The organism is Mycobacterium sp. DL99, assembly GCF_004762045.1.
Classification (GTDB): Bacteria; Actinomycetota; Actinomycetes; order Mycobacteriales; family Mycobacteriaceae; genus Mycobacterium.
Genome location: NZ_SJOM01000007.1, coordinates 3,933,038 through 4,031,350, shown reverse-complemented (window position 1 = coordinate 4,031,350; position 98,313 = coordinate 3,933,038). Strand labels below are relative to the sequence as shown.

The 98,313-nt window shown below is 67.1% G+C and carries 95 protein-coding genes, 1 tRNA gene, 1 other RNA gene and 1 pseudogene (1 of these 98 running past the window's edge); 47 read left to right on the top strand and 51 right to left on the bottom strand.

Annotated elements, in window-relative coordinates; all coding sequences use genetic code 11:
* Nucleotides 1-985 (bottom strand): S-(hydroxymethyl)mycothiol dehydrogenase (locus EYZ64_RS32075; protein ID WP_167857885.1); only part of this gene is annotated, 985 nt, incomplete at its 3' end.
* 101 nt (nucleotides 986-1,086) lie between these two features.
* On the opposite strand from EYZ64_RS32075, the gene EYZ64_RS19790 reads away from it, so the two are divergent.
* From EYZ64_RS19790 to EYZ64_RS19780, 3 genes are all read left to right on the top strand, one after another.
* A complete protein-coding gene (locus tag EYZ64_RS19790) occupies nucleotides 1,087-1,971 on the top strand; it encodes a chemotaxis protein CheY (RefSeq protein ID WP_135455947.1) in 885 nt (294 codons plus the stop codon).
* A gap of 44 nt (nucleotides 1,972-2,015) precedes the next feature.
* Entirely contained in the window at nucleotides 2,016-2,846 is an 831-nt protein-coding gene (locus EYZ64_RS19785) for a serine hydrolase domain-containing protein (protein WP_135455945.1), read from the top strand.
* Nucleotides 2,847-2,959: 113 nt separating this feature from the next.
* Nucleotides 2,960-3,472 carry a DUF3145 domain-containing protein gene (locus EYZ64_RS19780; RefSeq protein ID WP_135455943.1) on the top strand — a complete coding sequence of 171 codons (513 nt, stop codon included), beginning with the start codon at nucleotides 2,960-2,962 and terminating at the stop codon, nucleotides 3,470-3,472.
* A gap of 6 nt (nucleotides 3,473-3,478) precedes the next feature.
* Here the strand turns inward: EYZ64_RS19780 and EYZ64_RS19775 are convergent, their stop codons facing one another.
* From EYZ64_RS19775 to EYZ64_RS19755, 5 genes are all read right to left on the bottom strand, one after another.
* A complete protein-coding gene (locus EYZ64_RS19775; protein WP_286175066.1) occupies nucleotides 3,479-3,991 on the bottom strand; it encodes a hypothetical protein in 513 nt (170 codons plus the stop codon).
* Between the two features lie 14 nt (nucleotides 3,992-4,005).
* Nucleotides 4,006-6,270: a glycoside hydrolase family 183 protein gene (locus EYZ64_RS19770; RefSeq protein WP_135455939.1), complete on the bottom strand. Its 2,265-nt coding sequence runs from the start codon at nucleotides 6,268-6,270 to the stop codon at nucleotides 4,006-4,008.
* Between the two features lie 121 nt (nucleotides 6,271-6,391).
* Complete coding sequence (locus EYZ64_RS19765; protein WP_135455936.1) at nucleotides 6,392-7,846, bottom strand: flavin-containing monooxygenase; 1,455 nt, start codon at nucleotides 7,844-7,846, stop codon at nucleotides 6,392-6,394.
* The gene (locus EYZ64_RS19760; protein ID WP_135455934.1) at nucleotides 7,843-8,772 is read right to left on the bottom strand and encodes a patatin-like phospholipase family protein; all 930 of its coding nucleotides are present in this window, start codon (nucleotides 8,770-8,772) and stop codon (nucleotides 7,843-7,845) included. The genes EYZ64_RS19765 and EYZ64_RS19760 overlap by 4 nt, the downstream gene beginning before the upstream one ends.
* Entirely contained in the window at nucleotides 8,769-9,653 is an 885-nt protein-coding gene (locus EYZ64_RS19755; RefSeq protein ID WP_135455932.1) for an SDR family oxidoreductase, read from the bottom strand. Before EYZ64_RS19755 ends, EYZ64_RS19760 begins: the two co-directional genes overlap by 4 nt.
* Nucleotides 9,654-9,758: 105 nt before the next feature.
* On the opposite strand from EYZ64_RS19755, the gene EYZ64_RS19750 reads away from it, so the two are divergent.
* Together EYZ64_RS19750 and EYZ64_RS19745 are read left to right on the top strand one after the other, a co-directional pair.
* Nucleotides 9,759-10,394, top strand: coding sequence for a TetR/AcrR family transcriptional regulator (locus EYZ64_RS19750; protein ID WP_135455930.1), 636 nt, complete (start codon nucleotides 9,759-9,761; stop codon nucleotides 10,392-10,394).
* Between the two features lie 15 nt (nucleotides 10,395-10,409).
* Nucleotides 10,410-11,459 (top strand): alpha/beta hydrolase, encoded by a 1,050-nt coding sequence (locus EYZ64_RS19745; RefSeq protein WP_135455928.1) that lies wholly within the window; start codon nucleotides 10,410-10,412, stop codon nucleotides 11,457-11,459.
* Here EYZ64_RS19745 and EYZ64_RS19740 read toward each other — a convergent pair.
* Entirely contained in the window at nucleotides 11,369-12,268 is a 900-nt protein-coding gene (locus EYZ64_RS19740; RefSeq protein ID WP_135455926.1) for a diacylglycerol kinase, read from the bottom strand. The two genes, EYZ64_RS19745 and EYZ64_RS19740, sit on opposite strands and share 91 nt — an antisense overlap.
* Complete coding sequence (locus tag EYZ64_RS19735) at nucleotides 12,265-13,845, bottom strand: FAD-binding oxidoreductase (RefSeq protein WP_135460129.1); 1,581 nt, start codon at nucleotides 13,843-13,845, stop codon at nucleotides 12,265-12,267. Before EYZ64_RS19735 ends, EYZ64_RS19740 begins: the two co-directional genes overlap by 4 nt.
* A gap of 50 nt (nucleotides 13,846-13,895) precedes the next feature.
* On the opposite strand from EYZ64_RS19735, the gene EYZ64_RS19730 reads away from it, so the two are divergent.
* From EYZ64_RS19730 to EYZ64_RS19720, 3 genes are all read left to right on the top strand, one after another.
* Nucleotides 13,896-14,483, top strand: coding sequence for a TetR/AcrR family transcriptional regulator (locus tag EYZ64_RS19730; protein WP_135455924.1), 588 nt, complete (start codon nucleotides 13,896-13,898; stop codon nucleotides 14,481-14,483).
* The gene (locus tag EYZ64_RS19725; protein ID WP_135455922.1) at nucleotides 14,480-16,027 is read left to right on the top strand and encodes a glycerol-3-phosphate dehydrogenase/oxidase; all 1,548 of its coding nucleotides are present in this window, start codon (nucleotides 14,480-14,482) and stop codon (nucleotides 16,025-16,027) included. The genes EYZ64_RS19730 and EYZ64_RS19725 overlap by 4 nt, the downstream gene beginning before the upstream one ends.
* 131 nt (nucleotides 16,028-16,158) lie before the next feature.
* A complete protein-coding gene (locus EYZ64_RS19720) occupies nucleotides 16,159-17,724 on the top strand; it encodes an FAD-dependent monooxygenase (RefSeq protein WP_135460128.1) in 1,566 nt (521 codons plus the stop codon).
* Nucleotides 17,725-17,736: 12 nt separating this feature from the next.
* Here the strand turns inward: EYZ64_RS19720 and EYZ64_RS19715 are convergent, their stop codons facing one another.
* Nucleotides 17,737-18,612, bottom strand: coding sequence for a LysR family transcriptional regulator (locus EYZ64_RS19715; protein ID WP_135455920.1), 876 nt, complete (start codon nucleotides 18,610-18,612; stop codon nucleotides 17,737-17,739).
* 87 nt (nucleotides 18,613-18,699) lie between these two features.
* Between EYZ64_RS19715 and EYZ64_RS19710 the strand changes: the two genes are divergently transcribed.
* Complete coding sequence (locus EYZ64_RS19710) at nucleotides 18,700-19,449, top strand: SDR family oxidoreductase (protein ID WP_135455918.1); 750 nt, start codon at nucleotides 18,700-18,702, stop codon at nucleotides 19,447-19,449.
* An 86-nt stretch (nucleotides 19,450-19,535) separates the two neighbouring features.
* On the opposite strand, the gene EYZ64_RS19705 is transcribed toward EYZ64_RS19710, so the two are convergent.
* The 7 genes from EYZ64_RS19705 to aceE all read right to left on the bottom strand — a co-directional run bounded on the left by EYZ64_RS19705 (nucleotide 19,536) and on the right by aceE (nucleotide 29,223).
* Entirely contained in the window at nucleotides 19,536-20,957 is a 1,422-nt protein-coding gene (locus tag EYZ64_RS19705) for an acyl-CoA carboxylase subunit beta (RefSeq protein WP_135455916.1), read from the bottom strand.
* Nucleotides 20,958-20,988: 31 nt separating this feature from the next.
* Nucleotides 20,989-22,242, bottom strand: a complete 1,254-nt coding sequence (gene kasB / locus EYZ64_RS19700; protein ID WP_135455914.1) for a 3-oxoacyl-ACP synthase KasB — start codon at nucleotides 22,240-22,242, stop codon at nucleotides 20,989-20,991.
* A 78-nt stretch (nucleotides 22,243-22,320) separates the two neighbouring features.
* Nucleotides 22,321-23,571 (bottom strand): 3-oxoacyl-ACP synthase KasA, encoded by a 1,251-nt coding sequence (kasA, locus tag EYZ64_RS19695; protein WP_135455912.1) that lies wholly within the window; start codon nucleotides 23,569-23,571, stop codon nucleotides 22,321-22,323.
* On the bottom strand, nucleotides 23,568-23,864 hold the full coding sequence (gene acpM, locus EYZ64_RS19690) for a meromycolate extension acyl carrier protein AcpM (protein ID WP_003884427.1): 297 nt from the start codon (nucleotides 23,862-23,864) through the stop codon (nucleotides 23,568-23,570). Before acpM ends, kasA begins: the two co-directional genes overlap by 4 nt.
* Nucleotides 23,865-23,957: 93 nt before the next feature.
* Nucleotides 23,958-24,878: an ACP S-malonyltransferase gene (locus EYZ64_RS19685; RefSeq protein ID WP_135460127.1), complete on the bottom strand. Its 921-nt coding sequence runs from the start codon at nucleotides 24,876-24,878 to the stop codon at nucleotides 23,958-23,960.
* Between the two features lie 181 nt (nucleotides 24,879-25,059).
* Nucleotides 25,060-26,334, bottom strand: coding sequence for a PucR family transcriptional regulator (locus EYZ64_RS19680; protein WP_135455910.1), 1,275 nt, complete (start codon nucleotides 26,332-26,334; stop codon nucleotides 25,060-25,062).
* Nucleotides 26,335-26,433: 99 nt separating this feature from the next.
* Nucleotides 26,434-29,223, bottom strand: a complete 2,790-nt coding sequence (aceE, locus tag EYZ64_RS19675) for a pyruvate dehydrogenase (acetyl-transferring), homodimeric type (protein WP_135455908.1) — start codon at nucleotides 29,221-29,223, stop codon at nucleotides 26,434-26,436.
* A gap of 145 nt (nucleotides 29,224-29,368) precedes the next feature.
* On the opposite strand from aceE, the gene EYZ64_RS19670 reads away from it, so the two are divergent.
* The 4 genes from EYZ64_RS19670 to EYZ64_RS19655 all read left to right on the top strand — a co-directional run bounded on the left by EYZ64_RS19670 (nucleotide 29,369) and on the right by EYZ64_RS19655 (nucleotide 31,135).
* The gene (locus tag EYZ64_RS19670; RefSeq protein ID WP_286175065.1) at nucleotides 29,369-29,941 is read left to right on the top strand and encodes an Rv2240c family protein; all 573 of its coding nucleotides are present in this window, start codon (nucleotides 29,369-29,371) and stop codon (nucleotides 29,939-29,941) included.
* A 146-nt stretch (nucleotides 29,942-30,087) separates the two neighbouring features.
* Nucleotides 30,088-30,528 (top strand): DUF3052 domain-containing protein, encoded by a 441-nt coding sequence (locus EYZ64_RS19665; RefSeq protein WP_135455907.1) that lies wholly within the window; start codon nucleotides 30,088-30,090, stop codon nucleotides 30,526-30,528.
* Nucleotides 30,528-30,989 carry a peroxiredoxin gene (locus tag EYZ64_RS19660; RefSeq protein ID WP_135455905.1) on the top strand — a complete coding sequence of 154 codons (462 nt, stop codon included), beginning with the start codon at nucleotides 30,528-30,530 and terminating at the stop codon, nucleotides 30,987-30,989. The genes EYZ64_RS19665 and EYZ64_RS19660 overlap by 1 nt, the downstream gene beginning before the upstream one ends.
* A 71-nt stretch (nucleotides 30,990-31,060) precedes the next feature.
* Nucleotides 31,061-31,135, top strand: a tRNA-Val gene (locus EYZ64_RS19655).
* A gap of 15 nt (nucleotides 31,136-31,150) precedes the next feature.
* Here EYZ64_RS19655 and EYZ64_RS19650 read toward each other — a convergent pair.
* From EYZ64_RS19650 to EYZ64_RS19640, 3 genes are all read right to left on the bottom strand, one after another.
* Nucleotides 31,151-31,654 carry a hypothetical protein gene (locus EYZ64_RS19650; protein ID WP_135455903.1) on the bottom strand — a complete coding sequence of 168 codons (504 nt, stop codon included), beginning with the start codon at nucleotides 31,652-31,654 and terminating at the stop codon, nucleotides 31,151-31,153.
* 63 nt (nucleotides 31,655-31,717) lie between these two features.
* Entirely contained in the window at nucleotides 31,718-32,110 is a 393-nt protein-coding gene (locus EYZ64_RS19645; RefSeq protein WP_135455901.1) for a VOC family protein, read from the bottom strand.
* 14 nt (nucleotides 32,111-32,124) lie between these two features.
* Nucleotides 32,125-32,952 carry an oxygenase MpaB family protein gene (locus tag EYZ64_RS19640; RefSeq protein ID WP_135455899.1) on the bottom strand — a complete coding sequence of 276 codons (828 nt, stop codon included), beginning with the start codon at nucleotides 32,950-32,952 and terminating at the stop codon, nucleotides 32,125-32,127.
* A 36-nt stretch (nucleotides 32,953-32,988) separates the two neighbouring features.
* Between EYZ64_RS19640 and EYZ64_RS19635 the strand changes: the two genes are divergently transcribed.
* On the top strand, nucleotides 32,989-33,960 hold the full coding sequence (locus tag EYZ64_RS19635; protein WP_135455897.1) for a cobalamin biosynthesis protein: 972 nt from the start codon (nucleotides 32,989-32,991) through the stop codon (nucleotides 33,958-33,960).
* Here EYZ64_RS19635 and EYZ64_RS19630 read toward each other — a convergent pair.
* Genes EYZ64_RS19630 through EYZ64_RS19620 form a run of 3 tightly spaced genes read right to left on the bottom strand, consistent with a single transcriptional unit; the run spans nucleotide 33,914 to nucleotide 35,923 of the window.
* Entirely contained in the window at nucleotides 33,914-34,744 is an 831-nt protein-coding gene (locus EYZ64_RS19630; protein WP_135455896.1) for an SURF1 family cytochrome oxidase biogenesis protein, read from the bottom strand. The two genes, EYZ64_RS19635 and EYZ64_RS19630, sit on opposite strands and share 47 nt — an antisense overlap.
* The gene (locus tag EYZ64_RS19625) at nucleotides 34,744-35,253 is read right to left on the bottom strand and encodes a low molecular weight protein-tyrosine-phosphatase (RefSeq protein WP_135455893.1); all 510 of its coding nucleotides are present in this window, start codon (nucleotides 35,251-35,253) and stop codon (nucleotides 34,744-34,746) included. Before EYZ64_RS19625 ends, EYZ64_RS19630 begins: the two co-directional genes overlap by 1 nt.
* On the bottom strand, nucleotides 35,246-35,923 hold the full coding sequence (locus EYZ64_RS19620; protein WP_135455891.1) for an HAD-IA family hydrolase: 678 nt from the start codon (nucleotides 35,921-35,923) through the stop codon (nucleotides 35,246-35,248). Before EYZ64_RS19620 ends, EYZ64_RS19625 begins: the two co-directional genes overlap by 8 nt.
* A 74-nt stretch (nucleotides 35,924-35,997) precedes the next feature.
* Between EYZ64_RS19620 and cobC the strand changes: the two genes are divergently transcribed.
* Genes cobC through EYZ64_RS19600 form a run of 4 tightly spaced genes read left to right on the top strand, consistent with a single transcriptional unit; the run spans nucleotide 35,998 to nucleotide 40,046 of the window.
* Entirely contained in the window at nucleotides 35,998-37,032 is a 1,035-nt protein-coding gene (gene cobC, locus EYZ64_RS19615; protein ID WP_135455890.1) for an Rv2231c family histidinol phosphate aminotransferase CobC, read from the top strand.
* The gene (locus EYZ64_RS19610; protein WP_135455888.1) at nucleotides 37,029-38,162 is read left to right on the top strand and encodes a Nif3-like dinuclear metal center hexameric protein; all 1,134 of its coding nucleotides are present in this window, start codon (nucleotides 37,029-37,031) and stop codon (nucleotides 38,160-38,162) included. The genes cobC and EYZ64_RS19610 overlap by 4 nt, the downstream gene beginning before the upstream one ends.
* 52 nt (nucleotides 38,163-38,214) lie before the next feature.
* Nucleotides 38,215-38,943, top strand: a complete 729-nt coding sequence (locus EYZ64_RS19605) for a zinc ribbon domain-containing protein (protein ID WP_135455886.1) — start codon at nucleotides 38,215-38,217, stop codon at nucleotides 38,941-38,943.
* Nucleotides 38,940-40,046 carry a bifunctional RNase H/acid phosphatase gene (locus EYZ64_RS19600; protein WP_135455884.1) on the top strand — a complete coding sequence of 369 codons (1,107 nt, stop codon included), beginning with the start codon at nucleotides 38,940-38,942 and terminating at the stop codon, nucleotides 40,044-40,046. Before EYZ64_RS19605 ends, EYZ64_RS19600 begins: the two co-directional genes overlap by 4 nt.
* Nucleotide 40,047: 1 nt before the next feature.
* Here the strand turns inward: EYZ64_RS19600 and EYZ64_RS19595 are convergent, their stop codons facing one another.
* Nucleotides 40,048-40,629, bottom strand: coding sequence for a helix-turn-helix domain-containing protein (locus EYZ64_RS19595; RefSeq protein ID WP_135455882.1), 582 nt, complete (start codon nucleotides 40,627-40,629; stop codon nucleotides 40,048-40,050).
* 48 nt (nucleotides 40,630-40,677) lie between these two features.
* Between EYZ64_RS19595 and EYZ64_RS32680 the strand changes: the two genes are divergently transcribed.
* On the top strand, nucleotides 40,678-42,228 hold the full coding sequence (locus tag EYZ64_RS32680; RefSeq protein ID WP_135455881.1) for an FAD-dependent oxidoreductase: 1,551 nt from the start codon (nucleotides 40,678-40,680) through the stop codon (nucleotides 42,226-42,228).
* 31 nt (nucleotides 42,229-42,259) lie between these two features.
* On the opposite strand, the gene EYZ64_RS19585 is transcribed toward EYZ64_RS32680, so the two are convergent.
* Together EYZ64_RS19585 and EYZ64_RS19580 are read right to left on the bottom strand one after the other, a co-directional pair.
* Complete coding sequence (locus EYZ64_RS19585; protein WP_135455879.1) at nucleotides 42,260-42,694, bottom strand: VOC family protein; 435 nt, start codon at nucleotides 42,692-42,694, stop codon at nucleotides 42,260-42,262.
* 9 nt (nucleotides 42,695-42,703) lie between these two features.
* A complete protein-coding gene (locus EYZ64_RS19580) occupies nucleotides 42,704-43,156 on the bottom strand; it encodes a helix-turn-helix transcriptional regulator (RefSeq protein ID WP_135455877.1) in 453 nt (150 codons plus the stop codon).
* Between the two features lie 29 nt (nucleotides 43,157-43,185).
* Between EYZ64_RS19580 and rnpB the strand changes: the two genes are divergently transcribed.
* An RNA gene (gene rnpB, locus EYZ64_RS19575) (RNase P RNA component class A) lies at nucleotides 43,186-43,571 on the top strand.
* Between the two features lie 852 nt (nucleotides 43,572-44,423).
* The gene (locus tag EYZ64_RS32675; RefSeq protein WP_135455875.1) at nucleotides 44,424-45,515 is read left to right on the top strand and encodes an NAD(P)/FAD-dependent oxidoreductase; all 1,092 of its coding nucleotides are present in this window, start codon (nucleotides 44,424-44,426) and stop codon (nucleotides 45,513-45,515) included.
* A gap of 237 nt (nucleotides 45,516-45,752) precedes the next feature.
* Here the strand turns inward: EYZ64_RS32675 and EYZ64_RS19565 are convergent, their stop codons facing one another.
* Both EYZ64_RS19565 and EYZ64_RS19560 read right to left on the bottom strand, forming a co-directional pair.
* Entirely contained in the window at nucleotides 45,753-46,244 is a 492-nt protein-coding gene (locus EYZ64_RS19565; protein ID WP_135455874.1) for a hypothetical protein, read from the bottom strand.
* Nucleotides 46,245-46,843: 599 nt separating this feature from the next.
* A complete protein-coding gene (locus EYZ64_RS19560; RefSeq protein ID WP_135455872.1) occupies nucleotides 46,844-48,343 on the bottom strand; it encodes a CYTH and CHAD domain-containing protein in 1,500 nt (499 codons plus the stop codon).
* A gap of 160 nt (nucleotides 48,344-48,503) precedes the next feature.
* On the opposite strand from EYZ64_RS19560, the gene EYZ64_RS19555 reads away from it, so the two are divergent.
* Nucleotides 48,504-49,202 carry a TetR/AcrR family transcriptional regulator gene (locus tag EYZ64_RS19555; protein ID WP_135455870.1) on the top strand — a complete coding sequence of 233 codons (699 nt, stop codon included), beginning with the start codon at nucleotides 48,504-48,506 and terminating at the stop codon, nucleotides 49,200-49,202.
* 10 nt (nucleotides 49,203-49,212) lie between these two features.
* Entirely contained in the window at nucleotides 49,213-49,998 is a 786-nt protein-coding gene (locus tag EYZ64_RS19550) for an enoyl-CoA hydratase/isomerase family protein (protein ID WP_135455868.1), read from the top strand.
* Here EYZ64_RS19550 and EYZ64_RS19545 read toward each other — a convergent pair.
* Nucleotides 49,995-50,888 carry an oxidoreductase gene (locus tag EYZ64_RS19545; protein WP_135455866.1) on the bottom strand — a complete coding sequence of 298 codons (894 nt, stop codon included), beginning with the start codon at nucleotides 50,886-50,888 and terminating at the stop codon, nucleotides 49,995-49,997. The genes EYZ64_RS19550 and EYZ64_RS19545 overlap by 4 nt on opposite strands.
* A gap of 88 nt (nucleotides 50,889-50,976) precedes the next feature.
* Between EYZ64_RS19545 and EYZ64_RS19540 the strand changes: the two genes are divergently transcribed.
* The gene (locus tag EYZ64_RS19540; RefSeq protein WP_135455864.1) at nucleotides 50,977-51,408 is read left to right on the top strand and encodes a MarR family winged helix-turn-helix transcriptional regulator; all 432 of its coding nucleotides are present in this window, start codon (nucleotides 50,977-50,979) and stop codon (nucleotides 51,406-51,408) included.
* 9 nt (nucleotides 51,409-51,417) lie between these two features.
* Here EYZ64_RS19540 and panB read toward each other — a convergent pair whose 3' ends face one another.
* Nucleotides 51,418-52,263, bottom strand: coding sequence for a 3-methyl-2-oxobutanoate hydroxymethyltransferase (gene panB / locus EYZ64_RS19535; protein ID WP_135455862.1), 846 nt, complete (start codon nucleotides 52,261-52,263; stop codon nucleotides 51,418-51,420).
* 155 nt (nucleotides 52,264-52,418) lie between these two features.
* Between panB and EYZ64_RS19530 the strand changes: the two genes are divergently transcribed.
* From EYZ64_RS19530 to EYZ64_RS19500, 7 genes are all read left to right on the top strand, one after another.
* Nucleotides 52,419-53,810, top strand: coding sequence for a WS/DGAT/MGAT family O-acyltransferase (locus EYZ64_RS19530; protein ID WP_135455860.1), 1,392 nt, complete (start codon nucleotides 52,419-52,421; stop codon nucleotides 53,808-53,810).
* Nucleotides 53,811-53,875: 65 nt separating this feature from the next.
* Nucleotides 53,876-55,393 carry an alpha/beta hydrolase gene (locus tag EYZ64_RS19525; protein ID WP_286175064.1) on the top strand — a complete coding sequence of 506 codons (1,518 nt, stop codon included), beginning with the start codon at nucleotides 53,876-53,878 and terminating at the stop codon, nucleotides 55,391-55,393.
* Between the two features lie 89 nt (nucleotides 55,394-55,482).
* Complete coding sequence (locus tag EYZ64_RS19520) at nucleotides 55,483-57,006, top strand: alpha/beta hydrolase (protein ID WP_135455856.1); 1,524 nt, start codon at nucleotides 55,483-55,485, stop codon at nucleotides 57,004-57,006.
* A gap of 52 nt (nucleotides 57,007-57,058) precedes the next feature.
* Entirely contained in the window at nucleotides 57,059-58,399 is a 1,341-nt protein-coding gene (glnA, locus tag EYZ64_RS19515; RefSeq protein WP_036449413.1) for a type I glutamate--ammonia ligase, read from the top strand.
* A gap of 51 nt (nucleotides 58,400-58,450) precedes the next feature.
* A complete protein-coding gene (locus tag EYZ64_RS19510; protein WP_135455854.1) occupies nucleotides 58,451-61,456 on the top strand; it encodes a bifunctional [glutamine synthetase] adenylyltransferase/[glutamine synthetase]-adenylyl-L-tyrosine phosphorylase in 3,006 nt (1,001 codons plus the stop codon).
* A 79-nt stretch (nucleotides 61,457-61,535) separates the two neighbouring features.
* Complete coding sequence (locus EYZ64_RS19505) at nucleotides 61,536-62,165, top strand: PaaI family thioesterase (RefSeq protein ID WP_135455852.1); 630 nt, start codon at nucleotides 61,536-61,538, stop codon at nucleotides 62,163-62,165.
* Complete coding sequence (locus tag EYZ64_RS19500; protein ID WP_135455850.1) at nucleotides 62,162-63,019, top strand: TIGR03619 family F420-dependent LLM class oxidoreductase; 858 nt, start codon at nucleotides 62,162-62,164, stop codon at nucleotides 63,017-63,019. The genes EYZ64_RS19505 and EYZ64_RS19500 overlap by 4 nt, the downstream gene beginning before the upstream one ends.
* On the opposite strand, the gene EYZ64_RS19495 is transcribed toward EYZ64_RS19500, so the two are convergent.
* From EYZ64_RS19495 to glnA (EYZ64_RS19485), 3 genes are all read right to left on the bottom strand, one after another.
* Nucleotides 63,016-63,450 (bottom strand): DoxX family protein, encoded by a 435-nt coding sequence (locus tag EYZ64_RS19495; RefSeq protein ID WP_135455848.1) that lies wholly within the window; start codon nucleotides 63,448-63,450, stop codon nucleotides 63,016-63,018. The two genes, EYZ64_RS19500 and EYZ64_RS19495, sit on opposite strands and share 4 nt — an antisense overlap.
* Nucleotides 63,451-63,481: 31 nt before the next feature.
* Nucleotides 63,482-63,913 carry a D-aminoacyl-tRNA deacylase gene (gene dtd / locus EYZ64_RS19490; protein ID WP_135455846.1) on the bottom strand — a complete coding sequence of 144 codons (432 nt, stop codon included), beginning with the start codon at nucleotides 63,911-63,913 and terminating at the stop codon, nucleotides 63,482-63,484.
* A 100-nt stretch (nucleotides 63,914-64,013) separates the two neighbouring features.
* Nucleotides 64,014-65,450 (bottom strand): type I glutamate--ammonia ligase, encoded by a 1,437-nt coding sequence (glnA, locus tag EYZ64_RS19485; RefSeq protein ID WP_135455844.1) that lies wholly within the window; start codon nucleotides 65,448-65,450, stop codon nucleotides 64,014-64,016.
* Between the two features lie 147 nt (nucleotides 65,451-65,597).
* Here glnA (EYZ64_RS19485) and EYZ64_RS19480 point away from each other — a divergent pair, with 147 nt between their 5' ends.
* The gene (locus EYZ64_RS19480) at nucleotides 65,598-66,074 is read left to right on the top strand and encodes an RDD family protein (protein WP_135455842.1); all 477 of its coding nucleotides are present in this window, start codon (nucleotides 65,598-65,600) and stop codon (nucleotides 66,072-66,074) included.
* Nucleotides 66,075-66,143: 69 nt separating this feature from the next.
* Here EYZ64_RS19480 and EYZ64_RS19475 read toward each other — a convergent pair whose 3' ends face one another.
* From EYZ64_RS19475 to lipB, 3 genes are read right to left on the bottom strand one after another with little or no spacing between them, the layout of a single operon-like run.
* Nucleotides 66,144-66,896: a DUF4191 domain-containing protein gene (locus EYZ64_RS19475; RefSeq protein ID WP_135455840.1), complete on the bottom strand. Its 753-nt coding sequence runs from the start codon at nucleotides 66,894-66,896 to the stop codon at nucleotides 66,144-66,146.
* A gap of 4 nt (nucleotides 66,897-66,900) precedes the next feature.
* Entirely contained in the window at nucleotides 66,901-67,845 is a 945-nt protein-coding gene (gene lipA / locus EYZ64_RS19470; RefSeq protein ID WP_135455838.1) for a lipoyl synthase, read from the bottom strand.
* 4 nt (nucleotides 67,846-67,849) lie between these two features.
* Complete coding sequence (lipB, locus tag EYZ64_RS19465) at nucleotides 67,850-68,578, bottom strand: lipoyl(octanoyl) transferase LipB (RefSeq protein WP_502702978.1); 729 nt, start codon at nucleotides 68,576-68,578, stop codon at nucleotides 67,850-67,852.
* An 11-nt stretch (nucleotides 68,579-68,589) separates the two neighbouring features.
* Between lipB and EYZ64_RS19460 the strand changes: the two genes are divergently transcribed.
* Nucleotides 68,590-69,081 (top strand): STM3941 family protein, encoded by a 492-nt coding sequence (locus EYZ64_RS19460; RefSeq protein ID WP_135455834.1) that lies wholly within the window; start codon nucleotides 68,590-68,592, stop codon nucleotides 69,079-69,081.
* Here EYZ64_RS19460 and EYZ64_RS19455 read toward each other — a convergent pair.
* Nucleotides 69,078-69,986, bottom strand: a complete 909-nt coding sequence (locus EYZ64_RS19455) for a TIGR01777 family oxidoreductase (protein WP_135455833.1) — start codon at nucleotides 69,984-69,986, stop codon at nucleotides 69,078-69,080. The two genes, EYZ64_RS19460 and EYZ64_RS19455, sit on opposite strands and share 4 nt — an antisense overlap.
* A 25-nt stretch (nucleotides 69,987-70,011) precedes the next feature.
* Nucleotides 70,012-71,214, bottom strand: a pseudogene (gene sucB, locus EYZ64_RS19450) (2-oxoglutarate dehydrogenase, E2 component, dihydrolipoamide succinyltransferase); the annotation flags it as partial.
* A 228-nt stretch (nucleotides 71,215-71,442) separates the two neighbouring features.
* Here sucB and EYZ64_RS19445 point away from each other — a divergent pair.
* Together EYZ64_RS19445 and EYZ64_RS19440 are read left to right on the top strand one after the other, a co-directional pair.
* A complete protein-coding gene (locus tag EYZ64_RS19445) occupies nucleotides 71,443-71,796 on the top strand; it encodes an oxidoreductase (protein ID WP_135455829.1) in 354 nt (117 codons plus the stop codon).
* Between the two features lie 68 nt (nucleotides 71,797-71,864).
* Complete coding sequence (locus tag EYZ64_RS19440; protein ID WP_135455826.1) at nucleotides 71,865-73,601, top strand: SDR family oxidoreductase; 1,737 nt, start codon at nucleotides 71,865-71,867, stop codon at nucleotides 73,599-73,601.
* Nucleotides 73,602-73,606: 5 nt separating this feature from the next.
* On the opposite strand, the gene EYZ64_RS19435 is transcribed toward EYZ64_RS19440, so the two are convergent.
* The 4 genes from EYZ64_RS19435 to EYZ64_RS19420 are packed head-to-tail and all read right to left on the bottom strand — an operon-like array spanning nucleotide 73,607 to nucleotide 78,302.
* Nucleotides 73,607-74,530 carry a lytic transglycosylase domain-containing protein gene (locus tag EYZ64_RS19435; protein ID WP_135455824.1) on the bottom strand — a complete coding sequence of 308 codons (924 nt, stop codon included), beginning with the start codon at nucleotides 74,528-74,530 and terminating at the stop codon, nucleotides 73,607-73,609.
* Nucleotides 74,531-74,584: 54 nt separating this feature from the next.
* The gene (locus tag EYZ64_RS19430; protein ID WP_210115537.1) at nucleotides 74,585-76,105 is read right to left on the bottom strand and encodes a leucyl aminopeptidase; all 1,521 of its coding nucleotides are present in this window, start codon (nucleotides 76,103-76,105) and stop codon (nucleotides 74,585-74,587) included.
* 10 nt (nucleotides 76,106-76,115) lie between these two features.
* Nucleotides 76,116-77,198: an adenylate/guanylate cyclase domain-containing protein gene (locus EYZ64_RS19425; RefSeq protein WP_135455821.1), complete on the bottom strand. Its 1,083-nt coding sequence runs from the start codon at nucleotides 77,196-77,198 to the stop codon at nucleotides 76,116-76,118.
* 18 nt (nucleotides 77,199-77,216) lie between these two features.
* Nucleotides 77,217-78,302 carry an adenylate/guanylate cyclase domain-containing protein gene (locus EYZ64_RS19420; protein ID WP_286175063.1) on the bottom strand — a complete coding sequence of 362 codons (1,086 nt, stop codon included), beginning with the start codon at nucleotides 78,300-78,302 and terminating at the stop codon, nucleotides 77,217-77,219.
* A gap of 54 nt (nucleotides 78,303-78,356) precedes the next feature.
* On the opposite strand from EYZ64_RS19420, the gene gcvT reads away from it, so the two are divergent.
* Together gcvT and EYZ64_RS19410 are read left to right on the top strand one after the other, a co-directional pair.
* The gene (gene gcvT, locus EYZ64_RS19415) at nucleotides 78,357-79,463 is read left to right on the top strand and encodes a glycine cleavage system aminomethyltransferase GcvT (RefSeq protein ID WP_135455817.1); all 1,107 of its coding nucleotides are present in this window, start codon (nucleotides 78,357-78,359) and stop codon (nucleotides 79,461-79,463) included.
* A gap of 23 nt (nucleotides 79,464-79,486) precedes the next feature.
* Nucleotides 79,487-80,593, top strand: coding sequence for a branched-chain amino acid aminotransferase (locus tag EYZ64_RS19410; RefSeq protein ID WP_135455815.1), 1,107 nt, complete (start codon nucleotides 79,487-79,489; stop codon nucleotides 80,591-80,593).
* Between the two features lie 255 nt (nucleotides 80,594-80,848).
* On the opposite strand, the gene EYZ64_RS19405 is transcribed toward EYZ64_RS19410, so the two are convergent.
* On the bottom strand, nucleotides 80,849-81,130 hold the full coding sequence (locus EYZ64_RS19405; protein WP_135455813.1) for a hypothetical protein: 282 nt from the start codon (nucleotides 81,128-81,130) through the stop codon (nucleotides 80,849-80,851).
* Nucleotides 81,131-81,226: 96 nt separating this feature from the next.
* Here EYZ64_RS19405 and EYZ64_RS19400 point away from each other — a divergent pair, with 96 nt between their 5' ends.
* Nucleotides 81,227-82,426, top strand: a complete 1,200-nt coding sequence (locus EYZ64_RS19400) for a hypothetical protein (RefSeq protein ID WP_135455811.1) — start codon at nucleotides 81,227-81,229, stop codon at nucleotides 82,424-82,426.
* Here the strand turns inward: EYZ64_RS19400 and EYZ64_RS19395 are convergent.
* From EYZ64_RS19395 to EYZ64_RS19380, 4 genes are read right to left on the bottom strand one after another with little or no spacing between them, the layout of a single operon-like run.
* A complete protein-coding gene (locus EYZ64_RS19395; RefSeq protein WP_135455809.1) occupies nucleotides 82,353-83,078 on the bottom strand; it encodes an adenosylcobinamide-GDP ribazoletransferase in 726 nt (241 codons plus the stop codon). The two genes, EYZ64_RS19400 and EYZ64_RS19395, sit on opposite strands and share 74 nt — an antisense overlap.
* Complete coding sequence (gene cobT / locus EYZ64_RS19390; protein ID WP_135455807.1) at nucleotides 83,075-84,145, bottom strand: nicotinate-nucleotide--dimethylbenzimidazole phosphoribosyltransferase; 1,071 nt, start codon at nucleotides 84,143-84,145, stop codon at nucleotides 83,075-83,077. Before cobT ends, EYZ64_RS19395 begins: the two co-directional genes overlap by 4 nt.
* Nucleotides 84,142-84,684 (bottom strand): bifunctional adenosylcobinamide kinase/adenosylcobinamide-phosphate guanylyltransferase, encoded by a 543-nt coding sequence (locus EYZ64_RS19385; RefSeq protein ID WP_135455804.1) that lies wholly within the window; start codon nucleotides 84,682-84,684, stop codon nucleotides 84,142-84,144. Before EYZ64_RS19385 ends, cobT begins: the two co-directional genes overlap by 4 nt.
* Nucleotides 84,685-84,707: 23 nt before the next feature.
* Nucleotides 84,708-85,394, bottom strand: coding sequence for a DUF3043 domain-containing protein (locus tag EYZ64_RS19380; protein WP_135455802.1), 687 nt, complete (start codon nucleotides 85,392-85,394; stop codon nucleotides 84,708-84,710).
* Between the two features lie 154 nt (nucleotides 85,395-85,548).
* Here EYZ64_RS19380 and EYZ64_RS19375 point away from each other — a divergent pair, with 154 nt between their 5' ends.
* A complete protein-coding gene (locus EYZ64_RS19375; RefSeq protein WP_044523587.1) occupies nucleotides 85,549-85,905 on the top strand; it encodes a HesB/IscA family protein in 357 nt (118 codons plus the stop codon).
* Between the two features lie 20 nt (nucleotides 85,906-85,925).
* On the opposite strand, the gene EYZ64_RS19370 is transcribed toward EYZ64_RS19375, so the two are convergent.
* Nucleotides 85,926-86,552, bottom strand: coding sequence for an Rv0361 family membrane protein (locus EYZ64_RS19370; protein WP_135455800.1), 627 nt, complete (start codon nucleotides 86,550-86,552; stop codon nucleotides 85,926-85,928).
* A gap of 172 nt (nucleotides 86,553-86,724) precedes the next feature.
* Between EYZ64_RS19370 and EYZ64_RS19365 the strand changes: the two genes are divergently transcribed.
* Nucleotides 86,725-87,699: a carbohydrate kinase family protein gene (locus EYZ64_RS19365; protein ID WP_135455798.1), complete on the top strand. Its 975-nt coding sequence runs from the start codon at nucleotides 86,725-86,727 to the stop codon at nucleotides 87,697-87,699.
* 91 nt (nucleotides 87,700-87,790) lie between these two features.
* Here EYZ64_RS19365 and asnB read toward each other — a convergent pair whose 3' ends face one another.
* Nucleotides 87,791-89,764: an asparagine synthase (glutamine-hydrolyzing) gene (asnB, locus tag EYZ64_RS19360; protein ID WP_135455796.1), complete on the bottom strand. Its 1,974-nt coding sequence runs from the start codon at nucleotides 89,762-89,764 to the stop codon at nucleotides 87,791-87,793.
* Nucleotides 89,765-89,954: 190 nt separating this feature from the next.
* On the opposite strand from asnB, the gene ctaC reads away from it, so the two are divergent.
* The 5 genes from ctaC to lpqN all read left to right on the top strand — a co-directional run bounded on the left by ctaC (nucleotide 89,955) and on the right by lpqN (nucleotide 93,845).
* Nucleotides 89,955-90,992: an aa3-type cytochrome oxidase subunit II gene (gene ctaC / locus EYZ64_RS19355; RefSeq protein WP_135455794.1), complete on the top strand. Its 1,038-nt coding sequence runs from the start codon at nucleotides 89,955-89,957 to the stop codon at nucleotides 90,990-90,992.
* A 12-nt stretch (nucleotides 90,993-91,004) separates the two neighbouring features.
* Nucleotides 91,005-91,424 carry a cytochrome c oxidase subunit 4 gene (locus tag EYZ64_RS19350; RefSeq protein ID WP_135455791.1) on the top strand — a complete coding sequence of 140 codons (420 nt, stop codon included), beginning with the start codon at nucleotides 91,005-91,007 and terminating at the stop codon, nucleotides 91,422-91,424.
* A 185-nt stretch (nucleotides 91,425-91,609) separates the two neighbouring features.
* Complete coding sequence (locus tag EYZ64_RS19345) at nucleotides 91,610-92,488, top strand: MmpS family transport accessory protein (RefSeq protein WP_135455790.1); 879 nt, start codon at nucleotides 91,610-91,612, stop codon at nucleotides 92,486-92,488.
* Nucleotides 92,488-93,069: a DUF2561 family protein gene (locus tag EYZ64_RS19340; RefSeq protein ID WP_135455788.1), complete on the top strand. Its 582-nt coding sequence runs from the start codon at nucleotides 92,488-92,490 to the stop codon at nucleotides 93,067-93,069. The genes EYZ64_RS19345 and EYZ64_RS19340 overlap by 1 nt, the downstream gene beginning before the upstream one ends.
* 113 nt (nucleotides 93,070-93,182) lie before the next feature.
* Nucleotides 93,183-93,845, top strand: a complete 663-nt coding sequence (gene lpqN, locus EYZ64_RS19335; RefSeq protein ID WP_135455786.1) for an envelope biogenesis lipoprotein LpqN — start codon at nucleotides 93,183-93,185, stop codon at nucleotides 93,843-93,845.
* Here lpqN and EYZ64_RS19330 read toward each other — a convergent pair.
* From EYZ64_RS19330 to EYZ64_RS19320, 3 genes are all read right to left on the bottom strand, one after another.
* Nucleotides 93,835-94,053, bottom strand: a complete 219-nt coding sequence (locus EYZ64_RS19330; RefSeq protein WP_135455784.1) for a hypothetical protein — start codon at nucleotides 94,051-94,053, stop codon at nucleotides 93,835-93,837. The genes lpqN and EYZ64_RS19330 overlap by 11 nt on opposite strands.
* Nucleotides 94,054-94,359: 306 nt before the next feature.
* Complete coding sequence (locus EYZ64_RS19325) at nucleotides 94,360-95,340, bottom strand: phosphotransferase (RefSeq protein WP_135455782.1); 981 nt, start codon at nucleotides 95,338-95,340, stop codon at nucleotides 94,360-94,362.
* A gap of 28 nt (nucleotides 95,341-95,368) precedes the next feature.
* Nucleotides 95,369-96,601, bottom strand: coding sequence for an NAD(P)/FAD-dependent oxidoreductase (locus tag EYZ64_RS19320; protein WP_135455780.1), 1,233 nt, complete (start codon nucleotides 96,599-96,601; stop codon nucleotides 95,369-95,371).
* A 252-nt stretch (nucleotides 96,602-96,853) separates the two neighbouring features.
* Here EYZ64_RS19320 and EYZ64_RS32070 point away from each other — a divergent pair, with 252 nt between their 5' ends.
* Both EYZ64_RS32070 and EYZ64_RS19315 read left to right on the top strand, forming a co-directional pair.
* Nucleotides 96,854-97,003 (top strand): hypothetical protein, encoded by a 150-nt coding sequence (locus EYZ64_RS32070; RefSeq protein ID WP_167857883.1) that lies wholly within the window; start codon nucleotides 96,854-96,856, stop codon nucleotides 97,001-97,003.
* Nucleotides 97,000-98,313: the 5' portion of a cytosine permease gene (locus EYZ64_RS19315; protein WP_135455778.1), read on the top strand. It continues 126 nt past the right edge of the window; 1,314 of the gene's 1,440 nt are visible here — the first part of the coding sequence; it begins with the start codon at nucleotides 97,000-97,002; its stop codon lies off the right edge, out of view. The genes EYZ64_RS32070 and EYZ64_RS19315 overlap by 4 nt, the downstream gene beginning before the upstream one ends.

Here is a 98,313-nt window from a genome sequence, read left to right as displayed (position 1 = left end):
GCGGCAACCGGCCCTGACGGTACAGCGAGATCAAGGTGGGGAAGTCACGCTCGGGCAGGCAGTCGCCGTACCAGGAGGACTTCAATGAGCCGCCGCGGGAAAAGAAGTCCACCAACGGCATTTCCAGGGTCATGTCCGGGGTCGGGACACCGACCAGCACCACCGTGCCGGCCAGATCGCGGGCGTAGAACGCCTGCTTCCAGGTCTCGGGACGGCCGACCGCGTCGATCACCACGTCGGCGCCGAACCCATCGGTCAGATCCTGGATGGTCTCGACCGCGTCGAGTTCGCGGGCGTTGATGGTGTGGGTGGCGCCGAACCCGCGGGCCCAGTCCAGCTTCTTGTTGTCGGTGTCGACAGCGATGATCTTCTTGGCCCCGACCAGGGCTGCACCGGCGATCGCGGCATCACCCACCCCACCGCAGCCGATCACCGCGACGGTGTCATCGCGGGTCACCGCGCCGGTGTTGATCGCCGCGCCGATGCCGGCCATCACGCCGCAGCCCAGCAGGCCGGCCACCGCCGGATCCGCCTCGGAATCGACCTTGGTGCACTGGCCTTCATGCACCAGGGTCTTGTCGGCGAACGCGCCGATGCCCAGCGCCGGGGTGAGCTCGGTGCCGTCGGTCAGCGTCATCTTCTGTGCCGCGTTGTGGGTGTCGAAGCACAGCTGCGGGCGGCCTCGCTTGCAGGCCCGGCACTCCCCACACACCGCGCGCCAGTTCAGGATCACGAAGTCGCCCGGCTCGACGTGGGTGACGCCCTCGCCGACCGATTCGACGGTGCCCGCGGCCTCATGGCCCAACAGGAACGGGTACTCGTCGTTGATGCCGCCCTCGCGGTAGGTCAGGTCGGTATGGCACACGCCGCAGGCGATGATGTCGACCACCACCTCGCCGGGACCCGGATCGGGAATGACAATGTCGACCAACTCGACGGGCTGCTTCTTGCTCCGCGAAATCACACCACGCACTGTCTGAGGCATGCCTATAACTTAATGCAAACCGGACAGGTGTCCAATTAGTGGTCGGATATCGTCGCCGCTGAATCCCGGTCTGGTCGCCTCTCGCCGAGCTACGGTGAGTTGTGGTCGACGATCGAACCCAATTGCTGGTGGTGGCCCGTACGGCGTATCGCCGAAATGACTGGCGCACCAGCTACGAATCCTTCAGCCTCGTCGACGGGGTGCAGACCCTCGACACCGACGATCTTGCCGTATATGCGTCGGCGGCTTGGCGTCAGGGGCACGGTCGCGAATCCGTCCGGATCAACGAACAGGTGCACACCCGCCTGCTGCGGACCGACCCGGTGCAGGCGGCGATGAAGGCTGCCGAACTCGGATTGGCCTGGCTGGCCCGTGGTCATCTCGCGCTGGCCCGCAGTTGGGCACAGCGCGCGCAGGTGCTGCTCGACGGCGTCCCCGAGACCACCGCGCACGGCTACCTGGCGTACCTGCTCGCGGTGACGGCGGCCGACGCCGGAGATCGCGAGCAATTCGGATCTGCGACACGACAACTGGCCGTCATCGCGGAGAACTTGGACGATGCCGCCCTGGTCGCGCTGGCGCGGGCACTCGCCGGCACAGCTGCCGTCGCTGCCGGCGACCCTGCCGGGTACCAAACTCTCGACCAGGTACTGCTGCCGGTGCTCGACGAACCCGTGCCGGTGGAGTGGGCGGCCGATGTGTACCGGCGGGCGTTGAGCCTGGCGCACCGGCAGAACGCGGACGACCGGGTGAGGTCCTGGGCGCAGTCCATGCAGCGGTGGTGTGATGCCACCGAACCGGACTCGACCCAGTCGGCGTACCGGGCCGTCTGCGACGTACACCGGCTCTCCGCGGTCAGCGACACCGATCCTCGAGATCTCGTTCGCCAGGTGGTCGGGCTGCGCCGCCTGGTCGCCGACGTGGATGCGGTGGCCGCGGGAATGGTCGAGGAATTGCTTTCCCGGACTGTGGGGCGAGCCCGCTAGATTTGCCGGGTGATGAGCGCTGGCGCGAAGAACAGACGGTCCCGATGAATGCCGATGTTCTCGCCGTTGTCGATACCTGGCCGGTCGACTCGGTCGCCGCTGCAGTGGTCGGCCCATCTGGGGTGTTGGCCAGCCGCGGCGACACGACCAAGGCCTTTACGTTGGCCTCGGTGACCAAACCGCTCGTGGCGCGGGCCGCGCAGATCGCGATCGAAGAAGGCGCGGTCGACCTCGACACCCCGGCCGGCCCGCCCGGTTCGACGATCCGTCACCTGTTGGCCCACGCATCGGGTGTGGCCATGCGTTCGGCCGAGGTGCTCGCGCAGCCGGGCCAGCGTCGCATCTACTCCAACTACGGATTCGAACTGCTGGCCCGCGCCGTCGAGGAGGCAGCCGATATTGAGTTCGGCGCCTATCTCGCCGAGGCGGTGTTCCAGCCGCTGGAGATGTCCGCGTCCGTGCTGTTGGGCGGGGCGGAGGCGGCCGGGTTCGGCGGTGTGTCGACCGTTGCCGACCTGGCGGTGTTCGCCCGGGAGTTGTTGCGGCCGGCGTTGGTTTCGCAGGACCTGCACGACGAGGCCGTGACAGTGCAGTTTCCCGGCCTTGACGGGGTGTTGCCGGGTTTCGGTGTGCAGCGGCCCAACGACTGGGGGATGGGGTTCGAGCTCCGGGACAGTAAATCCCCGCATTGGACGGGGTCGGCGAACTCGCCCCGCACGTTCGGTCATTTCGGCCAGTCGGGGACGTTTCTGTGGGTCGATCCGGTCGCTGACCTGGCGTTGGTGGTGTTGACCGACCGCGACTTCGGGGACTGGACCTACCCGCTGTGGCCCGCGATATCTGATGGAGTGCTGAGAGAAAACGGGACAGACTAGCGCAACACTGGCCACACAAGGCACAATAGACACGCGCGACACACACAACTGCATGCTCGATCGGAATACCAGGCCGTTGGGGAAGACGTCCCTCGTATCCGAAGGAGTAGCAGATGCGTGCGTCGAACCAGTTCGCCGACGCGGCGACAGGCGTGGTGTATGTCCATGCCTCACCCGCGGCGGTATGCCCGCACGTTGAGTGGGCGTTGTCGTCGACCCTGTCGGCGCGGGCGAACCTGAAGTGGACACCGCAACCGGCCATGCCTGGCCAGTTGCGCGCGGTGACCAATTGGGTCGGGCCCGTCGGCACCGGGGCGCAGTTGGCCAATGCCCTGCGCTCCTGGTCAGTGCTGCGCTTCGAGGTGACCGAGGACCCCAGTGCCGGAGTAGACGGACACCGCTGGTGCCACACCCCCCAGCTGGGCTTGTGGAGCGGCGCCATGAGTGCCAATGGCGATGTGATGGTCGGCGAGATGCGGCTGCGCTCCCTGATGGCCGGCGGTGCCGACATGCTGGCAGCCGAACTCGACACCGTGCTGGGCACCGCGTGGGACGAGTCCCTCGAGCCGTACCGCAACGGTGGTGACGGCGCCGAGGTGACCTGGCTGAACAGGGGCGTGGGGTAGCTCTCGTCAGCTACGGGCCCAGAGACAGTAGCCGCTGAGCTTCGACGTGAACATGTGGTCGCTGATCTCAAAGGTCAGCGACCGGCCCGGTTCGGCACTGAACGCCTCGGGCGCCGACGTCTTGCCGGCGCCCAGGACGTCGACAACCTCGGCGCTGCAATGGGCGTCGGCTGTCTGCGGTGTCGCCGTCCACGTGCCCGCCGAGGCTTCCGGATTCCGTCGGCCCTGCCCGTGCAGGATCAGCTCGGGCCCGGTGGTCAGCCAGCGGTCCGACGACGGATAGGGATTGGTGAACCGCTGCCAGGTGCCGTCCGTGCATTGCAGTAGGAGCCGGTTGTTGCCGACTTGTCCGGGATCGGCGGCGGTCAGCGCACCGGCGAGACCTTCGGCGCATGACGCTTCAGGCTGCGGTGCCGTGGTTTCGGGCGGCCCTTGCGGTACCGGTTCGGGATCGGCGTGCGCGCAGGCGCTCGTGGTGAGTGCGGCAGCCAACGAGAGGGCCGCCGCGCTCAATGCCAACGTTCGACACATCGTTATACCGAGACCGTCTTCATCGTGGCCAGGTCGGTCTGCATCAACCGCACGTTGTATTCACCCCAGTAGGACAGGTTGTAGTACAGGTAGTGCGAGTTGTCCTCGACCACATTGCCGTTGGCGTCGACCTTGTTGAAGTAGTCGGTGCCCGACATCGGATGGACCATCGGCGCATACATGCCGGTGTTGGTCGTCAGGTTGTTGTTCACCAGCGTCGTCGTATCCGACCATTCACCCTGCGGTGAATCCGACACCCGCATCACCACGTTGTTGCCGCCATCGGTGTAGAGCACGACGTACTTGCCCAGATACTCGTTGTACTGGACTGACATTTCGCTGACATTGCCGTTGGTGGGCAGACCGCCGACCCAGATGCCGTTCGCGATCTTGGTGAAGAGCCCGAACGTGAAGAAGTCCGCGACCCGGTACAGCGTCGGCAGGAAATCGGTGCTGCTGGAGCCGAACACCGGAACCGCGGCCGACGGATCACCGGTCACCCATTGCCCCGCGCCACCGGAATTCTCACCGGCCCAGTACTCGTAGGCATCCAGGTTGGTGATCTGATCCTTCTCCACGCGGGCCACATACGCCGAACCCTGTCTGCCCGAAGGTGTCCCGTACACGTAGACGTAGGGGTCAGTCGGGTCGTCCGACATCACCAGGGCGTTCTGCTGGAAGTGCTCGTCGCCGGGGACGTATGCCGGGCCCGCGCGGAACCAGCCCGATGAACGGATGGTGGCGGGGTCGACGGTCCAGGTCTTACCGCCGTCGTCGGAGTAGGCGATCCCGGAGTAGTTCGTGGTCCAGCTGCCCGGGTTGTCCCAGGTACGGATCGACATCACCGTCGCGTACTGCCGGTAACCGCCTTCGGCGTCGGGGTTTTCGATCGCGATCGCCGAGGTCGGGATCATCGTGTAGGTCCGGCCGAACAATCCGTCTTGGCCGGGGTCGTAGATGATCTGGGTGGCGCCGGCCGGCGCGCCTCCGGTGCCGTACCACTGGTGAACCCCGTTGGGGTCGCCGGGATACTGCGCGCCGGCGTTGATCACCGCACCGTTGAACTGCAGGCCGTCGGACAGATCGGTGTCGATGGTCCGGAACAGCACGTTGTTACGCCAGTCGCCCGCCATGCCCGGCTCGCTGTAGGAATCGCCGAACAACGTATAGATGACGGGTTTTCCGGTCACAGGGTCGGTGTAGCCGCTGTTCCACATGATGCCCAGGTCAGTGCCGGCGATGTACCAGTGGTCGGTGACGCCGACTCCGGTCACCCACCCGAGCGGTGTGGTGGCGCCCGCCAGGGAGGACGGAACCTGAGGCTTGGGCGTCAGGTTATCGGTCTGCACAGCGATATTGGGGGCGGCGGCCGCCATCGGCTGGATCTCACCCTCGGCCACCACCGACGCGGCGTCCTTGGCCGATACCACCCGAGACGCGATCGGATTGATCGACCGCTCGAATTCCCTACGCGTCCAAGCCATCATGGCCCACAGCGCGGGGGACTGGGCCGGTGCCACCGGGCTGGTACCGGCACCGAACGGGGTCAGGCCGGCGACGCTCAGTAGTGCTGACACGACCGGCGGTGCGGCGATCTTGGGCGCGGCGGGCTCGGGATTGGAGACCGGCGCTGCCGGCACGATCGAGATCTCCGGCAACGCGGCCGGGACGTCGAATGTCGTGACCTCGGTGCGCGATGCCGAGATGACGTCGCGGCCGCGCTGGGGGACGTCTTCTGCCACCTCCTTGAGGCGCACCACCACGGTGTTGGGGCGTTGCGCGCGCTGCGAATCGGGCGCAGACGTCGCGGCTTCCGAGACCGAGCGGGCGGTATCGGTCTTCTCGCCGACGTCGGCTTTGTTGCCCGCCTCGGGGGCATTGGTGAGAGTGCCCTGAATCTTGCTCCGGGCCTTGGTCGTCCGGGTTCGCGGCGGGGTGCGCGCGGCGTCGAGGCGGTTCTGCGTCGGCTTGATCGCGTCACCGGCGTCATTCAGACCGGACTCGACATCCTTGCGGATCCGCTCGCCGATCTTCGACAGAGTGCCGGACGGAGTGGTGGCCGGCTTCTTGACGTTCGAGGGTTTGCTCGGAGTCTTTTTCTCCCCAGAGCTCGAGGCGGCGCCGTCGGAGCTTCCCGCGGTGGATTTGCCAGGATCGCCGGACCCGCCTTCGGCCCAGGCGATTCCGGTCCCGGAGGTCAGGGCCGTGCCGATGCCGAGAGCAACGGCCAGGGCTCCGACGCGGCCGATGTATTTGGTCGATTCCATGACGCTCCGTACCAGTCCACTCACTCACAACCCCGGCCCAGACGAAACGTACCGTGTGCCGTTCACGGTGTCGGGCAAACACGCCGAATCGCAGAGAGCGGGCCTTATCCGTGGCTTGCCGTCACCTGATCCGGTAGTGCGCGGGATCCGGTTCGGACAGCATGCGGGTGAGGGTGGCCCGGTCGAACGGCCACAGATCGATGGTCCCCGCGTCGGTGAAGTACCACGAATTGCACCCGGTGTTCCACACCGTCGGGCCGAGTCCGTCGGCGACCGCGGCGTTGAATTCGCCGGTGGCCTGCTCGGTGACCTCGACCTCGGAGACTTCCGCGTTTTCAAACCGCCTGAGCCAGCTCACGATGTAGCCGGCGGTGAGCTCGGCCGAGTACTGCAGCGGGATCGACCCGGTCGGCGAGTTCGGCCCCAGCACGGTGAACAGGTTCGGAAAGCCGGGGATCGCCGTCATGCGGTATGCCCGTGGGCCCTTGACCCACGCATCGCCCAGCGTGATGCCGTCGCGGCCGACGATGTTCATGGGCCGCATGTAGTTGTGCGCCTGAAAGCCGGTGGCCAACACCACGACATCCACATCGTGGTGCGTACCGTCCGCGGTGCGGATGCCGGTGGCGGTGAACTCCTGGATGGGATCGTCGATCAGGGTGGCGTTGGGTCGCTTGATCGCACGGTAGTACGAGCCCGAGACCACCTGCCGCTTGCACAGCGGCTCATAGTCCGGCGTGAGCTTCGCGCGGAGCGCGCGATCGCGGACCTGGGCGGCCAGGCTCCATCGCGCATAGGACTGCACCAACTTGCGTCGCCACGACGGCGTGGTGACGACGTCGGCGAGGATTCCGGACCCCCACTGCAGTCGTCGGTAGAGGAAGTCATGCCACCCTGGCCGCCGGCGCAACACCTTGGCGAGGATCGATGACTGCCGCAGCGACATCGGTGCCCACAGGATCCACTGCGGTGATCTCGCAAAGTGCAACAGAGTGCGGGCTTTCGGCTGGAGGGCCGAAACCACTTGGACACCGGTCGATCCCGTTCCGATCACGGCGATGCGCCTGCCGTCGGTCATCAGCTCCGGATCCCACCGTGCGGTGTGCACGATCTGTCCTGCGAAAGTGTCCATGCCCGGGATCTCGGGGATCGACGGGTGATGCAACACGCCGGTGGCGCAGATGACGAAATCGGCTGTCAGGGTGTCACCGTCGCCTGTTGTGAGCGTCCACGACGTGGTGGTGCTGTCGTACCGGGCCTCGGTGACTTCGGTGTCGCACCGCAGATGGGCGTCGAGTCCGAATCGTTCCATGACGTCGCGGTGGTAGCGCTGGATGTCCTCACCGCTGGCCCAGATGTGGCTCCAGTCCGGTTTGGGCGCGAACGAGAACTGGTAGATCTGCGACGGCACATCGCAGGTGAGTCCCGGGTAGCGGTTCCAGTGCCAGACCCCGCCGACGTCCGAACCCTTCTCCAGGATCGTGAAATTCGTGAATCCTGCCTGTTTGAGCGTGTACGCGGTAGCGATGCCTGCCATCCCCGCGCCGATGATGACGATGCGGACCTCGCGGCTCATCGGGCCTCCTCACTGACTGCGAGCGCACGCCGGACCGTGGCAGGTGCGGTGCGCATCGATGCCTCGAATGCCGACTCCCGTCGGCCCCGCCGCATGAAGTGTGAACCGAGGCCCTCGAGATCGGCTGCGTCGGGCCGGATGACGACGACCTGCGTGCCACGCGCCCGCACTGCCGCCACCTCGCGGTCCAGCCCGATCGACATCGGCCGGCGCAGCAGCCGGTGCTCCAGCATTCCGCCGAATCCTGGTGCGCGCGTGCCTGGTTCGGAGGCCATGGGAGTGATCAGGTAGATGGTGTCGGCATCGTCGGAGGTGATGAGATCGACCGACGCGGTCGACGCGGCGCCACCGTCGACGAACTGCCTGCCGCTGATCGTCACCGGTGGCATCCAGCCCGGCACCGCCCAGGATGCGCGTAGCGCTTCGCCTGCCGTGGCCGCCGGCGCGCCGGGCGTCCCGAACACGACACGCTCGCCGCGCTGGTAGTCGAAGGCGACCATTCGGACACCGGGATGTGCCACCCACCCCGAGGAGACGGAGAATCCGTCGGCGAGACGCTGTAACCAGCCGGCATTGCCCCGGCCGACGGGCGCGATGCCGGTGGCGGCAGCGAGACCTCTTTGGCTGCCGAGCAATTTCGGGTTGAGCGGCCGGGGGATCGGAATCGGCGGGATGCCGGCCGGGGTGTCGGCGATGTGGCGGCGCAGGCGCTCGTCGGTTGAGGCGCCGCGCTGCATCGCGACGAGATCGCTCACCGTGGCGCCGCCGCCGAGCATCGTGACGAGCTCGGCGCCCGCCGAAGTGCCCTGCAGCACCGCGGCGTCGCGCGGATCCCACCCGGTTTCTTCGGCCAGGGCGTGCAGTGCGGCGACGATCCAGGCGCCGCCGATCGTGCCGCCGCAGCCGATCGCCAGTGCCGTTGTCATGACGTGGCCTCGGAATCGGGCTGCCCGGCATGAGCTTTCGATTGGCGGTCGATACGTTGCAGGTACGTGGACCGGCCCTGTTCGTCAAGGGCGGTCAGGGCACGGCGGTCATCGATCCTGTTTCGCACCGCGCGCTGGATCGCCTCCGGCACCAGGGCGTCGACAAGGGCCCACCCGGGGGCGACCCAACCCGGGACCGAGGTGCGGGCGGCCCGGGTGCGCAGGGTTTTGAGGATCGCCTCTGCGACGTCGTCGGGATCCACGGTGGGAAGGCCGTTTCCGAGCTGTACACCGGAGGCGAGCTCGGTGCGGACCGCCGACGGCAGCACTGCCGACACGGAGACCCCGGTGCCGGCGTACTCGCGCCGTGCCGCCAGCGAGGCGCCCAGCGCGGCGAACTTGCTGGCGTTGTAGGTCACCATGCCCGGGATCGGGATCATGCCCGCCATCGACGCCACGTTGACGACGTGACCGTGACCGCGGGCCACCATCGACGGGACGACCGCGCGCATGCCGTTCAGGACACCGCGCAGGTTGACGTCGAGGATCAGGTCGGTGGTCGCCTCGGATTCGGCGTCGAACGCGCCGAGCGGCATGACCCCGGCGTTGTTGACCAGGATGTCGATGCTGCCCGATTCTCGGACCGCATCGGAGACGAATCGATCCCACGACGACCGCTGCGTGACATCGAGGTAGGCCGCCCGGCAGCGGGGGATACCGGCTGCGGTCGTCGCGGCCACATCGGCATCGACATCGCCGATCCAAACGGTGGCGCCACGGGCGGAGAACAGGTCCGCCGTCTTGGCTCCGATGCCCCGCGCCCCGCCGGTGACGATGACCACCGCCCCGTCCACCGACGCCTTCTTCTGTGAAAACCGCACGTCATGCCTCCCCTGAGTCGTCTCACGACAGTTCGCATACTCACGGTATCTGAATACTTTGAGTTAATTCAATACCCAAAGTCCGCTTCGATCTATCATCAGCGAATGCCGCGGCTGACCAGGGCTCAACGCCAGGAACAGACGCGAGCCGAACTCTTGGAGGCCGCCAAACAGCGCTTCCTGGCCCACGGCTACGCCGCCACCAGCCTCGAAGACATCGCCGACGACGCGGGCTTCTCGAAGGGGGCCGTGTACTCCAACTTCGGCAGCAAGCCCAACCTGTGCCGCGATGTTCTCGAGCTGATCCATCGTGAGAAGTTCGCCGAGATGGCCGAACTCGCGATGTCCGACGCCGAGCTGGACAGTCGCGTGAGCGCTTTGAGCGCCTGGCTGGAGCGGACCGCGGGCGATGTCGGCTGGACCATGCTCGAACTCGAATTCGCGGTGCTGTCGCGGAACAACCCCGAGCTGGGCGAGATGATCACGGCATTGCGCAATGAGGCTGCGCAGATGGTGATCGACGTTCTGCAGTCGATGTCGGCCGAACTCGGGCTCAGCGAAGCGGAATTGGCGAACAATGACGTCGCGGCGAGCCTGGAGGATCTCGGCAATCTCCTGCTCAGTGCCGGGATCGGCCTCGGCATCCAGCGGGCCATCGACCCGTCGGTTCCGGCACGGCCATTCACCGACGCGTTCGGCCACCTGGTGAAACTGCTTGGCGCCCTGGGATCGCCGAAGTAACCCGAAGGAGTTTGGATGGTATTACCGGCCACCGCACTGTCGACCCGACGCCCGAGTCGCAGATCCCGCGCGTGTTATGGCATCGCACGCCGAACCCTTCTCACCCAGGTACGTAGATCGGTTGCCTACCAAGGAGATCGATCCGTCGAGGATCGCCTCGCCGCGATCGGTCGTCGCATCAACGCGCTCGCGCGGCTCCAGCGCCTTCGGCCGCGGCGGGGGTTGCGGGTCAGCCGGATCACGCTCGGTCATGTCACGATCGAGACCATCCGGACAGCCGAGTCGGCTCACCGCCCGCTTTCTGACGGCGCCATCCTCTACCTGCACGGCGGGGGGTTCTTTCTCGGCGGTTTCGACACCCACTCGCACGTCGTGGTCGCGCTTGCCCGCCGGACACAGCTTCCCGTGGTGCACGTCGAGTACCGACAGCACCCCGAGGTGACCGTCGACGAGTCCGTCGCAGACTGCCTGCGTGCCTACCGTTGGCTGTTGGACCAGGGGGCCGACCCCGCCAACACCGTCGTGGCAGGTGACTCCGCAGGCGGATTCCTGGCATTCGCAACCGTTCTCGCCGCCCAGGCGCAGGGGGTCGGTGCGCCGGCCGGCGTCGTCGGTGTCAGCCCGCTGCTCGAACTCGACGGTGAACGCCGCTCGGGCCATCCCAACTTCGCCGCGGACCGGATGGGGATCGGGCTCGCCCTGCCGATGATCGTCGAATGCGTCGGCCCCAAGAGTTCGAACGGTCACGCCTTGTCACCGGTCAACGGGGAACTCGCCGATTTTCCGCCGAGCCTGATCATCGCGGCGGAATCGGAAGCGCTGCGATGCGATGCCGAACGCATGCACGAGGTGCTGACTGATGCCGGCCGGGAGTGCACTCTCAAGGTCTGGCCCGGTCAGTTACACGCGTTCCCGGCGTTTCTTCCGTTTCTGCCGGAGAGCCGTGAGGCCCGCGACTGCATCGTGGAGTTCGTTCAGGACTGTTTGGGCACGAGTAGCCGAAGTGCGCCCGGCACCGCGGACACCGTGACCGGCAACGGGAGTGCGAAGTCCCCATCGGCGTAGGCGTTGATGCCCGGGCATTCGACGTGGACCGACTTGGCGCGCCTGGTGGTCACCTCGGCGAGGTCGACATGGGTGCCCTTGAAAACCGTGGGGAACAGGCGGATCAACCTGGTGCGGGATGCCGACGTGATCATCGTGACGTCGAGCAGCCCGTCCGAATGGTCGGCGCCGGGACAGATCAACATGCCGCCGCCATAGCTGCGGGTGTTGCCGAATGCCGCCAGGGTGAGGTCGGTGCGGATCTCCGGGCCATCGTCGAACGTCAGCCGGAACGGCAGCAGCCGTAGCTTCGAGATCTCCGCGAGCATCGCGACGTTGTAGCGCATGCGGCCGTGCGGCCAGCGCATCCGGTTGGTCCGGTCGCTGACCAGAGAATCGAACCCGGCGGCCATCACGGTGCCGAACCACTTGACCGCGCCGGAGGTGTCTTCGATGCGGCCAAGGTCGACGGTCTCGGTATGGCCGTCGGCGACGATGTCGGCGGCGGCCTCGGGATCGCCTGTCGGCAAATGGTATTCGCGGGCATGGTCATTGCCGGTCCCGGCGGGGACGATGCCCAGCGGAACATCACCGGTGGCCAGCGCCTGCAGGGCCAGTGAGATCACCCCGTCGCCGCCGACCACGATGAGGGCGTCGGTGCCGCGGTCGAGCGCGTCGTCGACCAGACGGCGGGCGTGCGCGGCATCGGTTCCGACGATCGCGCACACGTCGATACCGCGCCGCTGGAGCTGTGCGACCGCCCGCTCGGCCGCATGCGGCGCGTTGCCATGCCCCGACATGGGATTGGTCAGGACCGTGACCTGATTCACGGAATCAGCTTGCCCGGGTTGAGGATTCCGGCCGGATCCAGGGTGGCCTTGACGGCCCGCAACACCTCGACACCGAGGTCGCCGATCTCGTCCCGCATCCAGGGACGGTGATCCGCGCCGACCGCGTGATGGTGGGTGATGGTGCCGCCGCCCTGCACCATCGCGTCGGAGGCCGCGGTCTTGGCGGCTTGCCACTGCTCGATCGGATTACCGCGCTGGGCGGCGACGACCGTGAAGTACAACGAGGCGCCGGTGGGGTACACATGCGAAATGTGACACATCACCAGGGCGGGCGTGCCGGATTCGGCGAGCGAGGTGGTCAGCGCCCCGGTGACCGCGGCCTTCAGCTCGGCCAGGTTGGACCACGTGGTGGCGGTTTCCAGCGTTTCGCACAGCGCGCCGGCGGCCAGCAGGGAATCGCGTAGATACGGTGCGTTGAATCGCCCGTGTTCCCACGCCCGGGCCGGCGCGTCACCCAGCGAGGTGCCGCCGTGGGCCTGCATGACGGCGCGGGTCTCCTCGTGGCGGCTCTCGGTGTGGGCCGCGCTGCCCTCGAACAGCGTGATGGCCAGGCAGCCGCCGGTGATGCTCTGCTCGCCAATGCTTTCGGTGGTCGCGAGGTTCACGCCGGTCTCGGCCTCGTCGGACAGCCGGATCACCGTCGGGCCCGTGCCGGTCTGGGTGACGGCCCGCAGTGCCTCGGCGCCGGTGGCGAAATCCGGGAAGGACCAGGCCTCGTAGCGCGTGGTCTCAGGCACCGGATGAACCCGAACCCGGACCCGGGTGATGACGCCGAACACGCCTTCCGAGCCCAGGAGTAGCTGGCGCAGATCGGGTCCGGCGGCCGAGGCCGGAGCGCGACCGAGGTCCAGCGTGCCCGCCGGGGTGACGGCGCGCAGGCCGCGCACCATGTCGTCGAAGCGGCCGTATCCGGCCGAATCCTGCCCGGAGGACCGGGTGGCGGCGAACCCGCCGATCGTGGCGAACTGGAAGCTCTGCGGAAAGTGGCCCAGCGAGAAGCCGTGCGCCCCGAGCAACGCCTCGGCCTGCGGTCCGGTGACGCCCGCGCCGAGCTCGGCCTCGCCGGTCACGGGGTCGATGCTGTGCAGGGCATCGAACCGGCGCAGGTCCAGCGTGACGATCGCGGAGAAATCGCCGCGAAGCGGATCCAGGCCGCCCACGACGCTGGTTCCGCCGCCGAACGGGACGACGGCGATGCGATGCTCGGCACAGTGGGCCAGGATCGCGGCGACCTCGTCGTCAGAGCCCGGGATCAAGACCGCGTCGGGCGCATCTTGGATTCCGGAATCGTTGCGGCGCAACAGGTCCAGCGTCGACTTCCCGCCGGCGTGCAGCAGTCGCGACATCGTGTCGGTACTGCAGTTTTGTGCACCGACGATCGCGGCGAGGGCGTCGCGGTCGGCGTCGGACAGGGCGGACGGCCGCAACTGCACCCGGTCGGGTGTCGGTTCCGCCGCGGGTGCGGCCTCGACGCCCAGGGCCTGCTGGAGCAGGGACCGGATTCCGTCGGAAAGTGGCTTGGCTGCCTGCGGGTCGCCCCAGGCATTCCACTTCATCGGAGGCAGAAACTGTTCAGCCGGCTGAGTCATGCGTTACAGTATTACACATGATGTCAATCAGTAACGAGAGATCGCTGAGCGACCAGATCTTGGAGGCCGCCGCCAGTTGCGTGCTGGCCTTCGGTGTCGACCGGGTGACACTGGCCGAGATCGCCCGGCGGGCCGGGGTCAGCCGCCCGACCGTGTACCGCCGCTTCCCGGACACGCAGTCGATCCTGGCCGCGCTGCTCACGGCGCGGATCGTGGGTGTGCTGGACGAAACCGGCAGCCAGGGGCCCGGGCGTGCGGCGCTGGTGACCCGCATGGTGACGGTGGCCGCACGGCTGCGCCACGACGAGGTGATCATGGCGGTCCTGCACTCCGCGCCGGAGGTGGCGATGGTCTACATCGCCGAGCGGCTGGGCACCAGCCAGCAGATCCTGATCGACGCACTGGCCGGCGAGCTCAAGCTCGCGCAGGAGGTAAGTCAGAAGAACGACCGTGTCCGGTCCGGGGACCCCCGCCAGCTGGCCACCATGTGCCTGCTGATCACCCAGTCCGCGATCCAATCCGCCCAGATGGTCGAGCCGATTCTCGACGCCGACGCTCTGGCCGCCGAACTGTCCCACGCATTGAACGGATACCTAGCCTCGTGACCGGACCGACCGCGCTCAATCGCGCCAGGCGCACAACCGAATTGGCCGCCCTGGCCGATGGGGAACAGATCGATGTGATCGTCATCGGCGCCGGTATCACCGGTGTGGGCATCGCGCTGGATGCCGCCACCCGGGGCCTGCAGGTGGCACTGGTGGAGAAACACGATCTCGCCTTCGGCACCAGCCGGTGGAGTTCGAAACTGGTGCACGGCGGTCTGCGCTATCTGGCCACCGGCAACGTCGGGATCGCCCGCCGCAGCGCGATCGAACGCGGAATCCTGATGACCCGCAACGCACCTCACCTCGTCAAGGCCATGCCGCAGCTGGTACCGCTGCTCCCGTCGATGGGGCGCACGTCGCGAGCGTTGGTGCGCACCGGATTCGTGGCCGGCGACGGCCTGCGCAGGCTGGCGGGAACCAGTGCGTCGATCCTGCCGCGCTCCAGTCGGGTGGACGCACATCGTGCGGTCGAGTTGGCCCCGACGGTGCGCACCGAGGGCCTCGACGGGGCCTACCTGGCCTACGACGGCCAGCTCATCGACGACGCCCGACTGGTCGCCGCCGTTGCCCGCACCGCCGCACAGCACGGGGCCCGCATCCTGACCCGTGTCTCCGCGAGCGCGGCCGACGCCACCTCGGTGCGCCTGACCGACGAACTCACCGGGCAATCCTTCGACGCGAACGCCCGGGTGGTCATCAACGCGGCGGGGGTGTGGGCCGGCGATCTCGATCCCGCGATCAAGCTGCGTCCCAGCCGCGGCACGCATCTGGTGTTCGACGCCGCGGCGTTCGGCAATCCCACCGCGGCACTGACCATTCCGATACCGGGGGAGCTGAACCGGTTCGTCTTCGCGATGCCCGAACAGCTCGGCAGGGTCTACCTCGGGTTGACCGACGAGGACGCTCCGGGGCCGATTCCCGATGTACCCCAGCCGACTCCGGGTGAGATCGCCTTCCTGCTCGACACTGTCAACACGGCGCTGGCCACCGACCTGACCACCTCGGACGTGCGCGGTGCCTATGCCGGTCTGCGGCCGCTGATCGACACCGGCGAAGGCAACACGGCCGACGTGTCCCGCGAGCACGCGGTCGTTGAGTCGGCGAACGGGGTGTTCAGCATCATCGGCGGCAAGCTCACCGAATACCGGTACATGGCCCAGGACGCGCTGGACCGGGCGCTCGCCTTGCGCGGGCTGTCCGTCGCCGACTGCCGCACGGCCAACCTGCCGCTCGTCGGCGCTCCGGCCAATCCGGTGTCCACGTTGCGATCTGAGCATCCGCTGCCGTCCTCGTTGGTGGCCCGGTACGGGGCCGAGGCGCCGAATGTGATCGCTCGGTCGCGGTGCGCTCGCCCCACCGACCCGGTGGCCGACGGAATCGACGTCATCCGCGCCGAGTTCGAGTACGCGGTCACCCACGAAGGCGCTCTGTGCGTCGACGACATTCTCGATCGCCGTACGCGCATCGGGCTCGTGGGCGGCGACCGCGAGCTCGCGGCTGGGGCTGCCGCCGAGATGATCGCCGAATTCGGGGAAGTCGAGTAGCCCACGCGGTTGGCGGGAAGGGCCCCTGCACGATGGCGATGCGGCTCACCGGGTGACGCCGATCCACCTGACCAACGATCTGGCAGGGGTCGGCTGAACCCGGGCGGGACTACAGTCGGGTCGTGGCGGCGATGACCCAGGCGCCCGTGCTGATCGTCGGAGCCGGGGTGGCGGGGCTCGCGAGTGCGGCCCTGCTGGCCCAGCACGGGGTCGAATCGGTGCTGGTGGAAAAGCGGCGCGAGGTGTTCATCTACCCGAAGGCGCGCAACCTGACCTTCCGCACATGCGAGATCCTTCGCGGGCTGGGACTGGGCGACCAAGTGCACGCGGTGGCCGACGGCGCGTCGAGTGTGGTGCTCAAACCGACCCTGAACAGCGCCTCGGCGGAGCCCGCGATGGATGTCGAGGCGATCTTCGCCGGGTTCGCCGGTCTCAGCCCGGAACCGGTGGTCCAGTACTGCCCACAGAGCCGCCTGGAACCCATCCTGCTCGGGGATATCCGCCGACGCGGGAGCCAGGTCCGCTACGGCACCACCCTGGTGAATTTCACCGAGGAAGCCGACGGTGTCACCGCCGAGTTGGCCTCGGATGCCGGGACCGAGACGGTGCGCGCCGACTATCTGATCGCCGCCGACGGTGTGCACAGCCCGATCCGCACCACGGTCGGCATCGGCACCTCGGGCCATGGCGCATTGCCGATCTTCGTGGTCTTCATCTACTTCAGGGCCCAGTGGCGGTCATTCGTCCCCGATCTCGGCGATGGCGATGCGATACAGGTGCGCAACTCCGAAGTCGACGGCATCTTCGTGGTCATCGACGCTGACCGCGGCATGTTCATCACTACCTACCTGCCTGACCGCGGCGAGTCGGCTGACCAATTCACCCCGGACTATTGCCGTGAGGTGCTCACCGCGGCGATCGGTGAATCGATCGACCTGGAGATCATCGAAGTGGCACCGTGGCAGCCATACGAACAGGTTGCCGACCAATTGCGCAGCGGACGAACGTTTCTGGTCGGCGACGCCGCGCACACCATGCCGCCGTTCAAAGCCGGCGGGGCGAACATCGCCATCCAGAGTGCGCACAACCTGGCCTGGAAGTTGGCGGCCGTACGGACCGGCGCCGCCGGATCGGGGTTGCTCGACACCTATCACGACGAGCGGCATCCGATCGGCCGATTCGCCGCCCGCCAATCTCTGATCGGGCCGCCACTGGCCCTGCTCAAGCTCGCCGATGCCGCGCCCGGATTGCTGGCCGGCGAAGAGGCGCCGATCTTCGACATGATCCTGGGATACCAATACCACTCGGCGGCAGTCGTTTCCGATGGCGAGCCAACCGGTACGGTGAGCTTCGTCGAGGACCTGCGCGGCCAACCCGGAACCCGGATGCCGCACATCTGGCAGTCCCGTGACGGAAAATCGGTGTCCACTCTCGATCTGATCGACCATGGATTCGCGTTGTTCACCGCGGGGGATCCGCAGGCATGGACTGTTGCGGCATCAGCGGCAGCGGGAACGTCCGGTACGACGCCGGCGGTGCATCCGCTGAACGACGGGGGAGTGGCGCAGACCGGCCTCAGCCCGGGCGGCGCGCTCCTGGTCCGTCCCGACGATTTCGTCGGGTGGCGCACCGAGAAGCTACCCGCTGATCCGGAAACCGCACTGCGTCAAGCGCTTTCGTCGATACTCGATCGGTGATGTGGCGGTCCGTCACCCGGCCAGTGCGGCGTCCCGGACCGCTGAACTGGTGTGGCGCTGCCACAATGCCTGCGCACCTACCAGCAGTGGCGGTTCGAGTTCGGCTACCACCACCCGGCCGTCCATGGCCTCACCCGCCGCAGTGGTTACGAACGCGACGGCGCCCGTCGTCAGCGGGGCGGCGACGGTGGCCGAACCCTGGACCCGGCTCACCGCATAGTCGGGTTCGAAACCGGCTCGTCGGCACGCGCCCATCAGGAAATCGCTGTAGTAGGAAGCGCCCGGGGGAGCCCACAGCGCAATCCGCTCTCCGGCGAGTTCGTGAATGTCCACGACCGGCTGGGCGGCCAGCCGGTGTTCGCGAGGAACAGCCAGTCGCACCCGGTCGTACCCCACGACGGCCGTGGCCAGTTCATTGGTCGGGACTACCCCGCGGCGCAGACCGAGGTGAACCGTGCCGTCGAGCACCGCACCGATGAGCTGATCGGGGTACAGCTGGCGGAAGATGAAGGAGGTCTCGGGGAATGCGATGATGGCCGGTTCGAGCCGGGTATAGACCTCAGTTCCGCTGAGGGCCGGGGTGTGGCCGATGACGAAGACCTCGGCGGCGCCACCGGCGGTCTGTTCCACCCGTTCGGCCACGGTGCGCGCCGCGGCCAGCAGGGTTCTACCTTCGGTCAGCAGTAACTCACCGGCGCGGGTGAGTGCCAGCCGACGGCCTTCGCGGCGGAACAAGGCGGCGTTGAGCTCCTTCTCCAATTGCTGCATGGAACTGCTGAGGGCTTGCTGGCTAATGTGCAACGCGGAAGCGGCGGCCGTGATGCTGCCCGCTTCGCCGATCGCAATGAATTGACGTAAACGTCGTAAATCAGGGGCATTCGTTGACACTCGCCAAGTCTATCCACAACCAAATCTTGTGAATATCTCGATAACTTGCGTTATCCATCTGTCGATCACGGAACTAGGCTGCCAGCTGTGAGCAAACTAGAAGGTAGATCGGCGATTGTTGCTGCCGGCGCGAAGAACCTTGGTGGCCTGATCAGCGCGACGTTGGCTTCGAGGGGTGTCAACGTAGCGGTTCACTACAACAGTGCCGCCACCGAGTCCGACGCCGACAAGACGGTCGCCGCGGCCCAGGCCGCCGGGGTGAAGGCCATCAAAGTGCAAGGCGACCTGACGGTTCCGGCCAACGTCGAAAAGCTCTTCGACACGGCCATCGACGCATTCGGAAGCGTTGACATCGCGATCAACACCGTCGGCAAGGTGCTGCGCAAGCCGTTCATGGAAACCACTGAGGCCGAATATGATTCGATGTTCGACGTCAACGCCAAGGCGGCGTACTTTTTTCTGCAGCAGGCGGGGAAGCGGCTCAACGACAACGGGTCGGTGGTCACCATTGTGACCGCACTACTGGCGGCCTACACCGACGGGTACTCGACCTACGCGGGCTCCAAGAGTCCCGTCGAGCACTTCACCCGGGCCGCGTCGAAGGAATTCGGGGTGCGCGGCATCAACGTCAACAACGTCGCCCCCGGTCCGATGGACACGCCGTTCTTCTATCCGCAGGAGACCCCGGAGCGGGTCGAGTTCCACAAGTCGCAGGCAATGGGCAACCGGCTGACCGAGATCACCGACATCGCCCCGCTGGTGGTGTTCCTCGCCGACGAGGGGCACTGGATCAACGGGCAGACCATCTTCGCCAACGGCGGTTACACCACGCGGTAGACGGGCTCAGAACGCCGAATGGCCAGTTACTGCACAGCTTTTCGTTGAAAGTGTGCAATAACTGGCCACTCGAGCCTGCTGAAGAATTACAGTGGGATGTTCTTGTGACGACCGCGCCGGTGCGGGGCCTCGGCAAGCGCCTGCGTCAGCTTGCTACGAGTGTGAGCCGGGTCGATCTTCTCGTCGACCACGCCGATCTCGATCGCGGAATCCACACCGCCGGCGATGCGCTCGTGCTCGATCGCCAGCTCCTCGTGCAGCGCCTCACGCTCGTGATCCGGAGCGGCGGCCAGCTTGCGCTTGTGCAGGATGCCCACGGCGGCCTTGGCGCCCATGACGGCGACCTCGGCGTCTGGCCAGGCGAACACCTTGGTGGCATTGAGCGAACGGGAGTTCATCGCGATGTAGGCGCCGCCGTAGATCTTGCGGGTCACCAGCGTCACGCGGGGGACCGAGGACTCACCGAAGGCGTGCAGCAGCTTGGCGCCGCGGCGCACCACACCGCCCCACTCCTGGTCTACGCCGGGCAGATAGCCCGGGACGTCGACGACGACGACCAGCGGGATTCCGAACGCGTCGCACAGCCGCACGAAACGTGCCGACTTCTCGGCGCTTTCGGAGTTCAGGCAGCCGCCGAGCCGCAACGGGTTGTTGGCGATCACGCCGACCGACCGGCCGGCCAGCCGGCCGAGACCGACGACGATCGACGGGGCCCACTTGGCCTGGAATTCCTCGAACGGCACGCCCTCGTCGAGCAGCGCCTCGATGATCGGGTGCACGTCGTAGGCGCGGCGGGCCGACTCCGGCATCAGCGCCGTCAGGTCGGTGTCGCCGGCCTCGGCCTTGTTCCGGTCGAAATGGCCCTGCTGGCTGAACAATCCGACCAGGCGACGGCCGCGCTCGTAGGCGTCGAGCTCGTCGTCGGCGACGATGTGGCACACGCCGGACTTCTTGTGGTGAGCGTCGGGGCCGCCGAGCGACACCATGTCGACATCCTCACCGGTGACACTGCGCACCACGTCCGGACCGGTGACGAACACCTTGCTGTCCGGGGCCATGATGATGACGTCGGTCAGGGCGGGGCCGTAAGCCGCACCGCCGGCGGCGAATCCGACGACCACCGAAATCTGCGGGATGTACCCCGACGCCCGGATCATCGCCTCGAAGACCAGGCCGACCGCGTGCAGCGCCTTGACGCCCTCGGCCAGCCGGGCACCACCCGAGTGCCAGATCCCCACGATGGGGCTCTGCTCCTCGATCGCGGTGTCGTAGGCATTGACGATGTGGGCACAGCCCTCGATGCCCATGGCGCCGCCCATCACGGTGCCGTCGGTGCAGAACGCCACCGTACGAACGCCGTTGACGGTGCCGGCCGCGGCCAGCACACCGGAGCGGTCCCGCTCGTGCAGCAGCTCGACACTGCCGTCATCGAAGAAGGTCTGCAGGCGCAGCAGCGGGTCGCGTGGGTCGAGCGATTCAGCAGCAGTTTCGGGGGCCATGATCGTCATAAAGGTCTCCTTTGATGGAAAGCGCTGGGTCTCAGTACTTCCCGAAGGCGAGCGCGACGTTGTGCCCACCGAATCCGAACGAATTGTTGATGGCGTACTTGAAGTCGCCCTGTCGCGGCTCACCGGCCACCACGTCCAGATCGATCTCCGGATCAAGGTTGCGCAGGTTGAGCGTCGGGGGAATGACGCCGTCTCGCAGCGCCATAACGGTCAGGATGGACTCCACTGCGCCGACCGCACCGACCGAATGGCCGAGCGCGGACTTGGGCGCGTAGACGGCGGGCACATGGCCGCGCATCGCGTTGTTGATGGCTTTCCCCTCGGCCACATCGCCGACGCTGGTGCCCGTGGCATGCGCGTTGATGTGATCGATGTCTGTGGGCTGCAGACCCGCCAGCTGAATGGCGCGGGTCATGGCGTAACCGGCCTGCTCACCATTGGGGTCCGGCGCCACGATGTGGTAGCCGTCAGAGGTGATGCTCGCGCCCATGAGGCGGCCCAGGATGTTCGCTCCGCGAGCCTTGGCGTGCTCCTCGGTCTCGATCACCATGAGCGCGGCGCCCTCACCGAACACAAACCCGTTGCGGTCCTTGTCGAACGGCTTGCAGGCACCCGGCGGATCGTCGTTGCTGTTGGACAGGACGATGCGCATCTGGGCGAAGCCGGCGATCGGCACCGCTTCGATCTTTGTCTCGACGCCACCACAGATGGCGATGTCGGCTTCGCCGAGAACGATATTGCGCCACGCGTTGGCGATGGCCTCGGAACCGGACGCACATGCCGAGATCAGGGTGCTGACCCCGGCCTTGGCCTTGCGTTCGAGCCCGACCGCCGCCGCCGCCCCGTTCGGCATGTACATCTGAACAACGAGCGGCGACACGGCGCGCAGCCCCTTGTTCCGCATGGCGTCGTAGGCGAACAGGAGTTCCTCGGAGGAACCCATGCCGGTGCCAATGGACACCATGAGTCGTCGGGTATCGACCTCCGGCGAGCCAGCGTTGGCCCAGACCCGGCGGCCGATCACCGTCGACATCTTCTGCAAATATGACAACCGGCGCAGTTCAACCCGCGTCAGCTCGTGATCGAAGTCCTCTAGGAGGTGCCCGCCGATGCGAACCGGTAGGTCGTACTGCTCGACGAACGAATCAGTGAGTAACCGGATCCCGCTCTGACCGTCGAGCAGCTTCTTCCAGGTGTTCTCAGCATCGGTTGCCAGCGCCGTTGACATGGCTACGCCGGTGACAACCACATTGGGAAGACCGTTCCCAGTGGACAATCCCGCCATATTTGCTGTGTTCTTCCTTCCGTGCTTTCCCTCGGTGTGGGTGCCTTCCGGGGTTACCTATCGGGTTTCTACCCGTTGTCAGTACTTCCCGAACGCCAGAGCCACATTGTGGCCACCGAATCCGAACGAGTTGTTGATGGCGTACTTGTAGTCGCCATAACGAGGCTCGCCCGCAACCACATCGAGATCGATCTCAGGATCCGGCGTTTCGTAGTTAAGCGTCGGGGGGATGACCCCGTCGCGCAACGCGAGCACCGTCAACACCGACTCCAGCGCACCGACTGCGCCGATCGAGTGACCCAGCGCCGACTTCGGCGCGTAGACCGCGGCGTTCTGGCATCCGGCAACGCGGATGGCATTGGCCTCGGCGGTGTCGCCGATCGGGGTGGCCGTGCCGTGGGCATTGATGTGGTCGATGTCCTTGGCTTCCAGACCCGCGGTTTCCATCGCCCGCTTCATCGCGGCACCGGCACGGTGACCGTTGTCCGCCGGAGCGACCATATGGAATGCGTCCGAGGTGATACCGGCACCCATGATGCGGGCCAGCGGCTTGGCGCCACGGGCCAGGGCATGCTCCTCGGTTTCGATGATCATCATCGCGCCGGCCTCGCCGAACACGAATCCGTCACGGTCCTTGTCGAACGGCCGCGACGCACCCTGGGGGTCGTCGTTGCGGGTCGACATGGCGCGCATCATCGAGAACGCCGCGATCGGCAGCGCCTCGATACCGCCTTCGACGCCTCCGACGACGGCGAAGTCAGCGTCACCCATCACGATCTGACGCCAGCCGTGGGCGATGGCCTCAGATCCCGACGAACACGCCGACACCGGCGTGATGACCCCGGCGCGGGCGCCGAGCTCAAGTCCGGCGACCGCGGCCGCACCGTTGGGCATGATCATCTGAACGGCGAGCGGGCTGACCTTGCGGATCCCGCCCTCGTTCATCGCGTCGTAGGTCTCGACGATCTTCTCGCCACCGCCGAGGCCCGTGCCGATCACGACGGCGAACCGATCGGGATCGACCTCGGGCGCACCGGCGGTCTTCCACAGCCGTCGGGCGAGCACCAGTGACATGCGCTGCACGTAGGAATTACGGCGCAGCTCGATGCGCGTCAAGTGACTGTCGATGTCATCGACCAGGTGGCCACCGATACGCACCGGAAGGTCCCACTTGGTGACGAAGTCGTCGGTCAACTCACGGATGCCGCTTTCTCCGGCCAGGAGGCCCTTCCACGTGCTCTCGATGTCAGCAGCGAGCGCCGTGGTGGCCTCCACGGCAGTCACCACGACGTTCGGGAAGCCTCCGTTAGCAGTGGAAGGTCTGGTCATTCCGAGCCAAACTTCTCGCGCAGGGCGGCGGCAGCCTCGGGGTTCTCTTCTTCGAGCTTCTGGATGTAGGAGACGACGTCACCCACGGTGCGCAGGCCGGCGAGATCCTCGTCGGGGATCTTCACGCCGTACTTGTCCTCGGTCTGCACGGCGATCTCGACCATCGACAGCGAGTCGATGTCCAGGTCGTCGACGAACGACTTCTCCGGGGTCACCTCAGACGGCTCGATGCCGGTGACCTCTTCGATGATCTCGGCGAGACCGGCGATGATTTCTTCTTGACTGGCGGCCACAATGGCTCCTTCTTGTTGTTGACAGCGCCCTCCGGGTGCGGAGGACATCTCGGGACGTTCGTTTGTTACTGCGATATTCAGTTGTCGCTCGACCTAGAGCTCGTTCAAGCCATCCAGGTCTGCGGGAGCCTTGACCGCGCGGGTCGGGGTGCCCTTCAGTTCACGCTTGGCGATACCCACCAGGGTGCCCGCCGGCGGGAACTCGACGATCCCGGCGCGCTCGGCACCGGAGAAACGGTCCCGCATGGTGGCGGTGCACAGGTCCCAGCGCACCGGCTTGGTCAGCTGGGACACCAGCTTCTCCATCGCATCGGCTGCCGAGGCGACCGGCTGGCCGTCGGCATTCGACAGAAGTGTCGCGGTCGGCTCGGAGGTTGTTACAGACGCGGCGGCGGCGGCGTAGCCATCCAGCGCGGAAGCCATGTAATGGGTGTGGAACGCGCCTGCGGTCGCCAGCTGACGGACGCGGGCCTTGGCCGGCGGATCCTCGGCGAGCTTCTCCAACGCCGCGATCGCGCCGGCGGCCACGATCTGGCCGGCGGCGTTGCGGTTGGCGGGGACCAGGTCGAGCGACTCCAGCCGGGCCAGCACCTCGGCCTCGTCGCCACCGAGCACCGCCGACATGCCGGTCGGCTCCACGGCGCAGGCCTTGGCCATCTCGGCGCCACGGGTGGCGGCCAGCTTGACCGCATCATCCGCGGAGATGACGCCGGCAATGGCGTAGGCGGCGATCTCGCCGACCGAATGGCCCGCGACGATGGTCTCGGCGGTCTCGGGAACGCCGCGTTTGGTCAGTTCCTCGTAGGCCAGCAGGGTGGCGGCTACCACCAGCGGCTGCGTCACCGCGGTGTCAGTGATCTCCTCGGCGGTGGCGGTGGTTCCCAGACGCGCCAGATCCAGGCCACTGATCTGCGACCACGTGGCGAGGCGATCGGCCGCACCGGGCAGCTCCAGCCAAGGGGAGAGCATGCCGGGCGTCTGCGATCCCTGTCCGGGAGCAAGCAATGCGAGCACGGGTTGAGGCACGTCATTAAGAGAACACTGTGAAGACGGTTTTGTGGGGTGTAAGAGATTATGAACCTTGTCTTATGTTTTTGTAGGTTCCCCACAAAAGTGCATGTGATGCGACATTGCCTTCACCGCAGCGAAATCTGTCACAGCCTCTCGGATGTCCGGTGAGCCCGGTTCGGGCCCACTATCGGACGGAATGCGCCGGGCGGATTGCCGGTATCACGACGGTTCCGGCATTTGGCGTGCTCGGCTGGTATGCCTGTTTGCTCAACCTGCCGACCGTCGACGCCACGCGCAGCACGTAGGCGTCCCGCGGCACGGCGGGATCGCGGCCGGTGAAGTCGCCGATCCGTTTCAGCCGGTAGCGCACCGTGTTTGGATGAACGAACAATTTGCGTGCGCAAGCTTCTATGGCGCCGCCTGAATCCAGGAACGCGTCGAGCGTCTCGGTTAGCGCTGGGCCGGCATCGGCCAACGGGCGCATGACCTCGCTTTCCAGTGCCGCGATGGCCGTTGCATCGCCCAGTAGGGCCCGTTCCGGCAGCAACTCCCGCGCTGACACCGGGCGGGGTGCACCGGGCCAGCCGGCCACCGCGTTCATCCCGGAGATGGCCTCGGTGGCGCTCCGGTGCGCGGCCGTCAGCGTGGGGGAGGTCGGCCCGACCACCACCGGGCCGTCGGCGAACACCGACAGCAGGTCGACCAGGAAACGATCGGTTGCTGACAGCGGGCCCGAGACGATCGTGATGAGCCAGGTTCCGTGCACATCGGACAGCGCCGCCCGGTCATTGCGCTTCACGACGTCGTGGATGTCGTCGCGGGCCAGGTCCAATCGGTCCGGACGCGGCAGGCCGACGATCACCGTGGCCGGCGCGGTGGCGTCCCAATTCAGCGCCGCCGCCTGGGACTGCAGCTCAGGTCCGGAATCGCCGCGCACCACCGCGTCGACGACATTGGCCTCCATCCGCAGATCCCAGGCCCCGCGGGCCTCGGCCTGGTCGGCGTAGGCGCTGGCGGCCGCGAAGGCCAGGTCCCGGCTGTAGCGCAGGATGCCCGCGGTCAGCGCGTTGAGCTGCTCCTCGGATCGGGCCAGCAGCGGCACCACCTCCTCGAAGAACTCCATCGAGGTCCGCACCATCTCGACCGACTGGCGCAGTGCGATGCGGCGGCGCAGGTCCTGTGGCACCACCTCGAACGCCTGGGCGGTATAGCTGACGTCGCTTTCCGGGTCTCGCATCCACTCGACGAAGTTGACCACGGCGGTCTGTACCACCAGCTGGACGCTGGCCCGCTGCGACGCGTCCAGATCGGAGAAGAAGTCGAGACGCTCGGCCATGGCGTGCACCGCCTCGGTGGCCAGTCGGCCGGAGTACTGCTTCAACCGGCGCAGCACCGAGTCGGGAACGCTCTCCAGGACCTCGACGGTCGATTTGGGCGGAACGAACCGCTTGTCGGGCATCCCTAAAAGCTACGCCAATATTCTGGTGGATTCCTCCAAGCCACCCCTCCGGCGGGCGGTCGCTCCCGTATGGAGCGACCGCCCGTTCGGAGATCTTGGCTAGGCGCTTCCGGTGTCGACGTAGGACACCGCGGCGGCGAACACGTCGTCGATCTTGTACTGCTTGGCCGCCGCGATCGCCACCGAGGGATCGATCTCGCCGTCCCGGGCCAGCCCCTCCAGCGCTGCCACCACGACCGACTCGGCGTCGGTATTGAAGTAGCGCCGTGCGGCGGGCCGGGTGTCGGAGAAGCCGAAGCCGTCGGTACCCAGCGTGATGTAGGTCCCCGGGACCCACTGCCGGATCTGCTCGGGCACTGCCCGCATCCAGTCCGACACCGCCACCACCGGGCCGGCCGCGTCGGCCAGGGCGCTGGTCACATGCGGGGTCCGGGCGGGCTGATCGGGATGCCGCAGCCGGTGCCGCTCGATCTCCACGCCCTCGCGGTTGAGCTCGCCCCAGCTGGTCACCGACCACACGTCGGCGGCCACGTCCCAATCTGCCGCCAGCATGTCGGCAGCCCGGAGCGCTTCGGGCATCGACACCCCCGACGCCAGGATCTGGGCGGTGTTCGTCCGTTGTTCGGGCGCCCGGCGGTACCGGTACATCCCGCGCAACAGGGCCTCGGTGTCCAGATCGGCCGGCTCGGCGGGCTGGACGTAGGGCTCGTTGTAGATGGTGATGTAGAAGAACACGTTCTCGGCGTGCTCGCCGTACATCCGCTGCAGACCGCTCTCGATGATGTGGGCGACCTCGTAGGCGAACGCCGGGTCGTAGGTCACCGCGGCCGGGTTGGTCGCCGCCAGCAGCAGCGAATGTCCGTCGGCGTGCTGCAGGCCCTCGCCGGTCAGCGTGGTGCGTCCGGCCGTCGCCCCGAGCACGAAGCCCTTGGCCATCTGATCGGCGGCGGCCCACAGGCCATCGCCGGTGCGCTGGAACCCGAACATCGAATAGAAGATGTAGATCGGGATCATGGGCTCGTTGTGGGTGGAGTACGACGTGCCCACCGCGGTGAACGACGCTGTCGACCCGGCCTCGTTGATGCCCTCGTGCAGGATCTGGCCGATCTCGGATTCCTTGTACGCCAGCATCAATGCCGAGTCCACCGACGTGTACAGCTGCCCGTTGCGGTTGTAGATCTTCAGGCTCGGGAACCACGAGTCCATGCCGAAGGTGCGGGCCTCGTCGGGGATGATCGGCACCAGGCGCGGACCGATGTTCTTGTCCCGCAACAGTTCCTTGAACGTGCGCACCGTCGCCATGGTGGTGGCCACGGCCTGGTTGCCGGAGCCCTTCTTCAAGGCGGAGTAGGCATCGGATGCGGGCAACGCCAGCGGCGTGGTCTTGTTGCGTCGCGCCGGGACGAACCCGCCCAGGGCGCGGCGCCGGTCCAGCAGGTACCGGATCTCGGGCGCCTCGGGCCCCGGGTGGTAGTACGGCGGCAGGTAGGGGTCCTGCTCCAGCTGCTCATCGCTGATCGGCACCCGGGTGACGTCGCGGAAATCCTTGAGGTCTTGCAGCGCAAGCTTTTTCATCTGGTGCGTGGCGTTGCGGCCCTCGAAGTGGCTGCCCAGCGTGTAGCCCTTGATGGTCTTGGCCAGGATGATCGTCGGCTGGCCCTTGTGCTCCATCGCGGCGCGGTAGGCGGCATAGACCTTTCGGTAGTCGTGACCGCCGCGCTTGAGATTCCAGATCTCCTGGTCGGTCATCGGCTCGACCAGGGCCTTGGTGCGTGGGTCACGGCCGAAGAAGTGATCGCGCACGTAGGCGCCGTCGTTGGCCTTGTACGTCTGGTAGTCGCCATCAGGCGTGGTATTCATCAAATTGACCAGCGCACCGTCGCGATCGGCGTGCAGCAGGGCATCCCACTCGCGGCCCCAGACCACCTTGATGACGTTCCAGCCGGCGCCGCGGAAGAACGACTCCAGCTCCTGGATGATCTTGCCGTTGCCGCGCACCGGGCCGTCCAGGCGCTGCAGGTTGCAGTTCACGACGAAGGTCAGGTTGTCGAGCGCCTCATTGGCGGCCACCTGGATCAGGCCGCGGCTTTCCGGCTCGTCCATCTCGCCGTCGCCGAGGAACGCCCACACGTGCTGATCGCTGGTGTCCTTGATGCCGCGGTCGTGGAGGTAGTGGTTGAACCGGGCCTGGTAGATCGCGTTCATCGGCCCCAGGCCCATCGACACCGTGGGGAATTCCCAGAAGTCGGGCATCAGACGCGGGTGCGGGTAGGACGGCAGACCGCCGCCGGGATGGCTGTGTTCCTGCCGGAAACCATCCAGTTGGTCGGTCGTCAGCCGGCCCTCGAGGAAAGCGCGCGCGTAGATGCCGGGGGAGGCGTGGCCCTGGATGAACACCTGGTCGCCACCGCCCGGGTGGGATTTGCCGCGGAAGAAGTGGTTGAACCCGACCTCGTAGAGCGAAGCCGACGAGGCATACGTCGAAATGTGGCCGCCCACACCGACTCCCGGGCGCTGGGCGCGGTGCACCATGATGGCCGCGTTCCACCGGATCCAGGCGCGGTAGCGTCGCTCGACGTCCTCGTCGCCGGGGAACCAGGGTTCCAGGTCGGTGGGGATGGTGTTGACGTAATCGGTCGACGTCAGTGCCGGGATCGCGACACGCTTCTCGCGTGAGCGCTCCAGCAGTCGCAACATCAGGTACCGGGCCCGTGCCGGGCCCGATCGCTCCAGCAACTCGTCGAACGACTCCAACCACTCCGCGGTCTCGTCGGTGTCGATATCCGGAAGGTAGGAGGCAACTCCCTCGCGAATCACCCGTACCCGGTCGGGTTCGGGTGCAGTAGAGGAGTTTTGGGCCAGATCCTGGCGCACGAACTCGGTGGTCAACTTCCGCTCCTTGTTAGGCGGTTACTACTGACAGTGCTTGTGGCACCTTCTATCGTCCACCTATCTTGCCGCCTCCGTGCCGCTGGGGGTGGCGGTGCGGAAGTTACCCATCAGTTGCTTTCTGAACCGGTAACGTCTGCAGATCGTGCCGGTTGATGGGCAGTTTGGGGCAAAGGCGCGGATCGCCGCGGGCGCGCTCGGTGGCGCCGCGGTGATCGCGATGGTCGTGGTGGGTTGTACGTCCGTTACCGGTGGTACCGCACAAGTCGATTCCGCCGTGGCGCCCGAGTACCGTGCGTCGGTGAAGGCCTCGATCGAGGAGTCCTCGGCCAGCTCGGTGACCCGCGAATCCGAACGACAGGCCTCGTTGACCACACGCGCCGTGCACACCGTCTGTGAGGACCTCAGCACCTCGGCCGTCGACGCGGTCAACGCCGTCAACGGCTATGTCGAAGCGGTCAACAACGGCGGGGACACCGCAGCCAAGGCCGGCCCCGCGATCGACGGGCTGAACCGCAGCGCCGATCTGGTCAGCTCGGGCCTGTCCGATGCGCTGTCACCGGATCTGCGCGCCGCGCTGACCGAGTGGGTCGACTCGGCGAGAGTCCTCGTCGCCGCCATATCCGGCCACGTCGGCCCTGATCAGTTCAATGCGGCGTCGACACGATCGAACACCGCCAGAGAGGACGCGCTGACCCGATGCGACAAGGCTTACTGACGGGTTGGCGGACAAAGTGGCCCGCCGGACACCCGCACAGGTGGGTCGCCGTGCGACGATAGGTCGCAACACGCATCGCGCGCGCAAATGAACGAGCAACCAACAAGTCTTGAGACAGGCTCGAAGAAAGGTAAGGAGGACCGACGGTGGTCGCGGCGGCGGGGACGGACTCAGGCCCGAACTACGCCCAAATCCTGGGGATCCATAAGGATCAGATAGTCCAGGAACTGGGTTGGGACGAGGATAGCGACGACGACATCCGGGCGGACATCGAGGAAGCGTGCGGTTCCGAGCTCCTCGATGAGGATTCGGACGAGGTCATCGACGTCGTATTGCTCTGGTGGAGGGACGACGACGGGGATCTCGTCGACCGGCTCATGGACGCCATCACCCCACTCGCCGAGGACGGCGTGATCTGGGTGGTGACTCCCAAGACCGGCAAGGCTGGGCATGTGCTGCCGGCCGAGATCGCCGAATCGGCGCCGACGGCCGGTCTGATGCAGACCTCGTCGGCCAAGTTGGGGGACTGGACGGCGAGCCGATTGGTGCAGCCGAAATCTTCTAAAGCCGCGGGCAAGCGGACCTGATGCTGGCCGTTGGGGCCCCGGCGCCCGATTTCACGCTCCGGGACCAGAACGGCAGGCCGATCACGCTCAGCGGGTACCGCGGCGCCAAGGACGTGCTGCTGGTGTTCTTTCCGCTGGCGTTCACCGGTGTGTGTGAGGGCGAACTCGGAGAGATCCGCGACAAGCTGCCGTTGTACGAGAACGACGACACCGCGACCCTGGCCATCTCGGTCGGTCCACCCCCGACGCACAAGATCTGGTCCATCGAAAGTGGATTCACGTTCCCGGTGCTGTCGGATTTCTGGCCGCACGGTGCGGTCACCCAGGCCTATGGGGTGTTCAATTCCGATGCCGGATACCCGAACCGCGGCACATTCGTCGTCGACCGGGCCGGCAAGGTCCGCTTCGCCGAGATGATGGATCCGGGTCAGCCGCGCGATCAGGCGGTCTGGCGGGAGGCGCTGGCGGCGCTGAAAGGCTGAAGTAGTCTGACCTTCCTTTCCTTTGCGGGATTTCCGGTCGCGCCGTCTCGGCGTGTACCGTGCCTGCGACGGGGCGCGTAGCTCAGTGGTAGAGCTCTGGTTTTACACACCAGCGGTCGGCGGTTCGATACCGTCCGCGCCCACCATCAAATTCCCCGGTCCTAGGACCACACCGCCTTCGCGCGTTTCAGCGCGAGTTCCTGGCCGCGCATGGCGGTGTCACCCCAGCACGACGGGCTCTCCCGGGAGAACTTCATGTTCACGAATCCCGTTAGATCGGCCCTGATGACGTATTTGAACGGAACCGGGCCGGTCTTCAGCTGGGGGCTGCCGGGCCGGCACTGCACACCGGGGTTGACGCGCTCACCGACCCACGCGCCCTTGTGCCGATCGGCGGCGGAGTCCCAAGCCAGGTCCAGCTGCCAGGCGCCCTCCGGCGCGGGCGAGTGCACCCGCAGGCACTGAGGTCCGCAACCCGACAGGGTCCAGTCATAGGGCTCCGGCGCCGGGTGGCCCGAGGTCTCGGTGACGGTGTAGACGCCCGGTCGAGGCAGCGGCGGGGCCGGAAGCTCGGGGGCCGCGACCGGTGGGCCGGATGACCTGAGGCCGCCGAGCGCGAATCCGATTGCCAGCGAAACGGCAACCAGGACAATGGCGTCTTTCAAAGGGGACCTCCGCGTCGAATCATATCCGCGCGACTCAGCGATACCCTGACGTACCACCCGAATTCAGGCCCCGGCGAAGAACTCCAGGGCGATGCCGTCGGGATCGCGGAAACTGAGCCCCGACCCGTATGGTGCGTCGACGATCCCGCCGTGGGCGATGCCCAGCCTGTCGAGCCGGTCCACCCAGCTCTGCAGTTCCGTACGCGACGAGCAGCCGAAGCCGACGTGGTCCAGCCCGACCCGGAATTCGCTGAAACGTTCATCGGGGGCGGGATTCCGGTGTTGATGGATGCCGAACAGGGTGCCGTTGTCCAGCAGCCACACCAGGTGGTGGAAGCCGGCGTCGGTGTCCTCGTCGAGCACCGGATCGGCGCCGAACAGTGTGCGGTACCACGGCCCGCTGACCGCCAGATCGCGGACGGTGACCGCCACGTGAGCGAGCGCTGGGAACGTCATCTTCGCCTCCTCGATCAGACCACCCGTTTGCCGAAGCGGTCACGGATCCGCATGTCCCACAGATAGAGCTGGTAACCCAACAACCACACCTCGTGCGGGATCACGCGATCGGCGGCCCGCAGGCCGGTCAACAACCACTCGAAACGCCGCTGTTGATCGGCTGTCCAGCTCATGCGCATGTGACTGCGGAACTCCGCGGGCAGGAAGCCGGTCGTGGCGAACAGGTTGAACCGCCCGGCCAGCAGCCGCAGCGGGGCGGGCAGGAACGCCATCGCTGCCACCCCATGCAGATGCTTTCGCACCGGCGGGTCGATCCGCAGGTCCTGCAGTGACTGCTTCCAATACGCATCGAAGGCGTTCCGGTCCTCGGGCCACATCTCGTCGCGCACCTGCAGAGTGGTGCCCAGTGTGCGGGCGTCGGCATAGATCGCGTCGGCCGATTCCTCGTCGAGCGGACCGTAGAGGAACTCGTGCATGTCGATGTAGTAGTGGTACAGGCAGGCCGCCACCCACAGCTGCAACCGGGGGTCGAAAGCGTTGTAGGACACCGGGCTTGAGCGGCGCGAACGAACCAACGCGTGCACCCGGTCGATCTGGGTGCGCAGCAGCGCGCGGTCGGCGTCGGTGCCGATGGTGGCGGTGGCCAGGTAGGTGCCGGTGGTGCGGGCCCGTTTGAACGGGTGCTTGTAGACGTTGCCACTGTCCACCGGACTCTCCAGAACGCCGTAGCCGACACCCGGGGCGGACAACTGCATGATCACGTTGGCCGCGGGCAACAGTGCCGCCGCCGGGTTGAGCAGATCGGTGACCCGTCGCGGGCGTCGTGGCGAACCCAGCCTCATGAATTCGAGTAGATCACCTTGTGAGACGCTGCCGAGGTGTTTGCGCGCAGAAGCCGACGGGATTGGCACAGTCGGGCCGCCGGCATCGCTGTCGGATTCCTGGCCGACCTGCTGCTCGGGGATCCGCGTCGCGGCCACCCGGTGGCCGGGTTCGGTACTGGCGCAGCGAGGTTGGAAAAGCTGACCTACGCCGACAACCGCGGGGCAGGCGTCCTGCACACCGGGCTGTTGCTCGGCGGGCTGGGCGGACTGGGTTGGGCCGTGGGACGCGGTGACCGGGTGTTCGTGACCGCGGCAGCCACCTACGTCGCCCTCGGCGGCACCTCGCTCAACCGGGTCGGGCACCAGATGGCGACGCTGCTCGCCGGCGACGACCTGGCTGGTGCCCGCCGGCTGCTGCCCTCCCTGTGCGGGCGGGATCCCGCCGCGCTGGACGCGTCGGGCCTGACCCGGGCCACCGTGGAATCGCTGGCTGAGAACACCTCTGACGCCCAGGTGGCGCCGCTGTTCTGGGCGGCGATCGCCGGGGTGCCCGGCGTGCTGGTGTACCGGGGAGCCAACACGCTGGACGCCATGATCGGGCACCGCTCGCCGCGGTACAACTACTTCGGTTGGGCTGCAGCCAGATTCGACGACGTGCTGAACTACGTGCCGGCGCGGCTGACGGGCGTGCTGGCGGTGCTGTGTGCACCGGTGGTGGGCGGGTCACCGGCCGCGGCGCTGCGCGCCTGGCGGCGCGACGCATCGCGGCATCCCAGCCCCAACGCCGGGGTGGCCGAGGCGTCATTCGCCGGCGCGCTCGGGGTGCGTCTGGGCGGCCCGACTCAGTACGCGCATCAGCTGGAGATCCGGCCCACCCTGGGCGACGGGCGCATCCCAGAGGAAGCCGATGTGGCCCGCGCGGTCCGACTGTCGCGCGCGGTCCAGGCCGCGTCAGCGGCGGTCGCGGTGCTGCTGGCGGTCAGCGGCGCTTTCCGTAGCGGTCGGCGATCTTCTCCTCGTTCGTGAGCTCCCGGGCCGGCTCTTCCGCGGCGACCTGCGCGGCCGCGCGTTCGCGCCGCCGCTGCTGCAACTCGGCGTAGATGAAGTAGCCCAGTCCGAGCGGGGCGACGATCCCGAACGCGATCCACTGGATGCCGTAGGAGAGGAACGGTCCGGCGTCGAGGTGCGGGAGGGAGATTTCCCCGAGCCCGCCGGGCTGGTTGGCCACCAACTGCAGGTACGACCCCGTCAGCGGAACGCCGGTGAGCGAGGCGATCTGCTCGGGGTTGATCGAATACACCTGCTGCGCGCCGTCCTCGCCGCGGAACGGCTCCTTACCCGGAAGACTGGCTTCGGCATCACGCAAGCGCGCGGTGATCGTCACCTGACCGGTCGGTGCGCCCGCGAACTCGGGCACCTTGTTCCCGTCCTTGGGAGTGATGAAGCCGCGATCGACCAGCACCACCGGCCCGCCGTCAACGGCGAACGGGGTGAGCACCTCGAAGGCGGGCTCACCGTCGACCACCCTCAGCCGGACCAGCACCTCCGCTTTGTGCAGGTAGTGACCGGTGGCCGTGACGCGTTGCCACTGGGCGTCGGGTGCGACCGAATCCTGGTGCGGCAGAACGGTGGTGACCGGAACCGGATCGGCCTGCAGCGAATGGCTGATCTGGTTGTTCTCCCGCGACGTCTTGGTGTTCTTGCCCAACTGCCACGGCGCCAGCACGGTGAAACACAGGTAGGCGAATGCGGCCACCACGATGAACAGCGCCACCCACTGGGGCCGGAACAGGAATGTCAGCCGCTTCATCAGGCCACGATTCCCCGACCGGCAAGCGTCTGGTCGACCCACGCGTGCAGCCCGGGCAAGGACGCCTCGATCACGGTGAACACGTCCTCGAAATCGGTCTTGCCGCCGTAATACGGATCCTCGACGTCGAGGGCGTGCGCGCCCGAGCGGGGGTCGAACGACCGCAGCATCCGCAACCGGTCGCCCGCCACACCCAGATCGGTCAGGATGCGCAGGTGATTGCGGCCCAGCGCGACGACCAGGTCGGCGCCGAGATGGTCGTCGGAGACCTGGGCGGCAACGTGGTCGCTCGGATAGCCGCGCTCGCGCAACACCAGGCAGGCACGCGCGTCGGCGCCGTCACCGGCATGCCAGCCGCCGGTGCCACCGCTGCTCACCCGGATCACGTCGGCCAGGCCGCGCTCGCTGATCTGGTGGGCGAACATCTTCTCGGCCATCGGGGACCGGCAGATGTTGCCCGAGCACACGAACGTGACGTGCAGAACCGGCTCAGTGGAAAAGTCAGACACCGAGCACCTCCCGAAGCGCCGTCACGGTGTCGACGTGGGCATGCGCGGTCACCGCGGTGGTATCCGTGAAATCGGTGGCGCCGTAGCCCCAGCCGACCACCACGGTGTTGATGCCGTGCTCGGCCGCGCCTTCGACGTCGTGCATCCGGTCACCGACCATCAGCACGCGCTCTGGCAGGGGTTGCAGTTGGGCCAGCGCATAGGCGACCACGTCGGCCTTGGCGGCCCGGACGCCGTCGGGGCTGGCCCCGGCGATCACCTCGAAATAGCCGTCCAGGCCGAAATGCTCCAGGATGCGTCGCGCGGTGGGTTCCGCCTTGGAGGTCGCGACGGCCAGCCGCACCTCGGCGGCCCGCAGGTCGGCGAGCAATGCCTCGATGCCGTCGAACAGGCTGTTCATCGCCCAGCCGCGGCTCGTGTAATCGGCTCGGTATGCCGCGATCGCGGCGTCGGCATCGAAGCGCGTCTCGCCCAGACTCAGGGACTGCAACGTCTCGTGCATGGGCGGGCCGACGATGCGTCCGGCCAGGTCACCGTCGGGGACGCCGGCACCCACGTGGGCCAACGCGTGGCGAAAACTCGACACGATCCCGGCCGCCGAATCGGTCAGGGTGCCGTCGAGGTCGAACAGCACCAGCTGCGGTCGGGTGAGTTCCAGCGTGTCAGTCACGTGCCCATTCTCCCGTATGCCGCCGGCAGTCCTCCGGATGCCCAGCTGAGCACCCCGACCACTAGGGTCGTGCTGTGCCGAGTCGAAACCGTGTAGGGGCCCGTGCCGGCGCCCGCTACCACGGCGACCAGGCCGCATTGCCGGGCATGTTGGACTTCGCGGTCAACGTGCGGCCCGGCGGTCCGCCGCCCTGGTTGACCGACCGGCTGGCGTCCCGGCTGCCCGACCTGGGCAGCTATCCGAGCCAGGCCGATCAGCGTCGGGCCGTCGAAACCGTCGCCGCGCGCCACGGCCGCGCTGCGGACGAGGTGGCCCTGCTGGCCGGCGGAGCGGAGGGATTCGCCCTGCTGGCCGGATTGCGGCCGCGGCTGGCGGCCCTGGTCGCACCGTCGTTCACCGAACCCGAGGCCGCGCTGGCCGCGGCCGGTGTGCCGATTCAGCACGCCGTGTTGCCGTACCCGTTCACCTTGGCGGGAGCGGACGTGCCGGACGAGGCGGACCTGGTGGTGGTCGGCAACCCGACCAATCCCACCGGGGTGCTGCACCGCCGTGAGGACGTCCTGGCGTTGCGCCGGCCCGGCCGGCTGATCGTCGTCGACGAGGCGTTCGCCGACGGCATCCCCGGTGAGGCCGAATCGCTGGCCGGTGAATCACTGCCCGACGTGCTCGTACTGCGCAGCCTGACCAAGACCTGGGCGCTGGCCGGGCTGCGGGTCGGATACGCCCTCGGAGCGCCCGAGGTGCTGGCCCGGCTGACAGCGCCGCGCCCGCACTGGCCGCTGGGCACGCTGCAACTGGAGGCCATCGCCGCGGCCAACAGTCCTGAAGCGGTGGCCGAGGCCGATGCCGGCGCCCGCCGGCTCGCTGAACTCCGGGTCGCGATGGTCGCCGGGCTCGCTGAGGCGGGGCTGGGCGTGGTGGCCGGAGATGCGCCATTTGTGCTGTTCACGGTGCCTGACGCGGAGCTGATGCGAAAACATCTGGAAAGCAAAAGCATTGCGGTCCGCCGTTGCGATACTTTCGTGGGCCTGCCGGAAAATTACCTGCGTGCCGCGGTGCGGCCGGAATGGCCCGCACTCATCGACGCCATGACGGAGGTGCTGCAATGAGCACGCAACCGGCCGGGGTGCCGTTGGCGGACGTGATCGCCGCACTGGACGCGGCGTACCCGCCGCACCTGGCCCACGACTGGGACTCGGTAGGCCTGGTGTGTGGCGATCCTGACGAGCCGGTCGAATCGGTGACGATCGCGGTCGACGCGACCGAGGCCGTGATCGACGAGGTGCCCGAACGCGGTCTGCTGCTGGCCCACCACCCGCTGCTGCTGCGCGGCGTGGACACCGTCGCGGCCGACACCGCCAAGGGCGCGCTGATCCACCGGCTGATCCGCACCGGACGGGCCTTGTTCACCGCGCACACCAACGCCGATGCGGCCTCGCCCGGGGTATCCGATGCGCTGGCGGCGGCGTTGGGCTTGACCGTCGACGCGGTTCTGTCGCCGGCGGCGCCGGGACCCGACCTGGACAAGTGGGTCGTGTTCGTGCCGGCCGCGGATGCTGCGACAGTGCGGGAGGCGTTGTTCGACGCGGGCGCCGGGCGCATCGGCGACTATTCCCACTGCAGTTGGAGTGTGGCCGGAACCGGACAGTTCCTGCCGCACGACGGCGCCGCCCCCGCGATCGGCGAGGTGGGCACCGTCGAGCAGGTGGCCGAGGACCGGGTGGAGATGATCGCCCCCTCGCGGCTGCGCGCGACCATCCTCTCCGCCCTGCGCGCCGCACATCCCTACGAGGAGCCTGCCTTCGACATCATCGCGCTGGCGCCGATCCCCGGTGACGTGGGAATCGGTCGGATCGGCGAGCTGGACCGACCGATCCCGTTGTCGGCCTTCGCATCCCGGGTTCGGGCTGCGCTGCCGGCAACTTCATGGGGGGTGCGGACCTCGGGCGATCCCGACGCGATGGTGTCGCGGGTCGCGGTATGCGGGGGAGCGGGAGATTCACTGCTGGGCACCGTGGCCCGGGCCGGTGTACAGGCCTATGTCACATCGGATCTACGCCACCACCCGGCCGACGAGCACCGCCGGGCCTCACCGGTGGCGCTCATCGACGTGGCGCACTGGGCCACCGAGTTCCCTTGGTGCGCCCAGGCGGCCGGAGTGCTGCGCGGGCAGTTCGGCGATGCGCTGCAGGTGCGGGTGTCGTCGGTGCGCACCGACCCGTGGAACGTCGAGTGCTGATCGCAGCGAACGCAATGAACGCAGGAAACCACAGCTACATGAAAGTCAGGGCATGAAAGCCGAAGTAAAACAACAACGTTCGCTTCTCGCGCTGACCGAGGTCGATGCCGAACTCGGGCGCCTCGCACACCGCGCCAAGAACCTGGCCGAGCAGCAGAAGGTGGACGAGGCGCAGGCCGAGCACGCTGGGGCCAGCGACGGGGTGGGCGTCCTCGGCATCGCACTGGAAGACCTGGAAGCCCAGGTGACCAAGCTCGAGAGCGAGATCGACTCGGTACGTCAGCGTGAGGACCGCGACCGTGGGCTGATCGATGGTGGCACGGTGGGCGCCAAACAGGTCGCCGAGATCCAGCACGAACTGGAAACGTTGCAGCGCAGGCAATCCAACCTGGAGGACTCGCTGCTGGAGCTCATGGAACGCCGCGAGGAACTGTCGAATCAGCAGGCCGAGGCGCTGCAACGCATCGACGATCTGCAGACCGCGTTGTCGTCGGCGCAGCAGGCCCGCGATGCCGCGCTGGTGGAGATCGACCAGGCCAAGCATCAGGCGACGACCCGCCGTGACGGGTTGGTGAGCATCATCGATCCCGAACTCGTCGACCTCTACGAACGTCAGCGGGCCCGTGGCGGCGCCGGGGCCGGGCTGCTTCAGGGCCGGCGCTGCGGTGCCTGCCGGATCGAGATCGACCGCGGCGAGAGTGCCCGGATCGCCGCGGCCGCCGAGGATGACGTGCTGCGCTGCCCGGAATGCGGGGCAATCCTCCTGCGGATCAAGCAGTGAAGGTTCTCGTCGAAGCCGACGGCGGTTCGCGGGGCAACCCCGGGCCGGCGGGCTACGGCGCGGTCGTGTTCGATGCCGAGCACTCCGCAGAGCTGGCCGAGCGCAAGGAAGCGATCGGCCGGGCCACCAACAACGTCGCCGAATACCGGGGCCTGGTCGCCGGACTGGAGGCAGCCACCGAGTTGGGCGCCACCGAGGTGGCGGTCTCGATGGACTCCAAACTCGTCATCGAACAGATGTCGGGGCGCTGGAAGGTCAAGCATCCCGATCTGATTCCGCTGCAACGCCGGGCCGCCGAACTGGCCGCGGGCTTCGAGCGGGTCAGCTACACCTGGATTCCGCGGGCCCGCAACAGCCATGCCGACCGGCTGGCCAACGAGGCCATGGACGCCGCCGCGGGCATCGTCAGTGCGGCGCCCGCCGAACCGGCCAAAGCACCGGTTCAGGCCGAGAAGGCCGCGCTGTCGGCACCCGGGTGGACCGGAGCCACCGGTGCACCCACCCGGCTGCTGCTGTTGCGCCACGGCCAGACCGAATTGTCCATCGCCCGGCGCTATTCGGGCCGCGGCAACCCGGCACTGACCGAGGAGGGGCGCAGGCAGGCCGATGCCGCCGCGCGGTATCTCGGCACACGCGGCAGCATTGCCGCGGTGGTCACCTCGCCGCTGGAGCGGGCATACGAGACCGCGACGGCCGCGGCCAAGGTACTCGGCGTCGACGTCCGCGTCGATGACGACCTGATCGAGACGGACTTCGGTGAGTGGGAAGGGTTGACGTTCGCCGAAGCCGCGCAACGGGATCCGGAACTGCACCGGCGCTGGCTGGGTGACACCAGCGTCGAACCGCCCGGCGGCGAGAGCTTCGATGCGGTGGCTCACCGGGTCCGCCGGGCGCGCAACCGGATCATCGCCGACTACGGCGCGGCAACGGTTCTGGTCGTCTCCCACGTGACGCCGATCAAGACCATCCTCCGGCTCGCGCTCGACGCCGGTGAAGGCATCCTGTACCGGCTGCATCTGGATCTGGCTTCGCTGTCGATCGCCGAGTTCTACGCCGACGGAGGATCTTCGGTGCGGTTGGTCAACCAGACCGCCTACCTGTAGGTCAGGCGTGCAGGTGCAACTGCTCGCCGTGCGGGCCGAAGATGGTGATCGCCTCGACCGGGCCGTCGACCACCCCGAACCAGTGCGGTGTCCACGTCGAGAACTCCACGGCCTCACCGGGATTGACGATGAAGTCCTGTTCGCCCAGGATCAGCCGCAGTTGCCCGGACAGCACGTACATCCAGTCGCGTCCCTCGTGGACGGGAAATTCGGCGGGAGGCTTGCGGCGCTTGGGGCTGATCCGGATCTTGTAGGCGTGCAACCCCGCTGCCGGGCCCTGCCGGGTCAACGGCCAGTACGTGATGTCGTGGTGGGTGTGTGAGCTGCCCGTGACCCGAGGGTCCTCGGCCTGCGGCGCGCGCAGTAACTCGTCGGTGGTCACCGACAGTGCGGCGGCCAATCGGGGAAGGTGGTCCAGCGCCAGTCGGCGCTTGCCCGATTCCAGCCGGCTCAATGTCGAGACGTCGATCTGCGCGCGGCGCGCGACGTCCTCCAGGGTGAGTCCGCGTTGGGCGCGTAACTCGCGTAGCCGGGTCCGGACCAGGGCGTCGATGTCGGCGGGGTCGGCGGCGTTTGCCTCCATGGCAAAACAGCTTGGCACTTTGCCATGTGATTGGGCAAGCTCGAAGGCATGGACAACATCTGGGATTGCGTCATCGTCGGAGGCGGGGCAGCCGGCCTGAGTGCGGCGCTGGTACTGGGCCGGGCCCGGCGCCGGGTACTGCTCGTCGACGCGGGGAATCAGAGCAACCTGGCCGCACACGGAATCGGCGGCCTGCTGGGCAGCGACGGCCGCCCGCCCGCCGAACTCTATGCGGCGGGCCGCGCCGAGCTGGCCGTCTACCCCACGGTGGAGGTCCGCACCGGCGCAGTCGCGGGTGGGGAGCCGGGATTCGCACTCGAGCTGGCCGACGGAACCCGCGAGCAGGCCAGGACGGTGCTGCTGGCCACCGGCATGGAATACCGGACACCGAACATCGCCGGACTCGAAGAGCTTTGGGGTGCTTCAGTTTTCCACTGCCCGTTCTGCCATGGCTGGGAGATGCGCGACGCACCGCTCGCGGTCGTCGCGCAGGGGGATCGCGCCGTGCACTCGGCACTGATGCTGCGCGGTTGGACCGAGGATCTGGTGGTGCTCACCGACGGTGACGGCGGGCTGGATGACGCCCAGGTCAAGCAGTTGGACGCGGCCGGAATCGGCGTCGACGAGCGCCCGATCGCCCGATTCGTCGCACAGGACGGCGCACTGGCGGCCGTCGAATTCGCCGACGGCACCCGATTGGCCAGGCGCGGCGCACTCGTCGCCGCCACACTGCATCAACGCTCACCGTTGGCAGCGCAACTCGGCGCCGTCTCGGCGCCCGGGCCCTTCGCCGCGGACGCCCTCGTCGTCGACCCGTTCGCCCGCACGTCGGTGCCCGGGCTGTTCGCCGCAGGTGACCTGAGTGCCCAGACGCCGCAGGTGGCCGCGGCGGTGGCGTCGGGCAGCCAGGCCGGTGCCGCTGTCGTGCAGTACCTGCTCGGCGAAGACGTCGGGCTCCCGGTGCCGCCGTGGCCCGCTCAGACGGCCGTCACCGCGCAGTACTGGGAACGGCATTACGGGCAGCGCGGCCGTATCTGGAGTGGACGGGTCAACGCCCAACTGGCCAAGATCGCCGCGGATCTACCCGTCGGGCGGGCGCTGGATCTCGGCTGCGGCGAGGGCGGTGACTCCGTGTGGCTGGCCGAGAAGGGCTGGCAGGTCACGGGCGTCGACGTCTCCGACACCGCGCTCGCCCGCGCTGCCGCCGAGGCGCGGGAGCGGGGCGTGGCGGACCGCATCACGTTCGAACGCCACGACCTGTCCGAGAGCCTCCCGGACGGCCGCTTCGACCTGGTCTCGGCCCAATTCCTCCAGTCACCGATCGCGATGGACCGCGCCGGCCTGCTGCGTCGGGCCGCCGGTGCCGTGGCCCCCGGCGGTCTGCTGGTCATCGTCGATCACGGGGCCGCGCCGCCCTGGGCTCCCGAGCATGTCCGCAGGTTCGCGTTTCCCAGTGCCGACTCTGTGGTCGACTCGCTGAACCTCGATGAGGCGCAATGGGAACGAGTCCGGGTGGGTACCGATGAGCGAGAGGCGACCGGCCCGGACGGGCAGCGCGGCACCCTGATCGACAACGTGATGGTGCTGCGGCGGCGTTGACGGGCGGCCCCCGCCGCCGCAAGGCCAATGGCTAAGCGGTGGCGGGGATGTCCGTGCGCTGGGTCAGCCGGATGCTGTTGCCCGACGGGTCACGGAAGCCGGAGTCGATGCCGTAGGGCATCTGGTTGGGCGGCTCGCTGAACTCGACGCCGCGCGCCGTCAGCTCCTCGTAGCTCTTCTGGCAGTCCTCGGTGGTCAGAAACACCGTGCCGGCGAAGCCTTTTGCGGTCAGGTCCTGGACCTGCTTGCGAGTCTGCTCATCCATCACAGGCTCGCCGGGGACCGCCATCAGCACGATGCCGACATCGTCCTGCCCGGGCGGACCGACCGTGACCCACCGGAAGTCGCCCATCTCCTCCGGGAACGAAACATCTTCGCGCACTTCCATTCCGACCTTCTCGGTCCAGAACTTCAGCGCGACTTCCTGATCGTGAACCCACAGATGCGTGTATGCGATTTTCATCATGACCCGACGCTACGTGCGGTCCGGCCCCGCCGTCTTCTCCGTTTGTGCTGTCTTGGCTCGACTGGGATGGGGGCGCCGGGTGTCGCGCGCCAGGATGCAGCTGGGCACCGGGGCGCGCAGCATGGCCGGCGGCAGGCTGGCACGGTAAGCCGCCGGAGGCTTGCCGTACACCCGCGCGAAGTTCGTGGTGAACGAGCCGACGCTGTGCAGGCCGACCATCACGCAGATGTCGGCGACCGAACGGTCGGTGTTGCGCAGCAGCGCCGCCGCCCGCTCCAGGCGCCGGCTCTGCAGATAGGCCCGCGGGGACTCACCGAAGGTGCGGGTGAACATCCGGCTGAAGTGCGCGCGGGACAAACCGGCGGCCGCGGCGAGGTCGTCGACGGTGATCGGATCCGCGTACCGGGCATCCGCCAGGTCCTTCGCGCGGAGCAAATATCGTGCCGGTGGCACCTGAGACATGAGATTGAGGGTACGGTGATCAGCGCGAACGAGTTGGCCGGGCGGCCGCGGCACCTGGGAAACCGGGGGTCGAGGAAAGTCCGGACTTCACAGAGCAGGGTGATTGCTAACGGCAATCCGAGGTGACTCGCGGGAAAGTGCCACAGAAAACAGACCGCCAGAAATGGTAAGGGTGAAACGGTGCGGTAAGAGCGCACCAGCACCCCGGGTGACCGGGGTGGCTAGGCAAACCCCACCCGAAGCAAGGCCAAGAAGGCCGCAACCTGGTTGCGGTCGCGCAGGCGCCCGAGGGCTGCTCGCCCGAGCCTGCGGGTAGGCCGCTTGAGGCACCCGGCAACGGTGTGTCCAGATGGATGGTCGCCGCCCTACCCTCCGGGGTAAGGGACAGAATCCGGCTTACAGGCCAACTCGTTCGCCTACACCGATTTACCTGCCAATATATGCCGACTGTGCCCCGCCGCTACGCAGAGACTACGCAGAGCGGCGTGCGATGGTCATGAGCGCACCGGTTGTGAAACGCCGTTCCGTAGGGGCAGGCGTAGAGGACCAGTGGCACCGAGCACCCCGTAAGGGTGAGCAGGTGTTCTACCCCCGCCGACAACGCAGACGGCCCGGTCTGGTGCATGGACAAGACGTACTTCAGGCAGACCAGCACGCAGGTGTGTAACAAGCTGCACGGCACAGGCAGGCGGTGGCGTGTCCGATGGGTCGGCCCGGACGGCAAGGAACTCACCGAGTCATACGAGAAGCGCGCCGACACAGACAGACGTGTGAGGGAGCTTGGTTCCCACTTGCATACCGGCGCGTACGTTGACCCCGCTAAGGGCCAGGTCACGTTCCGAGACTACGCGGAGGCGTGGCGTAAGCGACAGGTCCACCGGGACAGCTCAGCCGAGCATGTTGAGAGACCTTGGGTGTCTTCGACGTAGGAGCTTTGGTTCGGGACCGAGCAGCCGCCAGCCTTAAGTCGCAGCTGTAATCCCTCCAAGGAACTATCTCACTGCCGTCCGACAACGCGCGATTCAGGCACACGCGCGGAGTGAGACGAGAAATGAGACACCGCGACCTGGGCGATCCAAGGAAGTCGCGATGCACGAGATGGTGCCTCGTTTCTTTAGAAAAGAGGCAGGCGGCAAACTTGAACGAGATGTGCCTTCTCTCTTATTCACTTACGTGTACGTCCCGACGATAGACACCGACATCTGCCACTGAAATTGGCTTGCGCTTCCTCGGCGGGTAGGAGAGCGTACGGGTGAGCGCCAAGTGAATGGGGTTAGTTGTTACTGCGACACGGGATGAAGACTTCGCTGTGGGTAACGCACCCACAAACCAGTTCGATCGGTCTGTACTTGTTGTCGGAGCTGGAGTTACAGGCGCATCGATTGCGTATCACGCTGCCAGCAGGGGCCTCGCCGTAACCTTGATAGACCAGGGGTTGCCTGGCATGGGTGCCACGCAGCACTCGTTCGGCTGGATAGGCCGCTCCATCGATTCTGGCCCGTCAGCGGAACTGCGACGGCTGGCGCGGGATGATTTTCTGCGGTTGGAACGCGAGATACCCACGATCTCGATTAATTGGTGTGGCGCGCTTACCTGGGGCGACTACTTTGCCTGTAGCGGCGACGCACCCCTACGCAATCCTCTACACGTTGAGCCCCAACTGATCTCGGCGCCAGATAGCGTTCGCTTTGGCAGTCATGACGGATCAGTAGAACCCGTCATGCTGGCCGAAAGCCTGGTTGAAGCAGCACGACAACACGGCGCGAAGGTCATTGTCGGACAACCCGCGGTGCGTCTACTGCGTACGAATGACGTAGTAGTCGGAGCCCGAACTCCCACCCAGACCCTGAACGCAACCCACACTGTAGTTGCGGCGGGGACCGACTCGGCGCAGCTATGCGCCTCGGTGGGAGTGCATCTGCCGGTCTATGGAAGCCCGGCAGTGATGGTGCGTCTCCGTACCCGACCGGGGCTCGTACGTCATATAGTCGCCAACGACAGCATCGAAGTTCGCCAGCTGTCTGACGGCACCCTCTTAGTACCTCTGGATTACTGCGGGCAGACGACTCAGGGCGACCTGACTGACACCGCAGAAAAAGCTCGAGAGGAAATCCTTCGAACCTTCGAGGTATCGGCGAGTGTCGACATTCTTGGTGCCGCAGTCGGCTGGCGTCCGATGCCTGCGGACGATGAGCCGGTCATTGGTCCCGTTCCTGGGATACCTGGACTGTATGTGGCTGTTGTGCACCCGGGGATAACCCTTGCTGCGACCGTCGGACGCCTCGTAGCACACGAACTTGCCGACAGCACATCAGAAGTCGAGCAATTTGCCAGATGTCGAATGACGCGATTCGCCTAACAGAGCAAAGCGCTTCGGGAAGAAGCGCACGGTGAGACAGGATGTGATTGCTCTCGAATCTCTAGAAACGAGACAGCACGCCCGCCTGGAGCTAGCCAGCAGTCCGCAGGGCGGTGGTCATTTGTCCAGCGAGTTTGAGCTTCAGGTCCGCCGCCGAGCGTTCTCGGGGCGCTGGGCACGCAGATGGACCCGAACTGGAAATCAACGATAGGTATCCCGCGCCGCCTCCCATCGGGGCTACGCCGGGCGGCCGTCGTAGCCCGGTGGGTGCGCAAGAAAGCCAGCGACGACATCCGCTGCAGCCACCTGCTCACACAGCTTTACCAGGTGGACAGCAACGTCGTAGCAGTACGCGAGTGCATCTGTTCCCACGTCGGGTCTCAACGGCACCCGCTTCTTGTTCTCGGGGCTTTCGAGCAGCATCACCGACGCGCCCCAACGTCGATCGTAGCGACGCAACCAGCACGTCTCGCCCTCTGACAGAGCACCGGTATGCGCGACAAAGTTTCGATAGTTCGCGAGCTTGACGCCGTGAGCGTTCCAGCTATCCACCACCAGATCGCCAACCTGCGCCGGCACCTTCGAGTTGCCTGACCCAATAGCCTTAGCGGCTGAGCGCATTGAGTCCCAACGACCCCTCCCGCACGGGTGGTAGTGCTTCCACATCACCTTCGAGATTGCCTCGTACAGGCGCCGCCCAGCACCGAGATAAGCGTCGATCTCGAACAACACACGAGAGTCACCGGTGTTGCCGCCCTGAGGGTCATCGTGGTAGCCGTGGTGCTCGTCGAAGACTTGGTGGGGGGCTGGATGGATGAGGTGTCTTGATACGTATCCCGCATGGGTGCCGAACGTGCTTTGAGGTTAAGGCCGAGGCGACTACATGCCGTGTATGTCGCGGCATGACCGCCTCCCAGTCCTGTGCAACAGGTGCGGCGTTCTGGGTCGACGTTGGCGAGCGGGGAATCTCCTTGCCGATGTCGCAGTCAATCGTGCGGATTGATGGAAGCCGCAGGCTTAGGCTGATGCCGCCTCGCCAGTTAAATTCACTGCAGTGCAACTATTTTAGGCCATCTGCGGTATGCCTTGAGCGACTGCCATCGGTGGTTGATTGCGGCAGCTCCGCTACGCAGGTGCTACGCACGGTAGCACTCTGCGCCCACTGGTGGCAGCTTGAGTAGGGCCGGAAAATTGCCTGCTACCGGCATATTCGGCCCACCAGCCACTATTTGCCATCAACGACACCAAGTCGGTATGACCTGCGGAAATGCTGAGGGGCATTATCCGGCTTACAGGCCAACTCGTTCGCCCCAGCCCCGTAAGGGGCCTCAATGGGTCTTGCGAACCGCCTTGTCCAGCTTCTTGAGTGCATCCTGCAGCAACGCCCGGCTGTGCTGGGCCAGGTCGTCCTCCTGTTGATACAGCAGCCCGTAGGTGAAGGTGTCCTCGCCCGCAGCATACGCAGCGTCGGCCTGGGTGCTCAGATGAGCCTTGCTCACCACACTGTCCTGATGATCGCCAAGCAACGTCTGGATATTCTTGGCGCGCTCAGAGACCTTCTCCGCTCCGGTCGCCGCCGCGGTATAACGAAGCCGCTTGGCGCCCTTGCGAATTCGGTGTAGCGCCTCGTCCTTCTCCTCGGCGCTGGCCTCGGCATCGCTGTCGGCCGCGGCAGCGGTCTTCGCGGCCTTGCGAACCCGCTTGTATGCCGAGTCGATGGTCACCGAAGGCTTTGACGCGTCCCCGGATTCGGGCTGGTCGGCGCTGACCATCTCCTCGAGCGCGTCCAGCAGCCGGAAGTAACGCTGCGAGCACATCGCCAACAAGGACCGCCGCCAGCCGGCGGTGTAGCGGCGGTTGGCGCCCTCGACCAGCCGCTGGCGCACCGGACCGCGGATCAGGTCGGCAGGCATCTCGTCGAGCGCGCGCTGATAGCGCTCGGCCAGGACCTCGGCATCACGTGCCGTGCCCAGTACCGCGGCCAGCGCCCGCAGCTCGTCGAGTACCCAGCCGTCGTCGTCGAGCCCGAAGGAATCCTTCGACTCCTGCAGCAGACTGCGGATCTTGCGGGTAGTCACCCGCATCTGATGCACCGAGTCGTAGGCGTCCGCGCGTACCGCGCGGTCCCAGACCAGCAACGCCTCGATCTGCTCGGCGATGGCCCGGTGCACCGGATCGGCCGGGGGAGTCGGTGCCGGTAGCAGATCGGTGCCGAGCACCTTCGCCAGCTTCGAACCATGCCCGGCCGGCTTCGCGCCGGCATCCGCCAGACGGTTCGTCAGACGATCCATCAGGTCGTCGGGCACATCGGCGATGAGCAGTTCCAGCTCCCACTCCCGCCAGCTCTGTGGCTCGGCTTCCTCGCCGGTGGCCGATGCGGTCACGCGGTCATCGCAGAACTCGGCCAGGGCGACGCCGTCGGCGCCGTGCAGCACCTCCACGCTCCGCTGGGTGCTGATCCGGGCCACCGGGGCCAGCGGACGGTCCCGCACGATGGCGAGCACGATGTCTCGCAGATCCTCGGGCACGGTGTCAGTAGCTGTGCCCAGCGGCGTACGGACCTCGGTGCGGGTGTCGACTCCGGCCGGAAGCTTCAGGTGCCAGCCCGCATCAGGGCCGCCGGTGCGGCGCCGCAACGTGATGCGGTGCGCCGCGAGGTCACGATTCGGAGTGTCGAAATACACCGCATCCAGGTGCTGGGTTTCCGCTCGGGCTACCTCGGCGACGGCCGACAGCCCCTCGAATGACGGCGAGACGGTGTTCTCGGTGACCGCGAACTTCCGCTCGATCTCGGTGTACCTCGCGGTCTTGGATTTGCCGGGGGCCATAGTCACCTTCGCTGTGCACCGGAGGCGGATCGGGATGGCACCAGCGTGCCATATCCGGGTGGGTGCCACGACCGGTGTCTGGTCACAGCAGTATCAAGACTTGCCGCACCGCCCACCGCGCTGTCGGCCGTGTCCGTAGGGGTCTCCTACTGTTGCTGACATGGCGGCTGAGACGACACCGGCGAACGCCGCTGCCGGGCGTGGACGCCCACGGCTGGAGCGGCCCCGCCGACCGGGCACGACTGCCCGTGAACAGATCCTCGATGCCGCCGCCGAGCTGTTCACCACCCACGGTTACGCCAGCACCTCGACCCGGCGCATCGCCGACGAAGTGGGGGTACGGCAGGCCTCGCTGTATCACCATTTCGCCACCAAGGACGACATTCTGGACGCGCTCCTGGCCGGCACCGTCGACGAGGCCCTGGAACTGGGCGCCGAGCTACTCGACAGCACGGGGCCCGCGGCACAGCATCTGCACACGCTCGCGGTGGCCGATGCACACCAGCTGTGTGCCGGCCGGTGGAATCTGGGCGCCTTGTATCTGCTTCCCGAGCTGCGCACCGACCGGTTCGAGCCGTTCCGGCGCCGGCGCGCCGAGCTGCGCGAGGTGTACCGCAGGCTGTCGGAGGCGGTGATCACCGAATGCGCAGGGCCGCCCGATGCCGCAGACCTGCCGTTTCGACTGGTGGAATCGGTGGTCAACAGCCGTTCCGACGACGTCGAGAGCACGCCGGCTCAGCCCTGGGCGATCGGGGAGGGGGCGCTGCGGATCCTCGGGTTCGGCGGCGAGTTGGGCCCGCTGGTGCGGGCCACCGCAGCCCGGCTGGGCGTGCGACCGCCGCAGACCCCGGCCCGCTAGAGTTCGGGCCGTGACCGAGCCCACCTATGAAGCCATCTCGTTCGAGCAGTCCGGCGCCGTCGCGCGCATCACGCTGAACCGGCCGGACGCCGCGAATGGCATGAACGACACCATGACTCGCGAACTGGCCGACGCCGCCCGGCGCTGCGACACGCCGGCGACCAAGGCCGTGGTGCTGACCGGTGCGGGCCGGTTCTTCTGCGCGGGCGGCGACCTGAAATCCTTTGCCACCGCGCCCGACCGTGGCCGCTTCATCAAGGGCGTCGCCGACGACCTGCACCAGGCCATCTCGTCGTTCGCCCGGATGAATGCCGTGCTGATCACCGCGGTCAACGGCACCGCGGCCGGCGCAGGATTCAGCCTCGCGGTGACCGGCGACCTGGTGCTGGCCGCCGAGTCCGCGACCTTCACCATGGCCTACACCAAGGTTGGGCTGAGCCCCGACGGCAGCGCGTCCTACCACCTGCCGCGACTGGTCGGCCTGCGCCGGGCCCAGGAGCTCATCCTGACCAACCGCACGCTCTCGGCCGCCGAGGCGCAGGAGTGGGGACTGGTCACCGAGGTCGTCGCCGGCGACGACCTGGCTGACCGGGCCACGAAACTGGCCGAGCAGGTGGCGGTGGGTTCCGGCGGATCCAACGGCGCGGTCAAGTCCCTGCTGGTGTCGTCGTTCAAGAACAGCCTCGAAGAGCAGATGGCCGCCGAAGCCCGGTTCATCGCGGAGCGGGCCAACTCGGCCGACGGCCGCGAAGGTGTCGACGCGTTCCTGGCCAAGCGCAAGCCCGACTTCGCCTAGCCGGCCGCCGGGCCGGCAGCGGCCGGTTCGATGGTGAGATCTGCGGGCAGCTCGATATCTGCGACAGCCAGGTTCTCCTCCAGGTGGACAATCGAGGACGTCCCGGGAATCAGCAGCACGTTCGGCGCGACATTCAACGTCCACGCCAACGCGATCTGCGCGGGCGTACGTCCCAGTTCGGTGGCCACCCGCCGGATCGTCGGATGGCCCAGGACCGGATTGTCCGCGGCGAACGCCGAACCCAGCGGAAAGAACGGGACGAAGGCGATGTCGCGTTCGATGCACAGGTCGAGCACGGGCTGCGAGGTGCGGTCGGCGAGGTTGTAGGCGTTCTGCACGCACGCGATCTCGGTGCGCTCCAGCGCAATCTCCACGTGCTCGCGTGAGGCGCTGCTCAGCCCGATGCCGGCGATGAGTCCTTCATCGCGGGCCGTGATCAGGGTGTCCAGTTGCTGCTCGAACAACCCGTGGTCGACCTCGGCGGGACCTCCGATGTCGGCCCCGAAGAGCCGCAGGTTGACTACGGCGAGCTGGTCGACCCCCAGGGTGCGCAGGTTCTCTTCGATGCTGTGCCGCAGTTCGGCGGGTTGTTGCGCCGGGAGCCAGTTGGCCTGGGCGTCGCGCCTGCCACCGACCTTGGTGACAAGCGCCAGGTTCTGCGGGTAGGGGTACAGCGCTTCCCGGATGAGTTCGTTGGCGACATCCGGCCCGTAGAACTGGGCGGTATCGATGTGGTCGACACCGAGTTCGACGGCGCGGCGCAACACCGCGACCGCCTGGTCGTGGTGTTGCGGCGGGCCGAACACTCCGGGCCCGGGCAACTGCATCGCGCCGAATCCGACGCGTCGGACGACCAGCGACCCCAGCGAGAACGTCTGCGGGTAGGTCATGGCGGACCCTTCGTTAGATCTCTAACTATATGAGATCAAACTATATGAGCACTGATATTCTCCGTCAACAGGTCGGAGGAGAACCGTCGTGAATGACGAGCAACGGAGCGCGGCAGAACTGGCCGACGCTTTCGGGCGCGCTGCCAAATCCGTTGTCCGCGCATTCGACGAGCGCCTCGGCGACCGCGGCGTGTCGACCCCGCGGTCCAAGCTGCTCGCCGAGATCGAACGGATGCAACCGGTCCGCTCAGCCGAGGTGGCCCGGGCGGTCGGTGTCACCCAAGCCACCGCATCAACCCTCGTCGAGGCTCTGGTGCGCGAAGGGCTGGTGGTCCGTGCACCCGATGAAAACGACCGCCGGGCAGTGCGATTGACGACGACGGCCGAGGGGCAGGAGCAGGCCCGGCACTGGCGGGCCGACTACATCGCCGCTGCACACGAGATGTTCGCCGGCCTCACCAGTGAGGACAAGGCAACGCTCACCCGGTTACTCATCAAACTCGGTGACGCGCTGGCCTGAAGCCGAGAATCAGTAGCTGTGCTCTTCGGCCGGGAACACCCCGGTCGCCACGTCGTGGGCGTACTGCGCTGCCGCGCGGTGCAGTTCGCCACCCACGTCACCGAAGCGCTTGACGAACTTCGCGGTCTTGCCGCTGGTTAGTCCGGCCATGTCCTGCCAGACAAGTACCTGGGCGTCGCAATTCGGCCCGGCACCGATGCCGACCGTCGGGATCGTCAGCTTGCCGGTGATCTGAGTGGCCAACTCGGCGGGCACCATCTCCAGCACCACCGCGATTGCACCGGCTTCCTGCACGGCGATCGCGTCGTGGATCGTCTGGTCGGCGGCGTCGCCGCGGCCCTGGACGCGGTATCCGCCCAGCCCGTTGACGCTCTGCGGGGTGAAGCCGATGTGCGCCACCACCGGGATGCCGGCGGCAGACAGCGTCGCGATTTGATCGGCCATTCGCTCACCACCCTCGAGCTTGATCGCCTGCGCGCCGGTCTCCTTCATGAAGCGGGTGGCGGTGGCCAGTGCCTGGGTCGGGCTGCTCTCGTAGCTGCCGAACGGCATGTCGGCGATCACCAGGGCATGCGGGGCGCCCTTGACGACCGCGCGCGCCAACGGGATCAGCTCGTCGATGGAGATCGGCACGGTCGTGTCATAGCCGTACACGACGTTTGCCGCCGAGTCGCCGACCAGCAGCACCGGAATCTCGGCCTCGTCGAATACCCGCGCACTGGAGTAGTCGTAACAGGTGAGCATCGCCCACTTGTGGCCTTCGGACTTCCATTTCTGCAGCGTGAGCGTGCGGACCTTGGTGCGCGGCTTGGCTTCGGCAGAATCGGAAGCACCATAAACAGACTGTTCAGACATCGTCGTCCTTTGATGGTCGGTTCGATCCTCGAGGCCGCCTGGCGGTCCCCGGGTTCGTCGGACGTCTGCCAGTCTGCCACTGCGGGGAATGAAGGCAAAAGCGACGTTCGAGTGGATTTCCTCACAGTTTCCGCGCTGCGCCTTAACATCAGCGCATGCAACGGCTCAGCGGACTCGACGCCAGCTTCCTGTATCTCGAAACCGCCGCGCAGCCCATGCACGTGTGCTCGGTGCTCGAACTGGACACTTCGACCATGCCGGGCGGCTACACGTTCGACCGGATGCGCGACGAACTCTCATTGCGTATCAAGGCGATGCCGCATTTCCGGGAGAAGCTGGCCGACAGCCGGTTCAACCTCGACCACCCGGTGTGGGTGGAAGACAAGGACTTTGACGTCAACCGGCATCTGCACCGGATCGGGCTGCCCGCCCCCGGCGGGCGCACCGAGCTGGCCGAGATCTGCGGTCACATCGCCTCGCTGCCGTTGGACCGGACCCGGCCGCTGTGGGAGATGTGGATCATCGAGAACATCGCGGGCACTGATGCGCATCACGGCGGCCGGCTGGCATTGATGACGAAGATCCACCACGCCGGGGTCGACGGCGTCACCGGGGCCAACCTGATGTCACAGCTGTGCACCACCGAGGCCGACGCGCCGCCGCCCGATCCGGTGGACGGGGTCGGCGGCGCCTCGGGAGCCGAGATCGCCATCAGCGGTGCCCTCAAGTTCGCGGCCCGCCCGCTCAAGCTGGCCAATATGCTGCCCACCACGGCGACGACGGTCGTCGACACGGTGCGCCGGGCATTCAGCGGACAGGCAATGGCGGCGCCGTTCAATGCGCCCAAAACCGCGTTCAACACCAACATCACCGGCCAGCGCAGCGTCGCATTCGCCCAGTTGGACCTCGAGGACATCAAGACCGTCAAGAACCACTTCGACGTCAAGGTCAACGATGTGGTGATGGCGCTGGTATCCGGCGTCCTGCGCACGTTCCTGCACGACCGCGGCGAACTACCGGAGAACTCTCTGGTCGCGATGGTGCCGGTGTCGGTGCACGATCGCTCCGACCGGCCCGGCCGTAACCAGGTGTCGGGGATGTTCTCCAAGCTCGAAACCAACATCGACGACCCAGCTCAGCGGCTGATGGCCATCGCCGCGTCGAATTCGGTTGCCAAGCAACACAGTTTCGCGATCGGTGCGACGCTGCTTCAGGACTGGACGCAGTTCGCGGCACCGGCGGTGTTCGGCGCCGCGATGCGGGTGTACGCGGCCAGCCGGCTGTCCGGGGCCAAACCCGTCCACAATCTCGTCATCTCCAACGTGCCGGGGCCCCAGGAGCCGCTGTACCTCCTGGGCTGCAAGGTCAAGGCCATGTACCCGCTGGGCCCGATCTTCCACGGATCGGGGCTGAACATCACCGTGATGTCGCTGACCGGGATGCTCGACGTCGGCATCATGTCCTGCCCCGAATTACTGCCTGACCTGTGGGACATGGCCGACGATTTCCACGTGGCGCTCGACGAACTGCTCGCCGCTACCCGATAGCGCCCCTGCGCGTCGCGACCAGGCGCGGCCTGCGGTGATGTCGCGTCATGGCAGCATGGTCAGCCATGAAGTTCAGGATGAGGTTCGGCGCGCTGCTGGCGGTGACGGCGGTGGCCGCGGCGAGCTGCACCCAGGTGGTCGACGGGGAAGCCAAGATCGCGGTCCCGCGGCCCGGCACGCCGGTGCAATGGCTGCCGTGCAACGCCGGTTCGGGTGATCACGCGCAGATCCCCGACAACGCCGAATGCGGGATGTTGTCGGTGCCGGTCGACTACTCCAAGCCGGAAGGCGAAGTCGCCCGGCTGGCGATCATCCGCTTCCCGGCAGCGGGCCAGAAGATCGGCTCACTGGTGATCAACCCCGGCGGCCCCGGTGAATCCGGGGTCGAATCGGCCGTCTCTCTGTTGTCCGGCCTGCCGCAGTCGGTCAAGGACCGCTTCGACATCGTCGGGTTCGATCCGCGTGGTGTCGGATCCTCGACGCCTGCGGTGTGGTGCAACTCCGACGACGACAACGACCGGCTGCGGGCCGACCCGACCGTCGAATACACGCCCGAAGGCGTCGAGCACCTGGAGAAGGAAACCAAGGACTTCGTCCAGCGCTGCGTCGACAAGATGGGCAAGGAGTTCCTGGAGAACGTCGGCACCGAGAACGTCGCCAAGGATCTGGATGCGATCCGGGTCGCACTCGGCGACGACAAGCTGACCTACCTGGGTTACTCCTACGGCACCCGGATCGGCGCGACCTACGCCGAGCAGTTCCCGGAGAAGGTCCGCGCGATGATCCTCGACGGAGCCGTCGACCCCAATGCGGACCCGGTGGAGGAAGACATCCGTCAGGCGGCCGCGTTCCAGAAGGCCTTCGACGATTACGCCACCGACTGCGCCACGAAGAACCCCGACTGCCCGCTGGGCACGGATCCGGCCAAGGCCGTCGAGGTGTACAAGAGCCTGGTCGATCCGCTGGTGGAACACCCGGCCAAGACGCGCGATTCGCGCGGGCTGAGCTACAGCGACGCCACCGTGGGCACCATCCTGCCGCTGTACTCGCCGAATCTGTGGCGGCACCTGACCGAGGGCCTGACCGGGCTGAAGAACGGCAACGGCGATGTGATGCTGGCGCTGGCCGACCTCTACATGGGCCGAGATGCCAAGGGCCACTACAACAATTCGACCGACGTACGGGTCGCGGTCAACTGCGTGGACAAGCCCGCGATCACCGACCGGGCCACCGTCGTCGACGAGGACCGGCGGGCCCGCGAGGTGGCGCCGTTCATGAGCTACGGCGAATTCACCGGGAACGCGCCGATGGGTACCTGCGCGTTCTGGCCGGTGCCGCCGACGAGCAAGCCGCATGAGATCTCGGTGAAGGGACTGCCCCCGACGTTGATCGTGTCGACCACCAACGACCCGGCCACGCCGTACCAGGCCGGTGTCGACCTGGCCCGCCAACTCGGCGGCACGCTGGTGACCTTCGAAGGCACCCAGCACACCGTGGTGTTCCAGGGCAACAAGTGCATCGACGACATCGCCGCCACCTACCTCCTCGACGTGACGGTGCCGCCACCCGGAACCCGTTGCTGACCGGATCCGGCCGACAAGGTCACCGGATGGTCTCCTGCCGATCTCTGGTCGGCCTCAGGCACAGACCCGCTACCGGTCGCCGTGGGACCATGACTGCCGTGTGGTGGGCAGGCGGGGCGATACGCGTTGTGGCGGCAGCGCTCCTCGGCGCAACCGCTGTGCTGTGCCCGATCGCCGCACCGGCCGCACAGGCCGCACCGGAATCGGGGCCGGAATGGGGAAGTTGCGCCCGTTGGGTGCAAGATCCGGCCACGATCCCGACCGCACAATGCGGCTCCGTCGCGGTACCGCTGGACTGGAATTCGCCGGATCCTCAAGGCGCACAAGCGCAATTGGCGGTCATCCGGATACCGGCCAGCGGTGAGCGGATCGGCGCGTTGTTCATCAACCCCGGCGGCCCCGGCGCCTCGGCGGTGAACACCGTCGCCGGCATGGGCGCCGCGCTGGCCGGCTCACCACTCACCGACCATTTCGATCTGGTCGGCTTCGACCCGCGCGGCGTCGGGCATTCCACTCCGGAGTTGCGGTGCCGGACAGACGCCGAGATCGACGCCTACCGCCGCGAGCCGATGGCCGATTACAGCCCGGCCGGCGTCGCCCACATCGAAGACGTCTACCGCCAGTTCGCCCAGCAGTGCCTGGACCGCATGGGCGCGCCGTTCCTGGCCAACGTGGGCACCGCCTCGGCGGTGCGGGACATGGATGCGGTGCGCGCCGCGCTGGGGGAGGAGCAGATCAACTATCTGGGCTTCTCCTACGGCACCGAACTCGGCGGCGCGTACGCCGAACAGTTCGGCGACCGGGTGCGCACCATGGTGCTCGACGGGGCGATCGACCCCAGCCAGGATCCGATCACCAAGAACAACCGCCAGCTCGCCGGCTTCCAGAAGGCGTTCGACACCTACGCCGCGGACTGCGCGAAATCGACCGACTGCCCGCTGGGCACCGACCCCGCTCAGTTCGTCAGCCGGTTCCAGCGACTGGTGGACCCGTTGGTGACGACGCCGGGCGCCACCTCCGACCCGCGCGGACTCGGCTACGCCGACGCGATCACCGGCACCGGCAACGCCCTCTACTCGGCGCGGTACTGGCCCTACCTGACCAGCGGGCTGCTCGGGTTGTCGCGTGGCACCGACGCCGGGGACCTGCTGTTGCTCGCCGACGACTACTGGCGCCGCGACGAAAACGGGCACTACCAGAACATGCAGGACGCGTTCACCGCGATCCGCTGCGTGGACAGGCCGTTCCCCACCGACCCGGCTGTGTGGGCCGACGCCGATCAGCAGCTCCGTACCGTGGCACCGTTCATGTCCTACGGCGAGTTCACCGGATATGCGCCCCGCGACGTCTGTGCACTGTGGCCGGTGCCTGCGACGTCGGCGCCGCACCCGATCACCGGACCAGGACCCGGCAAGGTCGTGGTGGTGTCCACCACCGGGGACCCGGCCACGCCGTATCAGGCCGGGGTGGACCTGGCCCGGCAAATGGGCGGGGCGCTGATCTCCTTCACCGGCACCCAACACACCGTGGTGTTCAACGGAGACGCCTGCGTGGACACCGCGGTACTGGGTTTCTTTGTCAACGGAACCTCGCCGGGCGACCTCTCCTGCTAACTCCTTGCAGGGCTGTAACACAGATTTAACAGCCGATGCCTACGCTGCGGGCATGGACCGCCAGAAGGAATTCGTGCTGCGCACACTGGAGGAACGCGACATCCGGTTCGTTCGGTTGTGGTTCACCGACGTCCTCGGCTACCTCAAATCGGTAGCGATCGCGCCCGCCGAACTCGAAGGTGCCTTCGAGGAGGGCATCGGTTTCGACGGCTCTTCGATCGAGGGCTTCGCCCGAGTCTCGGAGTCGGACACCGTGGCCCGCCCCGATCCGTCCACCTTCCAGGTGCTGCCCTGGACCACCAGCGCCGGCAAGCACTACTCGGCACGCATGTTCTGCGACATCACCATGCCGGACGGCTCACCGTCGTGGGCCGACTCCCGGCACGTGCTGCGCCGCCAGCTGGCCAAGGCCAGCGACCTGGGCTTCACCTGCTACGTGCACCCCGAGATCGAGTTCTTCCTGCTGCAGCCCGGACCTGACGACGGCTCGGTGCCCGTGCCGGCCGACAACAGCGGCTATTTCGATCAGGCCGTGCACGATTCGGCCCCCAACTTCCGCCGCCACGCCATCGAGGCCCTGGAACAGATGGGCATCTCGGTGGAGTTCAGCCACCACGAGGGCGCGCCCGGCCAGCAGGAGATCGACCTGCGCTACGCCGACGCACTGTCGATGGCCGACAACGTGATGACCTTCCGCTATCTGGTCAAGGAGGTCGCCCTCGCCGACGGCGTGCGTGCGTCGTTCATGCCAAAGCCGTTCGGCGAGCACCCGGGATCGGCCATGCACACGCACATGAGCCTGTTCGAAGGCGACACCAACGCCTTCCACAGCCCCGACGACCCGCTGCAGCTCTCGGATGTGGCCAAGTCGTTCATCGCAGGCATCCTGGAGCACGCCAGCGAGATCAGTGCCGTGACCAACCAGTGGGTGAACTCCTACAAGCGCCTGGTGCATGGCGGCGAGGCGCCGACCGCGGCCTCGTGGGGCGCGGCCAACCGCTCGGCGCTGGTACGGGTTCCGATGTACACCCCGCGCAAGGCGTCGTCGCGGCGCGTCGAGGTTCGCAGCCCCGACTCGGCATGCAACCCCTACCTGACCTTCGCGGTCCTGCTGGCCGCCGGCCTGCGGGGCGTCGAGAAGGGTTACGTGCTGGGCCCGCAGGCCGAGGACAACGTCTGGAGCCTGACGCCCGAGGAGCGGCGCGCCATGGGCTACCGCGAGCTGCCGTCCAGCCTGGGCAATGCTCTGGAGGCCATGGAGAACTCCGAGCTCGTCGCGGAAGCGTTGGGGGAGCACGTATTCGACTACTTCCTGCGCAACAAGCGCGCGGAGTGGGAGAACTACCGCAGCCACGTCACGCCCTACGAGCTGAAGAACTACCTGTCGCTGTGAGTCGGGGGCGGTAGCAGTGCCGGTATTTTCCTGCGGGCGTGCGCTACCGTCGTGAACGTGCCAAAGCCTGCAACCGATCGTCCGAAACTGCCCAGCGTAGGTCGGCTCGGTTTGGTGCATCCGCAGGCGTCGGCCCACCTGGAACAGCTCGGCTGGAACACCGAGGCGCACGTCGAGCTTCTGTGGTCGCTGTCGCGCGCACCCGACGCCGACATCGCGCTGCTGGCGATGGTGCGGCTGGCCGATGCGCTCGGGGCCGACGCGGACGAGCTCAACCGCCAACTATTGACCGACCGGGCCCTGCGGGGCCGGCTGTTCGGCGTACTGGGATCCTCCCTGGCTCTCGGTGACCACCTCGTCGCCCACCCGCAGTCGTGGCGGTTGTTGGTCGGCAACGTCGTCCTCCCCGGTGTCGAGGAGCTGCACAGCGTCTTCACCGCTGCCGCCCGCAATGTCGAGATCGACAGGGGCGCAAGCAGTGCCGTGCCCGCGCTGCGGGATCTCTACCGCGACCGGTTGTTGGTCCTCGGTGCCCTCGACGTGGCGTCCACCGTCGAGAACGAGCCGGTGCTGCCCTTCGTCGAGGTCGCCGCACACCTGTCCGACCTCGCCGATGCCGCGCTGGGCGCAGCGCTGACGGTTGCCACCCGGGTTGTGTGCGCGGGCGGCAGCGAGCCCCGGCTGGCGGTCATCGCCATGGGCAAATGCGGTGCGCGCGAGCTGAATTACGTCAGCGACGTCGACGTCATCTTCGTGGGTGAACCCGTCGGAGACGGGGACAACGACGACAACCTGGCCACCGCGAACCGGGTCGCCGGTGAGATGATGCGCTTCGCCGGCGATGCCTTCTTCGAGGTCGATGCCGCGTTGCGCCCGGAGGGCAAACGCGGTCAACTGGTCCGGACGCTGGAATCCCATATCGCCTACTACGAGCGCTGGGCGAAAACCTGGGAATTCCAGGCGCTGCTCAAGGCGCGTCCCGCCGCGGGGGGCCCCGAGCTCGGTAAGGCCTACATCGAGGCCCTGATGCCCATGGTGTGGACCGCTTGCGAGCGTGAGGATTTCGTTCCCGAGGTGCAGGCCATGCGACGCCGCGTCGAGGAACTCGTCCCGGCCGGGGTGCGGGCCCGCGAGCTCAAGCTCGGCACCGGAGGCCTGCGCGACGTCGAATTCGCCGTCCAGCTCCTGCAATTGGTGCACGGACGCAATGACGACTCACTGCATGTGGCGTCCACCGTCGACGCGCTGGCGGCCCTCGGCGAGGGCGGCTACATCGGCCGCGACGACACCGCCAACATGACCGCGTCCTACGAATTCCTGCGGCTGCTCGAACACCGGCTGCAGTTGCAGCGGCTCAAGCGCACCCACATGCTGCCCGACGACAACGACGACGAGGCCTACCGTTGGCTGGCCCGGGCCGCGCACGTGCGCCCCGATGGCCGCCATGACGCGGCGGGCGTGCTGCGCGAGGAACTCAAACGGCAGAGCATGCGGGTGTCGCGGTTGCACGCCAAGCTCTTCTACCAGCCGCTGCTGGAATCGGTGGGTCAACCGGCGGTGGGCATCGGCGCCGGGATGAGCACCGAGGCGGCCGAACGTCAGCTCGCCGCACTGGGTTACGAGGGACCGCAGAGCGCGCTGACGCATCTGGCGGCGCTGACCGGCCAGGGCGGACGCCGTGCGCGGGTGCAACAGGTGCTGTTGCCGACCCTGCTGGACTGGCTCTCGGACACGCCGGACCCGGACGCCGGCCTGCTGGCCTACCGCCGGATCAGCGAGGAGCTGGCCGAGCAGCGCTGGTATCTGTCGACCCTGCGTGACGAGGGGGCGGTGGCCAAGCGGCTGATGCGCGTGCTCGGCACCTCGGCCTACATCCCGGAACTGCTGATGCGGGCTCCCGAGGTGATCCAGCTGTACGCCGACGGGCCCAGCGGGCCGAAACTGCTCGACGGTGATCCCGACAGCGTGGCTCGCGCACTGGTGGCCTCGGCCGGCCGGCATCCGGACCCGGTACGCGGCATCGCGGCCGCGCGCACGCTGCGCCGGCGGGAACTGGCCCGCATCGCCTCGGCCGACGTGCTGGGCCTGCTCGATGTGACCGACGTCTGCAAGGCATTGACCTCGGTGTGGGTCGCAGTGCTGGAGGCCGCGCTGAATGCGGTGGTCCGGGCCAACACACCGGAATCCGGTGCGCCCGCACGCATCGCGGTGATCGGCATGGGCCGGCTCGGCGGCGGCGAGCTCGGATACGGCTCCGACGCCGACGTGATGTTCGTGTGCGAACCGGCCACCGGCGTCGAGGAGTCCGCAGCCATGCGCTGGTCGGTGAGCATCGCCGAACAGGTGAGGGCCCTGCTGGGGACGCCGAGCGCGGATCCGCCACTGGAGGTCGACACCGGGCTGCGTCCAGAGGGGCGAAACGGACCGCTGGTGCGCACGCTGGCCTCGTATGCGGCCTATTACGAGCAGTGGGCCCAGCCGTGGGAGATCCAGGCGCTGTTGCGGGCCCACCGGGTGGCAGGCGATCTGGAACTCGGCGAACGCTTTCTGGTGATGGTCGACAAGACCCGTTACCCCTCCGGCGGGGTATCGGCCGAGACCGTCCAGGAGATCCGGCGAATCAAGGCCCGCGTGGACGCCGAGCGTCTGCCCCGCGGTGCCGACCCCAACACGCACACCAAACTGGGCCGTGGCGGGCTGGCCGACATCGAGTGGACCGTGCAGCTGCTGCAACTGCGCTACGCCCACAAGGTGCCGGCGCTGCACAACACCTCGACATTGCAGACCCTCGACGCGATCGGCGCGGCCGAACTGGTCGCCGAGAGCGACGTCGAGCTGTTGCGCGACGCCTGGCTGACGGCCACGCGGGCGCGCAACGCCCTGGTGCTGGTGCGCGGCAAGCCCACCGATCAGTTGCCCGGGCCGGGTCGTCAGCTCAACGCGGTGGCCTTGGCGGCCGGGTGGGGCAGCGACGACGGTGGGGAGTTCCTGGACAACTACCTGCGGGTGACCCGGCGGGCGAAGGGCGTGGTCCGGAAGATTTTCGGCGGAGAGTAGGGGTTAGGCCGCCCCGAGTGCAGGACGTCGCAGTGGGTGATGTTAATAAGGGCGTATAACCAATTCACTGGGAGTCCGGATGAAGCACACGTTCGACGTCATCACCGCGGCCGAGCACGATCGGCTCGAAGCCCTCTATGAGCCCTTTGCCCAGGCGATGCGCGAACTCGTCGACGCCGGTGTGCGCACCCAGGTGGACCCGCAGACCATCGCTGAGGCCACCGCGGCCGTCGAGGCCGTCACCGCCTCGCTGCGCCGCGAACAGCGCGACGGGCCGCAGGCCATGCTGCATGCCGAGACGAACCGCCCGGTGGTGTGGGCGAACCCGGTCGTCGGATTGCGCAATGCGCTGGCCCCGCCGCTGGTGATCGAGCACGCCGACGACGGCAGCTGCTGGAGCGAATTCGTGCTGGGCGCCGCCTATGAGGGGCCGCTGGGCTGGGTGCACGGCGGCATCTGCGCGTTGGTGCTCGACCACATTCTCGGCGAGGTGGCCAGTGGCGGACTGCACGAGCCGCGCTATACCGGGACCATCACCTGTCGCTATGGTCGCGGCACGCCGCTGGGCCCGTTGCGCGCTGAGGCCTACATCGACCGGACCGAAGGCGTGAAAACCTTTGCGCGGGGCCATATCAGCGACGCCGACGGGATCACCGTCGAGGCTGAGGGAGTCTTCATCACGCCGGCATGGGCGCGGGATGCCGGATGAAGGTCTACGTGAGCATGGCCTTCATGGATACCCGGGAGGCCGTCGAAGTAGCCAGGGCGGCAGACGATCTCGGCTATGACGGCATGGGCATCCCGGATCACGTGGTGAACCTCGAGACGCTGAACACGCCGTATCCGTACACCAAGGACGGCAAGCGGCGCTGGGAGGCGTTCACCGACTGGCCGGACCCGTGGGTGATGATCGGCGCACTCGCGCTGGTCACCACTCGGCTGAAGTTCGTCACCACGGTCTACCTGCCAGCGATGCGCGACCCGTATTCGGCGGCGAAAGCCATTGGCACCGCTGCCTATCTGGCCGGGGGACGGCTGGAGCTCGGCATCGGTGTCGGCTGGTGCGAGGAGGAGTTTGAACTGCTGGGCCAGCAATTCGCGCGGCGCGGAAAGCGCACCGACGAGATGCTCGAATTGATGAAGAAGCTGTGGGAGCCCGGGTGGACCGAGTTCTCCGGCGAGTTCTATTCCACCCCGCGCCTGGAGATGGAGCCCACGCCGCCGCGGATCCCGATCTATGTCGGCGGGCTGTCCGACATCGCGCTGCGCCGTGCGGCGCGGCACGACGGGTGGATCGGTGATCTGATCTCCACCGAGGCTGCCCTGCAGCGGGTCGACCGGCTACGTGACCTGCGCGCCGAAAAGGGTTTGACGATGGACGATTTCACCGTCATCACACCGCTGACCGACGCCTTCACCCCCGAGCACTACGCCCGGGCGGAAGCCGGCGGCATCCAGGGCATCATCACCATGCCGTGGATGTTCTACAGCGGCCCCAGCGCCACGCTGGCCGAGAAGATCGACGGGTTGAAGCGGTTCCGCAAGGACCTCGCGCTGGACTAGGTGCGCTTACTGCGCGCCGCATCCAACGCGAACGCACCGCCACCGATTGCGGCGAGCAGCAGGAAGCCGAAGCAGTACAGCACGGCGAGTTCGCCGCCGTTCTCGATCGGCAACAGACCCTTGGGCTGATGCTGGGTGAAGTAGGCGAACGCCATCTCGCCGGAGGCGATGAAGGCCGCGATGCGGGTGAACAAGCCGGTCAGGATCAGAAGGCCCAGAACGAATTCGATGAGGCCGCCGTACCAGAAGGGCCAGGTGCCCACCGGCACTGCCGGACCGACGAGATCGCCTGCGTTGTCCGGCATCCCGACCGGCCAGGCGAACAACTTCTGGGCTCCGTGGATGGTGTACAGGAAACCGAACACGACACGGAACAAACTGATGACAGCGGGCGAAAGCGAGCCCAGTCGGGTGTCCAGGTTGGTCGTCATGTGCTGACAATACGCGCAGCTCGAATGAAACTCAGAGCTCCAGCAACACTGTTACCGGTCCGTCATTGACCAGTTCCACCCGCATATCCGCACCGAAAACCCCTGTTTCCACAACCGCGCCCAACTTCCTCAACGCGTCGGCAAATTCGGCCACCAGCGGTTCGGCGACGGGCCCCGGCGCTGCCGCATTCCACGACGGGCGCCTGCCCTTGTCGGTATTGGCGTACAACGTGAACTGACTGATCACCAGGATGGGGGCGGCAACGTCCGATGCGGATTTCTCGCCGTCGAGAATTCGTAACTGCCAGAGCTTTTCGGCCATCCGTCGGGCCTTGGCGGCGTCGTCGTCATGAGTCGCCCCGACCAGGGCGAGCAGTCCCTGCGGGTTCGGAGCGATCGCGCCGACGACTTCGCCGTCGATCGCAACGCTCGCCGATGTCACCCGCTGCACCAGAACACGCATCGGTCCATTGTGCGGATTGACGCCGAGCAGACACAAAACTGCCCCTCTTCCGAAGAAAAGGGGCAGTTCTGCGTCTGCTCGCGCTAGGACGTGACGGAACTTACACGTCGTAGTACAGGCTGAACTCGTACGGGTGAGGCCGGATCTGGATCGGCATGATCTCGTTCTCCCGCTTGTAGGAGATCCAGGTCTCGATCAGGTCCTCGGTGAACACGCCACCCTCGGTGAGGTACTCGTGGTCCTCTTCGAGCCTGTCGATGACTGCGGACAGCGAGGTCGGGGCCTGCGGGATGTTGGCGGCCTCGTCCGGCGGCAGCTCGTAGAGGTCCTTGTCGACCGGGGCCAGCGGCTCGATCTTCTTCTTGATGCCGTCGATGCCGGCCATCAGCATCGCCGCGAACGCCAGGTACGGGTTACCCGAGCTGTCCGGGCAGCGGAACTCGAGGCGCTTGGCCTTCGGGTTGTTGCCGGTGATCGGGATACGGACACAGGCCGAGCGGTTGCGCTGGCTGTACACCAGGTTGATCGGGGCCTCGTAACCCGGCACCAGACGCTTGTAGGAGTTCACCGTCGGGTTGGTGAACGCCAGCAGCGACGGAGCGTGGTGCAGGATGCCGCCGATGTAGTGGCGGGCGATGTCGGACAGGCCGGCGTAGCCGGACTCGTCGTGGAACAGCGGCTTGCCGTCCTTCCACAGCGACTGGTGGGCGTGCATGCCGGAACCGTTGTCACCGAACAGCGGCTTGGGCATGAAGGTGACGGTCTTGCCGTTCTGCCACGCGGTGTTCTTGATGATGTACTTGAACAGCAGCACATCGTCGGCTGCGGCCAGCAGGGTGTTGAACTTGTAGTTGATCTCGGCCTGGCCGGCGGTGCCCACCTCGTGGTGGCCGCGCTCGAGGGTGAACCCGGCGTTGATCAGGTTGGTCGACATCTCGTCGCGCAGGTCGACGTAGTGGTCGTACGGAGCGACGGGGAAGTAGCCACCCTTGGGGCGGACCTTGTAACCGAGGTTGGGGGAGCCGTCGGCCTCGGAGGGCTCGCCGGTGTTCCACCACGCGGACTCGGAATCGACCTCGTAGAAGGTGCCGTTCATCTTGGAGTCGAACGCCACCGAATCGAAGATGTAGAACTCGGCCTCGGCACCGAAGTAACAGGTATCGGCGATACCGGTGCTGGCCAGGTAGTTCTCCGCCTTGCGGGCCACGTTGCGCGGGTCGCGGGAGTAGGCCTCACGGGTGAACGGATCGTGCACGAAGAAGCTCAGGTTCAGCGTCTTGGCGGCGCGGAACGGGTCGATACGCGCGGTGTCGGGGTCCGGCAGCAGCATCATGTCGGATTCGTGGATCGACTGGAAGCCGCGGACCGACGAGCCGTCGAACGCGAGGCCGTCCTCGAAGACGCTCTGGTCGAACGCCGACGCCGGGATCGAGAAGTGCTGGACGACGCCGGGCAGATCGCAGAAGCGAATGTCGACGTACTCGACGTTCTCGTCCTTGATCAGCTTGAAGATGTCGTCGGACGTCTTTTCTGCCACTGAGTGTTCTCCTTTACTGGTAACCCGCGGGTTGACGCTAAGGACACGATGTTGCGCAGTCGTCAACCATATGTTGCGCGCAAGTTACGCAATCGCTTGCGATGCCGACGGGCAACCCCGCTCTCGGCTAAATCTATCCTGGCAACCATGGCACGCGAGATTTCGTCCTGGCTGTCCGGTCCCGCTTCCGACCCAGCCAGTGGGTATCCAGGGGAGCGGCTTGGGTTGCCCGAGCATGGGCCGGGTTCGATCGCGCGGTTCGGCCGACGCGTCGGTGCCATCCTGGTCGACTGGCTGGTCGCTGTCGGCCTCACCGGCGTATTGGCGGTGTCTCTGGGGCTGATGAGTCGCGAGCAACTGTTGTACTCGATGGATTTCCGGAACATCGCTCTGCTGGTCTGGCTGGTCATCGGCGTTACGGCGGTGCGGTTGTTCGGGTTCACCCCGGGCCAGTATCTGCTCGGACTGGGGGTGATTCCGCTCGACGGCCGTGACCGCGTCACAGTGGGCCGGGCCCTCACGCGCAACCTGCTGATCGTGCTGGTGATCCCGGCACTGTTCACCGATGCCGACCATCGAGGTTTGCATGATCTGGCATCCAAGACCGCGGTGGTGCGGCGGTAGCTCCACCCCGAACGTGACGAAGATCGCGAGGTTCTCGCGATCTTGATCACACTCGGCGGCTGGGCGCGGTCAGCGCCTGCGGACCGTCCGCTGCACACCGCGCATCTTCGCGCCGGCGGGCATCGGGCCCTTGGGCATCCCGGCCGGACCGGCCTTGGTGCTGAGCGCGGCGAGCCGGGACTCGATCGAGTCCATCTGCTTGACCGTGATGTTCGCCGGCAGCTTGTTCAGGTGCCGCTCCAGCTTGGACAACGGCACCTCGCCCTCACCGTTGCCGACCACGATGTCGTAGATCGGGATCTCGCCGACCAGGCGTGCCGTGCGCTTCTTCTCCTGCGCCAGCAGCGGCTTGACCCGATTGGCCGAACCCTCACCGACGAAGATCACGCCGGGCCGGCCGATGACCCGGTGAACGGCGTCGAAATGACCGGTGGCCGCGACACCGGGGGTGACGCGCCACTTGCCGCGAAGATTGTCCAGCGCCCAGGCCGCGGCACCGGTCTGGCCCTCGGCCTTCGTGTAGACCGACTTTTGCGCCCGCCGGCCGAAGATGATGAAGGCGACCAGCGCGCCCAGCACCACGCCCAGCGGGATCAGCGTGTACATGGTGAACCCGCCGATGAGCAGACCGGCGACCACAGCGGCGGCCACGATCAGCACGAACGCGCCGATCATGTACGGCAGCAGGCGCTTGTCCTCTTTGCGCTGGATCTGGAATGCCTGCCACAGCTGACTGCGCCGCTGCTTGGATGCGGCCTTGCGGGCTGCCTTCGCCTCGGCCTTTGCCGCCTTGGTTTCTGCGGCATTGCGGGTTTTCGCCATTACATCAGGATACGGGGGGCCGATCGGCGAACCGAACCCGCGCGGCCTGCGCATAGAGCTTGCCCGCGCGGTAGGACGAACGCACCAGCGGTCCGGCCAGCACGCCGGCGAATCCGAGGCCCTCGGCATAGCTCGACAGCGCGACGAACTCGTCGGGATGGACCCAGCGCTCCACCGGGTGGTGACGCGGTGACGGCCGCAGATACTGGGTGATGGTGACGATGTCGCAGCCCGCCTCATGCAGGTCGCGCAGCGCGGTGTGCACCTCGTTGATGGTCTCGCCCATCCCGAGAATCAGGTTCGATTTGGTGACCAGACCGAAGTCGCGGGCGGCGGTGATCACCGCCAGGCTGCGGTCGTATCGGAACGCCGGACGAATCCGCTTGAAGATGCGCGGCACCGTTTCGACGTTGTGCGCGAACACTTCTGGGCGTGACTCGAACACTTCGGCCAACTGGTCGGGGTTGCCGTTGAAGTCCGGGGCCAGCAACTCCACGCCGGTGTTCGGGTTCAGCCGCTTGATGTAGCGGACGGTCTCGGCGTACAGCCATGCCCCACCGTCGGGTAGGTCATCGCGGGCCACCCCGGTCACAGTCGAGTAGCGCAGGCCCATCGCCTGGACACTCTCGGCGACCCGGCGCGGTTCGTCGCGATCCAGCTCGGCCGGCTTACCGGTGTCGATCTGGCAGAAGTCACACCGCCGGGTGCACTGCTCGCCACCGATCAGGAACGTGGCTTCCCGGTCCTCCCAGCACTCGAAGATGTTGGGGCAGCCGGCCTCCTCGCACACCGTGTGCAGGCCCTCGCGGCGCACCAGACCCTTGAGCTCCGTGTACTCCGGACCCATCTTGGCCCGGGTCTTGATCCACGGTGGCTTGCGTTCGATGGGCGTCTCCGCGTTCCGCACTTCCAGACGCAGCAGCTTCCGACCTTCAGGCACCACAGTCACTGGTTCATCCTACGTTCACGGCCACTTCCAGCCGTCCGTCGAGCGCATCACATACCTTCGCGGCGACAAGGTCGGTGACGTCCTCGACGGTGATGCGGCGGCCGAGTTCGGCCGTCAGCGACGTCACACCGGCATCGGCGATCCCGCACGGCACGATCGACGAGAAGGCGGACAGGTCGCAGTCACAGTTCAGCGCGAACCCGTGCAGCGTCGTCGCCCGGGCCACCCGGATCCCGATCGCCCCGATCTTGCGCGCCGGCCTGAGCTCGTCGCCGGCCACCCACACACCGGAGCGTCCCTCGACCCGACCGGTCTCCAGACCGAGATCCGCGCACACACTGATGAGCGCTTGTTCAAGGCGCCGAACGAAATTCACCACATCCAGCGGTTCGGCCAGCCCGATGATGGGGTAGCCCACCAGCTGTCCGGGGCCGTGCCAGGTGATCTTGCCGCCGCGGTCGGTGTCGACGACGGGGGTGCCGTCCACCGGGCGCTCATGCGGCTCGGTGCGCTTGCCCGCGGTGTAGACGGCAGGGTGCTCAAGCAGCAGGAGGGTGTCGGGGCCACCGGCCACCCTGGCGTCGGCGATCTCGCGCTGTAGTTCCCAGGCGGCCTCGTAATCGAGTGTGCCCAGGCGTCGCACCTCGAGGGGCTCCGCGGCCGAGCGGATGGATGTCACAGCGTCGACGGTACGCCCCGAGATTGCTGCCCAGCGCAGGGGTTCGCGCCGCATAGGGTCGGAAGGTGCCGACTTTCTCTGCCCGGTATTCCCCATGGCGACTGCTGATGCCGGTGCTGTTCGGCGTGCTCTTCGCCGCGACATCGGCCTGGATGACCCTGAACGCCGAGCTCTCGCTGCTGTACCGGGCACTCGGTGTGGCCAGCTGCCTGATTTTCCTGAGTCTGGCGGTCATTGCGGTGATCCGGCTGTTCGACCGCGACGAGCAGCTCCGGGTGTCGCCCGACGGCATCTACTACAAGCGGTGGTCGCAGACGGTCATCCCATGGGACGAGATCGTCGATGTGACGGTGTGGAAGGACCGCTATCAGAAGTTCATCATGCTGCACCTGGCCGACCCGCGACGGTTCCCGTCGACGACGCTGGTGGGTAGGTTGAGCCGGGCCAACCGGCGGCTGACCGGCGGAGACATCGCGATATCGCTGACCCAGATGAACCGCGGGTTCGATGACGCCTCGGCGGTGATCGAGGACTACCGGGCTACGTCGGCTCGCTAGTCCCTGGGTGCGGCGGTGGCGTAGGCCAGCGCCTCGCCGACGGTGTTGTGGTGAAAGGTGAAGCCGGCTCGTTCCAGGGCGGCGGGAATGGCACGCTGGCCCACGAGCAGTCCTTCGTCGGCGATCTCGCCCAGCAGCGTGCGCAGCGCAAAACCCGGAATCATCACCGGGGTGGGCCGATTGACGGCCCGGCCCAGCGCCGCGGTGAACTCGGCGTTGGTCACGGGCGCCGGTCCGGTGAGATTGACCGGGCCCGACAGGCTTTCGTTCGATATCGCGAACAGCACCGCGCGGACCTCGTCCTCCAGGCTGATCCACGGGATGTACTGCCTGCCATTGCCCAACCGTGCGCCAAGGCCCAGCGAGAACAACGGCTTGAGTCGGTTCACCATCCCCCCGGACGAGGCCATCACCAGTCCGGTGCGCAACAGCACCACCCGCGACCCGGCCGCGACGGCGGGCGCGGTGGCCGCTTCCCAATCCGCGCACAGCCTGGCCAGGAAACCGTGTCCCTCCGGCGCGGACTCATCGGTCACCCGGTCTCTGGTGTCGCCGTAGTAGCCGACCGCGCTCGCGTTGATCAACACCGGCACCCCGGCGTCGGCCACGGCACCGGCGAGCACCTCGGTGGGTCCGATCCGGCTGTCGCGCAGGCTCTGTTTGAACGCACCCGACCAACGCTTATCGCCGACACCGACGCCGCAGAGGTTCACCACCACGTCCACACCCTGTAGCGCGCCGGTGTCGAACTCCCCGGTGTCGGGGTTCCAGAACAGCTCGTCGCCGTTCGATGGTGCCCTGCGTACGATCCGGAGCACCCGGCGATCGGCGGCGCGCAGCATTGACACCAGCGCCGAACCGATCAGACCGGATGATCCCGCTATCGCGATGACGGCATCCGCCACAGTGGGGAGCCCCTCCTAACGGCCCTTACAGCCCGAGGTCGGCCTCGAAAGCACCTTCTTCGAGCCTGCGCTTGATGGTGGTCACGAACCGGCCGGCGTCGGCGCCGTCGATCAGTCGGTGGTCGTAGGTCAGCGGCAGGTAGCACACCGAGCGCACACCGATCGACTCGTTGCCGTAGGCGTCCGAGATCACCCGCGGCCGCTTGACGATCGCCCCGGTGCCCAGCATCGCCGCCTGCGGCGGCACCAGGATCGGGGTGTCGAACAGCGCGCCCTGGCTGCCGATGTTGGTGATGGTGAACGTGCCGCCGGACAACTCGTCGGGCTTGAGGTTGCCCGACCGGGCCCGGGCCGCGATGTCGGAGATGGCGCGCGCCAGTCCGCCCAGCGACAGGTCGCCGGCGTTGTGGATCACCGGCGAGAGCAGGCCCTGGTCGGTATCCACCGCGAAGCCGAGGTGCTCGGCGTCGTAGTAGGTGATCTCCTTGGTGTCCTCGTTGTAGCTGGCGTTGACGTTCGGGTGGATCTTGAGCGCGTCGATGACGGCGCGCGCGATGAACGGCAGGTACGTGAGGTTGACGCCCTCGCGCTCGGCGAAGTCCGCCTTGGCCCGGGCCCGCAGCGCCACGATCTTGGTCATGTCGACCTCGTGGGTCTGGGTGAGCTGTGCGGTCGCCTGCAACGATTCGCGCGTCTTCTTCGCGGTGATCTGGCGAATCCGGTTGGCCTTCTGCGTCGTTCCGCGCAGGTGGGCCAATGCCGGAGCTGCTGCGGCCGCAGCGGCGGGCGCGGCTGCCGCAGGGGCTGCCGGTGCCGGTGCCGGGGGAGCCTTTTTCGCCTCGGCCGCCGCGAGCACGTCCTGCTTGCGGATGCGGCCGCCGACGCCGGTGCCCTTCACGGCCGCGAGGTCAACACCGTTCTCCACGGCCAGCTTTCGCACCAGCGGGGTGAGCTCGGGTTCGGGAGCGGCTGCCGGAGCCGCAGCCGGTGCCGGTGCTTCGCCGGCCTCGCCGATGACCGCGAGCTCGCCACCGATCTCGACGGTGTCGTCCTCCTGGGCGACGATCTTCGTCAACACGCCTGCGGCGGGCGACGGGATCTCGGTGTCGACCTTGTCCGTGGACACCTCCAGCAGCGGCTCGTCGAGTTCGACGGTGTCGCCCTCCTGTTTAAGCCAGCGGGTGACGGTCCCCTCGGTGACGCTCTCACCTAGCGCGGGCATCTGGACGGAGATGGCCATGTGTATTGACTCCTCGGACGGTCACTTGTGACGACTCGAACTCTGGCTTACCACAGCTAGGTGCACTGGGTACGGCACCTAGGTGGATTGTCGGAACCATCCTGTCACTGCAGCACCATTCGCACGCACTCAGGGTTGCTCCGAGCTCTGGCACTATCGAATGAGGGTTTGCAGGGTTGTTCGTCGAACTTCCCCAGAGCTGAGGAGACCGTTCCGTTGGGGTTGTTCGATACGTTTCGCCGAGGTCGCTCGGCGCGCGGATTCGGCGGCGACGCGGGCGAGGATCTGCGGTATCTGCAGCGGTGGGTGGCCGAGCACACCGGCGTCGAGGCATTCGTGGAACCCCGCACCACCGTCACCGAGGTGACCGTCGTGTTGGTTGCTGCCGACGGGGAATGGACCCGGCGCCGGGCCGGTGGTGAGGCCGGGGCACGCCGGCTCAGCGATCGGCTGCAGATCCCGGTCTACGACGTCCAGAAGGTCGGCTACCCGCAACGCATGCGGGACCACGACGCGCGGCGGCGCATCGAACGGGAGCGCGCCGTACGCCAGGAACTCGGCGACCGTTAGAGTCAAGGCAACCGATACCTCCGGTATTGGATACTGTTCGTTACAGGTACCTCGTGGAGGGGTGGACTATGCAGCGCTTCGTCGTCAGCTCGGACGGAACCCGCATCGCGGTTTACGAACAAGGGGATCGGCAGCGTCCCACGCTGGTGATGGCGCACGGATGGCCGGACTCGCATGTGTTGTGGAACGGCGTGACCGGTGAACTGGGCGACCGGTTCCACATCGTGCGATACGACAACCGCGGTGCCGGCGCCTCGGACGTTCCCAAGCCCGTATCCGCCTATCGCATGGACCGGTTCGCCGACGACCTGTCGGCGGTGATCGATGCCGTCAGTCCCGGCCGCCCCGTGCACGTCCTGGCGCACGACTGGGGATCGGTGGGGGTGTGGGAGTACCTGAGCCGCCCGGAGGCCTCCGAGCGGGTGGCGTCGTTCACGTCGGTTTCGGGACCCAGCACCGACCATTACGGCTCGTTCGTGCGCGGCCGGCTGGCCCGCCCGTACCGTCCGATCCGGTTCGCCAAGGCGGTGAACCTGGCATCGCGGTTCAGCTACTGGATCCCGTTCTCGATCCCGGTGATCGCACCCGCGCTGATGCGTCGAGGCGCGGCGCGCCGACTGCAGGCCATCGACACCCCTGGCCCCAAATTCCAGTCCGAGAACCTCGACATCGACGCGGCCAACTCGCTGAAGATCTACCAGGCCAACGCGATTCGATCGTTCACGACGCTGCGCAGCGACCACTACGTGACCGTGCCGGTGCAGTTGATCTGCAACGACCACGATCCGGTGGTGCGCGGCGACGGCTACGCCGAGGAGTCCACCTGGGTGCCGCTGCTGTGGCGCCGTGACCTCAAAGCCGGGCACTGGGCGCCGTTCTCGCACTGGCGCGCCATCGCCAACGCGACGGCCGAGCTGATCGACCACATCGAGGGTGCCCCGGCGGCTCGCGCACTTCGCCGCGCCCAGGTCGGCCGGTCGCGTGAACGCTTCGGTGACACACTGGTTTCGGTGACCGGTGCCGGCAGTGGCATCGGCCGCGCCACTGCGCTGGCCTTCGCCGAACAGGGCGCCGAACTCGTGGTCAGCGATATCGACGAAGCATCCGCCAAGTCCACCGCCAACGAGATCGCCGCACGCGGCGGAGTGGCACATGCCTACGGGCTCGACGTGTCCGATGCCGAGGCCGTGGAGAGTTTCGTCGAGCAGGTCTGCGGCACACACGGGGTGCCCGACGTGGTGGTCAACAACGCCGGAATCGGCCACGGCGGCAAGTTCCTCGACACCCCAGCCGAGCAGTACGACCGGGTGCTGGACGTCAACTTCGGCGGAGTCGTCAACTGCTGCCGGTCCTTTGCCCGCAGGCTCGTCGACCGCGGCACCGGTGGCCACATCGTCAACGTGGCCTCGATGGCCGCCTACTCGCCGTCGGCGGCGGCGAACGCATACGCCACCAGCAAGGCCGCGGTGTTCATGTTCTCCGACTGCCTGCGTGCCGAATTGAGCTCGGCGGGAATAGGTTTGACCACGATCTGCCCGGGCGTCATCGATACGAACATCATCGACACCACCCGATTCGACGTCCCCGCCGAGCAGCAGGGCCAGATCGAGCAGATGCGGGCCCAGACCAAGAAGGCCTTCGCTGCGCGACGCTATGGGCCGGACAAGGTGGCCAAGGCCATCGTCGCGGCCGTCGTCAGAGACAAAGCGGTCCGGCCGGTTACGCCGGAGGCCTATGCGGCCTACGGGGTGGCGCGACTGATGCCGTCGGCGCTGCGCCGGGCGGCGCGAGCGGGGTCACTCTAACCGCGCTACTGCGGGTGGGCGGTCAGGTACTCGCCGACCGGTATCGGTGATCCGGCGGCGTATCCGATGGGCAGTAGCACATCACCCGCAGTCGAGACGTAGTAGACGTCCCAGCGGTAGAACGCGGCGAACACCGCGGGATCGGCAGCGATCGCGGCGGCATAGTCGCTGACTGCCCGCACGTACTCGTCGGCGTTGTTGTACCGGAACAGGGCACGGTCCGGGTCATTCGTAAAACCGTTGGCGGCCAGGTAATTACCGGCTGCCATGATGCTGTCCCGGGGCGAGTGGATATCGCCGCCCTTGCCATACGCCGCAAACGTGGACGGCATGAACTGCATCGGTCCCTGGGCGCCGGCCGAGCTGGTGCCACTCACGCTGCCGAAGTGCGTCTCGATCAGGTTGATCGCCGCGAGGAAGTTCCAGCTCACGCCGGAGGCCGCCTCGGCCTCGCGGTAGGCGCCCAGAAGCACCTCGGCCGGGGGTGGCGGGTTGATGCGCCACGCGGGCAGGGTGTCCTTCGGCTGAGCCAGCGCGGCGAGCTGTCGCCGTGCGTTGACATTCCGGTCGTAGAACGCGACCAGGTCAGCCGGGATACGGGGCCGGATGATGCCGTCCCACTCGGGGTGCCGGCCGATCGCGCGGTAGGCCATCTGCTGACGGCGGGCGGCCTGCGTCAGGGCAGCCTCCGGTGTCGACGGGTCGCGCAGCGCCCGCTCGTCGGCCACCAGATCCTCCGCCAGCCGGACGGGGTCCGGAGCCAGGCGGGGTTGGGCGCCGGCCGGGGCGGCCGGGGCGGTGGTAGCCGGCTGTGTCACCGACGTCGTGCTCGGGGGTGCGGGAGGCGGCGGGTTCGACGATCCAGAACAGCCGGCGAGCGCCGCGCCCAACGTGAACAGGATCGCGAGATCGTGAAGAACTCTCGCCATCTTGTTCACGTCGGGCGGGCCCACCGTCTACAGCCGTTCGCCGCTGTGTCTCAATCAGCCGTTCACGGCGATGTCCTCGAGGACCGCGAACATCGTGCGGGTCGGCACGCCGGTGCCGCCCTTGGGTGTGTAACCCCATGGCCCGCCGGTGTTGTAGGCCGGAGCGGCGACATCGATGTGCGTCCACTCGACCCCGTCGGCGACGAACTCGCGCAGGTAGGTTCCGGCCACCAGCATCCCGGCGTAGCGTGATCCGCTGACGTTGGCCAGGTCTGCCACCGTGGACTTCAGGTCGTCCTTCAGTTCCTCGGGAAGTGGCATCGCCCAACCGTTTTCACCGACGGACTGAGACAGCGTCGCGACCCGGTCGCGGAACTCTTCGCTGCCCATCACGCCCGGCGTGCGGGAACCCAGCGCGACGGTCTGGGCGCCGGTCAGCGTCGAGGTCTCGATCAGGTAGTCCGGGTCGTCCTCGCAGGCCCGCACGATCGCGTCGGCCAGGATCAGCCGGCCCTCGGCGTCGGTGTTGAGCACCTCGACGGTGATCCCGCCGTACTGCGTGAGCACGTCGCCCGGACGCTGCGCGGTCGCCGACGGCATGTTCTCGGCCATCGGCACGGTCGCGATGACCTCGATCGGCAGGTTCTGCTTGGCGGCCAGCACCACGGTCGCGATCACCGCCGCGGCGCCGCCCATGTCCGAGGTCATGTGATGCATGTTGGCGGCCGGCTTGATCGAGATGCCGCCGGTGTCGAACGTGATGCCCTTGCCGACCAGCGCGACGCGCTTGCTCTTCTTGGTGCCGCCCCGGTGGGTCAACCGGACCAGACGCGGCGGGCGCGAGGATCCCTTGCCGACCCCCACGATGCCGCCGTAGCCCGCCTTGGTCAGGGCCTTGTCGTCGAGCACCTCGACCTCAAGCCCGGCGGCCTCACCCAAAGCCTTTGCCCGCTTGGCGAATTCATCGGGGAACAGATGGCTGGGCGGGGTGTTCACGAAATCGCGGGCCGTGGCCACCGCCGACGCGATGTCCGCTGCGCGCTGAGCCTGGTTCTTGGTCGCCGCCTTGGTATCGGCTGTCAGTGCGGTGATCGTGGTCAGGCCGGCGTCCTTGGGCGCGGTCTTGGCGCTGCGGAAGTCGCTGAAGCGGTAGGCGCCCAGGATCAGGCCCTCGACGGCGGCTTCCAGATCGATGTCGGACAACGTGGTGATGACCGTCTCGGTGCCGTTCAACGACCGTGCGGCGGTGCCGGCGGCCCGGCGGATCACGTCGGCCGGCCACTCGTCGCGCGGCTTGCCCAGGCCGACGGTCAGCACGCTGGCGACCGGGAGTGACGGCGCCAGCACCCTGGTGACCTGGTCGGTGCCGCCCTTCGCGCCGAGTGCCGCGAGCGCGACCTCGATCTCGCCGATCGCCTCGGCGTCGAGGAACGGGTTGCCGACGACGGTGGCGGTTGCGTCGTCATCCTGTCCACTGACCACGGGAACGATCAGTACGGCGTCAGTCTTGCGTTTGGGCAGCGACGCGCTGACGGTGACGTTGGGAACCTGGTAACCGGGATTTGCGGGGCTCACACGCCTCAGCCTAGCTACGGTCGCAACCACTCATGTCGTAGGTCGTGACAGGCTCGTCGAAGCCCTTGAGGGTCAACGGATCTTGTGCGACAGCAGGCCAGTCCGGCAGCGCTGCGCGGACCTCCGGCGCAGCGAGGATCTGCCCTGGTGACGCGGCGGCCACCAATCGCGCGGCCAGGTTCACCGTATCGCCGAAGTAGTCGCCTCCGATCGCAAGGACTTCGCCGTAGCTGAGTCCCGCCCGGACTTGGAGCCCGGCCTTCTGCGTGCGCGGGTCTTCGACGAGGTCGGCGGCGGTTTGCACCAGACGGTCAGGGGTCGAACTGACCCACATCGCGGCGTCGCCGATGAACTTCACCACGCGGCTGTCTCCGGCGTGCATCACATCGGTGACGGCGGCGTTGAAACCGTTGAGCAGGGTCGACAGTTCCGCGGGGGAGAGCACATGGGTGAGTGCGGTGAATCCCGAGAGATCGGCGAATCCGACGCCACATGTGACGCTGCCCGCGGGATTGAGCGTGACGCTCTCGAAAAGCCGGGGACGCGTCGTCTGATGCCGATGAACGGTGTCGAGCAGGGCCCCGATGCGTGGAATCAACTCGGCCACTTCGCGCCAGGCCCGTGCCGTGGTGAGCTCGTCGTGGCTGCGGGTGATCCAGAAATCGGGACGAGAGGTTCGCAGTAGCGTCGTCTCCGCCTCTGCCAACCGGGTCATTGCACTACCGATGAGTCGCAACAGGCCACCGTCGTCGCCCAGTCGCGCCCGCATTGCGGCGCAGGTTGCCAGGGCGTCGAAATCCGCTTCGGTCAACGTGACGTCGTCGGGATCAGGGACACCCAGGTCCAGCGCGGCCCAGAACTGTGCGACGTCGTCGAGCGGCAGCCCGAGTTCGGCGGCGGCACTGCGCAGGCTGTAGGTCGGTGGCCCGGGGCGCCTGATGGCGTCCCCCGCGAGGCCGAACAGGCGCCCACGACGCTCGGCCTCGACCATGTCGTCGACGGAGAAGCCGAGACCGGACAGATATTCGATCAGCTCGGCGCGTTCTCGCGCATCGGCTATCCCCGCGGCTTCCAACGCGTTCAGGTCGACCACGCGCCCTCCTCGAATCCGTCAGCGCGGCAGACGCAACGGATACGCCGTGACCGGTGTGGCGAAACCCTTGAGTGTCAGTGAGCGAGGCGGGGCGAACGCCTGTCCGTCGAGGAGCTCACGCAGCGGCTCGGACACCAGGACCTGGCTGGGGTCGGCGGCGGCCACGAGGCGGGCCGCCCGATTCACCGGAGTGCCGAAATAGTCGCCACCGAAGGCCAGCACCTCACCGAAATCGACTCCGGCCCGCACCTGCAGGCTGGTCTCGGCGGCCCGGGGGTGGGTCACCAGGTCGACGGCGACCTGCACCAGTTCGGCGGGTTCGGAGCCGACCCACATGATGGCGTCTCCGATGAACTTCACCACGCGGCAGTCGGCGGCGTGCACGATCTCGGTGCTGGTGGCGCTGAATTCGTTGAGCAGTGCCGACAGTTCGGCGGCGGTCAGCATCTGGGTGAGTGCGGTGAACCCGGAAAGATCGGCAAAACCGATGCCGCACACCACATTCGAAGAGCCGTCGCGGATCACGTGTTCGAAGTAGGTGCGCGCACTCATCATATGGTGGCGGTGCACCGCATCGATCATCAAGCCGATCCGCGGGATGAACCCGGCGGCGGCCCGGTAGGCCCTGGCCGTGGTCAGCTCGTCACGGCTGACGTCGAGCTGGATGTCGGGGGTGCTGGCCCGGCCCATCGACGACAGCGTTTCGGCCAACCGGGCCATACCCGAGCCGATCACGCGCAGCAGACCGGTGGCCTCGACATCACCGACCAGCACCCGCAACTCCGCCCAGGTGCGCAACGCATCCAAATCGGCCCGGCTGAGGGTCTTCACATCGCAGCCGGCCACCGTCAGGCCCAGTGCGGCCCACGCCCGCTGGACATCTTCCAGCGGGAGGTCGATCTCGGCGGCCACGTCGGCCAGACAGTATTCCGGCGGCCCCGACCACTGCAGGACGTCGCCGGCCAGCCCGAACAACCGGCCGCGGGACTCGGCCTCGATCATCTGCTCGGCGGTGAAACCCAGTCCGTCGAGGTATTCGATGAGCGGGGCGCGGTCCCGCGCATCGGTGATCCCGGCGGCGGCCAGTGCATCGAAATCGACCACAAGACCAGTGTGCAGTTTGGTGGTCCGGTTAGGCGTGCAGATTAGGGTGAAACCGTGAGTGACGACCTGCTGCACGGACCGTTGGAAGACCGCCACCGCGAACTGGGGGCCAGTTTCGCCGAATTCGGTGGCTGGCTGATGCCGGTGTCCTACGCCGGGACCGTCTCCGAACACAACGCCACGCGCGACAACGTCGGCCTCTTCGACGTCAGCCACCTCGGAAAAGCGCTGGTCAAAGGTCCGGGGGCGGCGGCCTACGTCAACTCGGCCCTCACCAACGACCTGAACCGGATCAGACCGGGCAAGGCGCAGTACACCCTGTGCTGCAGAGACGAAGGAGGCGTCGCGGGAGTTATTGATGACCTGATCGCCTACTACGTCTCCGACGACGAGATCTTCCTGGTGCCGAATGCGGCGAACACGGCGGCCGTGGTCGCCGAACTGCGCAAGAACGCCCCCGACGGGCTGACCATCACCGACGAACACCGCTCGTATGCGGTGCTGGCGGTGCAGGGACCGAAATCCGCCGACGTGCTCGCTGAGCTGGGGCTGCCCACCGAGATGGACTACATGGGCTATGCCGACGCCGAGTACGACGGCGTGTTCGTGCGGGTGTGCCGCACCGGCTACACCGGCGAACACGGTTATGAGCTGCTGCCGGCCTGGGACCGCGCCGGCGTGGTGTTCGACGCCCTGGTGGCGGCCGTGCGCGCGGCCGGCGGCGAACCCGCGGGCCTGGGCGCCCGTGACACGCTGCGCACCGAGATGGGCTACCCGCTGCACGGCCATGAGCTGTCACTGGACATCTCGCCGCTGCAGGCCCGCTGCGGCTGGGCGATCGGGTGGAAGAAGGACGCGTTCTGGGGACGCGACGCACTGCTGGCCGAGAAGGAGGCCGGCCCGGCCCGCGTGCTGCGTGGCCTCAAGGCCGTCGGCCGCGGGGTGCTGCGCGCCGATCTTGCGGTGCTCGACGGAGACACCCGCATCGGCACAACGACGTCGGGGACGTTCTCGCCGTCACTGAAAGTCGGTATCGCGCTGGCGCTCATCGACACCGCCGCCGACATCGCCGACGGGCAGCGGGTGAGTGTGGACGTGCGTGGCCGCGCGGTTGAATGTGAAGTGGTCAAGCCACCGTTCGTGGCCCCGAAAACACGTTAGCCTCGGACGATACAATCGCTTGCATGACTAGCGGCCATCTCGAGTTCACGGTTTCAGCCAACGCGAATCCGGAGACCGATGCGGTACGCGAATCCATTCTGGCCAACCCCGGCTTCGGCAAGTACCACACCGACCACATGGTGGCCATCGACTACACCGCCGGGCAGGGCTGGCACGACGCGCAGGTGATCCCGTACGGGCCGATCGAGCTCGATCCCTCTGCCATCGTTCTGCACTACGCGCAGGAAGTGTTCGAAGGGCTCAAGGCGTACCGCTGGGCGGACGGCTCGATCGTGACGTTCCGGCCGGAGTCCAATGCGGCGCGGCTGCAGGCCTCATCGCGGCGGCTGGCCATCCCGGAACTTCCCGAGGATGTGTTCATCGAATCGCTGCGCCAGCTCATCGCGGTCGACGAGAAGTGGGTGCCCGCGGCCGGCGGTGAGGAGTCGCTGTATCTACGGCCGTTCGTCATCGCCACCGAACCCGGCCTGGGCGTGCGCCCGGCCGGCGAGTACCGCTACCTGGTGATCGGCTCACCTGCCGGGGCGTACTTCAAGGGCGGCATCAAGCCGGTCAGCGTGTGGCTGTCGCATGAGTACGTGCGCGCCTCACCCGGTGGCACCGGCGCGGCCAAGTTCGGCGGCAATTACGCCGCGTCGCTGCTCGCGCAGGCGCAAGCCGCCGACAACGGGTGCGATCAGGTGGTGTGGCTGGACGCGCTCGAGCGTCGCTACGTCGAAGAGATGGGCGGGATGAACCTGTTCTTCGTCTTCGGCAGCGGCGGTTCGGCCCGCCTCGTCACGCCCGAGCTGTCCGGTTCGCTGTTGCCGGGTATCACGCGGGATTCCTTGCTGCAGTTGGCCACCGACGCCGGTTTCGCGGTCGAGGAACGCAAGATCGATGTCGCCGAATGGCAGAAGAAGGCCGCGGCGGGCGAGATCACCGAGGTGTTCGCCTGCGGTACCGCCGCCGTGATCACCCCGGTCTCGCACGTCAAGTACGCGGACGGCGAGTTCACCATCGCCGACGGGCAACCGGGCGAGATCACCATGGCGCTGCGCGACACCCTGACCGGGATTCAGCGGGGCACCTTCGCCGATACCCACGGCTGGATGGCCCGGCTGAACTAGCGGTTTCTCCCCGAACGATTTGAGGCGCGCGCAGAATTGATCTGACCTGCGCCATCAATCGAGAGAGGCCGTCATGGCACTGGTAGCGGGATTCGATCCGGCCAACAGCGGGCAGCAACCGGTCGACGAGAACGGCACCCCGGTGCCGGTCGGCGTGTGGGGGGATTCCGATATCGGTGGCGGCGTGTTCGGCAGCAGTGGGGTATTGCCGAGCGGCACCACCGTGTTCATCGATCCGCCGGCCGGTGTGGAGGGTCACGGCGCCGACGGGCCGGGTGTGGTGGGCCGCAGCCCCGCCGGCAATGGCGTGGTGGGCGAAAGTTTGCAGGCGCCAGGTGTTTTGGCGCGCAGCTCCACCGCGTCGGGGCTGCTCGGCGTGACCTTCAGTCCCACCGACGATTCACACGGGGTTTTCGGTTCCAGCACCACCGGAGGCAACGGAGTCACCGGCTTCGTGGGCGGCGCGACCGGGGTGATCGGCAGCAGTATCGATGGTTTCGGGGTGCGAGGCACGAGTGGTGACAATGCCGGCGTCATGGGCATCAGCTTCGCCGACGGTGGTAGCGCCCCAGGCGTATTCGGCACCGGCGACAACACCATGGGCGTGCGGGCACCAGCAGCAACGGTCCGGGTGTGTACGGCGTCAGCCAGACGACCGATGCCATTGCCGGTCTCACCTACGGTGTCGGGGTCTCCGGGGTGTCCGGCTTGCACGTCGTCGCGGACTCGACCGGGTCTGGGGTCGCCGGACACAGCCACAGCGGTACCGGGGTGCGGGGCAGTAGCGACGACCAGGTGGGGGTGCGCGGAGTCAGCCTGTCCTCGGACGGCACCGCCGGCCTCACGACCGGTTCTGGTCACGGGGTGTCCGGCGTGCATTTCTCCACACATCCCGGTGGCGGGGTCTCCGGGCTCAGCGTGATCGGAAACGGGGTCGAGGGCTTCACTTTCGCCGACACCCGGCGCAACCCCGACGTGGCGGCGGTCCGCGGTCAAAGCGCCAACGGCTTCGCCGGGCTGTTCGTGGGCCGGGTGCGGGTGACGGGTTTCCTCAGCAAGAGCGGTGGCGGGTTCACCGTCGATCACCCGGCCGATCCGGCGAACCGGTACCTGTCGCATTCCTTCGTCGAGTCCCCGGACATGCTCAACATCTACAGCGGCACCGTGACCACGGACCGGTCCGGTCGGGCGCGGGTGAAGCTGCCGCCGTACTTCGAGGCGCTCAACCGGGACTTCCGCTACCAGCTCACCGTGGTCGGTACGTTCAGCCAGGCGGTGGTCTCCGAGGAGATCACGGACAATGCGTTCACGATCGCCACCGACACCGGTCGGGTCAAGGTGTGCTGGCAGGTCACCGGGGTGCGCAAAGATGCCTGGGCCGAAGCGAATCGGGTCACCCCTGAGCGGCGCAAGCCGGACGGCGAGCGAGGGAAGTACCTGCATCCCGAACTGTTCGGGCCCAAGGCGGTGGCACTCCATCCGGCCCCGCCCGCGCGGGTCGCCCAAGTGGTTCCGCCGGAACTGAGCGACTGGGCCGAGCGGCTGCCCGCGGACCTGGGCGCGGCGCCCGGCCAGAAACTGATCGGGTACCTGAGCAGGGCCCGGCGCGTGCTCGGCGCGACGTGGGCCGCCGACCGCAGGCGCGCCGAGAAGCGGTTGGGTGCAGTCCCGGAGCTACCCCCGCCGACAGTCGGACGCGCCGAACTACAGGAGCAGTGGCAAGCCGTGCGGGACGCGGTGGAGGCGATTCGTCCGCAGGTCAGCCAATCGCCAACCCGAGCGCGACGATCGTCGTCGTCACCTCGACACTCGCGCCGAGTACGTCGCCGGTGATGCCGCCGAACCGTCGCACGCAGTGGGCGACCAGCAGCGCCGAAGCGCCCACCGCGACCAGCACCACGACCGGGCCCTGCCACAGCCGGGGGCCCGCCCATGCGGCCAGTGCGGCGACGGCGATCACCCAGCCCGCCACCACGGCGGCCGGCTGGGTGGCCGCCACGGCGCCGCCCAGTGAGCTACCGGCGGCCGCGGGCACCGAACGTCGACAGGCGAGGACCGCGGCAACGCGGCCGGCAGTGACGGCGACGACGATGCCCACCGTGTTGAGTTGATTGAATGCCAGTGTCTGACAACCGATCACAACGATCACCGCGGCGACACCGAAGGGTCCGGCCGAACCGTCGCGCATGACCGCCAGTGCCCGTTCCGGCGGGCCGTAGCAGCCCAGACCGTCGACGGTGTCGCAGAACCCGTCGATGTGCAGCCCGCGGGTGGCCAGCAGGAGCGCGGCCACCGCCAGCAGGCCGGGCAGTGCACTGCCGGTGCCGAACGCCCACTGGCCACCGGCCACCACCGCGGCCGCCAGCCCGCCGAGCGCCAGCCCGACCACCGGCAGGGCTGTGAGGGCACCGCGGCCGACACCGGCCGAAGTTCGGACCGGCAACACCGTGCCGAATGCGAACGCCCCGCCGAGAGCGGCGATCATGGTGTTGATTCAGGAGGTCCGGCCACTGCAGCTTCAGCGAAGGTGGCCATCGAGGCCAGGGTGGCGATGGCGGCCCGCACGATCGGCAACGCCACCGCGGCGCCGGTGCCCTCGCCCAGCCGCATGCCGAGGTCGACGATCGGCTCCAGGCGCAGGTGTGACAGCGCCAGGCTGTGGGCCGGCTCGGTCGACCGGTGCCCGGCCTGCCACCACGCCCGCGCGCCCGGCGCCAACTCCTCGGCCACCAGGGCCGCGGCCGTCACCACCAAGCCGTCCAGGAGAACCGGGGTGCGCCGGACGGCGGCCTGGGCCAGGAACCCGGCCATGGCAGCCAGGTCGGCGCCGCCGCACACCCGCAACAGTCCCAGCGGATCGCGCGTCACGTCGCGGGCCCGGTACAGCGCGTCCCGTACGGCGCCGGCCTTGCGCATCCAGCCGAGGTCGTCGATGCCGGTGCCGCGGCCCACCACCACAACTGGCTCGGCACCGGTCAGAGCGGCCACCAAAGTCGTTGCCGCCGTGGTATTTCCGATTCCCATATCGCCTGCGATGAGAAGGTCGGCCCCGGCGTCGACCTCGTCGTCGGCGATCTGGCGCCCCGCCGCGACCGCTGCCACTGTCTCCTCGGCGCTGAGTGCATCTTCGACCGCGATGTTGCCCGAACTGCGGCGCACCTTGTGGGCACCGATCGCGGGGGAGAGCGGCTCGTCGCAGTCGACGGCGATGTCGGCCACGCGCACGGTGGCGCCGGCCACCTCGGCCAGCACGTTGATCGCGGCACCGCCCGCGTCGAAGTTGGCGACCATCTGGCCGGTCACCGCGGACGGGAAGGCCGATACCCCCGCGGCCGTGACCCCGTGGTCCGCGGCGAAAACCACCACCCGCGCCCGGGTGAGTGGCTGCGGCGGGCATACGCCCTGGCACGAGGCCGCCCAGATCGAAAGTTCCTCGAGGCGGCCCAGGGAGCCGGGCGGCTTGGTGAGCCGGGTCTGACGGGCCCGCGCCTCCGTGGCGACGTCGGCGTCCGGGGCGGTGACCGGGTCGAAGGCCGCATCGAATTCGGTCATGAAGGCTCCTTCACCGTGAGCGGTTGGCCGGCCACCACCAGCACCACGTGGTCGCACACCGCGGCCAGGCGTTGGTTGACCGTGCCCAGTTCGTCGGCGAACCGGCGTCCTGCCTCGGTGGCGGGGACAACGGTCAGCCCGACCTCGGGGCTGACGAGGACCAGGGGAGCGGTGAAAGCGTCCACCGCCTTGACCAGCGCGTCGACCTCGGGGCCCACGGGTGCACCGGTCCACGCACCGATCCGGTCCATGGTCGCCGTCAGCCAGCCACCGATGTCGTCGACGAGTGTCGCGGTGTCAGGTTCCTGCGGGTCGGCAGTCAGAGCCGCCACGAGATCACAGGTCTCGACGGTGCGCCAGTGCGCGGGACGACGAGCCTGATGCGCACCCACGCGCTGAGCCCAGGCCGGATCGCCGTCAGCGTCGGGGCCGGTGGCCAGGTAACGCACGGGCACGCCGTCGCCGGCGGTGTGCGCCGCGGCCGCTTCGGCCCACTGGGATTTACCGGAGCGGATGCCGCCAAGCACCAATGTGCGCACTTCTCAGCCCGCCTGACGCGGCATCAAGAGATCTTGGCGCCGCGCTCGACGACGGGCCGCGGCGCCCGCATGCGGCGCAGCTGCGACGCCCGGCTGGCCGCGTAAAGCCCCAGTTTCCAACCACTTTCGGTGTTCCCGGGGAACTTCTCGTCCACCATGTGGTTCACCTTGCGGCCGACGATGAACCCGTCGATCAGCATGATGACCACCAGGATCAGCATCGCGTAGGACAGCATCTGCTGGAACTTCAGCGAGGGCAGCGCGAGCATGAAGAAGATCATCGCCAGGGCGGCGGGCATGAACAGGCCCAGCACGTTGCGGCGGGAGTCGACGATGTCGCGGACATAGCGGCGCACCGGACCCTTGTCGCGGGGGAGCAGATAGGACTCATCGCCGGCCATCATCTTCTCGCGGCGGTCGGCCATATCGGCGCGGCGGGTGAGCCGCTCGATCTTGCGCTCCTCCTTGGACAGCTTCGGCCCGCGCAGCTCCTTACGGCGCTGACGTGCCTCGGCAGACGTCAGGGGCGCGGGCGCGACCGGGCCGCGCCGCTTGGTGGCCTCGCTCCGCTTGGGCGTCGGCCTGCCCTTGGGGGCGGTGCTCGGGGCGGCGCCGCCGGCTGTCGATTCGGCGGCCCCGTCGACGCTCGTGACCTGGTCGGTCCCGGCGGGTTCGCCTTCGTTGTCCTTCTTACGGCCCAGCAGCTTCACGCCAGCCAGGTTACTGCCCGCCGCAGGTGGCCCGGTCACATGCCCCGGCCTGTGGATAAGTCGGGAATAGCGTCGGAACAAGGTACCGTTGAGGTAGTAGACGCGCGGTGCATCCACGCGTTTCCTCGATGCCCCGGGATCCTTAGGGAGAGCTATGACTGTTCAGGACGCCAGCACCACCGAAACCCACGGTGCGACCCTGTCCGACGCTGCGGCGACGAAGGCGAAGGCGCTGCTGGACCAGGAAGGCCGCGACGACCTCGCGCTGCGTATCGCGGTGCAGCCGGGCGGCTGTGCCGGCCTGCGCTACAACCTGTTCTTCGACGACCGCACCCTCGACGGTGACCTCACCAGCGAGTTCGGCGGTGTCAAGCTGGTCGTGGACCGGATGAGCGCGCCGTACATCCAGGGCGCCACCATCGACTTCGTCGACTCCATCGAGAAGCAGGGCTTCACGATCGACAACCCGAACGCCACCGGCTCCTGCGCCTGCGGCGACTCCTTCAACTGACGTGAGCTGACGACCAGCGGTCAGTACTGACCGCTGGTGCGTAGCACGTAAGAGCACACCAGAACCTGCTCGTTTTTCCCGTCTCGTTTCACCAATAGCTGCGCCACGCCCTGCTGTTGCTCATCGACAGGGCGTTGCCCGCGTGTCGACCCGCTGGCCGGTGCGACCCGCATGGTGAACAACACCTGAGTCTGCGTGGTGGACCACGGCACGTTCGCGTCGATCCCGGTCACCTCGACCTGGCTGAACTGTTTGCGGAAAGCGTCGCTGGCCAGGCCGGCCACCGCGAGATCGGCCTTGCGGTCCCTGACCCCGTCGTACAGCCCGCACAGGGTGTGTCGCGCAACGGCTTCCTCATCCCCGTCGAGCAGCGCGTTGAGGTATTCCTGGATCGCGGCCTCGGCCCGGGCGTCGGAGACCACCACCGGCGCGGCGGGACTGCGACGCCCGGCTACCAGCACCGCGGTCAACACACCTCCAAGCGCGACCACCACCAGCAGCCCCGCCAGGATCTTGGGCCAGCGCCGCCGTGTCGGGTACGGCACCGGCGGCGGCAGCGTCCCGGGATACGCGGACGGCGTGGACGACACCTGCTCGGGATATGGGAGAGGCGGAGTCTGCTCGGGGTACTGGTAAGAACCAGTCATTAATTGGCGCTCCCCGCGTGTTCTGGAGGTTGGTCAGCCGTCTACGGTGACCGGGAATACGGTTATACGCAGGTTAGCGCAACCCGCGACGTGCGACCGTGCGCGCAGATCGCCGCCGGGCCGCGCGGGTACTGTTATGTAGCCGACTTAACGAAATGAGGGGTGACACCACGTGACCATCGCAGTTACCGGATCCATCGCAACCGACCACCTGATGCGGTTCCCGGGCAAATTCTCCGAGCAACTGCTGGCCGACCACCTGCAGAAGGTGTCGCTGAGCTTCCTGGTCGACGATCTGGTGATCCACCGCGGGGGCGTGGCAGGCAACATGGCCTTCGCGATCGGCATCCTCGGCGGTGACGTCGCGCTGGTCGGCGCCGCCGGTCAGGATTTCGGTGAATACCGCACCTGGCTGGAGGGCGCCAACGTCGACTGCGGCAACGTGCTGATCTCCGAGAGCGCCTACACCGCGCGCTTCGTCTGCACCACCGACGAGGACATGGCCCAGATCGCCTCGTTCTACCCCGGCGCCATGTCGGAGGCACGCAACATCGCCCTGGCCGATCTGGTGGACCGGGTGGGCAAGCCGGAACTGGTGATCATCGGCGCCAACGATCCCGAGGCGATGTTCCTGCACACCGAGGAGTGCCGCAAGCTCGGCCTGGCCTTCGCCGCCGACCCCTCGCAGCAGCTGGCCCGGCTGTCCGGTGAGGAGATCCGCAAGCTCATCAACGGTGCCGCCTACCTGTTCACCAACGACTACGAGTGGGATCTGCTGCTGCAGAAGTCGGGGTGGAGCGAGGCCCAGGTGATGAGCCAGATCGGCATGCGCGTCACCACGCTGGGCGCCAAGGGCGTCGACCTGGTCAGCTCGGACGGCACGTTCGTGCACGTCGATGTGGTGCCCGAGAAGCATCAGGCCGACCCCACCGGTATCGGCGACGCGTTCCGCGCCGGCTTCCTCACCGGACGCAGCGCCGGACTGGGCCTTGAGCGCTCCGCCCAGCTGGCGTCGCTGGTCGCGGTGCTGGTTCTGGAGTCGACGGGTCCGCAGGAATGGACCTGGGACTCGGCCGAGGCCGTGCAGCGCCTGACCGATGCCTACGGGGCAGAGGCAGGCGCCGAGATCGGCAAAGCTCTGGCCTGATCCGGTCGAACCGATACAGAATCGCCCCGAAACCACGGTTTCGGGGCGATTCTGCTGGGGGCTCCACCCGCTTGCGGGGGACTGTTCGCGGTTAGAGCTGCACCGGGTAGTGCGGTTCGGAGATCTGCGGGGTCACGCTGTGCTCCACGAAGATGGCGTGCCACAGCATGAAGATCAGCACGGTCCACAACCGGCGGCTGTGATCGCTGACGCCGTTGCGGTGCTCGTCGAGCATGATGCGCACGGCGGCGAGATCGACGTACTCCCCGGCTCCGGATGACGCCGTCATGGCGTAGGCCCAGTCCATCAGCTCGCCGGCCCGCAGCCAGTGCCGGATCGGCACGGGAAAGCCCAGCTTGGGCCGGTTCAGCACATGGGCCGGGATGATCGGCTCCAGCGCGCGCCGCAGCGCGTACTTGGTCGTCGAGCGGGTGATCTTCTGATCGACCGGCAACCGCGAGGCCACCGCGAACACCTCGGGGTCCAGGAACGGCACCCGCAGCTCCAGTGAGTTGGCCATGGTGATCTTGTCGGCTTTGACCAGGATGTCGCCGCGCAGCCAGGTGAACAGATCGATGTGCTGCATGCGGGCCACCGGATCCCAGCCCTGCGACTCGGCGTACAACGGGGCGGTGACGTCGGTGTGCGTCCATTCCGGCCGGAAGCCCGGCAGGACCGCGCGCAGCTGCTCGTCGGAGAAGCTGCGCGCATTGCCGTAGTAGCGCTCCTCGAGCGTGAGCGAACCGCGGTGCAGCAGGCTCTTGCCGCGCATGCCCTCCGGCAGCGGCTTCGACACCTTGCGCAGTGACTTGCGCACCGGACGTGGCAGATAGTCGAACGGCTTCAGCGACAACGGTTCCCGGTAGATGGTGTAGCCGCCGAACAGCTCGTCGGCTCCCTCGCCGGACAGCACCACCTTGACGTGCTTGCGCGCCTCGCGGGCGATGAAGAACAGCGGAACCAGGGCCGGGTCAGCCACCGGCTCGTCCAGGTACCAGACGATCTCGGGGAGCGCCTCGACGAATTCGGCCTGGCTGACCACCTTGGTGACGTGCCGGGCGCCGATGGCTTCGGCGGACGCGACGGCCACGTCCACCTCGGAGAAGCCCTCACGCTCGAAGCCGGTGGTGAAGGTGATCAGCCGGGGGTTGTGCCGCATCGCCAGTGCCGCGGTGGCCGTCGAGTCGATGCCACCGGACAGGAACGCGCCGACCGTCACATCGGCCCGCATGTGCTTGGCGACCGAATCCTCTAGGGCGGCGGTGATCTCGTCGTAGCGGGACTGCTCGGCACCCTTGACGAACGGCACCGCATTGAACTTGGGAACGAAGTAGCGCGTCACCTCGGGGCGGCCGCCGGGCTTCATCCGTGCGTAGCTGCCCGACTCCAGCCGGCGGATGCCGCGGTGCAGCGTCTCGGGTTCGGGCACGTACTGCAGCACCGTGTAGTGCTGCACGGCCCGCGCGTCGAGGTCGAGATCGAGCTTCAGAACATCGGCAAGGTCCAGCAGGGACTTCTTCTCGCTGCCGAACGCGGTACCGCCCGGCCCGGTGGCCATGAACAGCGGCTTGATGCCGAACGGGTCCCTGGCGCAGAACAATTCGCGCTCGACGGTGTCCCACAACGCGAACGCGAACATGCCGCGAAGGCGATTCAGCGCCTCAGTTCCCCAGTAGTGGTAGGCCGCCACGATGGCCTCGCCGTCGCCGTCGGTGTGAAATACCGCACCATGTTCGGAGCGCAGTACTTCCCGTAATTCGACGTAGTTGTAGATCTCGCCGTTGAAGACCAGCACGTAGCGGTCCGGCGCATCAGCAGGTCCCCACCGCAACGGCTGATGGCTGTGCGCGATGTCGATGATCGACAGCCGGTTGAAGCCGAGGACCACGGTGCCGTCGTGTCCGTCGCCGGTGTCAGCCCAGGTGCCGGGCTCGTCGGGGCCCCGGTGACGCATCAGGTGGGAAGCGTTCGCCACGGCGTCGACCAGCCGCGATCCGGTCTCGGGGGAGATGTCACCCCGGGTGGATTCGGAAGGGGCAGTTACCAAGGCGAGCAGTCCGCACACCGCGCCAGTATGTCTGATCCGGCGGGTCGACGAGACCACCACCCGGGCCGTTGCCCCAGTCGGTCAACTCTTGTCGCGACGCCATTCCCGAGTCGCTTCGCTCCCGTGGACCGGCGTGGTCTACGCTGCGTAGTATTCGCAAAACAACGACCCGTCGCGGTCGCGAAATACCGATCTAGGAGGCGCCAACGTGACACCTCGCGGGCTTAAGAAGGTGGCCCGAGCGGCGTTGTTGACAATTGTCCTGGGTGGCTCAGCGCTCTTGCTGAGCGGCTGCAGCTGGCAGGACGCACTCGCGCTCGGTTGGCCGACCGGAATCACTCCGGAGGGCAAACTCAACCGAGAGCTGTGGATCGGCTCCGTGATTGCGTCCTTCGTGGTGGGCGCCATCGTGTGGGCCCTGATCTTCTGGTCGAGTGCGTTCCACCGGAAGAAGAAGGGCGATACCGAGCTGCCGCGCCAGTTCGGCTACAACATGCCGCTGGAGCTGGTGCTGACGGTCATCCCGTTCCTCATCATCTCGGTGCTGTTCTACTTCACCGTGGTGGTCCAGGAACGGATGCTGCACAAGGATCCCAACCCTGAGGTCGTCATCGACGTGACCGCCTTCCAGTGGAACTGGAAGTTCGGCTACCAGAAGATCAATTACGCCGACGGCACATTCAAGTACGACGGTGCCGACGAACAGCGCAAGGCTGCGATGACGTCCAAGCCCGAGGGCAAGGACGAGCACGGCAACGAGCGCGTCGGTGCGGTGCACGGCCTCAACCCCGAGGACCGCACCTACCTGAACTTCGACAAGATCGAGACGCTGGGCAACTCCACCGAGATCCCGGTTCTGGTGCTCCCGGTCGGCAAGCGCGTCGAGTTCCAGCTCAACTCCGCGGACGTGATCCACGGGTTCTGGGTGCCGGAGTTCCTCTTCAAGCGCGACGTGATGCCCGACCCGGTGGCCAACCACTCGGACAACATCTTCCAGGTCAGCGAGATCGAGCAGACCGGCGCGTTCGTCGGACGTTGCACCGAGATGTGCGGCACCTACCACTCGATGATGAACTTCGAGGTCCGGGTCGTCGAGCCCAATGACTTCAAGGCCTACATCGACCAGCGCAACGCGGGCAAGACCAATGCCGAGGCGTTGGCGGCGATCCACCAGGATCCGGTGGCCATCACCACGCACCCGTTCGACACCCGACGCGGTGAACAGGCACCGCAGGCGAGCAAGTAGGGGCTACACGCAATGCATATTGAAGCTCGACTGTTCGAGATCCTCACGGCGTTCTTCGCCTTGTCGGCGGTGGTCTACGGCGTTTTGACGGCGATGTTCGCCACCGGTGGTGTCGAGTGGGCCGGTACCACCGCGCTCACGCTCACCACCGGCCTGACCTTGATCACCGGTACGTTCTTCCGCTTCGTGGCCCGTCGTCTCGACACCCGCCCCGAGGACTACGAAGACGCCGAGATCAGCGATGGCGCAGGGGAACTGGGTTTCTACTCGCCGCACAGCTGGTGGCCGATCCTGATCGCGCTGTCCTTCTCCGTCGCCGCTGTGGGCACCGCCCTGTGGCTGCCCTGGTTGATGGTCGCCGGTATCTGCTTCGTGCTGATGGCGGTCGGTGGCCTGGTCTTCGAGTACTACTGGGGTCCTGAGAAGCACTGACCCGTCCGACGACGTGCCGATTGTGGCCTCACCGAGGTCACAATCGGGCCGTCACTTCATCCGCCACCGGCAGCGCCGGACTCGCCGGCTTCACCTCGTTCGGTAATGTTGCCGGGGCACTGTCACCAGCGAACGGTTTCGTTCGTTCCGCGTGGCAGTGAAGTTGTCGAGAAGGATAGGCGTAGATGAGCGGGCCGAATCCCCCGGAACCGGGTGCCTCCGGTTCTGATTTGCCGGATCAACCCGGAAAACACTCTGCACCCGAGGAGCCGACTCAGGTCGCCGGTGCCGATGCGGATGGCGACGAGACGGATTTCTACTCGCAGGCGTACTCCGCGCCGGAGTCGGAGCAGTTCACCAGCGGGCCGTACGTGCCTGCCGACGTGGCGCTCTACGACTACGACGACTACGACCCCGCGACCGAACTCGTCGACACCACCCCGCCGCCGCGCTGGCCGTGGGTGGTCGGCATCACGGCGATCGTCGCGGCGGTCGCCCTGGTGGCTTCGGTGGCCGTGCTGGTGACCCGAGAGGACGACACCACCAACCTGGCCACCCCACAGCCGAGTACCACCACGTCGGCGCCGCCGGTGCAGGACGAGATCACGACGACGACCCCTCCGCCTCCGCCTCCGCCCCCTCCGACGTCGGAGGAACTACCGCCTCCGCCGCCCCCGGAGACCGTGACGGTCACCGAGCCGCCGCCTCCCGTGCCTGGGCCGTCCAGCGAGGCGCCTGCGCCGGCCCCGAGCACCACGACGGCACCGCCGACCACCACCACGACCCACGCCGGACCACGTCAGGTCACCTACTCGGTGACGGGTACCAAGGCCCCGGGTGACATCATCACGATCACCTATGTCGACGGGAACGGAAACCGGCGCACCCTGCGCAACGTGTACATCCCGTGGACCTTCACGATGACCCCGATCTCCAACTCGGATGTGGGATCGGTCGAGGCGTCCAGCCTGTTCCTGGTCAGCAGGCTGAACTGCTCGATCACGGCCAGCGACGGAACCGTGCTGTCGTCGAACGCCAACAACTCGGCACAGACTGCCTGCTGATGTCCGGGCCGATCAGCGAACTCGACAACACCGACCGGGTTTTGCTGGGCGCGTGCGCCGCGGTGTGGCTCGCTGCGCTGGGTGCCGGGGTCGCCGCTGTCGTTGCCCTGGTGGACCTGGGGCGCAGTCATCCACAGGGCGCGGAAAGTGCTGACACCCCATGGGTGCTCTACACCGTGATCGGCCTGTCCGTGGTGGTGATCGCCGGAGCCGTGCCATTGCTGCTGCGGGCCCGGGCCCAGGCTGACAACCGCCAGCCCGGACGCCGGCCCCAGCCCCCGGCCCGCTCGCCGCGCCCGATCGGGGGCAGCTACCGTGCCGCGCCCGTCGCGATGAGCCGCTACACCGCGGGCGACGGTGCGGCCGCAGCGGCCGCCGATGCGATCTGGCTGCGGTTCACCTTGGCGGTCGTCTGCGCCATCGGCCTGGGGACCGCGGCCATCGGGCTGGCGACCTATCTGATGGCCACCGGCAGCAATGTGGCGGCCTGGTGCCTCTACGGATTGGCCGGGCTCGTCACGGCGGGCATCATCGCGCTGCCGATCGTGGCGCTGCGTCAGCTCGGCGCGCCGGCGTCCTGAGTTCGCGCGACGCCGGCCAGCATTGCGGGTTTTGCCGCGAAAGGCGCCGGCCGGTCGTAGCCTCGATGTCCAGATGCGGACATGGGCCAACGACACGGAAGGCAAGGCCGCGGATGAGAAAGCTCTTGGCGGGCTTGGTGACGGTCGGAGTGAGCGTCTCGCTCGTCGGTTGTGGGACCGAGACCAAGACCGAGTCGACGACCTCCGCCGCGACAACCACGAGCGCCGCGGCGGAGCGGCCGAACATCACCGGTCCACAGAAGACGATCAACGACTACATCACCGAGAACAAGATCGCCGAGACGCCGTTCAAGCCCAACGACCCCGGCACACCGGATTTCGACTTCCCGTTCCCGCCGGACTGGAGTAGCGCGGGGGACAAGACGCCCGCCTGGGCCTACGGTGCCATCGTCTACGACAAACCGGCGGATCCGGCCGATCCACCTGCCATCATCGCCATCGCATCGAAGCTGACCGGCGACGTGGACGCGGCCGAGGTCCTGGAGTACGCCCCCGGGATGACGCAGAACCTGCCGGACTACAAGTCGGTCATGGATCCTGAGAAGTCCACGTTGGGTGGCTTCGAGGCGATCCGGTCAGCCGGCACCTACAGCCACGACGGCGAAGCCCGGGTGATCGCCCAGAAGACCGTGGTCATCCCCGGCAACGACGCATTGTTCGTGCTGCAGCTCAACGCTGATGCCCCAGAAGGGCAGAAGGACGTGGTGATCGACGCAGCCAAGATCATCGACGAGCAGACCAAGATCACCCCGTAGCGGAGACCATCGACATGAAGATCCGAACCAGGGCATCCGAGCTCCTGTTGGCGACTCTGTGCAGCACGATGCTGGCCTCCGCGTTCCTGGGGGCAGCACCGCCGGCGACGGCGGCTCCCTGTCCGGGCGGAAGCACCCTGGACCCGACCACCGGCGTCTGCTGGTCGGAGAACAGCCCGAGCAACAGTTTGGGCGGCTCCGGCAACATCCCTTGCCTGCCAGGGCGTGTGGGCCTGTGCCTCGGTGCTCTGCAGAACACTCCGATTCCGGGCTCGGCGCTGAGGACGTCCTATCCACCCGCCGGGCCGGCGCCACGATCGGGGCCCAAAGGCACCTGGCCGTAAGCGCTGCGGGCACCCGCATCTAAACGCTGCGGCGGAGACCCCGTGGTGGACATCGCCGTAGCGTCAAGCGCGGTGTGGCAGGGCTAGTCGATCACCCCGCCGTGGCGGACCCGAGAAGAGGTCAATCCCGTTCCTGATCAAGAGGTTTCGATTCGTGGTGTAACGCGTCGTCAATTTGTGGCTGGAACGGTGTGTTCGAGGAGCTCTAGGGCTTCGATGAACTCTTCGCTATTGGTCGTGGTGGCCATGTTGTCCAGGCACTCGTGCGCGTACTGGGCGTGGTCGAACTCATCGAGGAAGTCGATGCCGTCGGCAAGTGCGGACCAGAGTCCTTCACGCAGCATGCTGATGAATCGATAGACCCGAACGACGGCCAGCGGCCGCCTGTTGTCGCCTGACGGGTCGTAGGACTGGATGAGGAACTCTTCCTCTGCGGCCGACAGTTCGGTGCGAGCAGCGAAGTGACCCAGATCCATGTATCTGTCGCCGGCGCCGACGTATTCCCAGTCGAGCAGGGTCACTCGTTCTCCATCGGGGGCGAGGATGATGTTCACGTGTGTCGCATCGGTGTGCACCTGGCACGCCTCGTACGGTCCGCGGGCACTCCGGATCCGGTCGACGAGGTCGAGCGTCCATCGGAAGTTTTCCAGCATCGCCGGGTTCTGTTCGCGGATCCGGGCGGCGAGCCACGCCATCCCGTCGAAGGGATCTGAGACGAGGCCGGGGGTGGCGTCGCCCCGCGTCGTGTCGTGCAGCCGTCGTAAGGTCTGAGCCGTCAAACGAATTGCCAGCTTCCTGTCGGTCACATCGGACAGTCTTGTGCCGCTGACGAATTCGACGACAGTCACACCGAGATCGTCGAACGAGCGGAGCAATTCGGGGGCCAGTCCGATCGCTGTCATCTGCGGCCATATCCGCATCTGGTTGTCACGGAGAATGCCGATCTCGGCTGCCTGGGCTGCCGGCAGCTGTTCCTGTATCACGACGACACGGTCGGGTTGACCGACGGGAGTGACAGTCACCTTAAAGTTGCGGTTGGTCATCCCGTCGTCCAGCGACTCGGAGGTCCAAGTGGCGTCCGGCCAGATTCGGTCGACGACGCTGCTGATGAGGTCCAAGTGGCGGTTGGCGTCTGTGATGGCAACGGTCATTGATTCATCCTTAGAAACGGGGCGCGGCTCAGGCGCGCTGCGGTAGCCGCGGGTAGTAGTTCTCGCAAATGGCCTGAGCCGAGCGACGGGCGTCTTCCCAGGTCCATGTGCGTGGCACGAAGCGATTGGGACTCATGGCGGCCACAGCCGGCGACACGTCGCCGGACAGGCTCTCGACGACGTGGCGCCCGATGTGCAACGAACCCTGTACACCGTGCGCGTTGCAGCCTGCTGCCATGACGAGACCGGGCAGCGCGTCCACCGGGCCGATGAGGAACTGTCCATCGGGTGTGAAGCCGGGCCACCCCGTGAACGCGGTCCGGATGCCGAGGTCGGCTACCTCGGGGATGACGCGGCTGAGCCCTTCGACGAACTCCCCGAGGACTTCCCAGTTCTCGTGGCGCGCGATGGTGCTGTCGGAACTCAGTGTTTCCGGTGCGATCGAGGTGCCGTTGTTCTCGAACCCGCCGATCAGCAGACTCTCTCCCTCACCCCGCGCGTACACCTGTACCTCGGGGATCCGCAGGCACGGGCTCGCCGAGCTCCACCCATCGGTATCGGCCGTGATGAGGTACTGAACGAGCACCGGGACGACGGGCAGCTCTATTCCCGCAGTCCGGAGAAGGGCGCCGGCCCACGGGCCGGCCGCGTTGATGACGAGTTCACTTTCGATCTGGCCTTTGTCGGTGAGCAGGCCGGTGACGCGGCCGTCGGTGACCGTCAACTCCCGCACCTGGGTGTGCGGCACCACCCGCACGCCGAGTTGTCTCGCGCCGGCGAGATAGCCTCCCGTGACACTGTTGGGCTGCACGAATCCGTCGCTCGGACACCAGAGCGCCAGCCGCACCTGACTGACGTCGGTCAGTCCGGGACACAGTTCCTGTGCGCGGGCACCGCTGACGATCTCGACGTTCAGCCCTGCAGATTTCGCGATGTCGGCCATCCTGCGGAAATCGGCAGCGGTCTCCTCGGACAACGCCACCCGCAGGCTGCCGGTCTCGCGCCAGTCGGAAGATATTCCGAGTTCGGACTCCATCCGGCGATAAAACTCGGCGGACTCCATGCTGGCCCGAGTTGCCTCGACTGTGGAGCGGGGCTGGCCGACAAGGCCGGCGGCTTGCGCGGTGGTCGCCGCTGCCATGTCCGCTGTGTCGACAATCTGAATATCGTCATAGCCAGCTCCAGCGAGGGCATACGCGACCGACGCACCTATCGCGCCGCCACCGATGACGGTGATCCTGCTGTCACGAATACTGCTCACGGATGGTGTTCCTCTCGCATCCCCACATCGTGGGCTCGACGTCGTCGTATGACGCTATGCGCGCATGACTGCGGTCACCATAGGACCTTGCACTCGATAGCTCGTGGGACCCCGCCTACGAGGGGCTGGGCCACGGATCCGCCCCGGGGGGAGTCCTAGATTTGCGCGTCGGAAAAGTCCTATTCATCATTTCTCAACGTCTCCATAGTGTGACTCTCCGCACAGTGAACCTTCTACCGATGGGGAGAGACCGTGGACGACGACCTCGCCGCGCAACTGGTCGACTTCGACCAGCACCACCTCGGCGATCCTGTTGATCGCCTCACTTTCATGAAACTTGTGGTGACGACGGTCTTGTTGCCGGTCCTCGCCCTGCTCGCCGGCGGGATGTGGCTGAGATGAGTGACACCGCGGGCGAATCGAGCCGCCCCATCCACTCATCCGAGCGAACCTGGGGTCCGCTGGCGGTCTTCGGCAGCACCGCGGCAGCCGCCATCGCGGTGTGGTGTTTCATCACCGGCGGCTTTGTCGCGGCCTATGAGAATGCCGCTCGCGGTTCCATCGCCATCGTCGCAGGGACACTGATCGGGGTCTTCCTCTCGTTGCTGGCAGCACTGCCGCCCGCTACGCGTTACGGCGTGGAGGCGGTGCGTTCGACCAGGCCGACGCTCGGCACTCGAGGTTCGTGGTTCACCCTTGCGTTGGTGATGGCGATCCTCGTGGGCTGGAATTCCGTGCTGACGATCTATCTCGGGAGGTCCGCCGCGGAGACGCTCCATGCGCTCAATGTCGTTGATTCATCGAACAGTTGGGCGCTGTCGACCGCGTTCGGGCTCATGTCCTGCACGGTCGTGGTTTCGGTGCTGTGGAGAGGCCCGGCGGTGCTTCGTCTGGCAGGCCCGGTCATCGCGATCACGGTGATGGTGATCGCGATGATCATGGTGGCGTTCATGATCGCGAAATACGGCCTGGACGTCATCTTCTCGGCGCAGGCCATCGACCCCTTGCCGGACGAGCCGACCAACTACATGATCGTGGTCGAACTCGGCATCGCCGGTGCCGTCGCCTGGTGGCCCTACATCGGCGGCCTGACCCGTCACGCTCGGTCAACCCGTACCGCGGTGATGCCGTCGGTGCTCGGGCTCGGCCTGCTCATGGGGCTGATTCTGTGCGTCGGCCTGTTCGCTGCCGTCGTACTGCCCGCCTCGGCAGGGAACCCGACGCTGTTCATGATCGAATCCGGCGGTCCTGCACTGGGTCTCGTGGCATTGGCCTTCATGGTGATCTCCACGATCGGCACCACGATGGCTGGTGTGTATGCCTGCTCGCTCGCGCTCAAACAGATTCCCGCCCTGGACCGGTCGATCTCCTGGCGCACCGCGACGATCATCAGTGCCATTCCCGTGGCCGCGGTGGTGGTTCTCTTCGCAGAACCGTTCATGGCCCACTACGGAACATTTCTCGCGTTCGCGGGTGTCACGCTCGGCCCGCTGTGTGGGGTGCAGATCGCGGACTACTTCGTCTTGCGCCGTCAACGTCTCGACATCCGTGGTCTCTACGACGACAGTGTGCCGACCTACCGGTACTTGGCGGGTTTCAACCCGGCCGGATTCGTGGCGCTCGCGGCCGGTGTGTCGACGTATCTGTTCATGCTCGACCCGTTGAATTTCGTGCCTGGGTCGCAAGCCTTCTCGTGGATGAGTGCTACCGCG

What these genes read in the sequence shown, in the direction of transcription:
- EYZ64_RS19785 (WP_135455945.1), top strand. Translation starts at nt 2,016, where the DNA reads ATGAATGCCGATGTTCTCGCCGTTGTCGATACCTGGCCGGTCGACTCG.
- EYZ64_RS19780 (WP_135455943.1), top strand. Translation starts at nt 2,960, where the DNA reads ATGCGTGCGTCGAACCAGTTCGCCGACGCGGCGACAGGCGTGGTGTAT.
- EYZ64_RS19770 (WP_135455939.1), bottom strand. Translation starts at nt 6,270, where the DNA reads ATGGAATCGACCAAATACATCGGCCGCGTCGGAGCCCTGGCCGTTGCT.
- EYZ64_RS19765 (WP_135455936.1), bottom strand. Translation starts at nt 7,846, where the DNA reads ATGAGCCGCGAGGTCCGCATCGTCATCATCGGCGCGGGGATGGCAGGC.
- EYZ64_RS19760 (WP_135455934.1), bottom strand. Translation starts at nt 8,772, where the DNA reads ATGACAACGGCACTGGCGATCGGCTGCGGCGGCACGATCGGCGGCGCC.
- EYZ64_RS19750 (WP_135455930.1), top strand. Translation starts at nt 9,759, where the DNA reads ATGCCGCGGCTGACCAGGGCTCAACGCCAGGAACAGACGCGAGCCGAA.
- EYZ64_RS19745 (WP_135455928.1), top strand. Translation starts at nt 10,410, where the DNA reads ATGGTATTACCGGCCACCGCACTGTCGACCCGACGCCCGAGTCGCAGA.
- EYZ64_RS19735 (WP_135460129.1), bottom strand. Translation starts at nt 13,845, where the DNA reads ATGAAGTGGAATGCCTGGGGCGACCCGCAGGCAGCCAAGCCACTTTCC.
- EYZ64_RS19730 (WP_135455924.1), top strand. Translation starts at nt 13,896, where the DNA reads ATGATGTCAATCAGTAACGAGAGATCGCTGAGCGACCAGATCTTGGAG.
- EYZ64_RS19720 (WP_135460128.1), top strand. Translation starts at nt 16,159, where the DNA reads ATGACCCAGGCGCCCGTGCTGATCGTCGGAGCCGGGGTGGCGGGGCTC.
- EYZ64_RS19705 (WP_135455916.1), bottom strand. Translation starts at nt 20,957, where the DNA reads ATGACGATCATGGCCCCCGAAACTGCTGCTGAATCGCTCGACCCACGC.
- kasB (WP_135455914.1), bottom strand. Translation starts at nt 22,242, where the DNA reads ATGGCGGGATTGTCCACTGGGAACGGTCTTCCCAATGTGGTTGTCACC.
- kasA (WP_135455912.1), bottom strand. Translation starts at nt 23,571, where the DNA reads ATGACCAGACCTTCCACTGCTAACGGAGGCTTCCCGAACGTCGTGGTG.
- EYZ64_RS19680 (WP_135455910.1), bottom strand. Translation starts at nt 26,334, where the DNA reads ATGCCCGACAAGCGGTTCGTTCCGCCCAAATCGACCGTCGAGGTCCTG.
- EYZ64_RS19660 (WP_135455905.1), top strand. Translation starts at nt 30,528, where the DNA reads ATGCTGGCCGTTGGGGCCCCGGCGCCCGATTTCACGCTCCGGGACCAG.
- EYZ64_RS19645 (WP_135455901.1), bottom strand. Translation starts at nt 32,110, where the DNA reads ATGACGTTCCCAGCGCTCGCTCACGTGGCGGTCACCGTCCGCGATCTG.
- EYZ64_RS19640 (WP_135455899.1), bottom strand. Translation starts at nt 32,952, where the DNA reads ATGAGGCTGGGTTCGCCACGACGCCCGCGACGGGTCACCGATCTGCTC.
- EYZ64_RS19630 (WP_135455896.1), bottom strand. Translation starts at nt 34,744, where the DNA reads ATGAAGCGGCTGACATTCCTGTTCCGGCCCCAGTGGGTGGCGCTGTTC.
- EYZ64_RS19610 (WP_135455888.1), top strand. Translation starts at nt 37,029, where the DNA reads ATGAGCACGCAACCGGCCGGGGTGCCGTTGGCGGACGTGATCGCCGCA.
- EYZ64_RS19605 (WP_135455886.1), top strand. Translation starts at nt 38,215, where the DNA reads ATGAAAGCCGAAGTAAAACAACAACGTTCGCTTCTCGCGCTGACCGAG.
- EYZ64_RS19595 (WP_135455882.1), bottom strand. Translation starts at nt 40,629, where the DNA reads ATGGAGGCAAACGCCGCCGACCCCGCCGACATCGACGCCCTGGTCCGG.
- EYZ64_RS32680 (WP_135455881.1), top strand. Translation starts at nt 40,678, where the DNA reads ATGGACAACATCTGGGATTGCGTCATCGTCGGAGGCGGGGCAGCCGGC.
- EYZ64_RS19585 (WP_135455879.1), bottom strand. Translation starts at nt 42,694, where the DNA reads ATGATGAAAATCGCATACACGCATCTGTGGGTTCACGATCAGGAAGTC.
- EYZ64_RS19580 (WP_135455877.1), bottom strand. Translation starts at nt 43,156, where the DNA reads ATGTCTCAGGTGCCACCGGCACGATATTTGCTCCGCGCGAAGGACCTG.
- EYZ64_RS32675 (WP_135455875.1), top strand. Translation starts at nt 44,424, where the DNA reads ATGGGGTTAGTTGTTACTGCGACACGGGATGAAGACTTCGCTGTGGGT.
- EYZ64_RS19560 (WP_135455872.1), bottom strand. Translation starts at nt 48,343, where the DNA reads ATGGCCCCCGGCAAATCCAAGACCGCGAGGTACACCGAGATCGAGCGG.
- EYZ64_RS19555 (WP_135455870.1), top strand. Translation starts at nt 48,504, where the DNA reads ATGGCGGCTGAGACGACACCGGCGAACGCCGCTGCCGGGCGTGGACGC.
- EYZ64_RS19545 (WP_135455866.1), bottom strand. Translation starts at nt 50,888, where the DNA reads ATGACCTACCCGCAGACGTTCTCGCTGGGGTCGCTGGTCGTCCGACGC.
- panB (WP_135455862.1), bottom strand. Translation starts at nt 52,263, where the DNA reads ATGTCTGAACAGTCTGTTTATGGTGCTTCCGATTCTGCCGAAGCCAAG.
- EYZ64_RS19530 (WP_135455860.1), top strand. Translation starts at nt 52,419, where the DNA reads ATGCAACGGCTCAGCGGACTCGACGCCAGCTTCCTGTATCTCGAAACC.
- EYZ64_RS19525 (WP_286175064.1), top strand. Translation starts at nt 53,876, where the DNA reads ATGAAGTTCAGGATGAGGTTCGGCGCGCTGCTGGCGGTGACGGCGGTG.
- EYZ64_RS19520 (WP_135455856.1), top strand. Translation starts at nt 55,483, where the DNA reads ATGACTGCCGTGTGGTGGGCAGGCGGGGCGATACGCGTTGTGGCGGCA.
- glnA (WP_036449413.1), top strand. Translation starts at nt 57,059, where the DNA reads ATGGACCGCCAGAAGGAATTCGTGCTGCGCACACTGGAGGAACGCGAC.
- EYZ64_RS19505 (WP_135455852.1), top strand. Translation starts at nt 61,536, where the DNA reads ATGAAGCACACGTTCGACGTCATCACCGCGGCCGAGCACGATCGGCTC.
- EYZ64_RS19500 (WP_135455850.1), top strand. Translation starts at nt 62,162, where the DNA reads ATGAAGGTCTACGTGAGCATGGCCTTCATGGATACCCGGGAGGCCGTC.
- EYZ64_RS19495 (WP_135455848.1), bottom strand. Translation starts at nt 63,450, where the DNA reads ATGACGACCAACCTGGACACCCGACTGGGCTCGCTTTCGCCCGCTGTC.
- dtd (WP_135455846.1), bottom strand. Translation starts at nt 63,913, where the DNA reads ATGCGTGTTCTGGTGCAGCGGGTGACATCGGCGAGCGTTGCGATCGAC.
- EYZ64_RS19480 (WP_135455842.1), top strand. Translation starts at nt 65,598, where the DNA reads ATGGCACGCGAGATTTCGTCCTGGCTGTCCGGTCCCGCTTCCGACCCA.
- EYZ64_RS19475 (WP_135455840.1), bottom strand. Translation starts at nt 66,896, where the DNA reads ATGGCGAAAACCCGCAATGCCGCAGAAACCAAGGCGGCAAAGGCCGAG.
- lipB (WP_502702978.1), bottom strand. Translation starts at nt 68,578, where the DNA reads ATGCGGCGCGAACCCCTGCGCTGGGCAGCAATCTCGGGGCGTACCGTC.
- EYZ64_RS19440 (WP_135455826.1), top strand. Translation starts at nt 71,865, where the DNA reads ATGCAGCGCTTCGTCGTCAGCTCGGACGGAACCCGCATCGCGGTTTAC.
- EYZ64_RS19435 (WP_135455824.1), bottom strand. Translation starts at nt 74,530, where the DNA reads ATGGCGAGAGTTCTTCACGATCTCGCGATCCTGTTCACGTTGGGCGCG.
- EYZ64_RS19410 (WP_135455815.1), top strand. Translation starts at nt 79,487, where the DNA reads ATGACTAGCGGCCATCTCGAGTTCACGGTTTCAGCCAACGCGAATCCG.
- EYZ64_RS19405 (WP_135455813.1), bottom strand. Translation starts at nt 81,130, where the DNA reads ATGACGCCGGCATTGTCACCACTCGTGCCTCGCACCCCGAAACCATCG.
- EYZ64_RS19395 (WP_135455809.1), bottom strand. Translation starts at nt 83,078, where the DNA reads ATGATCGCCGCTCTCGGCGGGGCGTTCGCATTCGGCACGGTGTTGCCG.
- cobT (WP_135455807.1), bottom strand. Translation starts at nt 84,145, where the DNA reads ATGACCGAATTCGATGCGGCCTTCGACCCGGTCACCGCCCCGGACGCC.
- EYZ64_RS19375 (WP_044523587.1), top strand. Translation starts at nt 85,549, where the DNA reads ATGACTGTTCAGGACGCCAGCACCACCGAAACCCACGGTGCGACCCTG.
- EYZ64_RS19370 (WP_135455800.1), bottom strand. Translation starts at nt 86,552, where the DNA reads ATGACTGGTTCTTACCAGTACCCCGAGCAGACTCCGCCTCTCCCATAT.
- EYZ64_RS19350 (WP_135455791.1), top strand. Translation starts at nt 91,005, where the DNA reads ATGCATATTGAAGCTCGACTGTTCGAGATCCTCACGGCGTTCTTCGCC.
- EYZ64_RS19345 (WP_135455790.1), top strand. Translation starts at nt 91,610, where the DNA reads ATGAGCGGGCCGAATCCCCCGGAACCGGGTGCCTCCGGTTCTGATTTG.
- EYZ64_RS19340 (WP_135455788.1), top strand. Translation starts at nt 92,488, where the DNA reads ATGTCCGGGCCGATCAGCGAACTCGACAACACCGACCGGGTTTTGCTG.
- lpqN (WP_135455786.1), top strand. Translation starts at nt 93,183, where the DNA reads ATGAGAAAGCTCTTGGCGGGCTTGGTGACGGTCGGAGTGAGCGTCTCG.
- EYZ64_RS19330 (WP_135455784.1), bottom strand. Translation starts at nt 94,053, where the DNA reads ATGTTGCCGGAGCCGCCCAAACTGTTGCTCGGGCTGTTCTCCGACCAG.
- EYZ64_RS19325 (WP_135455782.1), bottom strand. Translation starts at nt 95,340, where the DNA reads ATGACCGTTGCCATCACAGACGCCAACCGCCACTTGGACCTCATCAGC.